We start from the raw sequence: 115,343 nt of genomic DNA, 5'->3' as shown, positions 1-115,343 counted from the left end.
CGGTGATGCTGGTCGGACAAGGCCACAAATGTGGCATCACGGGTCAACCTGCCTCTTGCATGCTTGTCCCAGTAATTGACCAGATCTTTAATTTTCATCGAGCCTGACTCCCGCATTCTGTTGACTACCCACAACGCACAACTAAAGTGCTCCCTGTCATCAAAGTTTAGACGAAGGTCAGGACTGCTAACCAATGAAATTGGTAACGAATTGTACCTATTTCTGCTGCCTGCTGTTCTTCTCAACACCCTTAACGGACTGCCAGATTTTGTCGAGCGCCTCGAGAGTTTCTGCATCGAACGACCGCCCTTCACGTTCCAGAACTTCTTCAATGGCGCGAAAGCGGGCTTCAAACTTGTGGTTGGTTCTCCGAATCGCCTGCTCCGGATTGACCTTCATGAAACGGGCCAGGTTCACGCACACAAACAGCAAGTCACCCAGTTCATCCTCAACGGCGTCCTGATCACCCTGCCCGGTTTCGGCGGCTTGCCAGGCTTCCTTTAACTCATCGATCTCTTCATGGAGTTTATCGAACACCTGGCCGACGTCTGGCCAGTCAAACCCATGGCGCGCCGCCCGCTTCTGTAACTTCTCAGCACGTACCATCGCGGGGAGGGCCCGGGCAATCCCGTCAAGCCGGCTTGGCGATGTCGGCAGCTGGGTATCCTCAGCCTGTTTCTGAGCCCGTTCTTCCGCTTTAATTCGCTCCCAGCTCTCTTTTATCCAGGCTTCGGTTGGCCGGCTATCCGGGTCAATCCGGCTTTCCAGTGTGCCATCCGGGAACACATGAGGATGACGACGCACGAGCTTGCGTACCAGATTATCGACAACCGCATCAAAGCTGAAACGGCCTTCTTCAGCGCCTATCTGTGAGTAAAAAATCACCTGAAACAGAAGATCTCCTAACTCATCTTCCAGATTGACATAATCCTCCCGCTCAATGGCGTCTGCCACTTCGTGGGCTTCTTCCAGAGTATGGGGCACAATACTTTTGAATGTCTGCTGCGCATCCCAGGGACAACCGGTCTCCGGATCTCTCAACCGGGCCATCAGAACTTTCAGGTCATCAATGGAGTACCTCATGAGCGCTTGCGCCTGACGTCGATCACATTTGACAGGTTACGAATCTGGGCCAGCAACCGAGCCAACTGTTCCAGACTATGGATTTCCACTGTCACCACCATGGTAGCGGTATTGTCATCGCGGTTCGTGACAGTATGAAGGGCGACAACATCGCTCTTTGAGGACGATAAAACCTGGGTAATGTCCCTCAGCAGGCCGGATCTGTCATATGCCTCAATCTCGATATCCACTGGATAGACTGATGCCTGCTGGCCACCCCAGCTCACTTCAATAATCCGGTTAGGCTCAAATTCCTGCAGGTTCAGAAAGGTAAGGCAATCCTGACGGTGCACAGTCACACCCCGCCCGACTGTAATGTAACCGCCGATAGCATCCCCTGGCAGCGGCTTGCAGCACTTGGCTACCTGAGTCTTCAGTTTACCCACACCCAGAATATGAATATCTGACTCGGTGTCGTAGGGTTTGCGCCGCTGAGAACTCAGCTTTAGATCAAGCTGTTCGGATTTTGGTTCCAGCATTTGCTGGGCGACATTGGCAACGTGCGTTGGGCGAAGATCACCGGCTCCTACAGCCGCAAACATATCTTCAGCACTGTGATAATTCACTTTTTCAGCCAGTTCGCCCAGATCCACGTCGTGCAACGAGAGACGTCTGAATTCATCTTCAATAATAGCGCGGCCATCTGTTATGTTGCGCTCGCGATTCTGCTCTTTGAACCAGTGAGTTACCTTCGCCCGCGCGCGTGAAGTCTGAATATAGCCAAGGCTCGGGTTCAGCCAGTCCCGGCTTGGCGCGGCATTGTTCTTTGAGGTAAGAACGAATACCTGCTCACCTGTTTTCAGGGGATATGTAAGAGGCACAATCCGGCCGTTCACTCTGGCACCACGGCAGGCATGGCCAATCTCGGTGTGAACACGGTACGCAAAATCAACCGGTGTGGCGCCCTGAGGAAGATCAACAACATGGCCTTCAGGCGTGAAAACGTATATCCGGTCCGAGACCACATCAGACTTCAGGTGATCCGACAGGTCAGACAGGTCTCCAAGCTCCTCCTGCCATTCCAGCACCTGCCGGAGCCAGTTGATCTTGGCATCATAACCCGCGGATTTATTTCCCTTATCAGTCCCCTTATATAACCAGTGCGCGCAAACGCCCAGTTCAGCATCCTCATGCATTGCATGGGTGCGAATCTGAACTTCCAGCACCTTGCCATCCGGCCCGATCACTGCTGTATGCAGAGACTGATAGCCATTTTCCTTGGGGCTTGCAACGTAATCATCAAATTCATTAGGTATGTGACGCCAGAGCGTGTGCACAATCCCGAGTGCGGCGTAACAATCACGCACTTCGGGGACAAGAATCCGAACTGCCCTTATGTCGTACACCTGGGAGAAATCAATGCCCTTTATGCGCATTTTTCTCCAGATGCTGTAAATATGCTTGGCACGACCTGAAAGAGAGGCATCGATACCCGAAGCCTTCAGCTCTGCCTGCAACGTATCAATGACACGGCGGATGTATCCGTCCCGGTCAAGACGTTTCTCATCCAGGAGCTTGGCGATTTTTTTGTAGGCCGTCTCATGCAGATAACGAAATGAGAGGTCCTCCAGTTCCCACTTTACATGTCCAATACCCAGACGGTGGGCCAGAGGCGCGTATATATCGAAAACTTCCCGGGCCACCCTCATGCGCTTTTCTTCCGGCGCATTCTTTACGCCACGAATGGCACAAGTGCGCTCCGCGAGCTTGATCAGTGCAACCCGGACATCATCAATCATGGTGACCAGCATTTTGCGGACATTATCCAGCTGGCCCTCGCTCTGCCCGAGCACATTCCCTTTAAGCGGGTGGTGTATGGCTGAAATGGCCGCCATCTGCTGCACGCCATTAATCAGGCCTGCAATCTCCTCGCCAAATTCCTTACGGATAACCTCAAGGGTAACCCGCTCCTCCCGCACCGGCCGGTAAAGGATGGCCGCAACGAGGCTGGCCTGGTCCAGGCGCAGCTCCGCAAGTACCTGAGCCATTTCAATGCCAGTACGAAAGCTACTGGAACCGGAGGCCCACAAGCGGTCTTCCCGGAAAGCCTGCAAATCGATTTCAGCGGCTTTTGCACAGGCCCTGCGAAACTCATCAAGATTGTCCAGGTGTGTCTGCGAGGCAATCTGCTGAACCCAGCCCTCGATATCGATCTGGCCATCGCCAGTCATTGCATAGTCTTCGCGAACTTTTACCATATCTGTTTTGTTATTCCTGGTGGTTCACACAACCATTCCCTGCTGCGCCCAACGACTTTCAGTGTGAGCCTCGCTCAAACAGTGCAATAGACTCAACGTGGGTCGTATGAGGGAACATATCCATCACCCCTGCACGCACAAGGCGGTACCCGTTTTGTGCCATAACCCCCGCATCCCTGGCCAGAGTGGCAGGATTACAGGACACATACACAATACGTTTCGCATTGAATGCGGTCAGATATTTGCAGATTTCCTCCGCACCCGAGCGAGGGGGATCAATAAGGATTTTATCAAAACCCTCTTTTGCCCAGCTCTGGCCGGTAAAATCACCATGCAGGTCTGCGCCATGAAAGGACACATTAGTGAGCCCGTTCAGCTCTGCATTTTCCCGCCCCCGGGCTACCATGGCATCATCGCCTTCCACACCAACAACCTGAGCGCCCCTGCGCGCCAGAGGCAGGGTAAAGTTACCCAGCCCGCAGAACAGATCCAGGACTCGCTCGCCCGGCTGCACATCAAGCCATTCAACCGCCCGGCTCACCATGGTTTTGTTGATGCCCGCATTGACCTGGGTAAAGTCCATGGGGTGGAACTTCATGGTCAGATCGAAAGCATCCAGCCTGTAATCAAGACGTTCTTCCCCCCTGCCCGCTGACTCAGGCCAGATCCGATGAACAGTATCCGGCCCTTTCGGCTGCAGATAGATATGCAAATCCTGAGCCTGACCAAATTCGACCAGTTTGTCCCGGTCGCTACTGCTCAGTTCGTCCATATTGCGAAAAACCATCGCTGCTGCATCATCTCCACAGGCGACTTCAACCTGGGGAATCCGGGCATAGGCATCCATGCTGTGCAGCAGGGTACGCAGCGGGCGTATACGCTCGCCAATACGTGGATCCAGCACAACACAGCGGTCGATATCGGTGAGAAAACTGTTACGCTTTTCACGAAAACCTACCAACACAGACTCCCGTGCCTTCACGTAGCGGACGCCCATACGGGCTTTTCTGCGGTAGCCAAGCGTACTTTCCGGCCGCATAGGTTCAATCCACTCTTCGGGCTCTATGCCACCAAAGTGGGCAAACTGCTCACGCAGTGTGTCTTCCTTGAACCCGATCTGTGCATCGCTACTCATGTGCTGAAGGCTGCAACCACCGCACAAGTCTGCAAACTCGCAAGGTGGTGTCTGCCGGTCAGGTGCAGCAACAAGCACCTCAAGTGTCCGCAGTTCATCAAATTTGCTGCGGGTAGATACGACTTTGGCCATCACCGTTTCGCCCGGCAAAGCGCCATCCACAAACAGAATTTTGCCATCCTGGCGGGCGATACCGCGGCCATCATGGCTAAGTTTTTCCACTTCACAGCGCACGGGTTCCGTAGGAAGCACCTTCCTGCGTCGTCTGCTCATAGTCTGTTCTCTTGGTATCGTCAGGTTCAGGCGCTGGGGAATACGCCGGTCGATAAATAACGGTCGCCCCGGTCGCAAATAATGGCCACGATAATCGCGTTTTCAACCTGTTTTGACAGTTGAAGCGCCGCGGCAATGGCTCCACCGGATGAGACGCCACAAAAGATGCCTTCCTGTTCTGCCAGCGCGCGCATGGTGTCCTCAGCTTCCTGCTGGCCGATATCAAGCACCTGATCCACCCGGGTCGCATCGAAGATGCTGGGCAGATACTCTTCAGGCCAGCGACGGATACCAGGTATCGATGCACCTTCTTTGGGCTGCAGACCTATAATCTGGATATCGGGGTTACGCTCCTTGAGATACCTGGAAACCCCCATAATGGTGCCCGTGGTACCCATGGAACTGACAAAATGGGTTACCCGGCCTTCAGTCTGCTCCCAGATTTCAGGCCCGGTAGTTCTGTAGTGGGACAGAGGATTATCCTGGTTGCTGAACTGATCAAGCACCTTGCCCTTGCCTTCAGCCTGCATCTTCAGCGCCATATCCCGCGCCACCTCCATGCCTTCTTCGCTACTGACCGTAATGATTTCGGCACCATAGGCCCTCATGGATGCCCGGCGCTCCTCGCTCATGTTAGCAGGCATGATAAGTACCATGCGGTAACCCTTGATCGCTGCAGCCATCGCCAGAGCAATACCTGTATTGCCACTGGTTGCCTCTATCAGAGTATCGCCTGGCTGAATATCACCACGGCGCTCGGCTTCCTGAATCATCCCCATAGCAGGACGATCTTTTACCGAACCTGCGGGATTATTACCCTCAAGCTTTGCCATAATTACGTTGCTGGTATCGCCCGGAAGACGTTGCAATCGAACCAGAGGCGTATGCCCTACATAATCTTCAATCGTGGGAAAATGCATATGAAAACCCTGTGATACACTTTTGGGTTGGCATGATACGCGTTATGACGCCAATCGCCCAATACGGCTTGCGGCTATATCCATGACTGAAGGCTATATAAATGGCGTAAGAATATGCTTCAACGGCAAAATGTTCAGAGTATTTGTGGCTAACGGGGAGATACTAAAGGAAAGAAAGTGGGGCGCCGGCCTATGCACGACGCCCATAACAGGTCAAAACGGGAATTCACGCTTACCGGTTTGAATCGTCACCCATTTTACTTCCGTCATTTCCTCCATTGAAGCACGCCCGCCTTCACGCCCAAAACCACTGTCTCCGGTCCCACCAAAGGTAATGTGCGGCTCGTCGGAGATCGTCGTATCGTTGATGTGAATCATACCCGCATCCGATAGCTCAGAGAACATCATAGCTTTCTGCAAATCATTGGTGACAATGGCAGAGGACAGGCCATAATGGGTATCGTTGGCGAGTTCCACAGCATGGTCGAAATCGCGGGCGCAGTATATCGACGTCACTGGGCCAAATGACTCCTCGCCGTAGATACGCATCTGCGGTGTTACATCAGTCAGTACTGTAGGCTGGAAGTAGCTACCTTCATATGTCCCGCCGCATAATAGCTTGGCTCCCATGTCGACCGCTTCACTGATCTGCCCCGCAATAAAAGCGCATTGTTCCGGCCGAATCAACGGGCCAACCACGGTATCAGCATTGCGCGGATCACCGACCAAGACTGCCTTGGCCTTTTCTACGAAGGCCTCACAAAAACTCTCATACATACCCTCTTCGACGATAATCCTCGAATTAGACATGCATACCTGGCCTTGGTGGTAGAAGATACCGAAGGCAGCTGCATCGACTGCGTATGCAAGGTCAGCATCGTCCAGCACCACTAGCGGGCTCTTACCACCCAACTCGAGGGTAACTTTCTTCATGTACTTGCCGCACTCGGCGGCCAAAAGCTTACCGACTCGTTCGGAACCTGTAAATGTAATCATGCGTACCCTCGGATCCGCAACCAGCCGCTTGCCTACGTTGTCAGCCGAACCGGGAACAACATTGAACACGCCCTTGGGCAGTCCGGCTGCTTCAAATATCTCAGCCAGTATCAAACCGGTCAGAGGTGCGTACTCAGAGGGCTTGAGAATAAAGGTGTTGCCCGAAGCCAACGCAAAAGCAACCTTCTTCATAGACAACAACAACGGCGAATTGAAGGGCGCAATGCCCGCGATGACTCCCAACGGCTGACGCACGGTCATACCCATCTGGCCCGGAGCGCAGGCAGGGAAAGTTTCTCCCTGAGCTTGACGTGTCCAGGCCGCGGCCGAGCGCAAGCAGTCAACCGCATAACCGACCTCCCAAGGGGCCTTGAGCAAGGTTGAACCAGTTTCTTCAATGATAATATCGCGGATTTCATCTGCACGTTCAGCAATGATATCCGCAGCTTTGAGTAGTATCGCTTCACGCTCGCCGACCAGCACTTTACGCCAAGCCAGGCGTGCTGAATGAGCAGCGGCGATAGCCTCATCCACATCCTGCGCACTGGCTTGAGCGACAACAGCACAGACTTCACCTGTCGCTGGGTTGAAGTTATTGTCGACTTCACCCTCACTACCTTCACGCCATTCACCATTGATATAGAACGGGCGGATGGCAGCGTGGGCTCGAGGAACGGCTGCGACATTGGGCATAGCGGTATTTCTCCTAATTCAGTGGACTGACATTCACCTGCCGATCGCAAGCACGAAACGTGCCAGCAATATGTGACTCGCTTTTTCAACAACCCGGCCACTTATTGCCCATATGTGAAGCATAACCCCCATTTTATGCGCAGTAACTGGGCGCAGGGAGCACTCAGGAGCCCGCTAGCTTCACACAAGATCCTATTTGCCAACCCTTAAGAGCGCTCGACCCTGGCGCACAGCCAAACTTCTGGCATGTACTTTGCTTGTCGAGACCCCCGATCCGGCATGCGCCTTGGCGTGCCAACCAGTTTTCGCAAGCAGGAGAGATCATGACGATGCAGAGTGGACCCGTGTATGACTTTATAGTCTGTGGAAGCGGAGCATCTGGCGGCGTTGTGGCCAGCCAACTAGCAGAGAACCCGGATGTTCAGGTGCTGCTAATTGAAGCGGGCGGCGACGAACGCGTAACCCAAGTCAACGATTCCCGAGTCTGGATGCAGAACATCGGTAGCGAACGTGACTGGCAGTTTAGTTCCGAACCTTGCGCGGCCCTGAATGGTCGCACGCCGCCCTTGCCGATGGGCAAAGTTCTGGGTGGTGGTAGCAGCGTAAATGGCTTGATCTGGGCGCGCGGGCACCGCAATGATTTTGAGAGCTGGGCCAAAGCCGCAGATGATCCGGACTGGAGCTATGAGTCGGTTCTGAATGTTTATAAGCGCATCGAAAACTGGGACGGCCCAAGCGACCATGCCAGGCGTGGTATTGATGGACCTTTCTACCTGACGCATCCGAAAAATCCCAATCCAGTGGCGCTGGCATTACGTGATGCTGCCGCCGAGCTGGGCATCAGCGCAGCGGAGGATCTAAACGGCGAAGCCATGGAAGGATCAGGAGCCTGTGGGATTCCGAATGTACCAGTTAAGGGTGATAGCGAACGGGTATCCGTGGCCACCGCCTACATTCGACCGAGGATGGCACAGCCAAACCTGACCGTGATACTCAATACTTGCGTCGAGCAGGTTATCCTGCAAGGGAACAAAGCAACGGGGGTCCGCATACGCCAAAATGGACAGGCGACAGAGGTTACCGCCCGGCATGAAATCATTTTATCACTGGGGGCCATCAATACACCTAAAGTCTTGATGCTATCAGGCATTGGTGATGCCGAACTTCTCTCAACCCTGAACATTGACCTAGTGCAGCATCTACCTGGTGTCGGGCGCAATTTTCAGGACCATATTCTGGTTGCCGGGTGCTGCTGGGAGTACCCTAAACCTCAGGCGCCACGTAACAATTCTGCGGAGTTCACCTTCTTCGCCAAAAGTGATCCGACGCTGCTGACCCCGGATCTGCAGCCGGTTTTAGAAGAGTGCGCTTTCGGTAGCGAAATCACCAGACCACAATTCCAGTTGCCAGTTGACCCCAGCCTCGCCTGGACGCTGGCGCCAGGACTGGTGCGCCCGCATAGCCGCGGCCAAGTGTTTTTGACCGGCAACCGGTTCAAGGACCCTGTCAGGGTAGAGGCCAATTTCCTTAGTGACGAGCGCGATGTAAAAGCACTACTCAAAGGCATTGCATTGTGTCGAGAGATTGGCAACTCGGCACCATTACGCCCCTTCGTAAAACGTGAACTAATGCCTGGACAGCTAACGGATGCCGACATGCTCAACTTCCTGCGCAATTCAGCGGGCACCTACTTCCATCAAACTTGTACGGCAAAGATGGGCACAGATAAGCTATCTGTGGTCGACGGCCGTTTACGTGTTTACGGAATAGAAGGCCTGCGGATTGCCGATGGCTCCATCATGCCTGAAATCACCACCGGTAACACCATGGCCCCCTGCGTCATGATCGGCCAGCGAGCAGCAGACATACTCAAGCGCGACAACGGCCTCAACTGACCTTACCACCTTGCCCGATCGGCGACCGCAGGTCGGGCTCCCCCTTTTTTCTCTGACTCTCTGTCTTACCCACTCAATGCGTTTGCCCGCAACCAGGATATTTACTGTCCACCCCTCATCAACTTTGTTCAGAGCTTAACAGCCCCTCTTCGGTGCGCCCCGAGATACATCTGCATTCATTTGGCACAAATATAGACAGTGTACTGACTATTTCCGCCAGAGCATCAGAGGGAATCCACCACTATCTTTTTGAAAAATATAAATAAATGAAAAATGGCAGCATTCTTGCTGTAACACCCGCAAATCTTTTCGAGGCATTCCTTTCCCGTGATAGCTCTAGAGGCCGGTCAATGAAAGAAGTCAGGCTAGAGAATGTAACCAAGTCCTATGATGGAATAAATTTAGCAATTCCAGGTATCAGCCTGGTGTGTCCTCGCGGGGAGATGCTGGCGTTACTAGGCCCATCCGGGTGCGGCAAATCCACTACGCTGAAGATGATCGCTGGTATCGAAGCTATCAGCGATGGAGCCATCTTTTTTGATGACATGGATGTATCCGACATGGATACCGCGAGCCGGAATGTAGCCATGGTGTTCGAAGACTATGCGCTATATCCACATCTCTCCGTGTTCGACAATATTGCTTTCCCGCTGTCCGTTCGCGGCATGCCCAGAACTGATATCGGCGAACGTGTCGAACGGGTACTGAAACTGCTGGGCCTGCGTGACATTAGCAGTGAAAAGGTTCAGCAACTCAGTGGTGGTGCGCAGCAGCGAGTATCTATTGGCCGAGCCCTGGTGCGCGAACCAGACCTGATCATGTTCGATGAGCCATTGAGTCATCTCGACAGCGACCAGAAGGTGCAACTGCGCACCGAAATCAAACGCCTGCAGCAGACCTCCAAGCTAACTTCAGTATTAGTCACCCATGACCAGAACGAAGCGATTTCCATGGCCGACCGAATCGCGGTAATGGACAAGGGCGTACTACAACAGGTCGACACACCCAGCGCCATCTACAACTGCCCAGCGAATATCTTTGTTGCCAGCTTCATCGGCGAACCGCCGATGAATCTGCTTGATGCGTTCTGCAGCAATGTAAGTGCTGAGCCACGGACTCATTTCGGTACCCATTGTGATGTTGCAACAGGCGAGCAGGTATGGCCGCAACTGGCCCGGCGTGCAGAAGGCGCTGCGATTGTTGTGGGTATTCGTCCCGAACACGTAACGGTCAATCCTCTACAGGCGACACTGGTGCTGTCCGGCCAGGTACATGCTCACGAGCCTGGCGGAGACTCTGATGTGCTAACCGTCGACACACCTATTGGTCGCATCGTCGTAGAGGCGCCTGCACCGATTTTGCTAGTCGAAGGGGATACGGTGCAACTGGGCCTGGAGCCCGAGTATTTTCATTATTTTTGCAAAGAAACGGGCGGCAATCTGCTGCTGGAGACATTATGAAAGCAAGCAGCGTCCAAAAGACATCGGTTCAACCAGGTAAAGGGCTCCGACTGGAAGGTGTAAGCAAGTGTTTTGACGAAGTTCAGGCCCTGTCAGATGTGTCATTTAGTGCCGAACCGGGTGAGATCATCGCGATATGTGGACCTTCCGGCGCAGGAAAGTCGACACTGGGGCGACTGATCAGTGGTCTGGACATACCGGATAGCGGCAGTGTTCAGTTGGGCGGAGCCCTACTTTCGGAACTGCCTCCGCAACAGCGGCGGGTTGCGCACATGTTCGAGTCGTTAGCTTTATATCCGACACTGGATGTATTCAGCAATGTGGCATCACCGCTACGCGCACCGTCTCATCGCGGGATGTTCAATCGTGCGCAGATCTCGGACCAGGTTGAATCCATTTTGCACATGATGGATATCGCCCACCTGTCCAAACGTCGTCCTTCGGAGTTATCTGGTGGTCAGAAACAGCGCGTCGCACTATGCCGGACGCTGGTACAGAGCCCCACCCTGTTCATTCTCGATGAGCCTATAGGGCACTTGGACGCCAAGTTGCGTCACCGGCTACGAGGTGAAATCAGCCGCAGGCAGCGTAGGCTGAACCAGGTCACTTTGTGGTTAACTCCAGACACGCTGGAAGGCATGGCAGTTGCGGACCGCGTGATCATGTTGATCGACGGTAAAATTCAACAGGTAGGCACCTCGCGCGAAGTGTATGCCGCCCCAGCCAATACAACTATTGCACGCCTGCTTGGCGATCCGGCAATGAATCTGATTGACGTCTGGCTCAAAAAAGAAAGTGATGGCCTGAAAGTGCTATGCAACGGAGAGCGAATGCAGGTCAGCGAACCTTTCCTGTCGCGACTCAAAGCTACAGGCCAACTGCACGTTACGCTTGGGTTTCCACCTTTACATACCGGTCTGAATGAAACCTCTGCAGCAGCCAAACTACGCGGAGAAATTTACACCATTGAGCCCTTTGGCAAGTACACCTTGGTGACGGCTGAAGTCAACGGCGTGTATGTGAAGGCCAAGATGCCATCCGGATTTCAAAGCAGCGTGGGCAGTCATGTGCAGATTGGGATACCGGTCGACCATGTGCTGCTATTCGACCAAAAGAGCGGTGAGCTGTTGAATGGCACATTCCCACAATCGCATAACAACGAAGTATTCGAGCCCAATACCATTCATAGTGAGGCATCAATGTAATGACTACACACAAAACCAGAAGTAAATCGACGTTGGCAGGGCTGGTCGCAACCGCGGCTGCCCTTTGCTATGGCACCCCCCTTCAAGCACAGGAGTGGACCTATACAGAGGCCGCAAAGCCATACGTGGGCACTACTATCCGAGTGCTTGATGAGATCACGCCTCTACAGGAAACGATGCGCAAGCTGGTACCGGAATTCACGGAAATGACCGGCATCGAGGTTGAGTATGAACTGCTCAGCCACGGCGACGTTATCAACCGTGGTCAGGCAGACCTGTTCTCCGGTCGCGGTTACTACGACGCAGTTATGCTGCATGGTCTCCAGATGGGCCCCCTGTTGTCCGCGGAGGTACTGCAACCAATTGACGATATGCTCCACAACACCGCGCTTAGCAACCCGAACCTGGGCCTGGACGATCTAATTGAACCGGCCAACGATTCGCTCGTCAATTACGCGGGTTCGCAGTATGGCTTTCTGACTTGGAACTATAACCAGATTTATTGGGCTCGCGCAGACCTAATCAACAATGCCGATGAGCAGGCCGCCTTCGAAGCCCGCTACGGCTACCCCCTGGCACCTGCCGAAACCATGCAGCAGATGCGCGACATTGCAGAGTTCTTTACTCGTAAATCAGGTGAAACTTTGGCAGGAGAAACGCTGGAGAACGACTTCTACGGTATCGTACTTGAAGGCATTCCAGGTGGCACGACTTTCACAACCGTGTGGGAAGTGTTCATGAACAACTGGGGTGGTGGTGTATTTGATGCCGCAGGCAAGCCGAATCTCGACTCCCCTGAAAACATTGCAGCTCTGCAGTTCTGGGCTGATCTTTGGAAGTTTGCGCCCCCAGGCCAAGCGGAATACTCTCTGATCGATGTGCCAACGGTAATGGGTAACGGTATCGCAGCTCAGTCCATTGCTTTCAGCGATTTTGTATTGGGTGTGGACCGTCCCGGTGGCGGCAGCTACGCCGGCAAGTTTGTTTATCGCGGCATCCCCGTCAATTCCAACTCACCAGAGTCTCGCAGCGCAGGCGGCGAACCATCGTTAATGGCACTCAGCAAACACAGCAAGAATCAGGAAGCCACATATCTATTCATGCAGTGGATGGTCGATAAGGATACGCAGGCCAAGTTAATGGAGATGGGAGGTGGTGGTGTGCCAATTCGTCGCTCATCATTTGACCTGGAGGCGATGCAGGAAGCCGGGCGGCAATCACTATACAAGGCAATGATCCAATCATTGAAGTATGTACAGGCCAAACCCAAGACTCCCGGGTTTTACGAAATCGATAACGCCATGTCACCACTGGTCCAGCAGGTCGGTATTGGCAGCATGACGGCCGAAGAGGCACTCAAGGAAGGACAGCGCAAAGTCTTGTCCATCTGCAACGACTGTCTACTGACCGACTAACGAGACCATCATGAAACCATTGGAAAACCGATGGTACCCATACGCACTACTGGCACCGGCTTTTTTGGTGCTGGTAGTGGTTAGCCTGGTACCGTTCCTGTTCGCCATGTTCCTGAGCTTCCACCAGATCAACTTCGGGCGTATCGGTGATTTTGCCGGCTGGGCGAACTATAGCAAGTTGATGCAGGATGAGCGTACCTGGAACAGCCTTTGGGTTGCTGCCAAGTTCATTCTGATCGCCTTCCCCCTACAGTTTATTCTGGGACTAGGCGGAGCGTTACTGCTTAACAAGCGAGTCTGGGGGCGCAGCGTCATACTCCCTTTACTATTCATCCCTACGATGATGGCTCCGATCGTTGTCGGCCTTCTGTGGAAAGTGATGTTCGCCGGCTCCTGGGGTTTGCTGTCTTACAATATCGTTGAGCGCTTTGGTTTTCTGCAAGGTAGCTCGGTATTTTCTTCACCAGACTATGCTCTGATCGCATTGGCACTGGTAGACGTCTGGCAATGGACGCCCTTCATGATGCTGGCCTTCTTCGCTGGCCTGCAGGCGCTGCCTGTCAGCCCTTATCGGGCCGCAGCTGTAGATGGCGCAACACCTTTGCAGATGTTCATCCGCCTGACACTGCCATTAATGGCACCTCTGATGGTGGTGATCGGCATGCTGCGCTTCATCGATGCCTTCAAGGTTTTCGATACCATCTACACCCTGACAGCGGGCGGGCCTGGCACCTCTACCGAAGTGCCAAGTCTGCTTGCCTATCGCATGAGCTTCGAGCAATGGCGTATTGGCGAGTCTGCGGCCTTTGCCGTGCTGGTGTGGATTGGATTTTTTATACTTTGTTCACTGTTCTACCACGTTGCCAAGAAAAAACTGAACGCCTTCTAGGAGCTGTCCAAATGAATCAACCTGCTATGTCCTCACCGGCAGCTACTCAGGGGCCGATCAAGCGCATTTCCAGACAGGAACGCGTCTCGGTGGTCTGGACTCTGGTACTGGTCGCGATCGCTTTCATCGTGCTATTTCCGGTACTCTGGGTTGGTAGTTTCATGTTTCGTCCGGATTCCGCAATGTTTGCTCGCCCGACTGAGTGGCTGTTCGAACCAACGTTGGTGCATTTTCGATATGTCATTGAAAATGGCTTCATCGGCTACCTCGGGACTTCCTTCGCGCTGGCATCCATCAGTACCTTCCTGGTCGTACTACTGGGCACGCCGGCGGCCTATGCATTTGCCCGCTTCAAACTGCGTTTTCGCGATGACCTGTTTCTGTTCGTACTGGCAACGCGCATGGCGCCCCCGATCTGCATGGTGATTCCGTTCTACATGATCTTTTCCAGCATTGGTCTGATCGATACCTATTTCGGGCTGACGTTGGCGTACCTTACTTTCAATCTATCATTCTACATTTGGGTCATGAGCAGTTTCTGTAGAGACTTGCCAGTGGCACTGGAGGAAGTGGCTATTCTCGAAGGGCATAGCCGCTTTGCAGTATTCCTTCGCGTGGTATTACCGTTGTTGCGCTCAGCCATCGTGGCAACGGGCATGCTGTGCTTCATCTTCGCCTGGAATGAATTCATGTTCGCCTTCATGCTCGGTGGTCAGCAGGTCAAAACCCTGCCTGTGGCGGTGCCCGAACTAATCACTACCCAGGGCGTGCGCTGGGGCCCCATGGCTATTGTTGGCACACTGTCGTTGGTGCCGGTCATGATTGCAGTATTCCTGCTGCAGAAACACATCGTGCGCGGCCTGACCATGGGCGCCGTTAAGGGATAACTCCTTTCCCCAAGTTAATGGGCGTATATACCGGGGCCCTGTAAGATACAGTGCAGGGTTCGCCCGGTAGACCTTAACGTTCTCACCTCTCAATTTCGCCTGATTTCTCAGCAATCGACGCTGAGATCAAAGTCATCTGCTGCCAAATGATCTATCATCACAAGGATGTAATCCGCAACAACATGCGGTGTTAGGATATTTTTTTAGGAATCTGATATGCGGCGCTGGGGCATTCGCAAAAAAGTGCTGGTGGTAACGCTGGTACCAACTCTGCTCACCACCCTGATCCTGGGGCTGTTTTTTACCTATAGCTGGGTTGCCAATATTGAAAGTCTGCTGCGGGACCGCGGGGAATCTTTGTCTCGCCAGCTTGCTACCGGCTCGGAATATGGTCTTTTCACCGCAAACCGTAGCCTGTTGAGCAGTCTTTCCAACGCCTTGCTCGAAGAACAGGATGTGCGCTCAATTACCTTCTTCGATGCTGACCGCCGCCGCTTGCTGCACACAGGCCCCAGAAGCTCCGACAATCTTGATAGCAAAGAACTGGCCGGCGAACAGGCAAGCACCATAGCCCGTACAACCAGCACCCGCTTTGTCACGCCGGTTTTCCTTCAAGACCTGATGATCCAGTCCATGCTCGACCCGGACGCCCGACAGTCTGCGTCTCAGCAACGAGAACCTTTGGGGTGGGTGGCTGTGGAGATGTCTCACACGCGCACAGAAAAAGAGACATACAAGGCGTTGCTGATTTCTCTTTTACTGGTCCTTGGCGGAGTCGTTTTCAGCCTCCTGATAGCGCTTCGTCTGAGCCGCGCCTTTACCGGCCCTGTATTCGAACTGAACGAAGCCGTGGCAAGACTCAAGGAAGGGAAGCTCTACACCCGGGTTCACACCGGCGCCGGCCCTGAATTCGAGCAGCTGGAGTCTGGTCTGAACGCGATGGCGGAAGAGCTGAGCAAGGCTCAGGCAGAAATGCAGCAGAACATTGACCAGGCAACAGAAGACCTGCGCGAAACCCTGGAGACCATTGAAATCCAGAATATCGAGCTGGATTTTGCGCGTAAGGAGGCACTGGAGGCCAGTCGCATAAAATCCGAGTTTCTGGCCAACATGTCTCATGAAATCCGGACCCCGCTCAACGGCATTATCGGTTTCACAGAGTTGTTGCTGAAAAGCCCCTTGCCCCGCCAGCAAAGAGATCACCTGAGCACAATACGCAAGTCATCAGAAATCCTTCTGACCATTATTAACGACATCCTCGATTTCTCGAAGATTGAGGCCGGAAAACTGATCCTTGATCGCGTGCCTTTCCAGCTCAGAGACATTGTCGAAGAAGTGATGGTAATGCTGGCTCCAGCGGCTCACAGCAAAAACCTGGATCTCGTCCCCATAGTATATGACGATGTGCCTGACAACGTTATGGGTGACCCTCTGCGGGTCAAACAGGTAATTACCAATCTGGTAAACAACGCTATCAAATTTACCCAGACCGGAGAGGTAGTGCTGCGCGCAAGCCTTGAGGATGAGGACCCGGAGAGCAATCGGGTAACATTGCGTTTGAGCATTACAGATTCCGGTGTGGGCCTGTCCCGGGCGCAACAACAGTCACTGTTCAACGCATTCAGCCAGGCAGACGCCTCAACAGCCAGACAATATGGCGGCACTGGGCTCGGGCTCGCCATTTCCAAGCGCCTGGTTGAAGAAATGGGTGGAAACATTGGCCTGCAGAGCGAGCTTGGGAAGGGCTCTACCTTCTGGTTTACCCTGACAACGGAACTGTCTTCCGGAGGCGAAGCGATTGCACCCAGGGACTCTCTGCGAGGTGAGCGGGTTATCTACCTGGAACACCAGAAAACCTGCGGCCTTGCCGTTGAACATCTCCTGCGAAACTGGGGCCTGACAGTGGATCGCGTTGAGTCTCCTGGCGCCATGCAGGAAAAGGTTGCAGAAGCCCAGAAGAATCAGTCGGGATATGCGGCAGCCATTATCGGAATCACCCGGCATCTTCTCAACTCTAACCAGTACCGTGGACTGGTGCGGACCCTGGAAATTGAACGCGACTGTCGCACTCTGCTGCTGACCCCTACCCTTGAAACCCACGACACATCGCTATCGGGACTGGCCAGCGGCCACCTGACCAAACCCGTATGTCGAGAGGCGCTTTACGACGAACTGCTTCTTCTGGTGCATGGCATCAGTACATTTGGACAGGGCATTTCGCGCCAGGAACACGCCACCCTCCTGCCAGCTCCCGCCAATATACCCAAAGTGCTGGCTGTCGATGACAACGACGCTAACCTGAAGCTTGTCATGACCCTGCTACAGGATCACAAGATAGATGTAGAAGGCGCATCATCCGGCTTCGAGGCCTTGAGCAAAGCCCGGAAAAAATCTTTTGATCTGGTCTTCATGGACCTTCAGATGCCGGGCATGGATGGTGTGGAAACAACCTCCCGGCTTCGTGAGTTAGACAACAGCAACCATAGAACAACGATCATTGCCCTTACGGCACATGCACTGGCCGACGAACAGGAGCGACTGACAAGACAGGGGTTCGATGGTTATCTCCCCAAGCCTATCAGCAGCGGGCAGCTGGCAGAAAGCATACGGGAATTTACAGGTTATCAATGCCAAACCAGCAATCAGGCTCAACTGTTTCCTGTCCAGGAGGTGCGGGACACAAGACGGACCCTGAGACCCTCCATGCGGAAAATGCAGCAGGACTGTGTAAGCGTGCCTGAAAGCATCCAGCTTGCAGCAGGCAAGATAGATCTGGCAGAAGAGCTATTCAGCATGCTGCTGGAGCAACTGCATGCTGACCTCGACAGAGTTGAACGCTTCTGGGGGGAACAGAACCTGGAAGGTTTGCTGGAGTGCGTGCACAAACTACACGGCGCAACCCGTTACTGCGGAGTCCCGGAGCTACGCTCTGCTGCAAACCGTCTGGAATCGGCTCTCAAACGCTCAGCGCCTGATCTGGAGCTACAAAAAAACCAGTTAATTTCTGCCATAGAGCGATTGCAGATCTGGAGCGAGCAGACCGACTGGCAGCAGATGTTCCGGGAGCACCAACAAGAAGCCAAAACCAGTTGAAGATACCCATAAACCCTGGCCAGGATTGATCACGCCTGGCCACGAGCCCGTTCAAGGATTGTTTTCATGTCCCTGACCGCTTCTTTAAGACCGCAGAATACTGCTCTGGCAATAATAGCGTGTCCAATATTCAGCTCATTGATTCCGGGGATGGCTGCAACCCGCTCAGTGTTGTGATAGTGCAGACCGTGGCCAGCGTTCACAATCAGCCCTTTCTGGCGCGCATAAGCCACCGCATCGGCAAGAACCCCGAATGCCGCATCTTCCGCTTCTGCACCAACAGCATCAGCATACTCTCCTGTATGGAGCTCGATAACCGGGGCACCACAGCGCACCGCAGCATCAATCTGAGTTCGATCCGGGTCAATAAACAGGGAAACTTCCGCACCAAGCCTGGCCAACCGTTCACAGGCGCTGGCAACACGCTCTTCCTGACCCACTACATCCAGACCACCTTCGGTCGTCAGCTCTTCCCGTTTTTCAGGAACCAGGCAAACGCACTCAGGCAGGACTCGCGCAGCGAAATCGAGCATGGAGTCAGTGACCGCCATTTCAAGATTCATTTTCGTCTGAAGCACTTCTTTCAGTAGCAATACATCACGATCCTGGATATGACGCCGATCTTCCCTGGGGTGAACCGTTATACCGTCAGCGCCGGCTTCCTCTGCCATAAGAGCGGCCTGAACAGGATCGGGATAACGCGTCCCTCTGGCCTCACGTAATGTGGCAATGTGGTCAATATTGACACCAAACAATACTCTAGGATTCATGTCATTTTCCCTTGGGATGGCTGAAAAGACTGCGGCTGTTCAATGGGCGCCCCTGCAACAGGTAATCTGTCAGTACGCGCATAACCCGCTTTGAGACCCGTCGGCTTGCAGCCGTCTCGTAATCCCCCCCGGCAAGCGCAAGCAAGGCCTCGCCCGGCAGATTCTGCAGCCGCACACCCTCAGAGACTCCAGCGACAATACCCTGCTCGGGATCGTAGCAGTAGGTGTGGGTTGCACGGATGGCCTGTCCTGTATCTGTGGCAAGATCCCAGGCAAAGTCGTAACCCAGGGCGGCAGAAAAAACCTGCTCGAACCTCCGCAACACCGGCTCCACGTCAGACGTATCAGCAAGCAATGCAAGAGTCTCGATATACGCCGCAAACAACGTTGGATAGGGGTCTGACTGGGGCAATATCCGTTGTATAAGCTCATTCAGATACAACCCGCTATATAGAGACACGGTGCTGCGCAATGCAGGGCCATCCCGGACATCTACCTGAGTCAGAGTTTTAAGGTCGCCGCGCCCGACCCAGCTCAACAACAGAGGCTGAAAAGGCTGAAGCTGGGCTTTCAGTGGACTCTTGCTGCTACTGGCACCTTTGGCAATCACGCTCATACGACCGTGATTGAGGGTAAAAAGATCGACTATCAGGCTGGTTTCCCGCCAGGGTCGCCTATGTATCACATAAGCGGGTTCTTGCTGCTGCGCTTCTCTTATCATAGTGCCTCAGGGGGCGGGAGCAGCCTCAGAGGTCGTTCATACCCAGGCTTTTCAGCGCTCGGTCACTGTCCGCCCAACCGCGCTTCACCTTTACCCACAGTCTCAGCATGACTTTCGTATCAAACATACGCTCCATATCAGCTCTGGCGTCCTGACCTATGCTACGCAGCCTCTCACCTTTGTCGCCGATCATGATTTTCTTCTGACCCTCACGTTCCACAAGGATCAATGCAGATATATGCAGGGTTTTGCCGTCGCGTTTAAATTCTTCAATTTCTACCGCAACGGAGTATGGCAACTCCGCCCCGAGCTGGCGGGTAATTTTCTCTCGCACCATTTCTGACGCCAGAAAGCGCTCGCTTCGGTCTGTTATCTGATCGTCGGGATAGAAGTGGACGCTTTCAGGCAGGAAACGGCCAACCGCTTCCTCCAGAGGCTTCAGGTTGGTTTCCTGCAAAGCAGATATGGGAATAATTTCGGCAAATTCGCGCTTTCTGGAAAGCATATCCAGATGCGGCAGCAGGTTTTCCCTTTTTTCAATCCGGTCTACTTTGTTTATAGCCAGAATAACCGGACACGTGAGTTTACTCAGCTTTTCCAGCACCATTTCATCAGCGGTAGTCCAGGCAGTCTGATCAACCACAAACACCACTACATCCACGTCAATCAAAGCAGAAGTGGCGGCCTTGTTCATATACCGGTTTATTGCTCTGGGCTCTTCCTGGTGCATGCCAGGCGTGTCCACATAAACGGCCTGCACCGGGCCCAGGGTTTTGATGCCCAGAACCTGGTGGCGCGTGGTTTGTGGCTTGCGGGATGTAATGCTGAGCTTCTGGCCCAGAATATGATTCAGTAACGTCGACTTGCCAACATTGGGACGACCAACAATGGCTACAAAGCCACAACGGCTATCGGGATTCTCAGGACGGGTAATGTCGTTCATCAGGGTGTCTCCACGCCGAGTTGTTTCAGCGCACTGCGTGCCGCTTCCTGTTCTGCCACGCGACGACTGCTGCCGATGCCATTGGTTGTCCGGCCCAGGGAAGACAAGACACAGGACACGTGAAACGTCTGATTATGAGCTTCACCGTCCACAGAAATAACTTCGTATCTGGGCAAGGGAAACTGTCGGGACTGAAGATACTCCTGCAAACGGGTCTTGGGATCTTTCTGGGTATCCTGAAGGTCCAGCTGTTTCAGCCTGCCCTCAAACCAGCGCAGTATCTGTTCTCGGCAGGTGTCAAAATCGCTGTCGAGATAGATGGCACCGATAATCGATTCCACCGCATCTGCAAGAATGGATTCACGGCGGAAACCACCGCTTTTCAGCTCCCCAGAACCCAGGCGCAAATAGCTGCCTAACTGGAATTCGCGACCAATCTCGGCCAGAGTAACGCCCTTGACCATTCGGGCCCGCAAACGGCTCAACTGGCCTTCCCGGGCCTTCTCGAAGTTCAGGAACAGATACTCAGCAATAACCATATTGACAATGGAGTCGCCGAGAAATTCCAGTCGCTCGTTATTCTGGTTGCCATAACTCCGATGGGTAAGCGCCAGCAAAAGCCGCTCGGGCGACTTGAACTGATAGCCGAGACAGCGCTGTAACTGATCAAGGTCCGGCTGTGAACTCACTTGCCCTTCATCTCGTATCTGTGCTGGAAGTGAACAACGGTATCCACATTGCGGAAGATGTTGTTACGCACTTCATAATCCACATTGATTACGACCAGCTCACCGTCTTTTTCGACCGTAATATCCTTGGCATCAAAACCCCGGATATTATTTACGCTCAGTCGCTTGTTCATCAGCGTACGGATCTGGGCCGGACCCATACGGGACAACCCCTCAGTACCATCCAGACCTTCCAGAGCCTCCTGAATGGTCAGGTCGTCCATGTACGCAGGCCCAATTTTGATAACCAGCGTCAACAAACTACCAAAAAACAACACCATGACCAGAATAACCAGCGCCGAAGCACCACCCTGACGGCTCATGGCAGATAGATTATTTTTTTTCATTACAACTGAACTCCAGAATAGTCAGAATTATTCAATGCTGCCCACACGTTTGAAGGATGGCAGACTGGTAAAGGATTTCCAGTGCATCCAGATCGCAAAGGCCTTACCCACAACCAGATCATCCGGAACCGTACCCCAGTACCGGCTATCGTTACTGTTGTCACGGTTGTCGCCCATGACAAAGTAGTGCCCTTCCGGCACCTGCCATTCACCTTCACCTGCGGTGCCAGGACGCCCCATGGTCAGGAAAATGTCATGTTCCACCGTTCCAAGATCTTCCCTGCGCACTTCTACCGGAGGCAACCGCACAACAAACTCGCTGTCAATCTGCTGTCCATTGATAAACAGCTGTTTGTCACGATAGCGCACCGTATCCCCGGGAAGGCCAATCACGCGCTTGATGTAGTTGGTTTCGCCGTCCTTGGGATAACGAAATACCATTACATCGCCTCTTTCAGGATCCCCGATTTCCAGGACCTTGGTTCCGGCAACCGGCAAACGCAGGCCATAGGCATACTTGTTGACCAGAATAAAATCGCCTACTTCGAGAGTTGGCAACATGGAACCTGAAGGAATCTGGAAAGGTTCTACCAGGAACGACCTGAGTACCAGAACAATCGCCAGCACCGGGAAAAATGAACGGCTCAGATCGACCAGATAGGGCTCTTTCGGCTCCTCCTCATCATGAGTCGCGTCCTCAGTGGACGCCGCCTCGCGACGCTTACGCCAGAACAGTATATCTGCCAGCCAGACAAACCCTGACACGAACGTCAGAACGACCAGAACCAGTGGAAAATCAATATCCATCCAGATGCCTTTTAATTATCGACTTTCAATACGGCAAGAAACGCTTCCTGAGGCACCTCGACATTACCCAGCTGCTTCATGCGCTTCTTGCCTTCCTTCTGCTTCTGGAGCAGCTTTTTCTTACGACTGACATCTCCGCCGTAACATTTTGCAGTTACGTTTTTGCGCAGCGCCTTGACACTGACTCTCGACACAATCTGGCTTCCAATGGCGGCCTGGATTGCAATGTCAAACATCTGCCGGGGAATCAGTTCTTTCATTTTCTCTACAAGCTGACGACCTTTGTACATCGCCTGCTCTTTATGCACAATCAGCGCCAGTGCGTCTACGCGTTCACCATTGATAAGCACATCAAGGCGCACAAGGTTCGCTTGCTGAAAACGAACAAAGTGGTAATCCAGTGAGGCAAACCCGCGACTGGCCGACTTGATACGATCAAAGAAGTCCAGAACCACCTCTGCCATCGGCAGTTCATAGGTCAACTGAACCTGATTGGTCGTAAAATGCATATTTTTCTGAATTCCGCGCTTCTCTTCACACAAAGCAATCACATTTCCCAGGTGTTCCTGGGGAACCAGTATGTTTGCTTCGACAATCGGCTCGCGCATTTCCTCAATGGAGCCAATATCCGGCAACTTTGAAGGGCTGTCCACCGACAAAGTCTCGCCCTGGCGATTCAGAACTTCATATATAACCGTCGGAGCCGTGGTAATCAGATTGATATCGTATTCACGTTCCAACCGCTCCTGAATGATTTCCATGTGCAGCATGCCCAGGAAACCACAACGGAACCCGAAGCCCAGGGCGTCAGAACTTTCCGGCTCGTAAAACAGTGACGCATCGTTCAGCGTCAGCTTTTCCAGCGCGTCCCGGAAATCGTTGTAGTCATCAGCGCTGACAGGAAACAGACCGGCATAAACCTGTGGCTGAACCTTCTTGAACCCCGGCAGCATCGGCGTTTCCGCAGCAAATTTGTGATGCACAATAGTGTCACCGACCGGGGCGCCGTGTATGTCCTTGATACCGGCAACTACAAAACCAACATCACCGGCTTCCAGGATGTCTGTATCGTATGGCTTGGGGTTAAAAATCCCCACTTTGTCCGCACTCCAGGCTTTACCCGTGGATTTGATTACGATCTTGTCGCCTTTTTTCATAATGCCCTGAGTAACCCGGACAAGAGAGACAACACCCAGATAATTATCGAACCACGAATCAATAATCAGTGCCTGCAGCGGCGCAGAACGGTCACCCTGAGGTGGAGGGATCTTCTGAATGAGGTCTTCCAGAACATCTTCAACACCTAAACCGCTCTTGGCGGAGCATCGCACGGCATCCGTAGCATCAATACCAATAATATCTTCGATTTCCGCAGCAACCCGCTCAGGTTCAGCCTGAGGCAAATCCATTTTGTTCAGAACCGGGACCACTTCCAGGCCTTGCTCAATCGCGGTATAGCAGTTGGCTACAGACTGGGCTTCCACACCCTGACCAGCATCCACAACCAGCAGCGCACCTTCACAGGCATAGAGTGAGCGCGACACTTCATAGGAGAAATCCACGTGGCCTGGCGTATCAATAAAGTTCAGCTTATATACCTGACCATCCCGCGCAGTATAGTGAAGCGTAACGCTCTGGGCCTTGATGGTGATGCCCCGCTCCCGTTCCAGATCCATCGAATCCAGAACCTGTTCAGCCATTTCCCTATTGGTCAGGCCTCCGCAAACCTGGATAAAACGGTCCGCAAGCGTGGATTTTCCATGGTCAATGTGGGCGATAATCGAGAAATTACGGATTCGGCTCAGTTCAGTCACAGACAATGAATACTCATAATAATACGAAGGATTGAGTCCGGAGGTGCCACTAAAAACTGCCGGGATCCGGGACCGGCGTGATTTTACCGGTAACCGGCCGCCATTGCCATGATCAGGAAATAAGCGAGCGTTCGTACTGCCGGATAAGAAAACCAATCAGCGCGTCTTCGTCCAGCGCGTAGCTGAACAGGTTGCCCTGGCACTGGGTGCACCCTGCGGTCTTCAGGAAACTCAGCTGCTGCGGCGTCTCCACCCCCTCAGCCACAACTGTCAGGTGGAGTTTCTGAGCCAGCGCAATCACCGCAGATGCCACATCCGTCGCACTGACATTGTATGGGATATCACGAATAAACCGGTGGTCGATTTTAATAACATCAAGCGGAAGCTGCTGCAAAGCAACAAGGGAGCAGGATCCGGCTCCGAAATCGTCGAGGATCAGGCAGACACCAAGATCATTGAGCGATACTAGAAGCTCACGCAACATGCGGGGATCTTCATTCAACAGCTCAACCGGCATTTCCAGTTCCAGCTTCTCTGGTGAAACACCTGTCTCGGTAATTACCTGCCGGACCATATCGAGAAAGTGGGAGTCAGTGATTTGTCTTACCGACAGATTGACCGCCATTTTCAGGGTTTCGAAGCCAGCTCTTTCCAGAGCCTGAACCTGAATACAGGCCTGCCGCAATGCCATTTCACCGAGACGCACAATGAGCCCGGTCTCTTCGGCCAGGCCAATAAATTGTTGCGCAGATACCAGCCCTTTTTCAGGGTGATGCCAACGGAGGAAAGCCTCAACCCCGATTACCCGTTCAGTAATCAGGTCCACCTTTGGCTGGTAGTGCAGCACAAAACGTTCGCCATCAAGGGCGGTGGCGAGCTCTTCCTGCTGCAGGAGGCGGCGTGCAGCTTTGATATTCATGGCAGGAGTGAAGAACTGGTAGGTATTACGCCCCATTTCCTTGGCTCGATACATAGCCAGATCCGCATATTTCATCAAAGCACCGGGATCTTCGCTATCGTCAGGAATCATGGTGATACCGATACTGACCGTAATACCCACTTCATGGTCACCCAGACGAATACGCTGGCACAATCTGCGCAAAATGGTTTCCGCAACCCTGGAAGCAGCATCGGTACCACTGACTTGCGACAGCAACACAACAAACTCATCGCCACCAAGCCTTGCTACAGAATCTTCTTCCCGCACACAGGATTCAAGCCATTGCGCCACCTGACACAGGAGTTCGTCACCGGCATCATGACCAAGCGTATCGTTAATACGCTTGAACCCGTCAAGATCCAGGAACATCAAAGCTGCCGGCTCTCCGCTTCTGCGACTCCGCCGCACCACATTATCGAGACGGTCACGGAATAACTGACGGTTTGCCAGTCCAGTGAGAGGGTCGTAGAACGCAAGGCGGTGCAACTCGGACTGAGCCGCTTTCAATTGAGTCAGATCACGCAGGCTCAGCACTACACCGTTAACGCCAGGCACTGTAAGCATGGACGTATAGGTGCCTTCCATATCACGCCAGTTGTCGGATGCATCGCAGATCCGCGCCGGAATAACAGGCATCTGTTTGCCTGGCGCTTCGATTGCCGCATCAAAGCCCTGTCGCAACATGGGCCAATCATCTTCATGCACAAGGCTCTCTAGCGTAAGCCCCTGAACTTCATCCGGATCAAATCCCAGGATGTCATAGCTGGACGGACTGGCATAAAGCGGCGTACCGCCTTCATCCATAACCACCGTAACGTTAGCGGCACCCTCAGTGATAGCACGGTATCGCCCGGCCCCAATCTGTGCCATAAGGCGGGAATGAATCAGCACCAGCGCTACAGCGAAAAGCAAAAGACTTATGACAATACCACTTCCAAGCACGATCGATGGACGGGGATCCGACGACAAATAATCGAAGGCCGGAGTGGACCGCGTCTGTAACAACCAGTCGCGGCCACCATGGCTAACCGTCTGGCTCATTTCGAAACTGAACTCATTATCCAGCGAGCCGAGATTCGAGCCATACATCAGGTTCTCGCGGGCTACCAAGCCATTATCGTAGATGCGGACATCAAGAAACGGTGAAATCAGGCCTACGATGCCATCAAGGAGGTTGTTCATACGAAACGCACTGAACACGAAGCCTGCCAGCATCATTCGACGCTCGGCCCGGATATCCGGCACGACCCCTCCCTGATAAACAGGGTAATACATAAGAAAGCTGGCCTGCCCCTCTTCCAGTGCTTCCTGAACCAGAACCACTTTAGCCGTTACCGTTGGTAGTGCATCATCACGCGAGCGCTCCATCGCCTTGCGGTGAACAGGATCACTGAATGCATCATAACCCATTGCTTTCCGGTTACTTTCCGTTCCCGGTTCCAGATACACCATGGGGTAATAGAAAGGACCGCTTCCCAGCGGCTTTACCTGGTAGTTATGAACACCTTCAGCCCGCACAGAAGCAATGTGATCGGCCATATCACGAACACCGATACGTTCAACGTATCCGATGCCCTGGATGCCAGGGTAATAACGGTTAATGTCGACTTTGTGAACGTATTCCCGCCACTGATCACGGGAAACCTTACCCGCGACTGCAAATAGACCGGCACTGCCTGCCAGAACCTGCTCATAATTGAGCAGCCGCTCCTCGATGGCAGTTTTCAGTTGCAGCGACTGGGTACGGAACCGGGCTTCGGTGCGGTCTTCTACCATCCGGATGGAAAACTGCCACAACAGGATTGTTACGGCGATAGCCACGACCAGAAGCAACCATGCAATCCAGGAATTACGAAGCTTCAGAAGTTGCAGGAGGGGGAGGTCCTTTCTGATCATAATCTGGCGTGGTCCGGTCCGTGGCAGCTCTTGTTCTTTCGGAGCGGAGCAGTATAGCAAAAGCCCCCGGGTCTGTCGTTCTTAACATCACACCCAAGGGCCTTTTGCAACAATACTCTGCCTTTTCAGATAGCTACAATCAGGGTTTCATTACCAGATAGATAGCCCTGCCCTGACGCACTACACGAACAGAGACTGCCCGCCCTTCCGGCAGTGTTCTCACAACACTCCGGAAGTCCTCAACCGACGACACAGCTTTCCTGTTGATTTCGGTGATCACATCCCGTTCACGGATGCCCGCGTTATAGGCCGGGCCTCTGCTGACACCGGTCACCACAACGCCACCGGATACACCTATAGAGTCAGCCAGATCCGCCGGCAGAGGCTCAACTGACAAGCCCAACGGCGCTGTTGATGAGCCCCCACCAGATGCAGGCGCTTGCTGAGCTACACTTTCATCCGGAAGCTGGCCGATTTCCACATCCAGCGTAATTTCCTTTCCACCCCGAAGAACTGTAAGACGGGCGGTCTCGCCTACTGGCGTGCGACCTACCATGGGTGGCAGGTCTGACGAGAGCTGAATGTCATCGCCATCGTATTCAAGAACGATATCACCAGACTGCAGACCACCAGCCTCAGCCGGCGAACCGGCCATTACTTCGGCAATCAGTGCACCTCTCGGACGTTTTAACCCGAACGACTCCGCCAGATCACGGTTCACTTCCTGGATCAGCACACCCAGCCAGCCACGGGAAACAACACCCTTGTCGCGGATCTGGCGAAATACACTCATGGCATCATCAATAGGGATCGCAAACGAAACCCCCATAAAACCACCGGAACGAGTGTAAATCTGCGAATTGATACCAATAACTTCACCGTCAAGATTGAACAGCGGGCCACCGGAGTTCCCCGGGTTAATTGCAACATCCGTCTGAATAAACGGCACATAGTTTTCTGAGGGCAGTGAACGGCCCAGCGCACTGACAATGCCTGCCGTAACCGTGTAGTCAAAACCAAAAGGTGAGCCTATCGCGAACACCCACTCACCAACTTTTAGATTTTTGGAACTGCCGGTCTTCACAACAGGCAAATCATCCCCGTTCTCGATTTTCAAAACGGCCATGTCCGATCGGGGGTCTGTACCAACCAGAGTTGCCGGCAGTTCACGGCGATCATTGAGCCGTACGATAATCTCATCAGCGCCTTCAACCACATGATTATTGGTCAACACATAACCGTCAGCTGACACAATAAAGCCCGACCCCATGGAGCGTCGCGGCTGAGCGTTGCCTGGCGATCCGCCAAAGGGAGACTGGTAGCCACGGAAGAAATCCTGAAAAAACTCAGGCAACTGGTCGAGCTGCCGCTCATCAAAAGGCAGACCTTGAAAACGTGTATTCCCGGTACTGGGGTTGCTGGTGGTACTGATGTTCACCACCGCATCTGCGTTTTCCTCAACCAGGTCGGTAAAATCAGGCAACCCCCGGGCGAACCCAGACTGACTCCAGGTCGTTATCAGAATAGCGACCAGCATCAGCAGCAAATAAGCCGGCACCCTCTGAGTGAGTGATGCCGGGGAAAACCGGGTAATCGCTGTTGTCGTTCTCAGCATGTCAGAATCCCCTGAATATCATGTTAACGAGTCTGGAGGAGAAACCACTCCGGCCGGAATACGGTTAACCCGAAGCAGCATCGGCTCATAGTTGCCGGTATTCCGGCACTGTATTTGTCGACTTGCCAGAAAGCCTGAGGCAAGACCTGCAACAGCTCCCGACATAGCCGCAAAATCACTGCCGCCGGACAGGTAGTGCCCGAGCACACTGGCAACCACCATAAGCAGCAAAGGAAGTGCATATACCAGTAACGAAGCGCCAAGAAGTGCACCTTCATCAATACCAAGCGTCACTTCTTCGCCAACCCTGGCATTCACTGAATTAACAACCAGAACCTGATTGGCCCTGCCACCGGAGGCCGAAGCCAGCACCTTCTGCCCGCAGCCATTACGTGCGGCGCAGCTCTGGCAGGCACTGGTACGAATTGTCTGAACCCAGGCGTGCTCACCAGTAACAGCAACGACTTTTCCGGTTTCGGTAATCACAGATCACCGGCTCCCAGAGCAAAAGCTTTACCTACCTGCACTGAATCGGCGACCTGGCGAGCTGTCACTGGAGGTATTTCACCCACAACAGTTACCCGGAATACGCGGTTTTCGCTATGCAGGTTACGCATGTAAATAGTTGTCGCGCCAACACGAGAGGCACCCGTAGGCATATTGACCCGCCCTGCGGACTCGACAAATACAGAGAAGGCCGCCAGCCCGTCAGAAAAAGCAACCGCCTGCCCCCGGCCTGAAACCGGTGCAGCAGCTGGCTCAAAACCTTCCGGGCGCCAGGTGAGACTCCACCCCTGCATGCGCGGTGTTTTCCGATATTTATCCTGCGAATCTGAGTACTGGCCTGACTCGTTCAGAGTACGTGATATTTCACGCCCCTCGGTGCGAACCTCAAACTCGCTGTCAGCAATGTCGTCCGTAATCTCAAGGCTGGTGAACTGAAAATGCTCCAACACCTCGCCGCCGGATGAACGCACGTGGCTTTTTACCAGAAGACCGGTAGATTTTTCCAGCCACAAACGGTGACTGTATCGATTCTGGTCTTTGGCTGTGAGCGCAACTGCAACCACATCATATCCGGCAATACGGTCTTCTCCCTTGAGTTCGGCACTGTACCAGCGACTCAGGGGAGTAAGCTGACTGGTAAACGCTTCTGCAAAGGGACCTGAAGGAATAATCTGGTCAAGCTTTACCCTGCCCTGTTCCGGAAGCACACAGACCACGTTCATACCCCTGCGGACAATCTCCCCACTGCCTCCGTCCTGCAACACCAGGCGCTCTTCCACAATGCCATTGTGATATCTGTGGGCAATCTGCATGGAATGCACACTGGAACCCCGGGCATATACAAATACGCCACGATAGGAGGTCATATTAAGGGCGGGCCCCAGCCGTTCAAGCCAATAGACAGCTGATTTATCGCCAGCAACCGCAGATGCGGACATGACCATCAACAGCAACAATGCGAGGAGCCAGCGCAATGACAGATCTACCGGACTCAGGCCGAAATACCGGACTTTGCTCATGAACACCCTCATTACTTGATATCAGTAACCGTCATTAGCGCTGACGAGGCGGGCATAGCCCACCGAGCCCTGCCCTGCGCCTACACTGTTATGCTGAGCATGCTCCAGCAGGTATCGGCTCATGTACTCCCACTGCTCATCATCAAGCCCCTGCAAGGCAACTTCCTGAACCGGCGCATTTTCATCAGTAGTTACGGAACTTCCTGATTCAGCTCCGGGCCGTTTCGTTACAGAGGCTGAGGCCAGAGACTCGGGAGACGCTCCCCCGCCATCCCAGCCAGCACCAGCACCAAACCCTATGACCAATGCCACGGCAACCATGGCTACCGCAGGCCATTGCCAGCGCCGCGGCGCCTCACGACCCGGTGATGAAACCAGAGTTTTTGACCTACCACGACCATCCAGTTCGGCACGAACAGCCGCACTTACATCAACACCCTCAGCCGGTGCCTGGCCACGGTGCATCAAGTCGTGAATACCCTGCCACCGCTGCCACTGAGCACGGATGTCATCCTGATCCTCATGGGACAGCAGGCGCCGGACCGAAAGCTCATCGGCTTCGTCATCCATCATGGCAGACAATGTTTCTCTGAGACGATCATCCATAGGGTGCACCCTCAATTAGGTAACAGAATGATTGAGCAGAGGCCCAAGATACCTGTCAACGGCATCCCGGGCCCGAAAAATACGCGAACGCACTGTCCCGATGGGACATTCCAGAATCCGCGCAATGTCTTCATAACTAAGCCCATCATATTCCCTTAGCAGAAATGCCGACCGCAGCTCCTCTGGCAGGCTGGCGATAGCGTTACTCAACTCGGCCTGCAACTGGTCACGCTGAAGCAGACGCTCGGGCGAGGCAATATCGCGCAACCGCCGCCCACCATCAAAATTCTCGGCATCTGCCGAGTCGGCACTACCCTGAGGCCTGCGATTACGGGACTCGAGGTGATTTTTAGCTGTATTCACCGCAATACGATAAAGCCAGGTATAAAAAGCACTATCACCACGAAAGCGGTCTATGGCGCGATAGGCTTTGATAAACGTTTCCTGGGTAAGATCCATGACTTCCTGGCTATCGTAGACATACCGACCGATGATAGAAGCGACTCTTGACTGATATTTAACCACCAGAAGATCAAACGCGGCGCGATCCCCGTTCCGGACTTTGCGAACAAGTTGCAGATCTGTCTGGCTATCTGGTTGCTCAGCCTGTTTCTGGTCGTTATCGGGTGCCATGGACGATATGCCGGTACGCTCGAATTTCATGGCCAGCTTACCGGCCGATACGAGTTTCTGGTGGTTCATACTCACTGTCCGGCCCCCTTTATGGAAATGACGACTCAGCCTTTAAGGCAGGTCATCCATCAGCCGAAATAGACAGCAAGCGTAAAGTTTAGTTCAATACACCTCTACATTATGGCCCGCGATAACGACCCGATGCCACAATCCTATGAATACGATGTTCTTATTATCGGTAGCGGCGCTGCCGGCCTGACCGTTGCACTGAACCTTCCGCAACACCTGAAGGTGTGCGTTGTCAGTAAAGCAGCCATCAGCAGCGGTGCCACTCTCTGGGCTCAAGGCGGTATCGCCACAGTTCTGGATGACCAGGATTCCACCGAAAACCATGTGCAGGACACCCTCACGGCTGGGGGAGGCCTGTGCCATGAAGACGCCGTGCGCTTCACTGTGGAACACAGCAAAGAGAGCATAGAGTGGCTCATCAACACTGGTGTTGACTTTACCAGGGACACAGACGCTCAGCTTCACCTTACCCGAGAAGGCGGCCACAGCCATCGGCGCATCATCCATGCCGCTGATGCAACCGGGCATGCAGTGTCCACAACACTGACCGCACAGGCGCAAGCCCGCCCCAACATTGAGCTCATGTCAGGGCGAGTGGCGGTGGATCTGATAACCAACCGCAAGCTTGCACTACCAGGCAACCGGTGCGTTGGCGCCTATATACTGAATCTCGAAGATAACCATGTGGAGCTGTTCCAGGCACGCTTCACAGTCATTGCCACCGGCGGGGCCTCCAAAGCATACCGCTATACTACGAATCCGGACGGCGCCTCCGGTGACGGAATTGCCATGGCCTGGCGTGCTGGCTGCCGCGTTGCCAACATGGAGTTCAATCAGTTCCACCCTACGTGTCTGTACCACCCTCACGCCAAATCGTTCCTGATTTCCGAAGCAGTCCGGGGAGAAGGAGGATTGCTGAAACTGCCGGACGGCTCCCGGTTCATGGACAGCTTTGACAAGCGCGGAGAACTGGCTCCCCGGGATATAGTGGCCCGCGCCATAGACCACGAGATGAAACGACTGGGCGCAGATCATCTGTATCTGGATATAAGCCATAAACCGGCAGATTTCATCCGGCATCACTTCCCGACCATTTACGAGAAATGCCTTGAATTTGGCATCGACATTACCCGGGACCCCATTCCAGTAGTGCCGGCAGCCCATTATACCTGCGGCGGCATTGTCAGTGATCAACGGGCACGAACAGACATCAACCAGCTTTATGTTGTAGGTGAAGCTGCGTTTACAGGCCTTCACGGTGCCAACCGCATGGCCAGCAACTCATTACTTGAATGCCTGGTGTATGGCCGGGCAGCTGCCGCCGACATTACACGCAGGGAAGCAGACATCCCGAGGCCGCCTGAAGCTCCTGCATGGGACGAAAGCCAGGTACGAGACTCGGACGAAGACGTTGTGATCTCCCACAACTGGGACGAACTGCGTCACTTCATGTGGGACTACGTGGGCATAGTTCGCACCACGAAACGCCTGCAGAGAGCCAAACACCGGGTGGATCTGCTGTCCCGGGAAATCGGCGACTTTTACAGTAACTACAGGGTAACCAACGATCTTCTGGAACTCCGGAATCTGGTCACCGTCTCCGACCTTATCATCTGTGCTGCGATGCAACGCAAGGAAAGCCGGGGCCTTCACTACACTCTGGATTATCCGGGACTGCTTCCCGAAGCCCGTGATACTGTACTGGTACCCACAACTTACAGAACCCCTTCTCCCTAAAGAGACGGGCTAAAAGCGTAAACAAGAGAGCAACTATGCCAGATACCCAACCCCTACCGGATAACTCGGATTTCAACCGCCTCTGGTGGCATAGCCGCCGCGGCATGCTGGAACTCGACGTCCTGCTGATTCCATTTCTGGAAGAAGCCTACCGGGATTTGGACAAGGAAGACCAGGAACGCTACAAAAAGCTGCTGACCTGTGAAGATACCGATATGTTCGAGTGGTTCATGCAGCGCGGTCAGCCTGATGATCCAGATCTCCGACGCATCGTGGACATTATTCTTACCCGTGTCCAGCCAGATTGATCTGGAACTGTCACGCTGTGCCAGGGTCGGCTGCCTGGCCGCTGCACCCTGGGTAGTTGCCAGCCTGTTCCTGCTGGTTGCCGGCGCTTCCGGCCACAACTGGATGTATGCACTGGCCCCCTTAACCTTAACAGGGGCGATATTCCAGTACAGGCTGAATGGATTACTGAAAGGCCCGTCGGCCATTCTGGGCCTGTACCAGAAACAGGGCGCACTCTATGCGCGCCTTGGCAATGGGCAAACTGTGGCCGTAAGCGCCAGCACGTCAAGCCGTATATGCGCTAACGCCGCACTCTTGAAACTGCGCCCCCTTACATCCAGATATTCAACATACCCGGTTGTGTTACTCTCCGGGAAACGGATTACCGGTAACGTATCCGAAGATCAGTTTCGTCGACTGAGATTGTGGCTCCGACTGGGCCGCACTCAGCATTCATTTGAATAGCCCTCTGCCCGGAGTTGTCTCATGACTGGTACAGAAACACCTGTTTCAGCCACGCCTGTTTATTCATCAGCCGAGTTTCCACCACCGGCTTCGGGTTACGTTCTGCTCACCAACCGTATTCTTATCCGAGTCTCTGGCCCGGGTACCGACAAATTCCTCCAGGGGCAGCTTAGTCAGAGCCTTGACGACGTCAAAGCAGGCTCATCACCGCGCGCTGCAGGTGCAACCCCCAAAGGCCGGGCGTACTGCCTCACACGCCTGGTACGTGATGGCGATGACGTTCTGATGGACCTGCCCGCCGAACTGGCAGATGCGGTCATAACCCATCTGCGCAAATACATCATGCTGTTCCGCGGCACCTCCATGGCACCGTTGATGGAGGGGCGCATCACAGGACTTCTGGGCAATGAAGCGGCATCAGGCCTTGCCGGGGGCAGGCTGGACGAACTGAAGTCCCCAGGAGACACAATGGTACTGGACTCAGGCTTCCTAATCCGCACAGAAAGCACAGTAGCCGGACTGCCCCGCTATGAATTGTGGCAAACCAGTGCAAAGGATCTTGAGCTAGAAGCTATTCCGGAGAAAACCCTCGCAGACTGGCAGGCCTCCGAAATTGCCGCAGGGGTTGCCATGCTGAGCATGGCAACCAGCGAATCCTATGTACCCCAGATGCTCAACTGGCAACACCTTGGCGGCATACACTTCAAAAAAGGCTGCTACACTGGTCAGGAGGTGATAGCCCGAATGCACTTTCTCGGGCAGCTCAAAAAGAGCCTGTTCCGTTTTCACAGTGACTGCATTGGTTCCGTGCCGGCACCGGGAACACCTATAATCAAGGGAGAGCAATCAGTGGGAGAAGTCGTCAACGCCGTCGGTTTCAACAACGGCTCCTGCGAACTGCTTGCGGTCGTCCGTCATGACGCTGTCGATGGCAAGTTAACAGCAAGCGGCCAGCCAGATTCCCCTTTACAACTGGAACCATTGCCTTACAGAGTTACTGAGCGAGAAAATAGCGCAAATAATGATACATAAGTTGACACCCAACTCTGACAGAATTTGCTATAAATAGAATTCATAATCATGACCCTCGGGGTGTCAGACCCGCGCAGTAATGCAGCGCCCCCGAACTGCCAAGCGGATCCGTACCGAACTATGTCGAACATTGCTGAAACCATCAAAGCAGATCTCACTGCCGCGATCGAAAACGACAAACTGATACTCCCCACCCTGCCAGAAGCAGCGCTTCAGGTACGCGAGATTGCTGAGTCGGAAGACTCAACCATTGGCGATCTGGTCAAGGTTATCAGCAACGATACAGCGCTTTCAGCTCGCATTATCCGCGTTTGCAACAGCCCTCTTTTTCGGGGAAACCGTGCCATAGAAAACCTGAACATGGCAGTAAGTCGTCTTGGCATGACCTACACCAGCAGCCTGGCCATGGGCCTGGCAATGCAGCAGATGTTTCAGGCAACCTCTGACATGATCGACAAGCGCCTGCGTGCAACATGGCAAACCAGCACCGAAGTAGCCGGCATATGCCATGTTCTTGCCCAGCATTACACGAAACTGAAGCCCGACCAGGCGACGCTCGCCGGTCTGGTGCACCTGATAGGCGTGCTGCCCATACTGCGTTACGTAGAAGACGAGGATGTGCAGATCAGCAGTGACATGCTCGACAAAGTCATTGAACATCTGCACCCGCGAATCGGTGCAGCCATTCTGAAAAGGTGGGATTTCCCGAAACACCTGCAGAATGTCCCTCTGGAATACGCTGACTTCCTGAGAAAACAGCCTTCAGCCGACTATGCTGATCTGGTTATGGTGGCCAACCTTCAGTTGGTTGCCGGCTCTCAGCATCCCTGGACTGAAATGGACTGGTCTGCAATCTCGGCTTTTGATCGCCTTGGTCTCGACCCCAATATTGATATGAGCGAAGAAGAAGACCTGAACGCAGAGATGGAAGCTGCAATGGCCCTGCTGCAATAAGTTCAGGATTTCTTATAGCTGGCAATCAAATCTGCCTTGGAGGGCAGTTCCCAATTGACAGGCTCCTGCCCTTGATCCCGGAGCCAGTCATTGGCCCGGGAGAAGTGTTTACAACCAAAGAATCCCCGGTATGCACTGAGCGGAGACGGATGCGGCCCTTCCAGCACCAGATGCCGACGGCGATCAATGTGCTGCCCCTTCTTCCTCGCATAGCTGCCCCATAGCAAAAACACAACACCCTCACGTTCGCGATTGACAGTCTCAATCACACGATCTGTAAACGTCTCCCAGCCTTTTCCCTGATGCGCACCCGCCTGCCCCTGAACAACCGTGAGCACACTGTTCAAAAGCAAGACGCCCCGGTCAGCCCAGGGCTGCAGGCATCCATGATCCGACGGAGCAATACCCAGATCACTCTGGATTTCCTTGAATATATTAACGAGGGAAGGGGGAGTCGGAACCTCAGGCCTTACTGAAAAACACAGGCCGTGGGCCTGCCCGGGGCCGTGGTATGGATCCTGCCCCAGAATGACAACACGCACCTGATCCAAAGGTGTGCTGTTGAGGGCATTGAAACAATGAACACTGGCCGGGAAGAGTACCTTACCGGCACTTTCTTCCGCAGCCAGAAATTCCGCCAGCACCTGCATATAGGGCTGACGGAACTCGTCCGCAAGGTATTCTTTCCAGCCCCGGCCGGGCTTGAGATGACTTTCCAGAACCTCAACCGGATGCATGGTTTACCCCTCGCGTTCAGCGTTTCAGCCTTTCGGGCTGTCGTGTTTCGAACTCTCGATTTTGTGTTCAGGCCGCATGGCGGGGAACAGAATAACGTCACGAATGGACGGGGAATCGGTCAGCAGCATAGCCAGCCGATCGATACCAATACCCTCACCCGCTGTGGGCGGAAGGCCATACTCCAGAGCCATCACATAGTCTTCATCGTAGAACATGGCTTCATCATCACCAGCATCCTTTTCTGCGACCTGAGCCTGAAAACGTTCGGCCTGGTCTTCCGCGTCGTTGAGCTCGGAAAAGCCGTTCGCAATTTCACGCCCACCCACGAAGAACTCAAAGCGTTCGGTAACAAAGGGATTGCTGTCTTTGCAACGGGCAAGCGGTGACACTTCTTTCGGATATTCAGTGATAAACGTTGGCTGCATCAACCGATGCTCTGCCGTCGCTTCAAAGATCTCAATCTGGATTTTACCCAGTCCCCAGCCATCTTTGACCTGAATACCCAGATCCTTAGCCACCTGTCGCGCTGACGCCTCGTCTGCCAACTGGTCCGCAGTCACATCCGGAGAGAAACGCAGGATAGCGTCCACAACAGTCAGGCGCTCGAAGGGCTTGCCGAAGTCGTACTCAATTGACTCTTCCGTACCATCAGCGAGAGTCCGGGTATTTACAACAGTGGTAGTACCCAGAACCTGCTCAGCAATAGTCCGCAACATGTCTTCGGTAAGATCCATCAGGTCGTTGTAATCAGCGTACGCCTGATAGAATTCCACCATAGTAAATTCCGGGTTGTGGCGGGTAGACAGGCCCTCATTCCGGAAATTACGGTTAATTTCGAACACTCGTTCAAAGCCGCCTACTACGAGACGTTTCAGGAACAGCTCCGGCGCGATGCGCAGGTACATATCAATACCCAGAGCGTTATGGTGGGTCATAAACGGCCGTGCGGTGGCGCCACCAGGAATAACCTGCAGCATGGGGGTTTCCACCTCCATGAAATCTCTATCGGCAAAAAACTGGCGCATGGCAGTAATGATTTTCGAGCGCGCAAGAAATACCCGACGGCTATCTTCATTAACCATCAGATCCACATAGCGGTGACGATAACGGGATTCTGTATCTGTCAGCCCTTTGTGTTTTTCCGGCAGTGGGCGCAGAGACTTTGTGAGCAACACATACTCGTCCATGGCCACATACAGATCACCCTTACCACTTTTGCACAAGGTGCCCCGCACCCCGACAATATCCCCAAGATCCCAATGCTTTGTATCTTTCTGCACATCTTTGGTTGCATAGATCTGCATACGGCCAGTCATGTCCTGGACCACTTTGAACGCTTTCCGGTCAAGCATCATGCGTCCGGCGATCGCAACCTTGAGCCCCATAGACTCCAACTCTTCCTTGCTCTTGTCACCGTATTTTGCCTGCAGTTCAGCGGCGGTGGTGTCGCGTCGGAAATCATTGGGGAAAGGATTGCCACTTTCACGCAACTCTGCCAGTTTGGCACGGCGCTCAGCTATCAGCTTGTTGTCCTCTTGCGGTGCATTCTTAGTGTGTTCAGTCATGTTGGCTCGCTAGAAATCAGGGGAGTTCGGTTCAGGTTGGCTTGATTAAGGCGCTGATTACAGCGCCATCTTCAGGCTGGCTTCAATGAACTTATCAATATCACCATCCAACACGGACTGAGTGTTGCTGGTTTCAACTTTTGTGCGCAAATCCTTGATCCGGCTGTCATCCAGCACATAGGAGCGAATCTGGCTACCCCAGCCAATATCGGATTTTGCGTCTTCGGCTTTCTGTTTCTCGGCGTTGCGTTCCTGCATCTCACGCTCATAAAGCTTGGCTTTGAGCTGCTTCATGGCCTGATCTTTGTTCTGATGCTGGCTTCGCCCGGCCTGACAGGCCACAACAACCCCCGTCGGATTATGGGTCAGACGTACCGCAGATTCCGTTCGGTTAACGTGCTGGCCACCGGCGCCGGATGCACGGTAAACATCCACACGCAAATCCGCAGGATTGATTTCAATCTCGAAACTGTCGTCCACCTCCGGCGACACAAATACCGAGGAAAATGATGTGTGCCGACGGTTGCCAGAATCGAACGGCGACTTACGCACCAGCCGGTGCACACCCGTCTCGGTGCGCAACCACCCGAAGGCATATTCGCCCTGGATATGAATAGTGGCACTTTTGATACCGGCTACATCACCGTCCTGAAGTTCAACAATTTCAGCCTTGAAACCGCGGCGTTCAGCCCAGCGTAAATACATGCGCAAAAGCATCTCCGCCCAGTCCTGAGCCTCAGTACCACCCGACCCGGCCTGGATATCAAGATAGGCATTATTGGCATCCATATCACCGGAAAACATCCGTCGGAATTCGAGCTTCTCAAGTTCGGAATCAAGAGTAGCAAGGTCTGATTCAATATCAGCAACGGTAGCTTCGTCATCCTCCTCAACCGCCATTTCCAGCAGACTTTCTGCGTCAGCCAGGCCAGTTGTGAGGTTATCAATCGTGCGGACAATAAGGTCCAGATCTGAGCGTTCTTTACCCAGGGCCTGAGCGCGCTCAGGGTCATCCCACACGGTGGGCAACTCCAGTTCCCGCTCTACTTCGACCAGCCGTTCACTACGTTGATCGTAGTCAAAGATACCCCCTGAGCGCTTCAGTACGCTCACGAAGCTCTTTAATCTTCGTCACAATGGGATTAATTTCCATGAAAACCTTACTCATGTTGGAAAATGGTGAGTAAAACCGTGGCGGGATTCTACCGGAATTCTGACGACAAATCAGCCGTTGTCCGCTGGTTTGGTGCTGCCTTATCGGTCAGGAGGTGGGGGCTCTTTCTTCTGGAAAAAGCAACTCGCTGCGCTCAGACATCTTTTTCCGGCAGAAAGAGCCCCCACCCCCTGACCTGCTCTCAGAAACCAGCCTGAAAAGCAAATCAGGAAAGAGGCTCCAGATAATCTACCAAAAGCTGAAGATTAGTCCGCCCCCGAAACGTATTGGCGTCAGGCTTGTAAACGACCCGAGCTCCCGTGCGCGTGTAGTCAGGAACCTCTGGCCCTGTATTGAACGCAATGGCATCGATAATTCCGCCACCATCAACCGGCTGCAAAACCAGCTTCAGGTGATTTTCACCAACAATACGCTGGCTGACTACCCGAAACTCACCGTCAAACACAGGTTCCGGGAAATGCTGTCCCCAGGGACCTGCCCGCTTCAACAAAGCTGCCGTTTCAAGGGACAACTCATCGGGACTCAAGGGACCATCCGTGGTAATCGCGGCTTCAAGATCAGCTGCTGTCAGAGCATCCCTCACCGCCCGGTCAAAGGCCTGTGAAAAGACATCAAAATCACTCCGGGCAAGGGTCATACCGGCCGCCATCGCGTGACCACCGTACTTCTTCATAACCCCGGGATGCCGGGAATCCACAACCGCCAGCACATCACGAATATGAAGCCCGGGAATCGAGCGGGCGGAACCTTTTACATCCACGCCGTTTTCATCCGGCGCAAAGGCAATCGTCGGCCTGTGTGTCTGTTCCCGGATACGGGCCGCCAGAATACCGATCACCCCCTGATGCCAATCCTCATCAAACAGTGCCAGCCCCCATGGCAAACCTTCCAGATCCAGCGACATAGAAGCAAGCAGATCCTGAGCCTGAGCCTTCATATCCTTCTCTATTGTGCGCCTTTCCCGGTTGAACGTATCCAACTCTCGGGCAAGCCGCCCGGCCTCATCGGGACTATCTGCAAGAAGACAGGCTATGCCTACACTCATATCATCCAGACGACCCGCGGCATTAAGGCGAGGACCAACCACAAAGCCGAGATCCGTCGAACTGATATTTGCGTATTCCCGGCCAGCAACTTCCAACAATGCAAGAATTCCGGGACGGGCTTCACCCTGGCGTATGCGCCGGAGTCCCTGCTCAACAAAGATACGGTTGTTGTGATCCAGCGGAACAACATCGGCAACGGTTCCCAGGGCCACCAGATCCAGGAGCTTGCCCAGATTGGGCTCCGGTTGCGGCAGGCGGCCAGCATCCCGAAGTTTTTTGCGTAGTGCGATTAACACGTAAAACATTACACCCACGCCAGCGGCATTTTTGCTCAGGAATTCACAGCCAGGCTGGTTCGGGTTCACTATTGCATCGGCGTCCGGCAGCACCTCCCCGGCCAAATGGTGATCTGTCACAACCACCTTGATACCCAGTTCCCGCGCTGCCTTTACACCTTCGATAGCGGAGATTCCGTTATCCACTGTCACCATAAGGTCTGGTAATTCACCTTCATCTCGCAGGCGCTCGATAATTCCAGGGGTTAACCCGTAACCATCTGCAAAACGACTTGGCACCCGAAAATCGATGCTCTGCAACCCAAGCATTGAAAGCCCAAGTATGGCTACGGCTGTGCTGGTCGCACCATCAGCGTCGAAATCCCCGAGCACAAGCACTCTCTGATTCCGGGCAATCGCCTCTGCCAGCAGCTCTACCGCAAGATCGATTCCCCGTAACTGGAAAGGTGAGGCCAGATGCTTGAGCGTGTATTTCAGTTGTTCATCAGAGGTAACGCCGCGAGCGGCGTACAAGCGTCGAAGCAAAGGCGGGAGGTCTTGCCCCCAGGCCGGATCAGTGCCCGGCTGGGGGCGACGCAGGATCTTTTTAGGAGTCATACCGGATCAGGCATTCTTCCAGTGTTCAGCTATGAATGCCTGCACACCCACCCGATCATTATCAAGCACGGTATAACGCTCTTCGCGCTCAAAAAGATCCGCCATATGTGCCGGTAGCGCCGGTTTTACAGTCAGGCCTGAGTCGACGATAGCATCAGGGAACTTTGCCGGATGGGCGGTACCAAGGGTAATCATCGGCACTTGCATATCCCTGCGACATGCTCTGGCAGCGTGCACGCCAATGGCCGTATGCGGGTCCAGCAAATATTCATTTTGCTCATATACTTCACGAATGGTATCGCACGTAGTCTTGTCATCGACCGCCGCACTGTCAAACAGTTTGCGGGCATGCTTCCAGCGATAGTCTTCAATGCTTACCGGGCCTTTAGCCGCATTTTCGAGCAGCTGTCTAACTGCCTGGCCATCACGACCATGAAGGTCAAACAGCAAGCGCTCAAAGTTACTGGATACCATAATATCCATACTCGGCGAAAGCGTGTGTTCAAGCTGATGCTGCTCGTATCTGTTGCCACTCATGAAACGGTGGAGGATATCGTTTTTATTGGTAGCAATAACCAGCTGTGACACTGGCAGGCCCATCTTTTTCGCCAGATAACCGGCAAAAATGTCCCCGAAGTTACCGGTAGGCACAGAAAACGCCATGCTGCGGTCAGGACCACCAAGAGCCAGCGATGCATGAAAGTAATAGACGATCTGGGCCATAATTCTGGCCCAGTTGATCGAGTTAACCGCTGCCAGCCTTGCCTTGCCGCCCAGAAAAGACTGGTCGCCAAAGCTTTCTTTGACCATGCGCTGACAATCATCGAAATTGCCGCGAATGGCAATATTATGAATATTTTCGCCCTGAACCGTAGTCATCTGTCGGCGCTGCACTTCCGATACACGCTGGTAAGGGTGCAGTATGAAGATGTCTACATGCTCACAACGGCGGCAGCCTTCGATAGCCGCAGAACCAGTGTCTCCGGAAGTAGCCCCCATAATGACCGCGTGTTCTTTGCGTTTCCCGAGCACGTAATCCAGAAGGCGCCCCAACAACTGAAGCGCAAAATCCTTGAACGCCAGAGTTGGGCCACGAAACAGTTCCAGTACCCACTCGTTGGTATCAAGCTGAACCAGGGGAGCAACAGCCTTGTGCGCGAAAGAACCGTAGGTTTCATCGAGCATCTCCCGGAAATCAGCCTCGGGAATGGCCTCTTCCACAAACGGGTACATAATGTTGAACGCAAGCTCTGCATACGAGAGCCCGCGCCAGCTGCGGATCTCTTCCAGATTAAAGTGCGGAAGTGACTCCGGCACATAGAGGCCACCATCGGGCGCCAGCCCGGTGAGCAGAACGTCTTCAAAACCCAGTGCGGGAGCTTCTCCCCGCGTACTGATGTATCTCACGTGCGCACCTGTCCGTTATAGTTTTCTCAGTTAAAGTTTTCTGCGCGGATGCGAACAACCGAGCCATCGGTATCGGAGAGTGACTCCAGTTCCTCAATAGCGCGGTTGATCTGTCGTTCCTGCACTGTGTGAGTCAGAATAATGACGGGAATCCGGCCATCCTTTACATCAGATTCTTTCTGCATGATCGACTCAATGTTAATGCCGTGCTCGCTCAGAATCGAGGCGATCTTTGCCAGCACACCCGGACGGTCCAGTGCAGTGATGCGTAAAAAATAGGCCGACTGGATATCTTCCATGGGAAGCACATTCAGGCTGTCCAGCGCATCCGGCACAAAGCCTAGATAAGGCACCCGCAACGAACTCCCGCTCGCAACAATCCGGGCTACATCGACAATATCGGCAATGACAGCCGAAGCCGTTGCTTCGTCACCGGCGCCTGGCCCGTAGTACATGGTCTGACCAACCGCATCACCATCCACAAGAACAGCATTCAGAACGCCATCAACCTGGGCAATAAGATGGTTTTGGGGAACCAGCGTGGGATGAACGCGAAGCTCAATACCCTCTTCCCGGCGACGAGCGATACCGAGGTGCTTGATGCGATACCCAAGCTTCTCCGCATGAGCAATATCATAAGGCGTAATCTTTGAAATCCCTTCGGTAAACGCTTTTTCAAACTGTAAAGGAACACCAAAGCCGGCCGACGCAAGAATGGTCAGTTTATGAGCAGCATCAATACCCTCTACGTCAAAGGTAGGGTCTGCTTCTGCATAACCGAGATCCTGAGCTTCTTTAAGAACCTCAGCAAATGGCCGGCCTGCACGCATCTCTGTAAGAATATAATTGCCTGTGCCATTGATAATGCCGGCAATCCAGTCAATGCGATTAGCCGCCAGGCCTTCCCGAATAGCCTTCATAACAGGAATACCACCGGCAACACCCGCTTCATAGGCAACGACAACGCCGGCCTTTTCAGCAGCAGCAAAAATTTCGTTACCGTGAACAGCAATCAACGCTTTGTTTGCGGTAACCACATGCTTGCCATTGCGAATAGCTGCAAGTACCAGCTCCCTTGCCGTTTCATAACCGCCAATAAGCTCTACTACCACATCAATCTCAGGATCGTTCACCACATCGAATATCTCGGTGCTGAAGGCGACGCTGCCAAGATCAATATCGTTACGGCTTCGGCGACTGGCAACCCGGGCAATCCGGATATTACAGCCCGCTCGGCCTGCAATGAGCGCAGCATTGCGAGTCAATACACTGAATGTACCGCCGCCAACGGTTCCCAGTCCGCAGATTCCGACACTAACGTCTTTCAAGCTCTCACCTCTGATCCCGAAGGGTGCTGATAAATTGTAGATTGCAGCATTGCGATGTTGCGACACTGAAAGGCCGCACAGTATACCGGTTCAGAGCTCACTGAATAAGCCCTGAACCGAAAGCTTGTCATATAAGAAGTCCTGCCCGGGCGCATCCAGGCAGCAAACCTGTCAGAGCAGCCCAAGCCCTTGAGCCAGGTTTTTCGCCGGCACATAGCCGCGCACGATATTGCCATCCTCCAGCACAATCGCAGGCGTACCGGTGACGCCAACACGATGGCCGAGTTCGAACTGTTCCCCGACCGGATTTTCGCAGGTAGCGGCTTCAACTGTCTTTCCAGACTTGGCTGCATCCATTGCCGCGTGCTGATCCTCGGCGCACCAGACGGATGTGTACTTGATAAACGACGGAGTACCCGGACCTGAGCGGGGATAAGCGTAGTAATTCACAGTAATGCCATAATCGTTCAACTCTGCCACTTCATCATGAAGTTTCCGGCAATATGGGCAATCAATGTCTGTGAACACACTAATCACGGTTTTCTCGTCACTGGCCTTATAACTGATGATGCCTTTATCACCATAACTCTCCAGAGCCTGATGGCGCTCCCCGGCCCTGGCCTCTTCTGACACATTGGCAATGCCTGTGCTGGTAATTTTCAGTAAATCACCCGTAAACAGATACTGGCCATCAGACGTTGTATAAATTGTATCTCCGTTACTGCTCTGAACCTCATAAAGCCCAGGCGCTTCGGACTCCCGCACGGACGATATTTTCAGTCCCGGCACAGCAGTTGAGAGGCGATCCCGGATAGCATCTTCAACATCACCAGCTACGCCGAAGGGCGAGCCCAGAACACCAGCAGCCATCATGGCGACCATAAAAAAACGTTTTACATTCATTCTGGCAAACACACCTTTTCAGCAGGAGACTTTTTTATGGCTTGCGGAGGTATTCACACAAGACATGGACGAGAAACAAGATCAAACCGTGCGACACCCATCAGCCACAAAAGTTCAAAGCGTTACCTTACCTAAAAATCACAGACTCAACCACGTGGATGATGGGCCTGATGCAACGACTGCAGGCGCTGGCGCGCAACATGGGTATATATCTGGGTTGTCGAAAGATCGGAATGCCCAAGCAGCATCTGAACAACACGCAGGTCTGCACCATGGTTAAGCAAGTGAGTCGCAAACGCATGACGGAGCGTATGAGGAGACAGGTGTTTAAGAATACCCGTGCGGGTGGCGTAATGCCGCACCCGATGCCAGAACGTCTGTCGGGTCATGGCTGCCGGCCGGTTGCCAGGAAATAATGCATCACAGGCCTTCCCCTTGAGGAGCTCCGGGCGCCCCTCCTTCATATACCGGAGAAGCCAGTCCACAGCTTCTTCACCCAGGGGTACCAGACGCTCTTTATCACCTTTACCGGTAATGCGTATAACACCCTGCCGTAAATTAACCTGATCAACACGCAACCCCGTCAGCTCCGATACCCGCAAACCACAGCCATAGAGGATCTCCAGCATAGCCTTGTCCCGCAGTTCAATCGGCAAGCCAGGATCCGGCTCAGACAGAAGCGCATCAACTTCCTCCTCAGTCAGGGAATCCGGGAGCCGGCGCGGTAACCGGGGACTATCTATACGCAGAGTGGGATCTTCAGCGATCAACCCTTCCCGAAGCATGAACCGGTAGCACCGGCGAACACCCGAAAGCCGACGAGCCGCTGTAGATGTCTTTATGCCTTCCGCAAGACCGCTGGCCGTCCAGGCCAGCAGATCGGTCCTGCGAGCCTCTGTCAGCAATGGCTGCCCCGGCTGATTCTCCAGCCAGACTGCAAGGCGCTGTAAGTCGCTGCGATACGCCTGACGGGTTTTCTCACCCAGACCATCCTCCAGCCAGACAGCATCAACAAACCGGGCAATTACCGCTTCATCCTCTGGTCTCACACCCTCGCCCTCTGACACTCTATCCGTAACATTGCATTCTCACTCGACAGAAACAAAAAAGGCAGCCCTTAGGCTGCCTTTCACTGCGAGGTTGTTCAGCACACAGCCGATCAGCCCAGCTTTTCCTTGATACGCGCAGCCTTACCAGAAAGATCACGCAAGTAGTAAAGCTTGGCTTGACGCACGTCGCCGCGACGCTTCACTGAAATGCTGTCGATCAGCTTGGAGAAGGTCTGGAAAGTACGCTCAACACCCACGCCGTATGAAATTTTCCGTACGGTGAAAGAGGAGTTCATGCCACGGTTACGCTTTCCGATAACAACGCCTTCAAACGCCTGCAGACGCTCACGGTTGCCTTCAGTTACACGAACCTGAATAACCACGGTATCACCCGGCGCAAACGCGGGAATTTCCTTGGTCATCTGTTCTGCTTCGAGTTGATTGATGATGTTGTTCTTGCCGCTCATCGTAATGCTCCTGATACCCAATCTTTTAATGCCCTGATGATTCAGAGGCACACGGTTCGTTTAAAATTTCTCCCAGAAGCTTACGCTCTTCATCCGTAAGCACCCGCTTTTCCAGCAGGTCGGGGCGTCGCTCCCGGGTTCGCCTCAGCGACTGCTTTAGCCGCCAACGCCGGATCTGATCATGGTGACCGCCCAACAAAATATCCGGCACAGCCTGGCCTTCGTAAACTTCGGGCCGGGTATAGTGCGGACAATCCAGCAACCCGTCAGCAAACGAATCCTGTTCTGCTGACTGCGCATGACCCAGCGCTCCGGGGATGAGGCGTGTAACCGAGTCAATGACAGCCATAGCCGCCAGTTCGCCACCGGAGAGTACAAAGTCTCCCAGTGATATTTCCCGGTCGACCTCTGCTGCTATAAGGCGCTCATCAACACCTTCATAACGCCCTGCCACCAGAATCAAACGTTCTTCTGCAGCAAGCGACTCAACAACAGCCTGATTCAGCGTTTCACCCTGAGGCGAAAGATATACCACGCAAGCTTTTCCGGGTGCAGCTTCCTTCGCTGCGTGAATGGCATCCCTGAGAGGCTGAATCTTCATCAGCATTCCGGGGCCACCACCGTAGGGCCGGTCATCGACGGTACGATGACGATCGTGAGTAAACTCGCGGGGATTCCAGCAGCGAACGGTCAAAAGACCATCACGTACTGCCCTGCTCGTTATCCCGTAATCCGTTACCGCCTGAAACATCTCAGGGAACAGACTGACTGCGCCAATCCACACCCGTCAGAACTCCGGATCCCAGTCTACAATCAGCTTCTGCTCTGACAGATTAACCTCCCGGACAACCTGGTCAGGGAGATAAGGAATCAGGCGTTCACGCTGATCAATGGAGCCTGCTGTTGCATGCACCACCAGAACATCATTGGAGCCGGTCTCTATCAGGTGATCTACTCGACCAAAGCACTCACCTTCAACCGTGAACACATCAAGACCCTGCAACTGACGCCAGTAATACTCCCCTTCAGGGAGTTCGGGCAACTCAGCAGTCGGAACCCTGATTTCAGCCCCACAATAAGTGCGGGCCACCTCACGATCACTAATACCTTTAAGCCTGACAACGATCGCCTGCCCCTGGCGACGACCTTCCTCAAGCTTTGCAGGAATACGCTTACCGTCAAGATCAAGAATCCAGTCGGTATAGTTAAGTATTCCTTCTCTGGGGTCGGTGAACGAAAAAACCTTAAGCCACCCTTTAACCCCAAATACCGAGGTAATCCGACCGATCACAGTTTCCTGCGAATTCTGCGTCATACAACAACCCCGGTGGTCAGCAAACTTACACAGCAGCCTTGAGCAATTGCGCAACGCGGTCGCTGGTTTGTGCACCCTGACCAATCCAGAAATTCACACGATCGCGATCAACACGAAGGCGCTCTTCCTGACCGCGGGCAATCGGATTGAAAAAACCAACACGCTCAATGAAGGCGCCGTCACGTGCTCTGCGACTGTCAGTTACTGTCAGATGATAGAACGGGCGCTTCTTGGAACCGCCACGAGCCAAACGGATTGTTACCATTTAACCAATATCCTGTTCTGTTATACGAACTTTGTACGTTTCACGCTTGCCATAATAATGGCTGACGCGGAGACCCATACTCGAAAGGGGCGCTATTCTATGCTAAAAATGCGCCAATGAAAACAGGCAAACACACTGTTTCCAGGTTTTCCACATAAGGCTTTTTACATACGGCCAAAAGGAGGCATTCCTCCGCCACCGCCCGGCGGCATCATACCACCCAGGCCGCGCATCATATTCGCCATTCCACCCTTTTTGCTGAACTTCTTCATCATTTTCTGCATTTGCTTGTGCTGCTTGAGCAGACGATTCACATCCTGTATCTGGGTTCCTGAACCAGCGGCAATACGGCGCTTACGGGAATTATTGATAACATCCGGGTGACGACGCTCTTTAGCAGTCATCGAACAGATGATCGCTTCCAACTGCCCCATGGATTTATCGTTAACCTGCTGTTGCGCTACCTGGGCCATTTGCCCCATTCCAGGCAACTTATCCATCAGGCCGCCAATTCCCCCCATGTTTTTCATTTGCTGAAGCTGGTCACGGAAGTCCTCAAGATCAAAGCTTTTGCCTTTTTTGATCTTTCTGGTGAGTTTCTGTGCCTTCTTTTGATCCAGCTTGCGCTCTGCCTCCTCGATCAGAGACAGCACGTCGCCCATGCCAAGAATACGGGATGCGACCCGGTCCGGGTGAAACGGCTCAAGAGCATCAGTCTTTTCGCCGACCCCGAGAAACTTGATAGGCTTACCCGTTATATGGCGCACTGAGAGCGCCGCACCACCACGGGCATCACCGTCTGTCTTTGTCAGTACCACACCGGTCAGCGGCAAGGCATCGTTAAATGCCTTGGCGGTGTTTGCAGCATCCTGCCCGGTCATGGCATCAACAACAAAGAGGGTCTCAACCGGGTTAACCGCTTTGTGCAGCCGCCCGATCTCACCCATCATCTGCTCATCAACGTGCAAGCGGCCCGCAGTATCAAGAATCACAACATCGATGTGTTTCTTGCGAGCGGCAGCAACCGCACCTTCAGCAATGGCAACCGGATCCTGATCAGCGGTACTCGGGAAAAACTCAACGCCGACTTCAGACGCCAGAGTTTCCAACTGCTTGATAGCAGCAGGCCTGTATACATCAGCACTGACCACCAGAACCGTTTTTTTCTGCCGTTCTTTCAGAAAGCGGGACAGCTTTGCAACCGTAGTCGTTTTACCCGCCCCCTGAAGACCCGCCATCATAATTACAGCGGGTGGCTGAACGGCAAGGTTGAGGGTTTCATTCCCCTCCCCCATCACTCGCTCCAGCTCTTGCTGAACAATCTTTACAAACACCTGGCCGGGGGTAAGGCTGCGCTGGACTTCCTGACCTATAGCACGCTGACGGACACCTTCTACAAAGTCCTTCACTACCGGCAACGCAACGTCTGCCTCCAGCAGTGCCATACGCACTTCACGGAGGGTATCCTTTATATTGTCATCGGTTAGCCGCGCCTGACCGGAAATCTTGCGCAGGCTACCGGAAAGTCGGTCTTGGAGGTTTTCAAACATGTGGCTCTTCCGTACCCCGGATAAATTGAGTGCATAAACCGCAGAGCCAGCTCTGGCTCCTTGATTCCTGTTGCATAATCGCGACATTATAACCAGACTATCGTCGTGAAACGACCAACCCGGTCAAATCGGCAGCAATGCCTGCCGATTCCCAGTCAGCTAAGTGGTTAATAAGGAAGTCATGGGAACGCTGATTCTCGCGGTCACCTCTCTTTTTCTGTATAGCGTAGGCACCGCTCTACAAGCACTTCACTTTCGTGGACGTGTGCACAGCAACATTGCGATCACCACCCTTATCGGAATGCTGGCGCTTACTGCGCACGGACTTTTGATCGCCCAAACCATTCAACACGATGGCGGCATAGACTTCAGCCTGTTTAAAAGCACAGCCCTGATTTCCTGGCTGATCGTTTTCCTTCTATTGGGCCTGAACCTGAAAAAGCCGGTTCAAAGCCTTTTTCTGGGCGCCTATCCACTGGCGGCATTCACAATAATCATGGCATTAACCGCCCACACACCATCACGCCTTGTTTCCGGCGAAAGCTACGGCTTACTTTCTCACATCGCGCTCTCGGTTACAGCCTACAGCCTGTTTTCTCTTGCGGCCATACAGGCAACTCTGCTTTATCTGCAAAACCGCCAACTAAAGCGAAACTACAACAGCCCCCTGGTGCGCAATCTGCCACCACTACAGACGATGGAATCCCTGCTTTTTGAAATGGTGTGGGCTGGCGTCGTAATGCTCATTCTTGCCATTGTGACGGGCGCCATTTTCATAGAGAACCTGTTTGCTCAGAATCTGGCCCATAAGACTCTGTTTTCTCTGCTATCTCTCCTGGTTTTTGTCGGCCTGCTCGTCGGCCGCTACACAAAAGGCTGGCGCGGCATTACCGCCAGCCGCTGGACACTGGCCGGCTGCGCACTCCTTATGGTGGCCTTTTACGGCAGCAAGTTCGCTCTGGAACTGGTTTTCCGGAAGGGCGGCTGATCTGCCGCCCATAACCACTTGACACCAGATACAATCACAACCTATTTTCGCTCATTGCCAGCAACATAAGGACGCCTCTGGTTTGGACAGTACATCGCTTACTGCGCTGTCGATTATTCTCGTCGGGCTAATCATGCTTTCGGCTTTTTTTTCCAGCTCCGAAACCGGGATGATGTCACTCAACCGGTATCGCCTCAAACACATGGCGAAAACCGGGCATAAGGGCGCAAAACGAGCACAAGGGTTGCTACAGCGCACCGACCAGCTGATCGGCATCATTCTCATCGGCAACAATTTCGTCAATATACTTGCCTCGTCTATCGCTACGGTTATCGCTATCCGCATATGGGGCGACGCCGGCATTGCAGTTGCCACACTCCTGCTGACCATCGTCATCCTGATTTTTGCAGAAGTCACACCCAAAACTCTGGCCGCCCTGTTCCCGGAAAAAATTGCATTCCCTGCAAGCTACATACTGGGCCCTTTACTGAAAGTGCTTTACCCCATCGTATGGGCAGTAAATCTGTTTACCGGCGCCATTCTCAGGATTCTGAGAATCTCGCCTGACGATGCCGCTACGGAACACCTCAGCCGAGAAGAGCTCAGAACTCTGGTAAATGAAGCCGGTGCCCTCATCCCGACAAAGCACAAAGATATGCTTGTCAGCATCCTGGACCTGGAGAAGGTGACAGTGAATGACATCATGGTGCCGCGCAACGAAGTGGCCGGCATTGATCTGGACGATGATACTGACACCATTTTACGCCAACTGAGAAACAGCCAGCACACGCGCCTGCCGGTATTCAAGGGTGACATCAATAACATTCAGGGGATCCTCCACCTGCGCAGCGCAACCAAGCTGCTGCAACAGGAAGAAATCAACAAAAGTATGATTCTTCAGCTTTGCCAGGAACCTTACTTTGTTCCCGAAAGCACCCCGCTGAACACTCAGCTCATCAACTTCCAGAAAGGGAAGCGCCGCTTTGGCATTGTGGTAGATGAATATGGCGATGTACTTGGACTCGCCACACTGGAAGACATTCTCGAGGAGATTGTCGGCGAATTTACAACGGACTACGCGGACACCAGCCCGGACATCATTCCGCAGGAAGACAACACCTTCATTATTGACGGTACAGCTTCTGTACGCACCATCAACAAGACCCTGGGCTGGAAATTGCCTACAGACGGACCGAAAACCCTAAACGGCCTGATCACCGAAACCCTTGAAAACATTCCGGATACCAACGTCTGCCTGAAGGTAGATGGCCACAGGGTCGAGGTCCTCCAGATCAAGGACAACGTTGTGAAAGCAGCGATAGTCCACCCCAAAAAGCGTAAAAAACGAGCGCTAACTATCACCTGAGGCCGCCCGTTATATTTTTTGATAGACGTTCCGGTTATAGAGGAACGCTCTCTTGAAAGATCAAAATTTAACCAGCTCCTTGACGCATATCAATCTACCACCAACACTTGGGTAGAGTGCGAAACAATAATAATCGCAAGGAGTTTACCCATGAGCCTGACGCATACTTTTGGCCTTCTGACCCACCCCGACCAACAATGGGAAGCCATCCGGAAAGAATCCGAATCGGTTACCCGCCTCTACACAGGACACGTATTACTTCTCGCCCTGATTCCCGCTCTGGCCGGTTTCATTGGGACCAGCCAGGTAGGCTGGCAAATAGGTGATGGCCAGGTCACACGCCTCTCCGTAAGCAGCGCACTAAGTCTGTCAGTATTGTTTTATGCCGCGATGCTGGCCGGCATATTCATTCTCGGCAAGTTCATCGATTTCTTTGCAGCAACTTATGACGCAGTAGAACGTACGCCACGAGGCGTTACAATGGCCGCCTATACCGCCACCCCTATCTTCCTGATCGGAGTGATTGCCGTTTATCCCAATATATGGGTGAACATGCTGGCAGGGCTGGTCGCCATTGCTTATGCGGTATACCTGCTTTATGAAGGCCTGCCCATCCTGATGAAAATTCCAGAAGATCGTGGATTCATGTTTGCCTCAGCAGTCCTTACTGTCGGCCTGGTGATGTTTGTCGCCCTTCTTGCCATGAGCGTAGTGATCTGGAGCATGGGCGTCGGCCCGGTTTATGTCTCATAAAGACCAGTCGCCGGTATTTAATGTTAGTGAATGGGCAAAGGGTGCTCTCAGGGAGCACCCTTTATTTTTGAATTGACATCTAACCTGATTTTTAATCATGTTAACGGGATCAAAAATGCGGTAAATTTAATATATAATCGTAAACAGACATTTTAGCTCGGTCATGTACCCGGTTGAGCCGTTAACAGGAGTCGGCCATGAACAAGCAGTCCGGCATACATTACCTCCGGGAACACAGGGAAGCGGGAAGCAACAAACCTGTTCCTGCGGAGGTCACCCGCATCCGCGATACAGTTGTCGCCGGACTTGGGGATCTGCTGCAGGGCGCATTTGATGCCGTTGATGATTCGTTGTTTGAGCTGGCAAATAATGCCCGCAGCAACAACGAGCAGAACCGCTATTTTGAAGCCATGCGAGAAATTCGCATCAAGCGAAAAGGCGTAGAGCGCCACTTTCAGAATACAATTGCTCAGTTTTTTGCAAACCCGCCTCACACAGGCCACCTGCAGGACGACATGCTGGCGCAACAGGCGAACGCAGACAATCTCGCACTTGTTGGCGATGATGATCTGGAAGAGCAAGTAGCTCTGAACGCCATGATCACCAAAGCGAAAGCCCATTTCCAGGGGCCGCTCATACAGCTCCAGACCCGATTCAGCCAGGTTTACGACGGAGCTTCCGATGAAACTCCCGTCAACCCCATGGCGCCCGAACATCTCTGCAGCGCTTTTACAGATGCAATCCAGGCTCTGGAAATACAGATTCGTGAACGATTAATTCTGCTCAAGCAGTTTGATCGCTACGTCGTGTCCAATCTGGGCATGCTTCTGGATGAAGCAAACCGGATCCTTGTCCAGGCTGGCGTTATACCCAACTTCCGTTACCACGGAAAGACCGGCCACCAGCACAGCGCCCCTGAATCCCAGCCCTCAACCAGCGGGAAGGACAGCTCAGCCACGCAAGATGAAAACTGGCTGGATAGTGGTACCGGAAATAACGCTGTATTTGACCAGATTCACCAGCTACTGGCACGCCAGAGAGCCAATGCAGGCATACCATCCCGCCAACATGATCCGGACATTCGGATTATCGGAGGTAATGAACTGGTAAATCTGTTGGCCTCCCTGCCATTTGCCACACAGGCCGGCGCCGAACACAATCTCAGTGAAGGCGAGCCACTTACCATCGACCTTAGGGACGCCGTTCAACAGATTCTGGCGCAGACCAACACTTCCGATGGAAAGAAGCCTGCCCTCAAGGAAATGGATGAGGACCTGATCAACCTCGTATCCATGCTCTTTGAATTCATTCTCGATGACTACAACCTGTCTGCGCCTGTTCAGGTTCTGATAAGCCGGCTGCAGATACCAATCCTGAAAGTTGTCATAAAAGACAAGAGCTTTTTCAGCAAGACCACACATCCTGCAAGGAAGTTGCTCAATGCTCTTGCCCGGGCGGGAATTGGCTGGAGTAACAGCGATGAAAAAGCCAGGGACAAGCTGTACGAAAAGATTCACGGCATAGTGCAGAGAATCCTCTGCGAGTTCGACGGTGATATCACCCTGTTCGAAACACTTAACGACGAGTTCGAAGAGTTTCTAGCCAGGGAAAACCGCAAAGCGTCTCTTGTAGAGCAACGTACTCGCGAATCCGAGCGCGGCCGCATCAAATCCCAGAAAGCCCAGGAACTGGTTGATCGGGTAATAAAGGAGCGAGTTGCCCGACACCGGCTCCCGGAGCCTACCTATAACCTGCTGATCAATGGCTGGAGCCGGGTCATGTTCCTGGCCTATCTTCGGGACGATGTGGAGCATCGCTGGCAGGAAACCGTGAAGGTTGTCGATGACCTTATCTGGTGCCTCCATCCCCACCAGGACGATTCCGAACGGGATCAGTGGGTCAGGGTTGTTCCCGGGCTGCTCAAATCACTGCGTGCGGGCCTGGAAGAAGTTTCGTATAACGCTTCAAAGCTCGATGAGACCATGAGCCAGCTCAAGCACGAACTGGCAGAGGCTTTCCGCACAAGCTCCAGCATGGAGATCGCTGAAGAGCCACCCCAGGAAGAATACGAGCAGAATAACTTCAAGAGCCAGCCGCAACCCCAACCCGAGGATGCCGCTATCGCTGAGTTTATGGCTCAGATTGATAACATAGAGATAGGTAACTGGGTTGAGTTCCGTCTTGTAAATGGCGCAAGCTTCCGATGCAAACTTTCAGCAATCATTGAAGAAGCAGACTGCTTCGTCTTTGTTAACCGCATGGGCCTGAAAGTTATTGAGAAGACTCGTACTGAGCTTGCCCATGAAATGCGGCGCGGAAGAATGACTCTGCTTGAGCAAGGAGCATTCATTGATCGGGCTCTTGATGCTGTCGTAGGCTCCCTGCGCAGCAAAACAGCCTGACAGAGCCTGAACCCGCAGGTTTTCTGCGGGTTCGGCACTTAACTTGACACAAAGATCATCTGGCAATAATGGAGCAACCTGAGGCCAATGCTGTAGCGTGACAGCAGCAATCAGGCTTCAGCTTGTTTCGCCGCTTCCTTGACCAGCTTCGCCAATTCTCCACTCTCAGACATTTCCATAATGATGTCGCAACCACCGACCAGCTCTCCGTTAATATAGAGCTGAGGGTATGTTGGCCAGCTTGAATATACTTTGAGGCCTTCGCGTAACTCCTGGTTATCGAGAATATTCACAAATGCAAAGCGCTCACCACACGCCATCAGCGCCTGGGATGTCTTGGCAGAAAAACCGCATTGCGGGGCCTGGGGCGAGCCCTTCATATAAAGGATAATCGGGTTTTCCGAGAGCTGGGTTTTAATGGTTTCATTAATGTCCATGAGCATTCACCTATGATTGAAAGCGGAACAGTATGTTGCGCTTTTTCGCGCCATTACACCGAATTTATCAGGGCTCTATTGTACACGTCGGGCCAGTCCCTCAACAAACACAACAGTTTGATGCAGGACATGACCCACCGGAAGCGTTGTCATCACTGGCGTGAAGGGCTAGACTTGATGCCCTTTTTTCACCACTATTCTTCACTCATTCCCGGCTTCATCAAGGTAAGGGCCATCCCATGGCAGCAAGGCATTTTCTGACACTGAATGACATGACCACAACCGAACTGGAAAGTCTGGTGGATCATGGCACCAGACTCCGGAACGAATGGCGTCAGGGCAAGGTCAGGGACTCACTCAGGAATCGCGTACTGGCGATGATTTTCGAGAAGTCCTCAACCCGTACCCGGGTCTCTTTCGAAGCCGGCATGACGCAACTGGGCGGCTCCGCCATGTTTCTCTCTCCCCGGGATACACAGTTAGGCCGCGGGGAGCCGATTGAGGACTCTGCAATTGTCATCTCCAGTATGGTAGATGCTGTGATGATCCGTACCTTTGCCCATGAAACGGTCGAGAAGTTCGCAAAGGCTTCGCGGGCACCGGTTATCAATGCCCTGACGGATGACTTCCATCCCTGCCAGTTACTTGCCGACATGCAGACCTATCGCGAGCATCGCGGGAGCATACGGGGTGCCACAGTGGCCTGGATTGGTGATGGAAACAACATGTGCCATTCCTACATTAATGCCGCTGCTCAGTTCGACTTCCACCTGAACATAGCCACACCCGAAGGTTACGAACCCGCCCCGGAACTGGTGAAAGCCCATGGTTCCCGTATAACTCTCATGCGGGAGCCGGCTGAAGCCGCTCGCAATGCAAACCTGCTGGTAACCGACGTATGGGCCTCAATGGGCCAGGAAGACGAGCAGAAAGCACGCGAAAAGGCCTTCAGCAACTACCAGATCAACCCCTCGCTGATGGAGATAGCGGCAAAGGATGCCTTGCTCATGCACTGCCTGCCAGCACACCGTGGCGAAGAAATTTCTGCCGACATGATGGAACACCCGGCGTCAGTAATCTGGGACGAAGCAGAAAACCGGCTTCACGCCCAGAAGGCGCTGCTGGAATTCCTGATCCTGAATCGCCTGGACTGAGACGCTATGAGCTCCCACGGAACTACCACTCACAACTGGTTGCTTGAAGTAAATAACCTGACATGCGGCTATGGCGGAGACGCTGTTGTGAAAGGTATCAGCTTCGCGCTCAGCCACGGAGATATAGGCTGTCTGCTCGGGCCCAGCGGTTGCGGGAAAAGTACAATTCTGAGGGCTCTGGCCGGTTTCCTTCCTCTGACCGGTGGTGAGATATGCCTGGATTCCCGGCAGATAAGCCTCCCTGGCCGCACTCTCCCACCGGAGAAGCGCCGCATCGGTATGGTTTTTCAGGACTACGCCCTGTTTCCTCACCTGAGCATTGCCGATAACGTAGGGTTTGGATTGCAGGGGCTGGATAGAGCCCAGAAGCGCAACAAAGTCATGGAACTGCTTAACGTCGTTCACTTGCAGGATCTGGCGGACAATTATCCACACGAGCTTTCGGGCGGCCAGCAACAACGGGTTGCACTGGCACGAGCTCTAGCTCCCGAACCCACACTGATTCTGCTCGATGAGCCCTTCTCGAATCTGGATACAGATCTGCGCCGCAGGCTCAGCCTGGATGTCCGGGAGATACTGAAAACACTCGGCATAAGCGCCATCCTTGTGACACACGATCAACAGGAAGCCTTTGCCATGTGCGACCAGGTAGCGGTACTCCAGAATGGGGAGATCCAGCAATGGGATGTGCCTTACAATCTCTACCATGAACCCGCAAACCGCTTTGTGGCAAGCTTCATAGGCCAGGGTGGATTTATACCGGGTAAAGCGGTGGGGCCGGATACCATCGAATCCGAGCTAGGCACCATTCATGGCAACCGGGCCTACAAATGGGCCTCCGGCACTCTGGTAGATGTGCTTATCCGCCCTGATGACATTGTCTATGATGCAGAGTCAGACCTGAGACCCAAAGTGGTGGAAAAGACCTTTGCCGGTACCTCTACGCTCTACAGGTTCCGCTGTTCTGAAGACACGGAATTTGAGGCACTGTTCCGCAGCCACCAGGATTTTAATCTGGGCGAGACGGTTCCTGTCCGGGTAGAAGCCGATCATCTCATTGCTTTTGAACGCAACAACTGAGCTACAGATTCAGTTATTGCACACCCTTTCGATTGCATCCAGCCAACCCGCATACAGGGACTCCCGCAGCGCCGGACTCATTTCCGCCTGGAACTGCTGCTCGCACTCCCAGAGTTCCGAGATCTGCTCCAGGCTGTCATAAACTCCGGTTTGCAGCCCGGCAAGGTAGGCCACCCCCAAAGCGGTCGTTTCGGTTATCCTGGGGCGGTCAACCGTAACGTTCAGGATGTCCGACAGAAACTGCATCAGCCAATCATTGACTACCATGCCGCCATCCACACGTAATGATGCCAGGGCTGCACCGTCATTCTGAATGGCTCGCACCAGATCCTTGGTCTGGTAGCACACTGACTGTAGCCCGGCGGTGACAATCTCGCCAATGCCGGTATCCCGGGTCAGCCCCAGGATGGCCCCACGGGCATGGGGGTCCCAATGTGGCGCGCCCAACCCGGTGAACGCTGGCACCAGATACACCTGATTATCCACACCGACCGTTTCAGCATGGGAGGCGGATTCGTTGGCATGGCTAATCAGTTTCAATCCATCGCGCAGCCACTGCATGGCAGCGCCCGCTACAAAAATACTGCCCTCAACCGCATAGCATGGCTTACCATCAAGTCGATAAGCCACGGTCGTCAGCAGGCGGTTTTCCGAACGCAGGGCTTCAGCGCCAGTATTAACCACCAGAAAACAGCCAGTGCCATAGGTACTCTTCGCCATGCCCGGCTTGAAGCAGGCCTGGCCAATCAGCGCCGCCTGCTGATCGCCCGCCATGCCTGCAACCATAACCGGTGCACCAAGCCATCTGGCATCAGTCAAGCCAAAATCCGCTGCACTATCGAGAACATCTGGCAATACAGCCTTCGGCACACGAAACAGCGATAGCAGTTCATCATCCCACGCCTGTTCATGGATATTGAACAATGCAGTCCTGGACGCGTTTGTAGCATCTGTAAAATGCGAACTTCCGCCAGTCAGGTTCCAGAGAAGCCAGGTATCTATAGTTCCAAACGCCAGCTCACCGGCCTCGGCACGGGAACGTGCGCCCTCCACATTATCCAATATCCAGGCAATCTTGGTGGCGGAGAAGTAGGGGTCGATCAACAGACCGGTGCGCTCGACGACCGCCTGCTCATGGCCATCGGTTTTAAGCTTGGTGCACAGTGATGCCGTACGTCTGTCCTGCCAGACGATCGCGTTATGGATCGGCTTGCCCGTCGCCCGCTCCCAGATCACCGTTGTTTCCCGCTGATTGGTAATCCCGACCCCGGCCAGTTCAGAGGCATCAATACCGGCTTTTTTCAGCGCACCACGACACACCGCAAGCGTAGTTTCCCAGATCTCAGCTGCATCGTGCTCTACCCGGCCGTCACTTGGAAAGTACTGGCGAAACTCCTGCTGATCAGTAGCAATGCTGGTACCCGTCTGGTCAAAAATGATGGATCGGGAGCTGGTAGTACCCTGGTCAATCGCAAGCAGGTATCGGGTCATTATGGATCCTGTATGTCTGGCTGTTTACAGGAGTCTACCAGCAGCTGGTTCAAGGACAGAAGAAAATGGGTGCATACCCGAAAGGAAAACTGACAAAAAGTGCGGAGTACAGGAACGCAAAAAAAAGGGCCGGAAAAACCGGCCCTCAAATGACGAATGAAACAAGGAAATTTCGTAAGAACCACAACGTTAGAAGTCATCCCTTACGCTTTAATTATCGGTACCGGCTGCAGTTGTTTCAGTAGCTCTTGTGTTGTCGCTTTGTTACATCTGGTGAAAACCAGAGAGCTGCATCACATATCTGGCTCCAACGGCTTGTTACGCGGCCAGACCAGACTGAAACGCGCACCGCCAAGGCCGTCACTCCGACTCACAAATGCCTGCCCGTTATGCCAATACAGAATACGACGGACGATGGAGAGGCCAAGCCCATACCCACCAGAAGTACGGGTTCGACTGTCGTCAAGTCTCGCAAACGCGGTAAACACCTTCTCCCACTCTTCTTCCGGAATACCCGGACCATCGTCTTCCACATCTACCCGGCAATGATCCTCGTCAATATGACAACGCACAAGCACCCGACCAGCCGCATAGCGCCCGGCATTACCCACAAGGTTCTGGATAGCCCGGTGAATGTAGCGCGGTTCCACGTCAGCGGTAGCCAGGTGCTCTGTTGATTCATCAATTTCACTTTCGATACTCAGAGCAGGTCGGGTTCTCTGCTGCTCCGCCACAACCTGCCTCACAATTTCAGTTACAGACGCTTCCTCAAGCTTGAAAACCGGCCCACCCTGCTCAAGGCGGGCGTAGGTCAGAATCTCATCAATCAGCTCATCCAGCTCCTGAATATCGCCGTCAATACCATCAAGTTGCTTCTGAAGCGCTTCCTGCCCCTGACAATCCTCAATCATCTGCACCCCGAAGCGAATGCGGGCAACCGGTGTTCTCAATTCGTGGGACACTGCATGAATCATTTCCCTCTGAACATCAACAAGGCGCTGAATGTGCTCTGCCATACCGTTAAACGCCGCTGCCAGGCGAGAGACAACCGTACCCTCACCCGCATCTACGCGAGCACTCATTTCTCCGCGAGCAATCCGCACAGCAACAGACTCTACTTTGCGCAAGTTGCTATCCAGGGCTCGAAGTACAAAAATCAACCACAGCGCAAGAGCACTTCCTGACACCAGCAACAACAGCAAAGTGACCGGCCACGCCCAAGGATTGAAGGCCCCGTCTGGCATGCTAACCTCAATCAGCTCACCGTCTGCCAACTGCATAAGCACCAGACCTTCACCGTTGTCACGATAAAAGGCGAAACCCTGGTTGTATACCCTTTCCAGCACCTCATCGCCTGGCAGAGCCTCCGGACCCTGAACTCTCAAAACACCAATCTTCAGGGCGTCTGTCAATCGCTCCAGAACCTCGTCGCGACCCTCCGGACTGGCGGCGTCCAGGTGCATACGCAGAACTTGAGCAGAAGCGAGAGCTATATCCCGATAGGGTTCAGATGCCCTGAACTGTATGACTTCACCATTAAGCCCTGTCACCAGAAACCGATAGCCCAGACCGTCTTCAATAGCAACCACCTGACCATACCCCAGGCGCTCCCGGATGACGGGAGTAAGCGACAACTCCCCAGCGCCTCCAACCTGGAAATCATTCAGAGAGTCCAGCCAGGGATATTGGTGCCCAGGAGCGGGAGAGGAAGCCAGCCAGCGCATGAGCGGCTCGGAGAAACGCTCATGCCAGAATTGTGAGCGTACAGAATTGATCCCCAGAAAAAGGGCAATACAGAGCAGTATTACCAGTGCTGTGAGGCCAGCAAGGCGAGCATATAGATTGAGGAAAAACTTCAGGGGCATGTCAACAAACCCTGGCAGGGAAGCGCCGGCCAGAAAATCCGTACCAGCGCCATAGACTGAATCGTCAGGCCTCTTTCACAAACAGATAACCTTTACTCCGGACGGTTTTTATCCTGCGGGGGTGGATGGGGTCATCGCCGATTTTCGGGCGAATCCGGGAAACCCGGACATCAATCGACCGGTCCTGGCCATCGTATTCGATGCCCCGCAATGCCGTGAAAATTTCCTCGCGGCTGAGAACCCGGCCGGCATTACTTGCCAGCAACCAGAGCAGGTCGAACTCAGCGCTGGTGAGATCGATGCTTTCATCGTTAAGCCAGGCTTCTCGCATTGAGCGGTCCACAACCAGGTCGTTGAACTGCATGCGTGTAGGCTCTTCGGCACTCGTTTCATCCGAACTATTCTGGGCATTTTCTGTTACACGGCGAAGCATGGCTCGGATACGGGCCAGAAGTACGCGAGGCTTTACGGGCTTTCCGATGTAATCATCTGCGCCCATTTCAAGACCAAGCACCTGATCCAGATCATCAGTACGTGCAGTGAGCATGATGATGGGGCCAGAATAGAACGGTCGCACACGGCGGCAGATAGACAGGCCGTCTTCACCCGGCAACATCAAATCCAGCACAATAAGGTCTGGCTGCTCGGTGCGAATACGCTCAACTGCTGAGCTTCCATGAGTTTCGATTGAGACCGCCAGACCGTTGCTCTCAAGGTATTCCCGGGTCAGCTCGGCCAGCCGCTCATCATCTTCGACAATAAGAATTCGCCAACTTTCGTTTGTCTGTTCCACGCGATCCATCTCTGATTTTATTTTCCGGGTTCAGTGTCTTGCCTGCAACCTGACAATACAGGCTACCTGATGTAACAGCAATTATACATGCTATTCAGAAATATACATGGAACTGACTTGTGGTTACAGCCGGTGACAAACACTGACCTGTATTTACCTCAGGTTAAGATTGGCAAACCCGTTCAAAACAGTGGCCGGCCCAGAGCAATTTCTTCATCGGTTGCTTCACGGCGCTCAATGATTTCCAGATCAAAATACAGGGTAAAACCGGCCAGCGGATGATTGGCATCAACCCGGACAAGATTACCGTCGATTCCCATAACCTGAACAATCTGGGCGTTGTCACCGGTATTTGTCTGGAATTTCATACCAACCTGCAAATTTTCCACACCCTCAAACATCGACCGGGGGATTTTCCGAACCAGGTCTTCCCTGTGCTCTCCATAGGCCATGGAGGGCGGAACAGTTACTTCCAGACAGTCCCCTGCATTACGGTCTTTCACAGCTTCCTGAATACCTTTGATAATATCCGGGCTGCCATACAGAAAGTGCAGAGGTTCACTGCCTTCTGAAGTATCAACCAGCTCGCCGATTTTGTTCTTCAGCACATAATGAACAGTAAAAACGTCAGGTTTTTTTAAAGAAGCTTCCATCAGAGTTTTGAGTTTCCTGTATCCGGTGGATTTTCTGTCAGTTTCAGGCCATGGATCACAAGACGCTGATCCAGTTTTTCACGCAGCCCTGAAGGCTGGTGCAGCCCCATACGTTGCAAAAATTCGGTATAACAACCCTGCTCATCTCTGGCCCTGAAAGCCTGCAGGAGGGTCGACAGCTTACCACGGCCAGTGGCCGTTTCAGATTTGAGTTTCCTGAGCGCCTTGCCCAGCACCAGCTCCTGGTCGGTAAAATCCCGGCCAAAAGGAAATGCCGGAAACCATTCATCACCTCCAGTATCTGAAAACAGCTTTGCGATAGCCTCTGGCGTATTGTTTTTCCATGCAGCCGGCAACCGGAAGGCCGCATCGACCTTACCGGCTTTCTGTGCCCGGCTGAGCAGTTCCTGCTGAAAGCGGGAATCTGCGATACGGATCAGTCGCAGATACACTTGTTCATCCGGCTGACCCCGCAGGTCAGCAATACCATATTCGGTGACCACAATATCCCGGAGGTGACGGGGGATCGTACAATGTCCGTAATTGAATACAATATTCGACACCCTTGTCCCCTGAGTTTTTCGGGTACTACGCAAAGCGATAATTGAGCGTGCACCCGGCAACTCATGTGCCATGGACACGAAGTTGTACTGGCCACCCACACCGCTGATCACCCGACCATCCTCAAGCCCGTCCGAAACAGCTGCTCCACTGAGCGTGTACATCATTGCGGTATTGATAAACCGGCTATGGATTCGCTGCGCGGCCTTAAGGTGCTGATTACCGAAGCGATGGTCATAGAGATGATTGATGTAGTTAACGCTGGTCATGCAGATCCGGTCGCGATCCGCATCCGTGAGTTCACGCAGTGACTGATAGAACTTCTGAGGGCCCAGATAAAAACCGCCGTGCATGGCCACACCACCACTCAGTCTCTCCCCCAGAGCCTGAGCCGCAATCGCGCCCCTGGCTTCCGCGTTATCCAGGTCGGCATCCAGCACCTGCTCTCCCACATACAGCCGGCCGTCTCTAAACTCAACCTCACTTCGAAGAATACCGTAGCGGGTAAGCCAGGACACATCGCGAGCCCCCATCGGCGACCCGATAAGCCCTTCCCGGCGCAGTACATCCAGTGTGTCCAAAGACACTCTGTCATCGATATCACCATTATTGAGGAGCGTTTGCAGTCCGGCATGATCATATACTTCCCGCCGGAGAATACCCTCTTGCATGAGATACAGAAATCCGTCAACCATCATCTCACTGCAGCCGTAGAGGCCTTTCTCAAACGGCCCGGTGCCACCTTCCTTTTCTACCAGAGGGAAATGTTCCGCAACCTTGAGATAATCGAAAACGGCTTTCCAGGCATGATTATTTTTATGGCGCAGAAGGGCGCTATGTACCAGCGCCGCGCCAAGCGAGCCTATTCCCAACTGCAAGGTACCACCGTCCTTCAGCAAGGTACTGGCATAGAAGCCAATCAGATGATCCGCCGGGCTTATCGCCATCTGAGGCGCAGAAAACAACGGGTATTCCGAAGACTCATCTTCAAACATCATGTCGAACTGGTCTTCTGCTATGGCCGCATCGCGACCAAACCAGGGTAACTGGCGATTGATTTCACCCACAACGGCTACCGGAGAGCCTGCCGCCTCGCTTTCTCTTAACATCAGCAGCAGATCAAGAGTCAGATCGGGGTTACAGCTCAGGCTTACCATACCCGGGGCATCATGCACCTCTCCCGGTGACACCATCTGGGCAATCACATTAATCCCCTGGCTCATAAGATCACGAGCAGCGTGCGTATAGTTGGTAGATATGTAATGGCGCTGCTGAGGCTTGTTTTTCAGGGCACTACCTGCCTTGAAAAAAAATTCCGAAACCTGAACATTCGGGGGCAACTGATTGTTGCTGGAGTCCCTGGCATACTGCAAATCCGGGATATCTCCATAGAGACGTTCCGCAAACGGCCCCATAAACCGCTTTTCCAGAGAAGAACTACCTGAAGGGGCCAGCAGTGAGAGCGCTGTGAATATCTGCAGATCTATTTCCGGGTCATTCTTTGCTCTCTGATAGAGTGCATTTACGAAGCGGATCGGCTTCCCGATTCCCAAAGGCAGTCCCAACCTGATCGTCTTGCCAACCCGGCGAATCACTTCATCCACACAAGCCTCTATCTCATTAAAGCGCTGCCCTCTGTTTGTCGCCATACCCAGGATCCTCATTGATCAATCAGCTGTTATCCACAGGGGGGATCATCACATGACATATGTGGACAGACAATGCACGAAATCATGAATCAGGTTTTTTGACAGCCAGAATCAGAAGAAGCCGTACATACAGCCCGAGAAAAAGCGTGGTTTCAAGAGAGAGGTACAGAATTGAAAAGTCAGGAAAGTAGCAAACTGGAGCTTGCGGGATACGATAAAGAGGTCAGAAATTCCACTTCAGATTCAGGCAGGCGCCTTCATTCAACAATGCAATCCCATGATCGGCCCGGGCAGACTGAGACGCATAGTGCTTGCCCGTATTATCAGAACGCACCAGCGACAAACTCAGTAAACGGGATCCGATTTCGGCAACAGCATCAGCGTCATCGTCAAAATCACCTGACATGCGCTGCTCCAGCTGGTAGACATCTTCGATAGTCATGATTTCGTTCAATTCATTGACGCCGCGTTCAGCCGCATCGGCGCGAACCACAAAAGCGGCGGCGTTGAGAACAAGCAATGCGACAAAAATACGAATAATCATGATACTTACGAGGACCTTTTAACCGGATAAGAATTTTACTTCTACCATAGGCTAAAGTCTAATCCCAAGACGGCAAAAAGATGTGAAACTGCACACATTCGGGTCATTTTTTTGTCACTGCTTTACTCGCTTTTTGTCAAAAAATGATCCCCTGTATTGCAGAATGTAACAGCTCCTCCGTTCAGGCACGGCCAATTCCTTATGGCTCAATGCCTTACGTCAATTTTCAGCAATACCGGATATCAGGGGCAGGGATAGGTGAACTCCTGGTGAATCGCCTCAATCGCTTCCAGCGTATCCGGGCTGAGATTCACACTAACCGAACCCAGGTTTTCCTGAAGCTGCTCCATTGTGGTCGCGCCAATAATGTTACTGGTAACAAAGCCCCGGCTATTTACGTAAGCCAAAGCCATCTGGACCGGAGAGAGATTATTCTGCCTGGCAAGTTCGACATATGCGCGAGTTGCATCCGCACCACGCCCATTGGTGTATCGACTGAAGCGTTCATAAAGTGTCAGACGGGCCTTTTCGGGCCATTTCCCACCCATGTATTTGCCCGAGAGCATACCGAATGCCAAAGGTGAATACGCCAGCAAGCCAGTCTGTTCCCGGTGAGCAATTTCAGCGGTACCAACTTCAAAAGACCGGTTCAGTAAATTGTATGGGTTCTGAATACTGACAATCCGCGGCAAGCCTTTCTCGCCAGCCAGGCGCAGATATTCCATCACGCCCCACGGAGTTTCATTAGAGACGCCTATATGCCGGACCTTCCCTGCATTCACCAGTTCACTGAGAGCCGTCAGCGTTTCCTCGATTGGCGTATATGTCTCTTGCGGGTCGTGCTCATAACCAAGCTTCCCGAAAAAGTTGGTGTTTCGGTCCGGCCAGTGCACCTGGTACAGATCTATGTAATCGGTCTGCAGGCGTTTCAGGCTGGCATCGCAGGCTTCAATAATATGATCGCGTGTCAGACGCGGGCCATTACGCAGATAACTCAATCCGTTACCCGGCCCTGCGACTTTCGAGGCAATCACCAGATCATCGCGACGATTGCGCTTCGCAAGCCAGTTGCCCAGGTACGTCTCGGTGAGACCCTGGGTTTCTGGCCGTGGGGGCACCGGATACATTTCCGCAGCATCAATGAAATTAACGCCCTCGGAAGTAGCGTAATCCAGCTGCTCAAAGGCCTCCTGTTCGGTGTTCTGCTCGCCCCATGTCATGGTGCCGAGACATATCAGGCTGACATCGATATCGGTATTGCCAAGCTTTCGGGTTTGCATAGCACCTCCGCTTAAATTGGTTTAACAGGTAAAGAGAATGTCACAGGAGTGTCGCGTAACGGTCACGCTAGCTTTCCATAGTGGAGTCATGTCAAAGGAACCACAGGAAACGTCGTGACCAGGACCAGTCAGGCCAACCGGCGCATACAGAAGATTACCATCGTTTCCGAAACATTTCCCCCGGAAGTCAATGGGGTGGCCAACACCCTGAGACACCTTTGCGAGGGGATGGTCAGAAACGGGCATAGGGTTAGCGTTGTACGTCCGCGGCAGCGCCATGAAAGCAAAAACACTGCGCCTGATGCAAACGGAGCTTTATTCGCCCATGAATATGTGGTGACAGGCATGCCTCTGCCTGGATATGCAGACTTGCGTTTCGGTCTGGTCAGCAGCAGCGAGCTCCAGCGACTGTGGCAAACGGACCGTCCGGATGCGGTCTACGTAGCAACCCAGGGACCTTTGGGCATTGCAGCTGTATCTGCGGCGAAAAAGATGGGGCTCCCTGTCAGCTCCGGCTTCCACACCAACTTTCACCAATACAGCCAGTACTACGGTGCCGGGTTTCTGGCAAAGCCTCTTTGTGCCTATGGCCGATGGTTCCATAACCGGACAGCAATCACCCTGGTGCCTACAAAGAAAATGCAACAGGTAGCCTCAGATATGGGTATTACGCCAACCGGTATCTGGAGTCGCGGTGTTGATTGCACGCGCTTCGCACCATGCAAGCGGGATGAGACCCTGCGTGCGAGCTGGGGGCTCAGAGAAAATGGTCATGCAGTGCTTTATGTAGGTCGGCTGGCTGCAGAAAAAAACCTGCGAATGGCCGTGTCCTGCTATGAGCGCATACGCAAGCTACATCCACGAACCCGGTTTGTGCTGGTAGGTGATGGCCCCATGCGCAGACAGCTGGCTGAAAAACACCCGGACTACATCTTCTGCGGTACCCGGCGAGGAGACGATCTCGCCCGCCACTATGCCTCCGGCGATATTTTTCTGTTCCCCAGCAAAACGGACACGTTCGGAAACGTTGTTCTTGAAGCGATGGCCAGCGGCCTTGCTGTCGTTGCCTACGATGATGCTGCCGCCAGCGAGCATATTCGACACTCAGAAAACGGGATGAAGGCACCACTTGCCATAGATGAAAGGTTTGTCGACGGAGCCCTCCGACTGACAAACCAGCCCAGCCTGCTGAACCGCATCCGGGCCCAGGCACGACTGGATGCGCTTGAACTGGGCTGGGATTCTCAGATCAAGCAATTTGAACAACTGGTGTTAAGAAGCCAAAGCCCAAAGGTCCAATACTATGCGCCCAGTAAGCACAGCCGCTCGCTTTTTTAAGTTGGCGGATCAACGCGAATACGCCTGGTGTCAGTCTATTAACCGGATGGTCCGGTTTCGGCTGGCCCTTCGTTATTTCCAGCTCATGAGCCGAATGGGCGACGGCTGGTTCTGGTATGCACTCATCCTTGCCATTCCCTTCATTATGCCCGGAACAGGGCTCGGTGTAGCATTGCTGATGACGCTGACAGGGCTTGCCTGCACCCTGACATACAAACTCCTCAAGCGCCGGCTGATCCGTGAGCGGCCTTTTATATCCTTCCCCTCCATCAACTGCGGTACGCCGCCACTGGATCGTTACAGCTTTCCCTCCGGGCACACTATGCATGCTGCCTGTTTTCAGGCCATGTTATTCATGACCGCTCCCGCACTGGCTCTGGCCACCCTCCCGTTTACCCTGAGCGTTGCTGCATCCCGGGTTGTACTGGGCCTGCACTACCCCACTGACGTGGCAGCAGGCGCCCTGATCGGAGGACTCATGGGGTATTTATCAACTCTGTATTTTATCAGCGACTTTCTGATTCTGTTCCCGGGCTGAGCTCAATCAAACAGCCGAAGCTGAGTCACAGGTGCATCATCATTGCGAAAACGCACACCCAGGCCTAACAAGCGAACCGGCCTCTCGCGATTGGTTACCAGTTCACCCAGAAGAGGCAGGTAATCCTCAAGAGCCGGATCTCTGACATTTTCCCTTACACGCTCCAGCGAGTGGGTGGAAAAGTCACTGTACCGAATCTTGATAAACAGCTTGTGGATGGGCTTGTCCCGCCCTTTGCGGGAAAGCCGGAGGTTCAGGTCGGCAACCAGCGATGCAAGTACTGTTTCGCAGGCAGCCATATCCGGCAGATCCTCGGAGAAGGTTCGTTCTACACTGACCGATTTGGCAATCCGCGAAACCACCACTGGCCGCTCATCCCGACCATGGGCCATTTCGTGCAGCCGGAACCCCTGCTTGCCAAACTGCTCGATCAGCACATCTACGCCCAGCGTCTGTAAGTCGCCACAGGTCTGCACACCAAGAGCATGTAGCCTGGACGCTGTCACCTGCCCCACCCCGAACAGCTTCTCAACGTTTAATTCCCGGACAAAGCCATCAATCTCATCTGGCTTTACCACAAACAACCCATCAGGTTTTTGCCAATCGCTGGCAATTTTGGCCAGAAATTTGTTGGGCGCCACGCCAGCGGAGATAGTAATACCGACTTCGTTCTTCACTCTTTCCCGAAGGTAACGAGCCATCAGGGTGGCGCTCCCCCTGTGATCGTCAATGTCTGATACATCCAGAAACGCTTCATCCAGAGATAAAGGCTCAACCAGATCTGTCAGTTCCCGCAGGATACCCATAACCTGTTTCGACGCATTCCGGTATCGAGCCATATCAGGCGGAACCATCACCAGATCCGGGCATAACCGCCGGGCTTCAGCGCCAGGCATGGCTGAACGTACACCGAAAGCCCGAGCCTTGTAATTGCACGTAGCGACGACTCCCCGTCCACCGGCACCGCCTACTGCCAGAGGAACATTACTCAGCGTCGGGTCATCACGCATCTCGACCGCCGCATAAAAACAGTCACAATCCACGTGGATGATCTTGCGTTGAGGCATAATCACTGCACTCGCGTCGGGTTTCTGTACATTTATACAGCCTTGTATCTTAAAGTAAGATGCTGAGAATGTCAGGAACCCCAATGATAACCACCCGACACCGTCACGAGGCTCCATGACAAACCCCATTCCAGACTCTGAGCGCACCGAAATAGAAGCAGCGGCGTTTCGTCGCCTGGTCAAACATTTACAGGACAACCCCGAGGTTCAGAACATTGACCTGATGAATCTGGCCGGTTTCTGTCGCAACTGCCTTTCCAAGTGGTACCGTGCAGCGGCTGAAGAACGGGGGCTGGAAATTTCTGATCCCGCAGCAAGAGAAGAGATCTACGGAATGCCTTATGAAGAGTGGAAATCACTTCACCAGACCGGCCCCAGGCAGGACCATAAGTAATGAACGTAAACAAAGCACTGCGTATCCACCTGGCATCACTGGATGGCGGCCATGCGGATTTTGATGACACCCTGGCACTGATCAGGCACCACTTTGACTTTCAGCCCACGGGTTTTCACAACGGGCCATTGTTCAACTCTGCTGATGAAAACAGGGGTTCCTGCCAGGTATTCGGCATTGCCCAGTACTGCAATCTGAATGAGGCAGACACCCTGAAGCTGTTTGCGCAGCATTATAAGCAGGTTCTGGACAACCCCACCGAAGAAAGCCACGGCAATATCCGCCAGTTCATCAGCACCGGCTGGTCGGGCATCCGCTTTGAAAGTGCGCCGCTGCGCCTGCGCCAAACTCCATCCGAGCCAGATACCAGAGAAGAGACCCACTCATGAGTGACACCTCCGCCTCCGGGGTAAAACACGGATTCCAGCTGAAAAGCGCCAGCGTTTCCATGACTGCGCTGGAGCTGTACTATTTCGATAACGATGAATTCGAAGAAACGCTGAAAGACAAAATCAGCCAGGCTCCCGGCTTCTTCCGGGATATCCCGCTCATTATCAGCCTGGAGAAATACGAAGGTCTCGACAGTGAACTGGATTTTTTCAAAATCATCGGCACATGCCGACGCAACAATATTCATGTAATCGGTGTTCGCGGAGGCAATGACGACCAGCGCCGACTGGCCAGAGGAGCCTCGTTAGCTCTGATGCCCGGAACCGGCCAGAGAGACCGGGCCCATGAAACCGGCTCCGCGCCAGAGAAAGCAGAAGCTACAGAATCGCCCGCTGCGCCGGCGCCACAGGCGGCACCGGAAGCAACCCCGACCCGTATCATCAGCCAGCCGGTTCGCTCAGGCCAGCAAATTCATGCCCCGGACGGCGATCTGGTTATTCTGGCACCGGTTCAGGCAGGCGCCGAAGTACTCGCAGCTGGTAACATACACATATACGGACCACTGCGGGGCCGTGCCCTGGCGGGCATTCATGGCGCCGAGTCCGCAAGAATCTTCTGCCAATCACTTGAGGCAGAGCTTGTGTCCATCGCCGGACACTATAAAATCTCCGAAGATCTTCAGGACAACGGCTGGAAAAGCGCTGTGCAAATCCAGCTCAGGGACGACCTGCTGGTGGTGACACCGCTGGAAAAAGCCTGATACTGGAACCCGACAAAATAATGTGACCGGTTTATCCGGCAGACACGACGAATCCACCGAGAAACAGGAAATAGACCTTGGCTAGAATCATTGTCGTAACCTCAGGAAAGGGCGGCGTTGGTAAAACAACCACCAGCGCCTCCATCAGCACCGGCATTGCCAAACGCGGGCACAAAACCGTCGTGATCGATTTCGACGTAGGCCTGCGCAACCTGGACCTGATCATGAACTGCGAGCGCCGGGTAGTGTATGACTTTGTCAACGTCATACAGGGCGAGGCAACACTGAACCAGGCTCTGATCCGAGACAAGCGGGTTGATACTCTCTATATCCTCCCTACTTCCCAGACCCGTGAGAAAGAAGCTCTCACAAAAGAGGGCGTTGAAAAAGTTATCAACGAACTCTCCGAAACGTTCGACTACATCATCTGCGATTCACCCGCCGGGATCGAGCACGGTGCCATGATGGCCCTGTACTACGCGGATGAAGCCGTTGTAGTAACCAACCCAGAGGTTTCCTCTGTGCGGGACTCGGACCGTATCCTCGGTATTCTGCAAAGCAAATCCCGCCGCGCCGAAACGGGCCAGGAGGGGGTCAAGGAGCATCTGCTGCTGACCCGTTACAACCCTGACCGGGTTGACCGGGGTGAAATGCTTTCTGTAGCGGATGTCGAAGAGATTCTCGCTATTCCTTTACTGGGTGTTATCCCGGAAAGCCAGATTGTTCTCAACTCTTCAAACCAGGGGCTGCCGGTCATTCTCGAAACGGAAAGCGATGCTGGCCAGGCATACGACGACGCAGTTGCACGCCTTCTGGGTGAGGAGCGGGAACAACGCTTCATGACCTCCCAGAAAAAGGGCTTCTTCTCACGGATGTTCAAAGGAGGCTGAGCCATGAGTTTCCTCGATTATTTCAGAGGCAAGAAAACCGGTACTGCAAACGTAGCTAAAGAGCGGCTGCAGATTATCGTGGCTCACGAACGCGGTCAGCGCGATCAGCCAGATTACCTGCCGCAGTTACAACAAGAGCTGCTGGCAGTGATTCGGAAATACGTCCAGATCAGTGATGATATGGTCCAGGTAGAAGTGGATCGCAACGACAGTTGCTCTGTTCTGGAACTGAACGTAACCCTGCCCGAACGCTGACCAGGCATTGACCAGACAGGCTACAGACAGAAAACGCCTGCCCGTATCCAACGGGCGGGCGGATTCGTAGACAAAGACCCGCCAGGTAACTAAGAGGTGACGGGCAAGGCATGACACGCTAAGCTTTGGATCAGGGACTTCACAAGGCAGAGTAAACTCGATGACCGTTCTCGCTTACGAGATAATGACGCCCAACATCAAAGCCGTACCGCAATCCTGGACTATGGACCGCCTGGCCCGGTTTCTTACTGAAAATGAAATTACCGGCAGCCCGGTCACCGACGACTCGGACGAAATTGTCGGCATAGTCACACTCAAAGACATCACAGAATTCCGCTGGAATGCCAACAGGACTGACGCCGACAAAGAGCTCACGGCAGAAGACCAGCAGGAGGCTCGGCGCCTGCGCATGATACTTTTTGAAGAAATGGGCAAAGTGCCGGTTGAGGTCAGGGATATCATGACACCCATCGTTTTATCTGTTGACGAATCCACGCCTGTGCGCGACATTGCCAATATCATGATGAGTGAGCACTTGCACCGGATCTTTGTAACCCAAGGTTCAAAGATCACTGGCATCGTGACCACATACGATATGTTGAAAATCGTCTCGGATGAGGAGCTTACGAAACGCTGCGCCCGCATCGACTGATCCACCACAGAGGTAGCGACACCTATGCCCAGAACCCCGGAAAAAGCACCGCAAGCTCGACGAAAAATGTACGTCCTCGACACCAACGTCCTGATCCACGATCCAAATGCCCTCCTCAATTTTGAAGAACACGATGTCATTATCCCCATGACGGTCCTGGAAGAGCTCGACGGCCTGAAATCCGGCAAACAGAGTGTAGCGGCTGATTGTCGCCAGGCTATCCGCACCATCGACAAATTGCTTGGTGACGCCAGCCCGAAAGACATAGAAAAAGGTGTACCCATCGTACGGGCCAAGATGGCAAAACCTCTGGGCACCCTGTCCATACTGATGAGCACAGAGCATGCAGGTGACCATTCGCTGCCTCAGCACCTGAACGACAACAAGATCATCAACACACTTGCAGCGCTTCAGGAGCGACACAAGTCCCGGGATATCATACTGGTCAGCAAAGATATCAACATGCGGCTTAAAGCCCGTGGTTTTGGCGTGGAAGCCCAGGATTATCACAACGATCAGCTTCTGGACGACATTGATCTGTTGCCGAAGGGTTACATCGAGTTCCCTAATTCCTTCTGGGACACCATCTCTAAAGTGGAAACTGTACAGCGGGATGGCATAACCGAACATATTCTCAAGCGCGAAGGTGAACTGGCCAAACTCAATGTCAATGAATATGTTCTTGATGAACAAGGGTTTATAGGCAGGGCTGTCAAGATTACGGATACCCAGGTGGTTATCCGGGACTTGCACCAGCACGACCTGATGAACGAAGAAGTCTGGGGGCTGGTGCCCCGGGATATCTATCAGGCCATGGCCCTGAACCTGCTGCTGGATCCGGATATTCACCTGGTTAATCTCACCGGCTCGGCGGGATCAGGAAAAACCATTCTGGCGCTGGCTGCCTGCATTGAAATGACCGTTGCCAGCAAGCTCTACAAGCGGATTATTGCAACCCGTTCAACCCAGGGGCTGGATGAGGATATCGGTTTCCTTCCCGGCACAGAAGCCGAGAAAATGGAGCCCTGGCTGGGTGCCATCGTGGACAACCTGGAAGCACTGCACGAAGACGATGAGAATATGACCGCCAGCGTGGACTACATTCTCAGCAAGGTACCCCTGCACTTCAAATCCATGAACTACATTCGTGGCCGCAGCTTCCAGCACAGTCTGATTATTATTGATGAATCCCAGAACCTGACACCGCACCAGATCAAGACCATTATTACCCGTGCGGGTAACGGCTCCAAGGTGATCTGCCTGGGTAACCTGGCGCAGATTGATACTCCGTACCTGAGCGCACTCAGCTCCGGCCTGACCTATATGACGGAACGCTTCAAAACCTTCGGTCATGGCGGGCATATTCATCTGCAAGGCGTACCGCGCTCAATACTGGCGGAATTTGCAGAAGCCAACCTTTAAACCGGGAGTTTCCGGATAAGGCTCAGTCTTTGAACTGAGCCTTATCCAGGCCATGCTTCTTCATTTTGTCGTAGAGGGTCTTACGGGCAACACCCAGTTGCACCATGGTGTCCTTGATACTTCCATGGCAGGCATTGAGTGCACTGGTCAATATGGAATGCTCAAAGCTGTCCATCATCTCTGCAAGCGTACGCCGCCCACTCACATCCGCCTTGGCCACAGGCTCACTTTCATCCAGAGCAGACGGACCAAGCAGTACATATCGCTCTGCCAGGTTACGCAATTCCCGGACATTGCCCGGCCAACTGTGGTGCATTAAGCGGGCTGCCTGGCTCGCATCCAGCGGAATACTCTCCCGGTCATAACGTGCGGCGGCAATCAGAACAAAGTGGTGAAACAGCATAGGGATGTCTTCTTTGCGCTCGCGCAAGGGCGGAATATCCACCTTGACCACGTTCAGCCGGTAATAGAGATCCGCCCGGAAATTGCCTTCATCACTGAGGGCTTTGAGATCAGCTTTGGTGGCCGCAATAATACGCACATCCAGTTCCTGAACCTGGTTACTGCCCAGGCGCTCCACCCTTTGCTCTTCCAGCACGCGAAGCAACTTGATCTGAAGTGGCATGGGCATGCTTTCAACTTCATCCAGGAACAGCGTCCCTTGATTGGCGTGTTCAATCTTCCCGATGCGGCGTTTATCCGCACCGGTGAAGGCCCCGACCTCGTGCCCGAAAAGCTCACTTTCAATCAGGTTTTCCGGAACCGCTCCGCAGTTAATAGCAACAAAGTTATGGGCAGCCCTTGGGCTGTTCTCGTGAATGTAACGAGCCAGAGCATCTTTACCAGAGCCGGTTTCACCAGACAGCAGAATATTCGCCCCGATATCCAGAATGGGTGTAATGGTATCCATCACTTTCTGCATGCTGGGCGTGCCGCCCAGAATCCTCGGACCGGGCCTTGTCAAATGGCGTAACTGGGCTTTGAGACGACGATTTTCCAAAGCCAGATGCCGTTTCTCCAATGCGTGCCGGAGCAACTCAATCAGCTCATCATGCTTGAACGGTTTCTCGATAAAATCGTATGCGCCCTGCTGCATGGCAGAAACCGCAGTGCTGATATCGCCCTGACCGGTCAGAATAATAACGGGAATCGTCTTGTCCATAGCCTGGACAGCACTCAGCATCTCCAGCCCGTCCATGCCCGGCATGTTGTAGTCACAAAGCACAACGCCACAGTATTCCGGCGTAATAACCTCAATGCCCGACTCTGCATCTTCAAAACAGCGCACAGACAGATCTTCCAGGGTCAGCGCCTGGGCAATGGCCTGGCGAATGTGGGGGTCATCATCCACAAAAATTACCGAGGGTTCCGTCATTCCACGGCCTCACGTTTTTTCAGGGTAAATTCAAATTCCGCACCCGATGCATCAGTGCGATTGCAACCGGTAAGCCTGCCTCCCAAAGCGTCAGCAATCTGCCTCGATATGGACAGACCAAGCCCAAGCCCCTGCTTGACGGACTTGGTGGTGAAGAAAGGTTCAAAAATCTGCTCGGTATTCGCTGGCAGTCCAGGCCCGTTATCCCGCACGAAACAGCTCCAGATCCCGTCTCTTCCCTCAACCTCTATAGTGATTTCCGGCTGCTCCAGACCTTCAACAGCCTGCACCGCATTCGCAAGCAGATTGACCATCACCTGTTCAATCCGGATCAGATCACCGTGACAAAAAACCGGCTGCGCGGGGCGTTTCCAGCGGATATCAATGCCCGCACTATTTTTCTGTGCCGCAATGATTTTCAGGGATGCGTCCACCGCCAGACGGAAATCCACAATCGTCGGTGGGCCTTCAGACTTGCGGGAGAATACCTTGAACTGACGGGTGAGCTCCGCCATTTTGTCGCACAGAATGACAATTTCACTGAGGTTCGCATCCACCATATCGGCAGCGCCTTTTTCCAGGAATCGCCGGCTGTTTCTGGCATAGGTCTGAATGGCAGTAATAGGCTGACTCATCTCATGATTAAGCCCGGCTGACATCTGCCCCAGCACCGCCAGCTTCGCCGCCTGGATCAGCTCCTGCTGAGTTTCCCGCAATTCATCCTGGGTGCGCTCACGCTCCCGTATTTCACCCAGCAACTTATGATTGGAGCGTTCCAGATCCGCCGTTCGCTCGGCCACCCTGCGCTCAAGCTGCTCTCCTCTCAAGGCCAGCTCCGCTTCACGGCGATAGCGTTCACGTAAATAGAGCCACGCCAGCAGAACGCCAAAATAGATCGCGATACCGCCGGTCACAAACCCCAGGCGCGTCCAGACTACCGAACGGGTACTCACCATAACCTGCAGCGTCCAGTCCAGCCTTGGCAGAGGGGTGCGAACGCTCAGATACTCAAGGCCTCCGCCATCCTCCCGGATACGCAAGGTGCCGGATAAACCAGACAATCCCCAGGGCTTACCAAGGTACTGCAGAGAAACAGGCTCCAGATCACGCTCAGGGTAACGCTGGCGTGAAGCTTCGCCCGGCGCCTTTTCCGCACTGCCGGTAAAATCGCGATACAGCCATTCCGGCTTGCTGGCCAGAAAGCTCACACCGGCTTCATCCAGCACTACCATCTCCGCCTCACGTGTGGAATCCGGCCGGTGCCACTGGGACTCAAGCTCATGAACCAGTACTTTCACAGTGACAATGCCCAGAATCCTGGAATCCTGGCCCCGAACCGGATGGGAAAAGTAGAGACCTCGCACTCCGGACATAAGCCCCAGCGCAAAATAGACTGCGGAATCACCACCTTCCATTGCTTCGTAAAAATATGGCCTGAACGCAAAGTTCCGGCCCACAAAGCTATCGGCCTGCTGATAGTTATTAGCTGCAATCGTCAGGCCCGACGTATCCATCAAATAGACATCCGAGCTTCCTGCAATAGCCGCCATACGCTGCATCTGCTCATTCGCCCGGTGAATCACCTCCGGGTTATCCGGAGAGCTCAAAGCCTCTGCCAGTATCGGGTGCTCAGCCATCAGTCCGGGAATGGGTAAATACCGGTTCAGCTCGTTCCCGACAAGCTGGCGGTAGCGGAAAGACTCTTCGATACTGTCCTGTTCGACCTGCCGGTAGCCAACCCAGCCACCCAGTATCCAGGACACCAGAAGAGTAATAACGAATACAACAAAAGCGCCTATCCGGTAGGACATAGCCCGGTTCCTGCAACACCGATCAAGGACGCCAGAGTATCGCCCGCCCCCTTGAAGAACAAGGGCACGGGCAATAAGGGCATGGTCTCAGGCCGCAGCCATTCGAACCTTGCGCTGACGTTGCATCAGGAACGCGACTGCTGCGAGCCCCAGGCCGGCAAGGTCGGATATCAGCCCGCCCTCAATCATCAACAGTGCCGCACCAATCAGCAACAAGCGGGCTACCCATGAGGCCGATACGTTGCCAAACCAGCCCAACACACCGCCAGACAGCAGGTACACACCAAAGAGTGCGGTAACCAGTGCACGGGCAATATCAAACCAGCCTGCTTCCATCAACAGCGCGCCGTTGTAGAAAAACATGAAGGGTACGATGAATGCTGCAATACCAATCCGGAAAGACGCTACTGAAGTTTCCATGGCGTTTGCACCGGAGATTCCTGCCGCCGCATAGGACGCCAGCGCAACCGGTGGCGTAATGGCAGAAACAACCGCGAAATAGAACACAAAGAAGTGGGCCGTCAGCGGCTCAATGCCCAACTGCACAAGGCCTGGAGCCACTACAGACGCGGCAACAGCATAAGCAGCCGTTGTGGGCATCCCCATACCCAGGAGGATGGAGATAAACATGGCGAAGATCAGCGCCAGTAGCTGGCTGGCCTCTGCCACGTCAAGCAACAGTACCGAGAAGCGGGCACCAACACCGGTCAGGGAAATAACCCCCACGATAACGCCTGCCGCCGCACACACCACGATAATCTGAATAGCCATATAAGATGCTGTTTCCAGCGCATGCAGAATCTGCCTGATACCCATCTTGTTGGGAGAGAACCAGCTGACAACCGCCGCAGAAACCATGGCCAGAGTACCGGCACGTATCACCGAATAGCCAATAAACAGAGCCACCACCAGAATGATGATCGGCAGGAACAGATAGCACTGTTTGACCATAGTGCGGAGTTTGGGCAGCTCATCTTCCCGCATACCACGCATGCCGGTTTTTGCGGCTTCAAAATCAACCATGAAGTAAACCGACGCGAAATACAGAATCGCAGGGATAATGGCAGCAATGGCAATTTCGGTGTAAGGAATACCGGTAATTTCGGCCATGATGAAGGCGCCCGCCCCCATGATCGGAGGCATGATCTGGCCACCGGTCGATGCCGCTGCTTCCACAGCGCCAGCAGATTTTTTGCTGTATCCCACTTTCTTCATCAGCGGGATAGTCAGTGAACCGGTAGATACCACGTTACCGGCACTGGTGCCGTTGATCATACCCATAAGACCGGAGGCAAAAATGGACACCTTGGCAGGGCCACCGCGAGAGCGCCCGGCGGCGGCAAACGCAAAGTTCACAAAGTAATCACCCACTTTTGATGATTGCAAAAATGCGGCGAAGATAATGAAAAGAATGATGTAAGTAGACGACACCGCGGTGGTGGGCCCAAGAATACCGGCATCGGTGTAAACCTGGCTGAAAAAGCGCTGTACCGACAGACCCGGATAGCCAAGGAAGCCTGGCAGATAAGGGCCGGCAAACACATACACAAGAAACACCAGCCCGATAATCACCAGCGCCAGACCGGCCACCCTTCGGGTAAGCTCCATAATCAACGCTGTGCCAGCTACCGCCGCAAAGGAGATACCCACAGGTGCAAAAGAGGTACCTGTAGACATACGCATTGCAGAGTTATAAGCCACGAGGAAATAAGCTGCGACAGCGATGGAACACAGAATCAGAACCAGATCCGGCACGCTGAAGCGCGAGCGTTCACGCTGGTGGAACCAGCTCAAGACAATTCCCACACCGGTTGCAGCCAAAAGAGGCCAGCCAAAGTGCCAGGTTTCCAGATCAGCAGGGATACGCATGGCACCGTTCTGAACCATCTGCCAGAATGAGAATGTCTGGTACAGCGCATAAAGTGCAGGCAATAGCGCTACCGCACCAACCCATGTTGTCCAGCGGTGACGTGCAGAGCCTTCTTCTGCAGAAACAAAACGGGCGCCGGCAAACAGAATAAAACCCAGAGCAAGGGCACCTGCAATGTGCACAATCCTGAACGACCAGGTTTCCAGCGGCGAAATGTTCAGAGAATAAAGATGGAATGATGAGTATACAATCGCCAGCAAAGTAACAAACTTCAGCATGCCGCCTTCAAACAGCCTTCGGTTTGCCTCTACAGGCTCTTTATCCACGTCGTGGGCAAGCACATGGTCTTCGCCCACCTCCACATCGGAAAAATCTTGGGGGTGTCGTTCAAGTGTCATTGGGGATCCTGCCTACAGGCAAATCGGTGCCGGCAGAATTTGCCGGCTATTGTTCAGGGGCCTTGCAGGCCCCTTTTGGTCAAGCGTTCAAATCAACGGAATTACTTGATCATGCTTTCTTCGATGGTATACCCGTTTTCATTGAACCAGCGAGCAGCACCCGGATGCCAGGGCAGCACATTGTTCTTGCTGTAATTCTCAGGAATCGAGTTGCGGGCAGCTTTGTGAATGGAAACCATTCTTTCGTTCTGCTCCATGGTCAGCTTTGTGATTTCGTATACAAAGCTTTCCGGCACATCGCAGTTCACCATGGCAAAGTTCCACATGGAAACCACGCGCGAAGGTTCATCCAGCGACTGGTAGGTGCTGGCAGGAATAATAAACTCAGATACCGGGAAGTTATCTGTAATCTTCTTCGCTTCTTCGTCCGTCATACTGATGATGTTTACATCAGTCTGAACTTCCAGCTGGCTTACCGCCGGAATCGGAATACCAGCAGCAAAGGCCACAACATCAATCAAGCCATCCTGAAGCTGACCACCAAGGTCCGACCAGCTGCCATTACGACGCTCGAACTTTACTCCCAGGGTTTCCATCATGCGTGGAAAATAGGTATCAGAGGTTGAACCCGCCGGGCCAAAACCGATAGTGGCGCCGTCGGGAATATCCGAAATAGAGGTGATACCGGAACTGCTGAGCGCAGTAACCGAGAAAGGCGTTTCATACATCGGGAACATGGCACAAACGTTATCCATCTTCATGCCTGGTGCGAGCGGGCTATTGCCATCCAATGACTCACGGGCAGGCCCCATGGTAGTCAGACCGAATTTGAGATCTCCGGTATGAACCAGTGCCATGTTCTGCATTGGACCACCAGTGATTTCAGCGCCACCGGAAACACCCAGATTTTCTGCAACAAAATTGGCCCAACCGGAGCCATAGGCAAAGTAAGTACCGCCCTGACTGGCCGTTCCCACGGTAAAGTTATCCGGCCATCCAGCCCGATCCTGAGAAAAAGCGGGGCTAGCAACAAGAGTAGTGGCAAATGCCACTGCCATAATGGCTTGGTTCTTCATAGAGAATGCTCCCTGGTTCATTTTGTTTATTGGGTGCTCAATGGAGCCCGAGAGGGCCGCAGTACAAAAGATTAGCAAAGAGCAGGCCAGATTAAAAACTGTCTATAAATCAAGGAGTTTTAGAAAAGCGAGAAAACAAAAGGGCAATAAATGGGTGCATTTCCACCCATTATGAGAATGCTATGGGTTAAATTCCGCCAACCTGAAAGCGCGCAATTCATTGTAACGATCAGCGAACCCCAGACAATATTCCAAGGCCTGACGGCTTCCAGTCAAATTCAATTCGCTCGTCAAAGTTAAAGCATCCCTGCCTGCTCGTATCTATATCTCATTTCTAGTTTCTGAGTTTGATGCCTTAACGGGGGGCAGTCTCACACATACTCAATCACCTCACCAAAAGCATAGCCTGGTTAAGTTAACAAATTCACAAAGAACAGCGTGAAGCCCGGGAAATACGTAATGATCATCAAGGCAAACATCTCACATATGACGAACGGCACCACGGCTTTGGCCGCTTGAGTAAAGCGTATGCCTGCAATCTGAGAGGCCAGGTAAAGGGCGAGCCCTATCGGTGGCGTGATGTGTGCCATGGACAAGTTGGTGGTCATAATGGCACCGAAATGAATGGTGTCCACACCCACTGCCTGTACGGCCGGTAACAGAAGGGGGACCAACAGGAAGATAGCCGATACAGGGTCAAGAAAAGCCCCGGCAAAGAACAGAATGAAGTTGACGAGCAACAACATGATCACGGCACTGCCGCCACTGGCCGCCAGAAGCCAATCCCGCACCTGCATGGCAGTCCCGTCGATCATGAGAATGAACGACAGAATCGACGCCATGGCCAGAATCAGCATCACCACCCCGGTAGTGATACCCGATTGCAACATAAGGTAAGGATAATCCTTGAGCCGAATCTGGCGATAGACGAAGCGATCGATAATGAACACATAGACTACGGCCACCGCCGCCGCTTCTGTGGCAGTAAATATGCCTCCATATATACCTCCCAGGATAATTACTGGTGCCATCAACCCCCAAAAAGCATCCTTCAGCGCCCGCCGGAATTCCTTCCCGGTCCTTTCAATCTCGGCAATAGGAAATTTTCGCTTTTTGGCGACGAAGAAAATATAAGCGCACAACACCACGGCAAGAATGAGCCCAGGTCCTATCCCCGCTGCGAATAACGCCGGGATAGAAGAATTGGAAATCACACCATAAAGAATCAGATTAATACTCGGCGGAATTACAACGCCAAAGGTGCAACCTGCCGCTACCGTGGCACATGAAAAGCCCAATGGATAGCCAGCTTTCTGCATGGCACCGATCATAAAACCAAGTGCAGCGATTGCCGCAACATTCGAGCCCGACAAGGCACCAAGGAAAGCTCCCGCAACAATTACGGTAATCGCCAACCCACCAGGAACACGGCCCAACATGAATTGCGCCAGATACACTAACCGGGTAGCGAGACCCGTTTGCGCGATCATGTTTCCGGCAACAATAAAGAGCGGAATAGCCAGTAGAGTGAAGGAATCGATGGCACCGGAAAAGATCTGCGGCAAGGTAGTGAAAGGTGCAATATGGTTGTATGCGAAAACCACCACCCCGGCAAGCCCCAGCGATATCGAGATCGGAAAATTAGCCAGCAGAAAAACAAAGAAAAGCAGCAAGGCCAATATGCCAGCGCTTGAAAGTACATCCATCAATAAATCTCCGCAGAATAAACAAAAGGTCTATTTGTACTGCTGTTCCAACTCACTTTCAGAAAGGAGCATGTCCGAGGAGGGGACGTTCTTGTACCGTGGTAAGCCGGCGATATCCCGAACGACCGCGATCAAACACCGAACCCCACACATTGATAAACTGGCAAAAATACCTGCATTGATAGTCCATACGGGGATGCCCGTCGCTGAGCTGGTTTGACCAACCCGGACCGATTGAATCAGAAAGATCCAGCAGTAATAGGCCAGAAAAGCAAAAAACGCTGCAGTGACCAGCAAGACCAGTAAATCAGCAATGCGGCGGCAACCAGAAGGCAAGAAGTCAGCAAGGAGCGGAACACTGCCATGCTGGTTGTACTTGAACGCAGCAGAGGCACCAAATAACGCAGCCCACAGGAACATGAAAGTTGCCACTTCATCGGCACCGGCAATGGGAATTTTGAGGACGTAGCGAGCAATCACTGCAGTAAAAGTGAGAATGACGATACCGAGCATACACACGACAACAACGATCTCTTCCAGATGATCAATCGTGAAAATCGAGTATTTCTTCAATCTTTCCACGTTAAGACCTCGCATGGCAGGCAAGAAATAAACGGGGTAGCCTGAATCGACCACCCCGTTGCGCGGCATTACTTGGTATTAGATGCAACGCCGGATTCGAAGAGCTCCACGAATTCTTCGCCGAGCGACTGCTTGTACTCACCGTAAACTGGCTTCAGAACATCCTGGAATACCGTCAGTTGCTCGTCACTGAGTGTGGTAACGGTCATGCCCGCGTCTTTCAATTCATCGATCAGATCTATATCTTCCTGCGCGACGACTTCACGCTGATACGACATGGCTTCCTGTGCAGCTTTCGTAAACATTTCCTGGTCACCTTCTGAAAGGCTGTTCCAGAAAGGCAGACTGCCGACAAATGAAAGTGCATCGTAGGAGTAGTTCCAGATAGTCACGTGATCCTGAGCGTCATAAAAACGCGATGACCATATGAGTGACAAAGGGTTTTCCTGGCCATCGACCGCACCGGTCTGAAGCCCGGTGAACACCTCAGCGAAATTCATCGTGGTTGGCGAAGCACCCAAGGTTTCGAAGATCGCCAAGTAGAGCTCAATGCCTGGAACACGAACGCTCAGACCCTCAAAATCAGCAGGCTCTGTAATCGGTCTTTTCGAGTTGGTCACTTGCCGGAAGCCGTTCACACCCCACGCCAGACCCACGAGGTCGTGCCGTTCCAGATCATTTAACAGTTCATCACCTGCCGGGCCGTCCATAACAGCATTAGCCGTCTCATGATCTGGGAAAAGCCAGGGTAGCCCCAGTACCTGATAGCGCGAATCGAGGCCAGTCATCCAGGTTGTCGACTTGATCAGAAATTGGATAGCACCGGATTGCGTCATCTCCAGCTCAACCCGGTCACTCCCCCCAGCCAGCGCAGCATTGGGATGCAGGCGAACGACGTAGTCCCCTTCGGAATATTCATCCACCAGGTCGCGGAAGCGTTCGGCCCCCTGATGCCAGCTGGAGCCTGCGGCTGCGTTATAAGAGACATTGATCGGCTGCGCCGCATAAAGCAGCGCCGATGCGAGCATCATGGGAATCGAAGCGGTGGCAATAAGAATCTTCCTGCGAATAGTCATCTTTTCTCTCTCCGGTTGTCGTTTTCATTTAATTCATCAACTTCTGAATTGAATTTTGCATAATGTATACCAAAATCCTTATCCTATTGATTAATAACTACAATTTTAATATTTTTCTATCTGGAAGGTTATTGGGCTAGAAATTTCGCACCGGAACAGCACGCTTCGTCTTGCTAAGGGCGAAATACGCACCGTAAAGTTGCCCGGGGATGAACCAAGGTAGAAGAACTCGTTTTTCTGGAACGAATAGCCTCGGGGCAAGCAAGGATTTGCAGCGCAGGTGTAGTCTTCAAAAGGAAGGGGGACAATTTCAGCCCGGAATCGGGCTGAAATTGTCGAAACTGAAAATAATGGTATTCAACTTTCGCTACCGCCCATGGCCTATACGGCCACTTCCCTCGCCATCAGGGTACTGGCAATCTCAAGCAGTCGCTGGTCCTGCCAGCGATCTGCCACCAATTGAACACCTACCGGCATTCCAGTCTTCCCTTTGCTTAGAGGCAGATTGAGACATGGCACGCCAAGCAGTGTCCAGGAACGACAGAAGATCGAGTCGCCGGTATTTTCAATACCTTCAGGGGCCTCGCCTGTAGCACTGGCAGCAAGGATTACATCAACCTGAGTCTCGAATACCGCAGTCAGGGCCTGCCGCAGGTTCGCTGCCACTAGCATCGCTTCGCGGTATCGTGGATAGTCGATCGCCTTGCCCTCCTCGATCAGCTCAACCAATTTAAGGCTCATGCGGTCCGATAATCGAGAGTATTCACTGGCAAGGGTTTGGGCCGCTTCATAGGCCATCACCACTTTTTGGTGTTCGACCAGTGTTTCGTAGCGTGCATCCAGGGGCAGAGGCACCACTTCGGCACCCACTTTCTCCAGCCGTGCCTGGGCTGCGGCCAGCGCCTGTACGACATCATCCTCAAGCGGGAGAGTGCCGGGCAGGCTACGGACGCCGACACGCACACCAGCGAGGTCGTTCAGTGCCGTGATACGTGGCGCGCGCGTCAGAACCGAAAAAGTCGTGCAGATGTCCTCAATATTGCGTGCAAACCAGCCCAGGGTATCCAGGGATGGCGCAAACGATTTCACGCCTGCGGCACTAAGAGTATCGAAAGTCGGTTTGAAACCGAACACTCCGCAATAGCTCGCCGGGCGGATCATGCTGCCGGCGGTCTGGGTGCCGAAGGCCAGCGGCACCATGCCTGCGGCTACTGCAGCTGCCGATCCACTTGATGAGCCACCGGGAGTCCGTGACAGATCATGCGGGTTACGAGTCTTACCTGGCGTAAAGAACGCAAGTTCGGTTGAGACTGTTTTACCCATAACCAAAGCGCCCTGCTTCTGAAGCAGTGTCACCAACGAAGCATCGACAAGCGAAGAGGGAGTCTGCAGGTAGCCACCAGTGCCCCAGCCCGTCGGAAAATCAACAGTTTCGATAATATCCTTGATGCCAACAGGCACACCGAATAATGGCTTGCCTGCCAGATCAGCATCCAGTTCCGGGGGCGTGACAGACAAGGCCTCCCAGGCTTTCACCTCGGGCTCGCGCTGTTCGATCCGCGCCGCGCAGGTGTGCCACCAGTCAAGGGGTTCAGCGCGCCCCTCTGCAAGGGCGACCTGATAGCCATTGATTGTCATGTCAGGGTTATTGTTCACGTTACTTCTCCCTTCGGGTCCAGCGAACATATGGGCCGCTCAGACGATTAATTTTAAACCAACCAGCAGCATCAAAAGTGCAAAAAGGCGCTTAAGCAGCTGTGGCGATAAGTAATGGGCAAGTCTGACTCCCAGTCTGGCGCAGGGAACACTGAACACGGCGATGCCGACGAATGCTGGCCAATAGAGATAACCTGTGCTGTACGCCGGTAATGTCGATTGCTCTTGCCCCGTAAAAATAAAGGTCGCAGCGCCCATCGCTGCGATGGGCAGACCACAAGCCGCTGAGGTACCAACTGCCCTCGCCATACTGGCTCCATTCCTGGCAAGCCAGGGTACGTTGAGCACCCCCCCGCCTATACCGAACAGTGCTGAGATCGAGCCAATCATTCCTCCCGCAGCAAACATTGCGGGTAATCCGACTGGTTGCCGCCCCTCTTTAGGGGGCCTGGCAAACAGCATCCGAAAAGCCAGCAGAAGCATGAACACCCCGAAGTAGCGCTCAAGAAGTTCGGCCGGCAACTGGTCAGCGATGAGCCCGCCCAGCACAGCGCCAAGCATCAGTCCGGGGAGCATTTGCCTGAGCAGATCGAAAGCCACGGCGCCCTTTTTCCAGTGGGCCAGCGCTGAAGACGCGCCGGTTACCGTAATGATCCCCAGCGAGGTACCGATAGCAAGATGGACCACCACAACGGGATCAACACCCTGCTGATTGAGAGCGACGATCAGCGCTGGCACAATCACCACTCCCCCACCGATACCAAACAAGCCGGCAATCACGCCGGCCACGGCGCCCACAAGAGAGAAAAATATCAGCGCTGACAACATACAAACCTCGCTCCAAAAAAATGTCGGGAAGGGCGGCAAGCGCCCAACCCTGAAATACGCTGACATAGCGCTTGTTGAATGACCTTGCCAGAAAAGGAAGTTCGTCGGTCATGCGCTGAACTGCAGTACCTACCACCTCACCTGAACACATCCAGGCTCTATACAACACACAGCCCTGGCGGCTTCGACATGGGAATGAGCCAGCAACAGAAAATCATTGACGAATTCTTATGAGGCTCAGTGGGAATTATGTATTATGAATTCATAATTATAAAGCACACTTAATACCAAAGATAGAATTTCAATATTTTTCAATTGGTTAAACCGGTATGGCTTGACTCTGAATAGGGGCGCTGCCAGCCACCCGCCTATCTATGGTGCAGAATCAACACCCACGCGCACTACGCTGGATCGATGGAAGAGGAAGGTCAGGTTCTGGGATACCACGCGTTGTGATACCCCAAGGATTTGGAGGGTTTCATACTGCCAGAAAAATTCGGGATCGGGTTTATACGAGTTAGTCGGCAATCATTTCCTTCAGATCTTCGGACTCGAGTTTATGGTGACCCAAGTGATTCCGGAGAATGTTACCAAGGCGTTCTCCGTCGCGATCCTCAAGAGCCTCTATCATATTTTCATGGTCATTCACTGCTTTGTTCCAGTATTCGTCGGTCATCTGAGCTGAATAGCGGATTTGCTTAATACGCTGACTGAGGTTGTTGTACATTTCCATGAGCACATCGTTTTTCGACGCCAGCATGATGCATTCATGAATTTGCTGGTTGGCGCGAAAATACTCCTTGAGCTCACTACGCTGAAAATGCTCGACCATTTTGAGGTGAAGCTCACGTATGCGGGCAACCTCAGCATCACTGATGTACCGGCAGGCAGTTTCCCCGGCCAATCCTTCCAGAGCAGCCATGACGTCGTAAGTGTGCTCGACGTCCTTCGTGGTCAAAAGGGTTACGCGGGCGCCACGGTTTGGCGGAATTTCAATCAAGCCTTCGGACTTCAGAACTTTCAAGGCTTCGCGAAGGGGTGTTCTGGATATACCGAACTTTTCACAGAGCTTTTTCTCGGAAATTTTCTCGCCCGGGGCCAACGTACCGAGTTCGATTAACTCTCTGATTCTGTCCGCAGCTTCTTGATAAAGAACTCTATGCTGTATCTTTCCCATATGACCTTTTCTTAAGAGGAGCAGTAAGCTTCCGGAATTTTGTGTAGCTGCTGCGTCTGAATGGAATCATCCCTGTAGATAGCACACTGCATTAAGAATTCAAAATAGAGTGTCGCGCGCTGCTTTGCAAGGCTCAAAAGCCGTAATTGCGCTCTTGCGGTGGAATGGCTGGATAGACATGACCGCCCGATGTAAGGAATAACACCTTGAAATACAAGATCAAAACTCTGGCTATCAGCTAACCCGGAATCACCAACGCCCCTGCAGAGTACAACAATCCGGCGACCATCGGCGCGGTCTCTGTGCTCACAAAGATATATGCCCTGCCAGGTCCCGAGTGCCAAATGGCCGTGGCTCACAGGCAGCGTAAGTGAGGAGCCGATGAGAAGGCTCTTGATATGAGCCGGCATGTCGTCCGGCCCTTCCAGAACGTGCTCATAATTGGGGTGCCCTCAATGAAAGCAGCAATGCAGCACCGGCAGGGAGCAATAGCCCCAGAGCCATAGGCAGGGGCGAATCACTTCCACCCAGTGCAACACTGGAAGATACCGTGAAAGCAATACCAAACTGGATTGCACCCAATACAGCAGAACCTATACCTGCGCTATGTCGTGCAGCCCCCATCGACAGGGCCATGGCGTTGGCAGAGAGCAAGCCCACCATGCCGATGGCCAGCCAAAGTGGTGGAATGAATACCCACAACTCGCGGGTATCTGAAAGCAGAGTCAGGATAAGTGCAAATGCCACATAACATGGCAAACCTGTTTTTAATATCTGCCGCGGAGAGAAATGGTCCAGCAACCGGGTATTCACTTTCCCAAACACAAGCAAAGCCGTCGCGATTCCGGCAAACACACCCGCGTATGCCAGGGAACCCAAATTGAACACGCCCTGAAATACACCCGAAGACCCTGTAATAAAAGCAAACATCCCTCCTTGCACAAGGCCCGCAATCAAGGTTGGCACTATGAAATCCCGCTGTCTCAACAATTTAACTGCAGTCCGGCCACCCGTCCGAAAGGGTGCTGCAATACGGTTTTGAGGTGCCAGTGTTTCGGGCACGATAAACAAAGACAGTATCAGCGCTAACAAGCCGACAAGAATCATGACAACAAAATTCGAGCGCCACCCGTAGGCCTCAAGCAACAGGCTGCCCAGAATTGGCGAAACTATGGGGCCAATGGTCAGCAGCATCACCAGAATCGTCATCACCTTGGCCGCTTCACGCCCTTCGTATAAATCATTGACTACGGCTCTACCAACCACCATCCCACCACAGGCACCAAGCGCCTGCAAAAATCGCAACGCATTAAACACCTCAATGTGCTTAACCAGCGGCAGAGCAATAGAAGTCACAACAAATAACGCAGTTGCGCCCAATAGAGGCCCCTTCCGCCCGTGGCTATCGATCAATGGCCCTACAATCAGTTGCCCCACACACAGGCCGAGAAAAAACACAGACAGCGACAACTCTGCAGCGGAAGAGGTCGCGTTCATCGCCTCAGCAATATCACCAAGAGCAGAAAGGTACATATCAGTGGCGAGCGGTGGAAAAAGCGAGAGCAAACCGAGCACTGCGGTTATGCCAGCAGCATGTCTGGAGGTAAGTGTTGGTTTCAGCATATTTAGTTACCAGAAAAGCGTGAAATCAGCCCCACTCTGAAATTCGGGCCAGGTTTTTAGACTGCAGTCTACCCAGATAATAGACCGCAGTCTATAAACTTACTACACTAGTACTTGAGAAATCCTATTCAGGCGACGAGAATGAGCGAAGAAAAACACTCAGGGGGACGGCCACGAGACGCAGACGCGGCAGCCTCTATCAAGGCAGCGACACTCAAACTGGTGCGTGAGCGTGGTTATAACAAGGTCAGTATTGCTGCCATTGCCAGTGCCGCCGGCGTGGCGCGCCAAACGTTATACAATCGCTGGAACACCAAGGCGGACTTGGTCCTTGAAGCCGTATTCGAGGAAACAGGGCATTATGCTGACGCCCCCCTCCATAATCCGAACAAAAGCTGCAAATTGCAGCTTGAGGCCTTCCTGATCCAGGTATTCACACATCTAGACGAAAGCGGCAGTCCTATTCGCTCATTAATCGCTGCCGCACAGGAGGACCCGGCATTTCGTGAAGCTCTGAGGGAGCGCTTCGTAAAGCCGAGGGAAGTCCTGGTAATCGATTTGTTACAACGGGCGCAAGATCAAGGCGAGCTTTCCCGCACCCGTGATGTCAAAATGCTATCCAACTTCATTCACGGGGCATTCTGGTATGCCCTACTCAATGGTGAGCCTGTGGATGCACGCCTTGCCCGGGCCATTGCGAATGAAATTTTTGTCGCTTGATTGGCTCAGGGACAGTTTTTCAGGAGAAACCCGATGAAATCGCGACCAGTCACTTTTATACCTCGCGTTTATACCACTACCCTTCTAGGCTTGGCTTTAGTCCTCACAGGTTGCATGGGCAGTTCAGCAAAATCGAGTGCTGTACCTGACCCAACGGCCAGTTGGCCAAGCCTCTTTATGCCGGGCGCACTGGCGAAAGACGTATCTATAGTCGATTGCACCCTCTCCGATGGAACGGAAACATCCTGCTACGAGATCACCGTTGCGGGCACGCCTGCCGATCATGAAGTAGGGCCATTCTGCCCCAGAACCACAACGGCCACGGAAGAGGAGGTCGGTATCTGGCTGGATGGCGAAAATCTATACGATGTCACGGGTGAGTTTATCCTCGACCTGCCATCCATCTACAACGATGACGAGTGGATGCTTCATGATGGCCATGGCCATGTGCATGTCACTGACACCAGGGAAGCGTTCGAAGCGGCTGCGCGGCCCGATGTGGCGGAAGAATACGAGAACTACTGCGTTGAAGGGCGCATGGAATGGCTCGAAGACGGCGAACCTGTCACAACGACCGTACAGATCCCTGTCTCCCCGGTGCGACAGGATGATGCGACTCCCGCCAGAGCGCCGCTCGGCGTATCTTTCAATGGCGTCCGCATTGATGCGGCTGCGCCCGTGGATGCAATTTTGGGCGCGCACACCATCGCCGCATTTGATGACTGTGGTGGCCACGTTAATCCGTTCGAGGGTTACCACATGCACGCTGCGACCGGTTGTGGCGAGGTTGGTGAGGCACCCGATGGCGAAACGGCCCCCTTCGCAGTTGCCATGGACGGGTATTTAATTCACGGCGTTCTTGATAGTGAAGACATCGGCAAAGTTGGCGACCTGGATGCCTGTAACGGCCATACCACCGGTGAATATGGCTACCATTACCATGCCCGGTCTCCCGAGCTGAACGGAGTTTTAACCTGCTACATGGGCGCAACCGTCAAAGGCGGTCCCGGTGGACCACCCGGTAGAGGAGGTCCCGGCGGCCCTCCTCCCGGAGGCGAAGGTCCGCCACCGCATGATCACAATTAATAACGGCGGCCTGTTCTTTGGTTGGGTTGAAGCTACGCAGCTTGCGCTTACCAGCGCCCTTGCAGCGTAGCCACTATCCGACGGCCATCGGCTTTGTCCCGGTGTTCGCACAGATAAAGGCCCTGCCAGGCCCCGAGTGCCAAATGGCCGTGGCTCACAGGCAGCGTGAGTGAGGGGCCTATCAGAAGACTCTTGATATGAGCCGGCATGTCATCCGGCCCCTCCAGAACGTGCTCATAGTGTGGCGCTCTCTCGGGCACCATTACATTAAAGTGGCGCTCAAAATCACCGCGCACATCCGGATCTGCGTTTTCGTTAACCGCCAGCGAAGCGGAGGTGTGCTGGATAAACAGGTGCAGCAAACCCACTTCGCAGTTGGTCAAATCCGGCGCCTGGGCCAGGATTTCATTGGTCACAAGGTGAAATCCCCGCGGTAGCGGCGCGAGATCAATAAACTTCTGATCCCAGATCATGGCAGCTCCTTATTTATCTATTTCTGAAGTTCATCCCAAGGGTGCATTGGCACAACCGCTTCGCTCACCTCTGCTTCAAAGGAGCTACGGAAATAATCCATGGCTTTCTCTGCTTCGCTCAGCTCATCAAAGCGGGCGATGTGGTAGATCGCCTCACCTTCATTCACCAGAGGCAGGTTGTTCACACAAATCACGATGCCGGAGCAGGGAGAGACAATCGCCGTTTCAGATTCACCAAACGGATCAGCAACCATAGCCAGCTTCTGTCCTTTGCGAACCTTCTGACCAAGTTTGGCAACGGGGCGCATGATCCCATCAATATCGGCCCTGACCCATTGGGAGCTGGCAGCAATCTCCGAGCGTTTTTTCGACGACGCACGCCCTTTCCGTGGAGGAACCATTTCCAGCTCCCGCATCACGCGAATCACGCCTTTCACTCCGCTGCCGATAACCACATCGTCAAACCGCAGCGCTTCACCACCTTCATAGGTGATAACAGGAATATCCAGAGAATCTGCATACGCACGCAAACTGCCTTCTCGCAGACCCGCATTGATAATGACGGGCGCAGCAAATGCTTCCGCCATACGTGCCGTTTCCGGATTTTTAAGCTCTGCCCGGATTTGAGGCAGGTTAAAACGGTGAATGGCGCCCGTGTGCAAATCGATAATGTGGGTTACATGCTCCATAATCTGCGTACGCAGCAAATAGGCAATCCGCCCACCGAGAGAGCCAGTTTCGCTCCCGGGAAAGCAGCGGTTAAGGTCACGCCTGTCCGGCAGATAACGAGTGCGGTGCACAAATCCGAAAATATTAACAATAGGCACCGCAATCAGTGTGCCGCGCAAATGACGAAGCGCAGAATTGGTAAGCACACGGCGTACAATCTCCACCCCGGCAATTTCATCACCATGTATAGCGCCACACACCATCAACACAGGGCCTTCCCGTCGCCCATGCACAATTTCCACCGGTACATTCAAAGGGGTATGGGTGTATAACTTTGCTACTGGAATTTCTATGGTTTGCCGGGTTCCAGGCTTAACCTGAACTCCGGCCATTTCAAAGGGCGCGCGCGCCATTGATTAACCTCTGCCTTTGGTTTTGGTGCGCTGGGGCGCCTGATTTTTTTCTATCCAGTTCACAATCATGCCCGCCACGTTTTTGCCGGTAGCGTTTTCAATACCTTCCAGTCCAGGCGATGAATTCACTTCCATCACAAGAGGCCCGCGGCTTGACCTTAACAGGTCAACACCAGCCACATTCAGCCCCATGGCCTTGGCTGCAGTAATGGCTGTTTTCCGCTCTTCCGGCGTAATACGAACCAGAGATGCACTACCACCACGGTGCAGGTTGGAGCGGAACTCACCTTCCGCGCCCTGCCGCTTCATGGCAGCGATCACTTTGTCGCCAATCACAAAACAACGAATATCCGCGCCACCAGCTTCCTTGATGAACTCCTGCACAAGAATGTCAGCCTTGAGACCCATAAAAGCCTCAATCACACTTTCTGCCGCTGTCCGGGTTTCCGCCAGTACCACACCAATACCCTGGGTACCCTGGAGAAGTTTGATAACCACTGGCGCACCGCCCACCATTTTAAGCAGCTCCGGCACGTTATCCGGCTTGTTGGCAAAGCCGGTTACGGGCATACCAACACCTTTACGGGCGAGCAGTTGCAATGAGCGCAACTTGTCCCGGGAGCGGGTTATGGCAACGGACTCATTCACCGGGAAGGTTCCCATCATTTCAAACTGGCGCAGAACCGCCGTACCATAAAAAGTAACCGAAGCCCCGATACGGGGAATAACCACGTCAAAGTTTTCCAGCACTTCTTCGTGATAGTGAATCCGGGGATTGGCAGATGTGATATTCATGGAACAGTGCAGGCAGTCGATAACCCTCACCTCATGGCCACGATTAATACCCTCTTCCACCAATCGACGGGTCGAGTAGAGATGACGGTTACGGGACAGAACTGCAATTTTCATTTTTCAGACCTTGAAGCCGGTTCCCCGGCGAGATAGGAAGCTTCCGGATAGATCATCGAACGGCCCGCCATCGCAGTACGCCCGAGCAGCATGCGAAAACGCATGGAATCCCGGTTTGTCAGTGTCATTTCAACAGGCCAGCTCTCGCCGCCTACTACCAGCGTAGTCTCAATCACCAGACGCAACTCCTTGTGGCCGCCGGAATCCGACACATCACGTTCATCCAGAACACGGGCGTCGCACTCCACCACCTGATGCATGTCATTCTGCACCGGATGAACCCAGAACCGGACCCGACGCTCACCGTCCTGTGTGTATGGCTCCGTCCGGAACGTGTGCAGGCAGGAGGTTCGGGCACCCGTATCAACTTTAGCTTTTATACGGTTTATACCCAGATCCGGTAACGCCACCCACTCCCGCCAGCCCAGGCTGATTTTATTTTCAGCGGGCGTAGCAGTAACGGTTTTCAGGGGCTCAGCTGTCTTTTTCGGCATCCAACACTTCCTTTTCAGTGGCTTTATCCAGACCCAACAGTTGCACACGGAAGGGTTCGGAATGACTGCCGGCGTATATACTGGAATGCGGGAAGGGTATTTCTATACCCTCGTTATCCAGAGCATTCTTGACGGCAACAAGCATTCCACTCTTGCCCTCAAGCACTTTGTCTTTTGGCACCCAGAAAGAAAACTGCAAGTCCACCGAGGATGGGCCAAACGCGGATACGAGTACGAACGCTTTTGGCTCTTCCAGGCAAACAGGATTCTTTTCTGCCAGTTCCATCAACAGATTCTCTACTTTCTCCACATCTTCAGCATAGGCAATCCCCACGCTAAGGTCGATCCGGCGGATAGGAAACCGGGAACGGTTGGTGACCGGTGTCTTGATCAGGGTTTCATTGGGAATGCGCACGTAGAGATTATCCCTGGTGCGAAGTTTTACGCTGAGCATATCAATCCCCACCACTTCACCCATGATCGCTTCGACCTCGATGAAATCACCGATTTCAAAAGGTTTTTCAACCAGCAGGAACAAACCGCTGATCATATTCGACGCGGAAGTCTGCGAAGCAAAACCAATGGCCACGGTAAGAATGCCCGCCGCGCCCAGCACTACATCCAGAGAAAACCCTGCTTCCCGAAGCGCCGCCACACCAAACAGCAGGAAGATGACATAAAACACCAGCCGCCGGACCATAACGGTATGGTGCCGGGAACTGCGCTTTGCCATTACCCTCGACACGCTGCGTGCTGCCAGCGACCCGAGAACAATGCCCAGCACCAGCAAAAAACCGGAGCTGACCCACTGCCCCCAGGCTATGTCGGAAAACACATTCATTGCACCTGTTTTCAGCTCATCATCCACAATCATTACTCCGCACAATGTGCATTAGCCAAATACCCGGTCAAAGGCCCGCACAAGGCGCCCTCTGGCAGCCTTTTCCCGTGCCGGCGCCACTTGCTGACAGGGGCCGGCAGCAGTGAGTAAACTTTCATCCATATGCAGACTTGCTGAATTCATATCAGTCGCCACTTCCACAACTACGCCCGGCGTCCACAACTGCCCACGCTCATTCTGATGCAGTGACAGTAAGGGTGTAGGCAAACTAAAGCGTTCAAGCAACAAAGGCTCAGCCTGGCGATTGATAATCGTGACGGGAGTCACTGCACGCCACGGCCGTTTCGGCACCGCCTCAAGTAATAAACGGCCAAAACTCGATGACGAGTAACACAGCTCGCCTTCCATAGTATTTCGTCCCACCCAGGTCAGAGACGGAACAGCCAGAGGAATTTCAGTAAGAAGAGTCTGGTTCTTCCCGGCACAGACTTTCATCCAGACGACCGTTCCCACATAGATCGTGCAACGCGCGCCTCCGGGAATGGTCAGCGGGTGATAAGGGCGAATCACCGTAGGAAGGTTAGCGACCGCCGGGATGAAGGTTATCGTTGAAGAGTCCCCTTCCCGGATAAACCGTTGCAGGGACACGTTTTCATGTGGCAGCTGGTGCCCTATGGATTCCGTCCAGCCCACCGGATCGGTCTCAGGCGCACGGGTTTCAGAGCGCACCTGCCATTCCTTGTCCAATAAAGTAACCCACAGCCGCACATGCCCAAGCCTGTGATGCTGGGTCTGGCCGGAGACAAGCTCGTATGGCTGAGCCCAGTTACCGTCACGCCGGGTTTCGGTTTCACTATCCATGAACGCTGCAAATCCCCTACAGTTACGGCGACTAAAGTTGAGTCAACTATAATCCAATCAGTCACCCCGGGCGAATAGCCAACTATGTGATTTTATTGCCTCAGCGCGATGTAATTACCCTTACATCCAACGCCGGAAACCGACACGGAAAACCCAATGACGCACCTGGTATGGTTCAGAAACGACCTGCGCACCGCCGACAACGCTGCCCTTGCCGCAGCCTGCAAAGAGTCCGGCCTGGCAGCCGCTGGCTCAGACGTTCGTGCCTGCTTCATCCTCACTCCGCAACAATGGAAAGAGCATGACTGGTCGCCGGCACGAGTCCGGTTTGTTATCGCCCATGCAAACGCACTCGCAGGGGAACTGGCAAAGCTCGGCATACCGCTTTCATTTCTGGAGGCTGAACGCTTCAGCGACAGCATTACAATGCTCGAAGCCCATTGCAGGGCACACAGTATTCGCCATCTCCACTTCAATGAAGAGTATGGCATCAACGAACGCAAACGCGACAAGGCTGTAAAGCACCGTTTTGATAAGCTGAATATTGTGACGCGTAAGTACCGTGACCAGACCGTTGCCCCTGTCGGCGAAATACTGACTGGCCAGCACGAGCCTTACTCCGTATTCACGCCCTTTTCCCGCCGCTGGCGCAGCTGGTTTGATGAAAACCAGCCAGGGCTCTATCCCCCTCCCAAAGCCCGGGGCGATGCCATTCAGCCAAACCGCATAACGAAGGTACCAGAAGGCTTCCAGAATGCTCCGCCAGCTCTGGTGAAAACCGGCGAGGACGCCGCTCACGGTCAGCTGGAACAATTTCTCAGTGAGCACGGAGGCGCTTACAGGGAACAAAGAGACTTCCCGGCTCTTGACGGCACCAGCCGGCTCTCTCCTTACCTCGCCAACGGCGTGCTTTCCGGACGCCAGTGCATGATTGCAGCCCGGCAAGCCCAAGGCATGGGTGGCAATCAGGAAGGCCTGGTGACCTGGATAAATGAAATTGCCTGGAGGGATTTTTACATAAACACCCTGTATCACTACCCACGGGTGAGCATGCACCGCGCTTACAAGCCGGAAACCGAACGACTGCAATGGAACGACCCGGGCCAGCATTTCGAAGCCTGGAAATCTGGCCAAACAGGCATCCCACTGGTCGACGCAGCCATGCGCCAGCTCAACGAAACAGGCTGGATGCACAACCGGCTGCGCATGGTGACAGCCATGTTCCTGACCAAAAACCTGTTTATCGACTGGCGGCTGGGAGAAGCTTATTTCATGTCAAAACTGGTGGATGGCTTTCTGGCCTCCAACAACGGCGGCTGGCAATGGAGTGCGTCCACTGGCACAGACGCCGCACCCTATTTCCGGGTATTTAACCCGGTTACCCAGAGTGAGCGTTTTGACCCTAAAGGTGAGTTTATCCGCGAGTGGGTGCCTGAGCTGGCGAAGCTGGATAACAAGCGTATTCACGATCCATCAAAAGGAGGCGTTATTCCCGGCGGATACCCGAGGCCAATTGTTGATTTGAAGGAAAGCAGGAAGGAAGCAATCGCGAGGTTTCAGGCGCTAAAAGACTAGACTGATGAAAAATGTAGAAGCCCGGCCCGCAACAGCTTCGGCCTGCCCCGTACTATTTCGAGCCACAAACAGGACAGTCAGGATCTTTCAAAAGCTTCATTTCGCGCCACTGCATTTCCCAGGCATCCAGAATCAACAATCGGCCCACAAGCGGGCGACCAACCCCGGAGATCACCTTAATCGCTTCCATAGCCTGAGCTGAACCAATCATACCAACCAGCGGCGCAATCACTCCGGCTTCGGAACAGGTCAGATCTTCATTGCCCTGCTCCGGATAGAGGCAGTGGTAACAAGGGGATTCCGGTAGCCGGCTGTCATAAACACTGAGCTGACCTTCACCCCGGATAGCTGCACCAGAGATCAGCGGAACACCGGCAGCCACACAGGCGCGATTCAGGGCAAACCGGGTGCTGAAGTTGTCCGAGCAGTCCAGAACCAGCGTAGCTTCGGCTACTTCATGGGCAAAATCATCCGGTGCCAGGCGCCGGTTTACCACATTTACGGACGCCGCCGGATTGATACTGCGCACCCGGGCAGCCAGAGCTTCTGCTTTGGACTCGCCGATCTGAGTGGTTTCGAACGCGATCTGGCGCTGCAGGTTAGCCAGTTCGATTACATCATCATCGACCAGGGTTAAGTGGCCAACACCCGCAGCACCCAGATAAAGCGCAACCGGGCACCCCAGGCCACCAGCACCGATCACCAGTACACGGGCAGATAACAATGCCTCCTGGCCGGCAATATCAAAACGGGGCATCAGAATCTGGCGACTGAAGCGCAGGAGTTCGTCATCACTGAGCATCGGGAGCTCCTTTTCCGGGCCATTGCCCTAGTGTCATGCGGTCGTTACCGCCGTAGTCTTTACAGCTTTTCACATGAACAAACCCACGGGCAACCAGCAGTCCCTGAACAGCCCCGGCCTGATCAAAACCGTGTTCCAGCAGCAGCCAGCCTTCAGGGTTCAGCCATGCAGGGGCTTCATTCACAATCAGGCGGATATCATCGAGTCCGTCAGCTCCGGATACCAGCGCCGAGGCAGGCTCAAAACGGACGTCGCCTTCACCGAGGTGATGGTCGTCTGAGGCCACATAGGGGGGATTGGAGACAATCAGATCAAAGCTGTCAGCCGGCAAACCTGCAAACCAACTGCTCTGGAAAATTTTCACCGGCAACTTTAACCGGCTGGCATTTTCCCGGGCCAGCGCGACGGCGTCTTCCATCAGGTCGCAGGCACTGATCTTCCAGCCCGGCCGCTCGCTGGACAGTGCCAGAGCAATAGCACCAGTGCCGGTTCCCAGATCGAGAACCCGGGCGGTATCTGGAAGGGATAGCTCCAGCGCCACTTCTATCAGGCATTCGGTATCAGGTCTTGGAATCAGGGTGCTGTTTCGTACTTTAAGCGAAAGTGACCAGAATTCCTGATGACCAAGCAGGTAGGCTACAGGCATTCCCTGCGCGCGCTGCGCCACGAGATTCTTGAATTTCGCAGCCTGCGCTGAGCTCACTTCCCGTTCCGGAAACGCCCGAAAGCTGGTCCGGCTCAGACCGCTCACATGGGCAAGAAGCAGCTCTGCATCCAGCCTTGGAGAATCACTGACGATCTGGCGAATAGCATCATCCAGCAAGGCTTCGCAGGTCAGTAAAGACTTACTCGTCATCGGACAGCGAGGCCAGAAGCTCCGCCTGGTGCTCTTGCTGCAGAGGCACGACCACGGAATCCAGGTCGCCGGCAATCACCTCATCAAGCTTATACAGCGTGAGATTAATCCGGTGATCGGTTACGCGGCCCTGGGGGAAATTATATGTGCGAATCCGTTCAGAACGATCGCCACTGCCCACCAGGCTTTTGCGGGTTTCAGCCATGGATTTCTGCTGCCGCTCAGTTTCCGCATTTTGCAAGCGTGAGGCCAGAAAACTCATCGCTTTGGCCCGGTTTTTATGCTGTGAGCGCTCTTCCTGGCACTCCACCACAATACCGGTTGGCAAGTGTGTAATGCGGATAGCGGAATCGGTTTTGTTAACGTGCTGACCGCCCGCACCAGATGAGCGGAAGGTGTCCACGCGCAGATCTGCCTTGTTGATCTCAATAGCCTCGGCTTCATCCGCCTCCGGCATAATTGCAACTGTACAGGCAGATGTGTGAATACGCCCCTGGGATTCTGTTTCGGGAACCCTTTGTACCCGATGTGCACCGGATTCGAATTTCAGCGCACCATAAACACCTTCACCAGCAACCCGGGCAATAATTTCCTTGTACCCGCCGTGCTCGCCTTCATTCTCGCTCAGTACTTCTACCTGCCAGCGCCGGCGCTCGGCATAGCGGCTGTACATCCGGAACAGATCCCCGGCAAAAATGGCAGCCTCATCGCCACCGGTTCCAGCCCGAACTTCCAGGAACACGTTTTTGCTATCATTCGGATCTTTGGGCAGCATTAACCGCTGTAATTCTTCATCCAGCTCTTCGGTTTTCTGCTCAGCAATTTCGAGTTCTTCTGCGGCCATTTCGCGCATATCCGCATCGCCGTCTTTGGCCAGCTCCTTTGCCTCGCTGACATCCTCCAGCGATTGTTTCCACGACTTGAAGCACTGCACCACAGGCTCAATCTCGGAATACTCCCGGGACAGCTCCCGAAATTTATCCTGTTGAGCGATGGTTGCCGGATCGCTGAGCAAAGCACTCACCTCCTCGTAGCGTTCAATTAGTTGCTCGAGGCGGGACTGTATTGATGGTTTCATATTTTTTCCGGGGTGGTCGTCGCGTCTGCGTCCAACACATCAAGCTGATGCAATTCTCTCAGCCATTCAGTCACCTCGGTGCGCCCTTCGGTGGTGGCCTTGCGAACCTGTATAGAGGGCTCGTGCAGGAGTTTGTTTGTGAGGCCCCGCGCAAGGCTGCGCAAGGTTGTCTCGGGGTCTCCGCCATTGCGCAGGGCGCGCAGGGCTTTTTCGGTTTCTATGTCCCGTAATACTTCTGCTCGTTGCCGGAACTGTTTCAGCGTGGAAACGGCATCCAGGGCGCGCAGCTGGCTTAAAAACTCCTGCACACCCGCGGCTATGAGATTTTCCGCTTCACGGGCAGCCCCCTCACGGGTGCGGATGTTCTCTTCGATTACCTGACGCAAGTCATCAACGGTATAAAGGTACACGTCCGCCAGGGAAGCCACTTCTGCTTCAATATCCCGGGGCACAGCAATATCCACCATAAAAAACGGCCGATGCTTGCGCTTTTTCAGGGAACGCTCAACCGCACCTTTGCCAAGAATTGGCAGCGGGCTGGCGGTAGAAGAAATAATAATATCAACATCGGCCAGGTATTCCGGAATCTCAGAAAGCAGAATGCCCTGCCCTCCTCTGGATTCTGCCAACGCCTGAGCTCTTTCCAGCGTGCGGTTTGCAACAATGAAGTTCTTCACGCCTGCATCCGCAAGATGACGAGCAACCAGTTCGATGGTTTTGCCTGCGCCGATCAGCAACGCCTTGTTGTGCGACATGTCAGCAAAAATACGGTTAGCCATGCTGACAGCTGCATAGGCAACGGAAACCGGGTTCTCACCAATGGCGGTTTGGGTACGGACACGTTTGGCAACGGAGAAGGTCTGTTCAAACATACGGGACAGGAACGACCCGCTGCCGCCGTGTTCCCGTGCCAGAGCATAGGCATCTTTTAACTGCCCGAGAATCTGTGGTTCGCCCAGAACCATTGAATCCAGGCCGGCTGCAACGCGCATCACATGGCGCACAGCATCGGCATCGCGATGTATATAAAGTACCTCTTCGAGTTCGGCGGCATCCAGATCGTGAAAACCCGCCAGCCAGCGAAGCACCAAAGGCGCGCAGTCATCGTCTCCGGCGAGATACAGCTCTGTGCGGTTGCACGTCGAAAGAATGGCGGCTTCACTGGCGCCAGACGCCGCCCGCAACTCTGCGAACGCCTCTGACATACGCTCAGGCGTAAACGCAACCCGTTCCCGTAACTCGACAGGAGCGGTGCGATGATTGATTCCCAGCGTTAGCAGTGCCATCTCTCGGTTATACAATCCTATACAGATACGCGGTGTGAACGAACGCTATTATGCGGGTATTTTAGCGACCCAAGGCCTCACCTGCCACCCCAAACCACCGGTGCTTCGGGAAGTGCGGACAGGTTGGGCAAGAACAGGAGCTTATGCCATTATAGGGAACCGGCCGCTGCCGGAACCCGACTCAGCTCAAAAAAAGAGGGAATCCGGGTTATTCAAGATGCGTAGTCGACAAATCATGGGAAGTTGCATGCACAAATCCGCACCGTTTTTGGTTATCTGCCTGTTCGGCCTCTCACTGGCAGGTTGCGCCAGTATAACCGGTTCGGGGGACACATCGACCGTCGACGACACAAACAAACAGGAAAACACCGGGCAAACGGACAACAAAACCGCCATCGAATACGCTGATTTCGAGCCGGAAACCCTTTTCCTGCTCCTTTCGGCAGAAATAGCAGCCCAGCGTGGGCGGTATGACGTAACTCTGGTTAATTACCTCAGAGCTGCGCAGCAATCACGGGATAAAAATGTCATCGAGCGGGCCATGCGCATTGCCCAATCGCTAAATGGCGACAACGCCCAGCAAAAACTGGCGGAGTTATGGCTTGATGTCGATCCGGGTAACCTCCAGGCTCTTCGGGTTTCAGCCATTCAGGCTGTCAGACGGAACGAGCTTGAAGCAGCGCTGGGGTACATGGAGCAGATCATGGACCAGGGCGGAGACGCAGATTTCGACAGCCTGGCAGCCATGGCCGGAAACCTGCCGCCAGAACAGCAACAGGAATTACTGGCATTATATGATGAAATGGCAACCCGCCACCCGGACACCCCGGAACTGGAATACAGCATCGCCCTGCTGCTGAAGATCACAGGCAACCCCCAGGCCGGCCTTGACCGGCTCGCTCCGCTGTTAACCCAGAACCCCAATTTCCAGCCAGCCATCATTCTCAAGGGCGACCTGCTATACCAGCTCGACAGAGAGGGTGAAGCCCTGGAGCACCTTCTGATAAATACCCGGCGCTTCCCGGAAAACCGGCAGATGGGCACACTTTACGGGCGAATGCTGATCAGCGAAGGTGAACTGCAGACCGCTCAGGACGAATTCAAACGCCTGGTAACGCGCTATCCGGACAATCCGGGGCTACGCCTTTCTCACGCACTAGTTGCCCTGGAAAACGGACAGCCCGAACTCGCAAAAGAAGAGTTAACAAAACTCACAGAACAGGGCCACCACACCAGCGAAGCCAGCTACTACCTCGGTAGAATTGAAGATGAAGCCGGCAACACAGAGCAGGCCATCGGCCACTATCAGAGCGTTAAAGAGGGTAATTATTACTTCCCCTCTCTCGCCCGGGCCAGCACCTTGCTGGCTGCAGAAGGCAGACTCGAAGAGGCATTAGAAGGCATCCGCTCCCTGCGCAGAGAAAACCCCCAACAGGCAGAAAGTTTATGGCTGCTTGAGATCAACCTGCTACTCGATCAAGGCCTGGAGCAGGAAGCCCTGGACGTTGGCTCCAGCGCTCTTGAAGACTACCCGGAGAACTTACAGATCCGTTATGCACGGGCGATGCTTTTCGATTCTCTGGATCAACCCGGAAATGCCGAAAAAGATCTTAAACAGATTGTCGAAAACGACCCTGAGAACGCAGTAGCACTGAACGCACTGGGATATATACTCACAATCCGCACTGACCGGCTGAGAGAAGCCCGAGGCTATATCGAGCAGGCTTTGAGACTGGACCCGGAGAATCCCGCCATCCTCGACAGTATGGGGTGGGTCCTGTACCAGGAGGGCCAGATAAGCCCCGCCCTGGATTACCTGTCCCGCGCATGGGCAACCTACCCTGACCCGGAAGTGGCTGCCCACTATGGCGAAGCCTTGTGGATGAGCGGTGCCGAAGAGCAGGCCAGGATCATATGGAAGAAAGGGCTTGAACAGGACGCTGATCACAGTGTGTTGCGGGAAACCATTGAACGGCTGACCGGTAATGGTGGCCAGTGATGCACTCAAGCATTCGCGTATGGGTAACCATGCTGCTGATCGCTGGCCTGAGCGCCTGTACCACCATCCAGCTTGAACCTCTGCCGGAGGGCATGACAGATCAGCCACCAGTCGACTGGCAGGACCGGTCAGCAAAGCTGAGCAGTTTTGATCACTGGCAGCTTTCCGGAAAGCTGGCTGTACGCCAGCCTTCTGACAGCGGCACCGCAATCATTAATCACTGGATACAGGAAGGCGAAGCCTTCAACCTCGCCTTGTCCTCATCCTTTCTGGGGATGGGCAGCACAAACCTTAAAGGCGTGCCGGGGTTCATAGAACTGACACTATCGAACGGCGAGACTTACCGGTCTGGCGACCCAGATGCACTGATGGAAGCGGCAACCGGCTGGCAGCTCCCGCTGGAAAGCCTGACCTGGTGGATACGCGGCCTGCCCGCTCCGGATGGAGATTTCAGACTATTGTTTGATGACCGTGGAGAACTGACCATGATTCGTCAGGCCGGATGGGAAATCCGCTATGACCGCTGGCACGAACTGCAAGGCGATACTCCGGCCCTTCCCGCCCGGATTACAGCGCTGAAAGAAGACAAACGTGTACGTGTTGTTGTAAGCAGCTGGAAGGATCTTAAGCCGTGACAACAGTCATCACCTTGCCCTCGCCCGCCAAACTGAACCTGTTCCTGCACATCGTTGGCCGGCGCCCGGATGGTTACCACGAACTGCAGACCCTGTTTCAGTTCCTGGACTACGGCGACGACATAACACTACGCCTGACCCCTCAACAGCCCGGTATCCGTCTAGAGACGCCCCTGAACGGGGTGGCCAACGAAGACAATCTGATCATCAGGGCGGCACAAGCCCTTATAGAAAAAGCTTCAGGCGAGCTCCCTGGTGTAACCATATCCATCACCAAGCGTCTTCCGATGGGTGGAGGACTGGGTGGCGGAAGCTCTAACGCAGCTACTACGTTACTTGGTCTGAACCATCTCTGGAATCTCGGGCTCGATCTCGACGAACTGGCACATACAGGGCTGGCTCTCGGCGCAGACGTACCCGTCTTTGTGCGTGGCCATGCCGCTTTTGGCGAAGGTATAGGGGAGAAGCTGACCCCGGCCTTCCCTCCAGAAAACTGGTTTGTGGTGCTGAAACCTGCCTGTAACATCAACACAGGGAAGATATTTTCAGCTCAAGGGTTGACAAGGAACAGCCCGAGAATCAAAATAGCGCCCGCTTTTGAGGGAGACTCCTCGCGGTACCGAAACGACTGTGAAGATGTAGTCAGAAGACTATATCCTGAAGTCGACCAGAGCCTGGAATGGCTCACAAAATTCGGACCTGCAAGATTAACCGGAACCGGGGCTTGCATATTTGGACGTTTCCCTACAGAATCCGCAGCCCGGATTATCTGGGAAAGCAAACCCTCCGGCATCACCGGGTTCGTAGCTAAAGGGGTGAACGTATCACCTCTTCACCAAAAGCTGACAGAGCTGGAATGATGCCAAAAGAGCACGATACTGGGGTGTCGCCAAGTGGTAAGGCAACGGGTTTTGATCCCGTCATGCGCAGGTTCGAATCCTGCCACCCCAGCCAACTTTCTCCCGCTTCTTCTGACTCAACCGCCGAAAATGAGAAGGGTCCCATCGTGTCCAAACTGATGATTTTCTCAGGCAATGCCAATCCAGAGCTTGCCCACGCTATCGCTAAAAAACTCCACATCCCCATGGGAGAGGCCACTGTAGGCCGGTTCAGTGATGGCGAAACCACCGTCGAAATCAACGAAAATGTCCGTGGCCACGATGTATTTATCATCCAGCCTACGTGCTACCCCACCAATGACAACCTGATGGAACTGATCGTGATGGCCGACGCTCTGCGCCGCGCTTCCGCTTCACGCATCACAGCAGTCATTCCTTATTATGGCTACGCTCGCCAGGATCGCCGGGTGCGCTCAAGCCGTGTTGCCATCAGCGCAAAAGTCGTTGCCGACATGATTTCCAGTATCGGCGTTGACCGCGTACTTACCGTAGACCTTCACGCAGATCAGATTCAGGGCTTTTTCGACGTACCGGTAGACAACATCTACGCTACGCCCGTTCTGCTTGAAGATATTGAAAGACAGCGGTTCGAAAACTTTGTAGTTGTATCTCCGGATGTAGGCGGCGTTGTACGTGCCCGTGCTGTTGCCAAGCGACTGGATGACGCCGACCTGGCCATCATCGACAAGCGCCGCCCGAAAGCCAATGTTTCTCAGGTAATGCACATCATTGGTGACGTAGAGAACAAGACCTGCATTCTGGTCGACGATATCGTTGATACCGCAGGTACCTTGTGTAAAGCAGCGAACGCTCTCAAAGAGCGTGGCGCATCCCGGGTGGTTGCTTACATCACTCACCCTGTCCTTTCGGGCCCTGCTATAGAAAACATACAAGATTCAGATCTGGACGAACTCGTTGTATGCGACACAATCCCACTGAGTGACAAAGCCAAAAACTGTGATAGAATCCGCCCCCTCAGTATGGCCGGACTGCTTGCAGAATCTATTCGTCGCGTCAGTAACGAAGAGTCCATCAGCGCCCTGTTTGAGAACATCTGAGTAGGCGAACAGCCATAATACTCGGAAAAACAGGTTGTTATAGCGGTCATAAATAGAGTTACCGAGTCGGGAGCCTAAACAGGCTCCCGACTCTTTTAGTCAGCCGGAAAAATCCGGCTTTTCGAAAACATCACCTGTCCCAACGCCTGGTCGCGGGCAGTTCAGGTGACGATTGAGGTACAAACCATGTCTCAGGACTTTGTTATTGAAGCATTTCCTCGTGACGACAAGGGGAGAGGTGCGAGCCGCCGCCTGCGTCGCGAAGAACGTAAAATCCCGGCCATTATCTATGGCGCCGGCAAAGAAGCTACTCCGATTTCCATCTGGCACAATGAGCTGAAAAAAGCTCTGGAAAACGAAGCCTTCTTCTCTCACATTCTGACCATTGAACTGAATGGAAAGAAAGAGAGCGTGATCCTGAAAGATCTTCAGCGGCACCCGTACAAACTGCTGCTGACTCACGCTGATTTCCAGCGCGTTGAAAAAGATCAGGAAATCTTCGTTCACGTTCCGCTGCACCTGTTGAACGAAGACACAGCTCCGGCAATCAAGACTCTTGGCGGCGTTGCATTCCGTCTGATGACAGAGGTTGAGGTAGCGTGTCTGCCGCAGAATCTGCCCGAGTACATTGAAATCGACATGGCCGAAGTCGAAATGGATCAGATCGTTCACATGAGCGACCTGAAACTTCCGAAAGGCGTTCGTATTCCTGCCCTGCAACACGGCAACGAACACGACCAGGCTGTTGTGTCTATCAGCAAGCCGAAAGGCATCAAAGCTGACGACGCTGAAGACGAAGCCGAAGACGAAGAAGGCGAAAGCAAGGAGTAATTACTCCGGAGGCGCTGGCAGATGGCACAGGATATTGTCATGGTGGTTGGGCTGGGAAATCCCGGTCCTGACTACGAGAATACCCGCCATAATGCTGGCGCCCTCTTCGTTGAAGCACTGGCTCGCGATGCGGGCCAGTCGCTCCGCCCCGAAAAAAAGTACCATGGGCACTATGCCCGCATTCAGTGGCAAGGCCTTGATCTTCACCTGCTGAATCCCGGCACCTTCATGAACCGCAGCGGCTTATCTGTAAAAGCCCTCGCAGATTTTTTCAAAATTCCTCCCGGCCAGATATTGATCGCTCATGATGAGCTCGACCTGCCCCCCGGCACAGCCAAGTTCAAAAAAGGTGGAGGCCACGGCGGACATAACGGTCTGAGAGACACCATCGCCCATCTTGGCACCAACGAATTCCAGCGGCTCCGCATTGGCATCGGCCATCCCGGTGACAGCCGAAAAGTAACCGGCTATGTACTGGGTCGTCTTGGCAAGCGGGAAACAGAAGACCTGAACGCCGTATTCGACGAAATCATGCGGGTTCTGCCCGAAGCCGCTTCAGGCAAACTTGCGGCAGCTATGAACCACTTACACAGCTTCAAGCCTGCCAGCGCCTGAACCTGAACGAACTATAGCTACGGGCGATTGTGCCACTCCCTGGATCCCACACTCGCACCCGCTGCCCTACACCGGTATAATCCGGCCAAATTTTCCCGTACCAGCAGAGGCACTCCATGGGTTTTAACTGCGGCATCGTCGGCCTACCTAACGTCGGCAAATCCACCCTGTTCAACGCACTGACAAAAGCAGGCATTGGCGCGGAAAACTTCCCGTTCTGCACCATTGAGCCAAACGCAGGCGTGGTCGCCATGCCCGACCCCCGGCTTACCAAACTCGCAGAAATCGTAAAGCCGGAAAGAGTAGTTCCCACCACAATGGAATTCGTAGACATTGCAGGCCTTGTAGCCGGTGCATCCAAAGGTGAAGGCCTGGGCAATCAGTTTCTGGCCAATATCCGGCAGACCGAAGCCATCGCTCATGTTGTTCGCTGCTTTGACGACAGCAACGTGATTCACGTTGCCAACAAGATCGATCCTGCCGCGGACATTGAAGTCATTAACACCGAGCTCGCCCTGGCTGACATGGATACTGTAGAGAAAGCCATCAAGCGAGTTCAGCGCATCGCCAAAAGTGGCGACAAAGAAGCCAAAGCCCAACTGGAAATTTTCGAACGCCTTTTGCCCGTGCTGAACGAAGGCAAACCCGTTCGCAGCATGGGGCTGGATAAAGATGAGCTGCTGCTGATCCGTGAACTGTGCCTGCTCACCATCAAGCCAACAATGTACATTGCCAACGTCGCGGAGGATGGCTTCGAAAATAACCCCTACCTCGACACTGTTCGCGAAATTGCAGCGGAAGAAAATGCCATAGTGGTACCTATCTGCAACAAAATTGAAGCAGAAATCTCGGAGCTGGAAGACGACGAGAAAAGCATGTTTCTGGAAGAAATGGGCATGGAAGAAGCCGGACTGGACCGGGTTATACGGGCTGGCTACAGCCTATTGGGCCTGCAGACCTACTTTACGGCCGGCGTTAAAGAAGTAAGGGCCTGGACGGTCAAAATTGGCGCTACAGCGCCACAGGCAGCGGCTGTGATCCACACAGACTTTGAACGCGGGTTCATCCGCGCCGAGGTTATCGCCTACGAAGACTTTGTACAATACCGTGGCGAAGCGGGAGCCAAAGATGCCGGCAAGTGGCGCCTGGAAGGCAAAGAGTACATCGTGAAAGACGGCGACGTTATTCACTTCCGGTTTAACGTTTAGCAGGTACCAGCCCCTCCCCTTTCACCGAGTGGAGGGGCCTGTTACGATCCTGATCTGACGATCGTGGTACCTGGAAAGCAAAACCAGCGAAGACATCGCCCCGACCAAAGCAAAAGCCATATCGGACTGTGTATCCCAGATATAACCCTGAGTCCCCAGGAAGGCTTTAGCGCCCGCACCTGAGATCACCGCAATCCACCATTCGATCAGCTCATAAAACGCACTGAATGACAAAGCTACACAGATCACAAACAGATTCAGCCAGCCTCGCCCGTTCACTACACACTTTCTGATCAGTACTTCTCTTGCGATAAGTGCAGGCACAAAGCCCTGAAAGAAGTGACCGAGCTTGTCGTAGTTATTCCGCTCCGCCCCAAACAACCCATCAAAAAACGGCACCTCGGCATAGGTGTAATGACCACCGATCATCAAAATCACACAGTGCATCAGAATCAGCAGGTACAGAACCGGTGTCAGCGCAAAGCTGCGATAGGTAGCCGCAAGAACAGCAGCTCCAATCAGCGCCGGAAGCACCTCCAAAAACCAGGTTATCTGATCTTTCGGATTGATCCCTGACCACACAAGAACGATCAGAAAAACACTGCCCCATAAGTATTTTATCGGTTTTCTCCTGAACTTCTTACGGACGCGATCAACGGCCGTAAGTTGGAAGTTTCATGTGCCGGTTAACATCCTTGTATAACAAATAACGGAACGGGCCCGGCCCTCCGGCGTAACAGGCCTGCGGGCAGAATGCGCGTAACCACATGTAATCGCCAGCTTCCACCTCGACCCAGTCCTTATTTAACAGATACACAGCCTTGCCTTCCAGTACATACAAACCATGCTCCATCACATGGGTTTCAGCAAAGGGGATTACACCACCGGGCATAAAATTAACGATATTCACCTGCATATCGTGGCGCATATCCTGACTATCAACAAACCGGGTAGTACTCCAGCAGCCATTGGTATCAGGCATTACAACCGGATCGATCAGGGTTTCGTTGGTTACAAAGGCCTCGGGCACATCAATACCCTCTACTTTCTCATAGGCTTTGCGAATCCAGTGAAAGCGTACTATCTCGCCTGAGCTATTGCGCAATGTCCACTCACTGCCCGGAGGAATAAACGCGTAGCCGCCCGGTTGCATACTGTGCTCCTCTCCACTCAGAGTCAGTGTCAGTTCACCCTCAACAATGAACAGCACCGCTTCAGCGCCCGGATCCGTTTCCGGCCTGTCACTGCCACCACCCGGCTGCACTTCCATGATGTACTGTGAGAAGGTCTCGGCAAAGCCAGTCAGCGGGCGCGACAGCACCCACAAACGAGTACCGGTCCAGAAGGGCAGATAACTGGTAACAATGTCGCGCATGACGCCTTTGGGGATCACTGCGTAGGCCTCGGTGAACACAGCACGGTCTGTCAGCAGCTGAGTTTGCGGTGGGTGACCGCCGGTAGGCGCATAGTAGGTCTTCGGTTCGCTCGGGCACTGGGCCATAACGGCTCCTTAACAGAGGAAAACTTATACAAGATGACGTTCGATCCAATGGCGGGCGATATCGATACGACGAGTTACCCAGACATGATCATGAGCTTCTATATAATCAAGAAAACGCTGCAACGCCCGGAAACGTCCCGGACGGCCAATCAAACGACAATGCAGGCCCACCGAGAGCATTTTGGGCAGTTCTCTGCCTTCGTCATATAGCACATCGAAAGCATCCTTCAGGTAGCTGAAGAAGTGGTCGCTGGTATTGAAACCTTGTGGCGAGGCAAAACGTATGTCGTTGGTATCCAGGGTATAAGGCGCCACAAGATGATTGTGATACTCCCCTTGGCTATCAGCTGCCTGGGTCCAGAATGGCAGATCGTCGCCATAATAATCGCTGTCATAGGCAAAGCTTCCTTCATCCAACACCAGACGCCGGGTATTTGGGCTATCACGGCCGGTGTACCAGCCCAGCGGCTTTTCTCCGTAAAGTCGCTGGAAAATCTCTATAGCACGTTTCATATGCTCCCGTTCCATCGCCTCGGGCATATCCTGGTAATGAAGCCAGCTCCAGCCGTGACAGGCAATTTCGTGCCCCAACTCTTTAAACGCCATGGCCACGCCAAAAACCGTAAGCGGCAGATCGCGTTTTTCGAATTCTTTAAGGATCCGCCACACCCCGACCCTGGAGCCGTATTCGTATATGGACTCCATACTCATGTGCCGGTCCGGAAACGCTTCAGCACCGACAATCTAAGAGAGGAATCGCTCTGAGTGACTATCCCCATGGAGGGTACAGCTATCCCCGCCTTCTTCATAATTGAGCACAAACTGAACAGCGATGCGGGCCCGGCCCGGCCATTTTGCGTGTGGCACGTCCCTGCCGTAACCGACACCATCAACGACGTGGCGCCCCCCTTTCTTTGCCTCGCCTGACCAGCGCATTGCTGCCGGCCTCCGGAAGGTGGCTCGGGACACTGAATGTGTTCGGTTCTACAGGGAGCCAGGCTGAATCAAGATAGCTTCATAGTTTTTTGTGCGCACATAGTAAATAAACCCTCCCAATGCGGCGCCAATAATCCAGGCATAGCCAGACAAATCGGCCAGTACAGGCACCCACACTGTAGCCACTGAAAATACTCCTGCGATCAAAAATGCAATGACTGCGTTGTCATGCCAGCCGTTCCGGTAGTGGTACTGGCCAGCTTCCATGCTGTAGAGGTCCACACTGCTAAGTTCTTGTTTACGCACTACGTAGTAATCAACAACCAAAATACCGAACAGCGGAGCCAGGGTCGCGCCCAGCGTATTTACAAAACCAGCAATACCTATCTGGCTGATCACCGCAGTCCACAGCCCCCCAATCACCAGCGCAAACCCCGATGTAATCAGACCAGCCTTGCGAAAACTGATGGTCGATGGAGACAAATTGGCAATACCGTTAACCGCAGGAATGAAGTTGGCGACCAAGTTGATACCAACAGTTGCGGCAAAGAAGGTAATAGCTGCGATTATGCCCAGGAATACACTGTCGGAACGCTCCACAATTTCAGTGGGGTTGATGATGGCCTCACCATAGACCACCGCTGCGCCTGCAGTGGTGAGCAAAGCCAGGGCAGAGAAAAGGATCATGTTCATAGGCAAACCCCAGAGGTTGCCGACGACCATAGCCTGCTTGTCTTTTGCAAAGCGTGAAAAATCACTGAAGTTAATCATCACCGCTGCAAAATAGGCCACCATGGTGCCAAAGATGGCAACAAAACCAGACATCTCGGTTTTCCACGTAGCGTTGGGGTTAGCAAAAATAGTTTGTGCCGCCGAAAGCAGCTTTCCGTCTGACTTATTCCAAAGCACGATCAACAAGGCAATCATCACGGCATACACAAACGGACCCGCCAGGTTCAAAAAGCCTTCAACCCAGTTCATACCGCGCCAGAAGATAAAGATGTGAAAACCCCATACGAACAGGAAGGCCACCCAGTCGACGCTGCTCAAACCCAGGAACATGGCTTCATACTGAGCGCCTGTTACGGACTTGATCAACAATGCCAGAGCAGTTGAGGCAAAGTAGACTTGCGCCCCATACCAGAACACTGCGACAACTGCGCGCAAAATCGCAGGCAACTTGGCGCCTGCCGTACCCATACTGGCGCGGGCAAATACGGGATAGGAAATGCCATAACGTTCGCCTGCCGCGCCGGACAGGTTGACCATGCACATGACGAACAGGCCTGCCGCGATCAAAGCAATGAATGCAGTCCACCCGCTTACACCAAATGAAATAAACAGAGATGCCACCAGGGTGTAGCCAAACAAAGACTGAATATCGTTGGCCCACACGTTGAATATTGCGAACGAGCCCCAGGTTTTTTCCTTCCTGGTTATGGGCCGCAGAGCGCTGTCTTCGTCGCTGATTACCGTGTCACTGTTAGTTTGCATGCCAGGCTCCTATGACGATCTGTTATCAACCCTTCATGTTAATCTCAGCATGCCAATCCGCTGTTTATCGATCTTACGACTGCATTGAGGTGCAAAGCAGCGAATAAACCCATTAAACGAAAATTGGTCCACTGAACAGATATAAGCAAGGGCAAATTACAGGCCATGATGACCTGCGCATGCAATTTCAAGAGAAAACGCTGACAACAATCGCGACTACCCTGTAGCCCGCTCAGGACAGAGCTTGCCAGAGCATTGAACGCTTCTGAAAACTTCAGGTTAAGGAAAAAAACAGAATGAAAGAGTCGTCACTGAACAGCAGAACGCACCAAAATGGACTTAAACCTCGTGAATGCAGTTGAATCCGCCCCGGCTTTGGGCGCAAAGCTCTCGTTTAAATACCATGGACGCTCATCGTCAACCTGGAATTATTAGTACTGGCCCAGAATCAATCCGATCCGATGAACTGAATTATCGCAGCCTTATTGTCATGGTCTTTAAGCCAGCTTTTTATTTCAACGGCTTTGTCAGAGTCACTTTGGCCTACAACCCGTCTTAGCCGCTCAATCTTCATCGCTTCCATTTTCTCTCCACGCACATTTCTCTGCCATTGGTCGGTAAACACTTTTGGTAGGCGATGTGCAAGTTCAAGCGATTTCAGAAGCTTCCATTCACTTCCGTCCAGCCACGACTCATCACAGAAACCGCACAGATCAATTCTGTTTTTATGCTGGCTTGCAATAGAATACTTTGTCATCAACTTGCTGCATTTAGGGCACGAAAGTGCAGTTGCCGTGTCATTATCTACCGACACTTCGCTTTGTATTCCGTCCGTTTGCTCAACCGGGACATTTCTTTCAGCCCAGTCCCGATAGTAAAGCAGCGACAACAAGGAACCTTCACACTCTGGACAGCCCATAACAGGAAGGCCATCCTCCAATTTCGTAGGTTTCAGATCAACGACCCTGCATTTGGGACACTTCATATATTCCCTCCTAATGAAACTCAAACAGTGTAGATCCGCTTAAACCCAGCGTGACGAAGATTTCAAATCTCCCTGATTCCAGCTGCGGCCTATAAGCATGATCTTAATAAATTGAATCAACAATTTTATTTCTAACAAGCTCTACTGAATCCCTGTTGTAGCCGGCCACTGCAACCATGAGCTTGCTTTCGGTAGGTGACATCTCTATGCACTTAACGACGACACGGTTTGACTTTATATTTCCGTATATTCCGTACTCATTCTCAATCTGATTCTCCAGACCTATAACTTGCAGGGCATATGAGCTTTGTATTTCGCAAGCCTCTTTGGATTTGTTCAAATCTTTAAACCAGGACCAAAGCTCTGGGGGCTTTTCCGCCGCGTAAGCAGACCCTGATAGAAAAAATAAAAAAATTACACCTGCCTTGGTCATCATTCAGATTTCCTTAATGCTTATAACGCTTGCAGCATGCGCGCCCACGGCATGGAGCCGAAGGCGCATTGTAGTGGGCGTCGCCGTGCCTGCATTGGTTAGGCCATTTAGCAGCAACCCAATTCCCCGCTAGTGAATACCGTATGAAGAAAGGTTTGAGGTCGCCTCCGATTTGAACATAAAGACCAGGTCAGACAAGTTGCTGACGACTTCATGAAGATCTTGGGCGTACTCCGTCATATCATACTCACCGTGTCGCTCGGTCACGATCTTGAGGATGCCTGATTTAGACTCAAGCTTGGCAAAGTAATTAATACAGGCAGCCGAATAGGCGAAGCTCTCGACCTTGTCGTCGTTTTCCTTGGGGTAGACCTTGTAGAACACGCGGAGGATATCGCTTTGACTGAGGGCACTGAATTCCTCCTCTGTAAAATCATCTGGGTTTTGCTTCCGAATAAGGAGCAGATTCTCAGATGGGAAGTCATCGAAAGTGAGTATCAGATAACCAGCATCGGATACTGTAATTCGGGGTGCGTCATTATCAGCGGGTAAAAGAGTCTGATGTGAGTCCCCTTTAAGAGTGACGAGAAAAAAATCTCGAAAACGATCAATGAAACCACGGGCATCAACAAAGTAGCCAGAACGAACAAGATTATCTCTTACCCTACGGCACGTTCGGCTGAGTACATAATGGATCAGGAGGAAAATGGAGACCAAAAATCCCAGCAGAATATTCATGGCTTTGCCTCGGTCAAATTCTGCGCCCAGTTCCGCGGCCACGGAAATGAGGCCCTGAGGCAAGACAATAACGATGATTAAAACAATCACCGTACGGACAAATAAAAGAATCCCTTTGGACAACAACACCCGCCTCCGATGCAGAAATACCGGGCTCCACAATAGAGCACTCTCACCGATCCAGTAGAGGAAAAATCTAGCCTAACGCCAAAATTAAGCGGCGCCCAACTAGGGCGTCCGGTGTACGGCCGTCAGGCCGGGAACGAACTTAATTGA

General features: G+C 53.4%; 105 protein-coding genes, 1 tRNA gene and 2 pseudogenes (1 of these 108 running past the window's edge). 38 read left to right on the top strand and 70 right to left on the bottom strand.

All coding sequences use genetic code 11. The features are described 5' to 3' along the window. The 6 genes from DS878_RS04550 to DS878_RS04525 all read right to left on the bottom strand — a co-directional run. On the bottom strand, window positions 1-98 hold the beginning of the coding sequence (locus DS878_RS04550; RefSeq protein ID WP_113814796.1) for a pilin assembly protein. It extends 247 nt beyond the left edge of the window; the window shows 98 of its 345 coding nt (coding positions 1-98); it begins with the start codon at window positions 96-98; its stop codon lies beyond the left edge, outside the window. A 118-nt stretch (window positions 99-216) separates the two neighbouring features. After that, entirely contained in the window at window positions 217-1,083 is an 867-nt protein-coding gene (gene mazG, locus DS878_RS04545; protein ID WP_113814795.1) for a nucleoside triphosphate pyrophosphohydrolase, read from the bottom strand. After that, the gene (gene relA, locus DS878_RS04540) at window positions 1,080-3,320 is read right to left on the bottom strand and encodes a GTP diphosphokinase (RefSeq protein ID WP_113814794.1); all 2,241 of its coding nucleotides are present in this window, start codon (window positions 3,318-3,320) and stop codon (window positions 1,080-1,082) included. Before relA ends, mazG begins: the two co-directional genes overlap by 4 nt. A 58-nt stretch (window positions 3,321-3,378) precedes the next feature. Further along, window positions 3,379-4,728, bottom strand: a complete 1,350-nt coding sequence (rlmD, locus tag DS878_RS04535; protein ID WP_113814793.1) for a 23S rRNA (uracil(1939)-C(5))-methyltransferase RlmD — start codon at window positions 4,726-4,728, stop codon at window positions 3,379-3,381. Between the two features lie 26 nt (window positions 4,729-4,754). After that, the gene (gene cysM, locus DS878_RS04530; protein WP_113814792.1) at window positions 4,755-5,648 is read right to left on the bottom strand and encodes a cysteine synthase CysM; all 894 of its coding nucleotides are present in this window, start codon (window positions 5,646-5,648) and stop codon (window positions 4,755-4,757) included. Between the two features lie 213 nt (window positions 5,649-5,861). Next, complete coding sequence (locus tag DS878_RS04525; protein WP_187298736.1) at window positions 5,862-7,337, bottom strand: aldehyde dehydrogenase family protein; 1,476 nt, start codon at window positions 7,335-7,337, stop codon at window positions 5,862-5,864. Window positions 7,338-7,660: 323 nt separating this feature from the next. Between DS878_RS04525 and DS878_RS04520 the strand changes: the two genes are divergently transcribed. From DS878_RS04520 to DS878_RS04490, 7 genes are all read left to right on the top strand, one after another. Next, on the top strand, window positions 7,661-9,232 hold the full coding sequence (locus DS878_RS04520) for a GMC family oxidoreductase (protein WP_113814791.1): 1,572 nt from the start codon (window positions 7,661-7,663) through the stop codon (window positions 9,230-9,232). Window positions 9,233-9,498: 266 nt separating this feature from the next. Then, window positions 9,499-10,692 (top strand): ABC transporter ATP-binding protein, encoded by a 1,194-nt coding sequence (locus DS878_RS04515; RefSeq protein WP_113814790.1) that lies wholly within the window; start codon window positions 9,499-9,501, stop codon window positions 10,690-10,692. After that, window positions 10,689-11,897 carry an ABC transporter ATP-binding protein gene (locus DS878_RS04510; RefSeq protein ID WP_113814789.1) on the top strand — a complete coding sequence of 403 codons (1,209 nt, stop codon included), beginning with the start codon at window positions 10,689-10,691 and terminating at the stop codon, window positions 11,895-11,897. The genes DS878_RS04515 and DS878_RS04510 overlap by 4 nt, the downstream gene beginning before the upstream one ends. Beyond that, entirely contained in the window at window positions 11,897-13,312 is a 1,416-nt protein-coding gene (locus DS878_RS04505; protein WP_113814788.1) for an extracellular solute-binding protein, read from the top strand. Before DS878_RS04510 ends, DS878_RS04505 begins: the two co-directional genes overlap by 1 nt. Before the next feature lie 10 nt (window positions 13,313-13,322). Further along, complete coding sequence (locus DS878_RS04500; RefSeq protein WP_113814787.1) at window positions 13,323-14,201, top strand: carbohydrate ABC transporter permease; 879 nt, start codon at window positions 13,323-13,325, stop codon at window positions 14,199-14,201. 11 nt (window positions 14,202-14,212) lie between these two features. Beyond that, window positions 14,213-15,088: a carbohydrate ABC transporter permease gene (locus DS878_RS04495; RefSeq protein WP_222837437.1), complete on the top strand. Its 876-nt coding sequence runs from the start codon at window positions 14,213-14,215 to the stop codon at window positions 15,086-15,088. A 216-nt stretch (window positions 15,089-15,304) separates the two neighbouring features. Next, window positions 15,305-18,181, top strand: a complete 2,877-nt coding sequence (locus DS878_RS04490) for an ATP-binding protein (protein ID WP_113814786.1) — start codon at window positions 15,305-15,307, stop codon at window positions 18,179-18,181. Window positions 18,182-18,210: 29 nt separating this feature from the next. Here the strand turns inward: DS878_RS04490 and pdxJ are convergent, their stop codons facing one another. The 13 genes from pdxJ to rpoE form a co-directional block, all read right to left on the bottom strand. Then, window positions 18,211-18,951, bottom strand: coding sequence for a pyridoxine 5'-phosphate synthase (gene pdxJ, locus DS878_RS04485; RefSeq protein WP_113814785.1), 741 nt, complete (start codon window positions 18,949-18,951; stop codon window positions 18,211-18,213). Window position 18,952: 1 nt separating this feature from the next. Beyond that, entirely contained in the window at window positions 18,953-19,669 is a 717-nt protein-coding gene (gene recO / locus DS878_RS04480; RefSeq protein WP_113814870.1) for a DNA repair protein RecO, read from the bottom strand. A 28-nt stretch (window positions 19,670-19,697) separates the two neighbouring features. Then, window positions 19,698-20,615 (bottom strand): GTPase Era, encoded by a 918-nt coding sequence (era, locus tag DS878_RS04475; protein ID WP_113814784.1) that lies wholly within the window; start codon window positions 20,613-20,615, stop codon window positions 19,698-19,700. Further along, complete coding sequence (rnc, locus tag DS878_RS04470) at window positions 20,615-21,304, bottom strand: ribonuclease III (RefSeq protein ID WP_113814783.1); 690 nt, start codon at window positions 21,302-21,304, stop codon at window positions 20,615-20,617. The genes era and rnc overlap by 1 nt, the downstream gene beginning before the upstream one ends. Next, the gene (locus tag DS878_RS04465; protein WP_113814782.1) at window positions 21,301-21,690 is read right to left on the bottom strand and encodes a DUF4845 domain-containing protein; all 390 of its coding nucleotides are present in this window, start codon (window positions 21,688-21,690) and stop codon (window positions 21,301-21,303) included. Before DS878_RS04465 ends, rnc begins: the two co-directional genes overlap by 4 nt. Window positions 21,691-21,717: 27 nt before the next feature. After that, complete coding sequence (lepB, locus tag DS878_RS04460; protein ID WP_113814781.1) at window positions 21,718-22,497, bottom strand: signal peptidase I; 780 nt, start codon at window positions 22,495-22,497, stop codon at window positions 21,718-21,720. Between the two features lie 11 nt (window positions 22,498-22,508). Beyond that, window positions 22,509-24,311, bottom strand: coding sequence for a translation elongation factor 4 (gene lepA, locus DS878_RS04455; protein WP_113814869.1), 1,803 nt, complete (start codon window positions 24,309-24,311; stop codon window positions 22,509-22,511). Between the two features lie 112 nt (window positions 24,312-24,423). Continuing rightward, on the bottom strand, window positions 24,424-27,147 hold the full coding sequence (locus DS878_RS04450; RefSeq protein ID WP_261977587.1) for an EAL domain-containing protein: 2,724 nt from the start codon (window positions 27,145-27,147) through the stop codon (window positions 24,424-24,426). A 139-nt stretch (window positions 27,148-27,286) separates the two neighbouring features. After that, entirely contained in the window at window positions 27,287-28,684 is a 1,398-nt protein-coding gene (locus DS878_RS04445) for a DegQ family serine endoprotease (protein WP_261977597.1), read from the bottom strand. Window positions 28,685-28,780: 96 nt separating this feature from the next. Then, on the bottom strand, window positions 28,781-29,248 hold the full coding sequence (locus tag DS878_RS04440; RefSeq protein ID WP_113814780.1) for a SoxR reducing system RseC family protein: 468 nt from the start codon (window positions 29,246-29,248) through the stop codon (window positions 28,781-28,783). Beyond that, window positions 29,245-30,288, bottom strand: coding sequence for a MucB/RseB C-terminal domain-containing protein (locus DS878_RS04435; protein WP_410003454.1), 1,044 nt, complete (start codon window positions 30,286-30,288; stop codon window positions 29,245-29,247). The genes DS878_RS04440 and DS878_RS04435 overlap by 4 nt, the downstream gene beginning before the upstream one ends. Window positions 30,289-30,309: 21 nt before the next feature. Then, window positions 30,310-30,894: a sigma-E factor negative regulatory protein gene (locus DS878_RS04430; protein ID WP_113814779.1), complete on the bottom strand. Its 585-nt coding sequence runs from the start codon at window positions 30,892-30,894 to the stop codon at window positions 30,310-30,312. A gap of 15 nt (window positions 30,895-30,909) precedes the next feature. Continuing rightward, window positions 30,910-31,527: an RNA polymerase sigma factor RpoE gene (gene rpoE, locus DS878_RS04425; protein WP_261977596.1), complete on the bottom strand. Its 618-nt coding sequence runs from the start codon at window positions 31,525-31,527 to the stop codon at window positions 30,910-30,912. Window positions 31,528-31,728: 201 nt separating this feature from the next. On the opposite strand from rpoE, the gene nadB reads away from it, so the two are divergent. The 5 genes from nadB (at window position 31,729) to DS878_RS04400 (ending at window position 36,072) form a co-directional block, all read left to right on the top strand. After that, window positions 31,729-33,333 (top strand): L-aspartate oxidase, encoded by a 1,605-nt coding sequence (nadB, locus tag DS878_RS04420; RefSeq protein ID WP_187298738.1) that lies wholly within the window; start codon window positions 31,729-31,731, stop codon window positions 33,331-33,333. 35 nt (window positions 33,334-33,368) lie between these two features. Then, a complete protein-coding gene (locus DS878_RS04415; protein WP_113814776.1) occupies window positions 33,369-33,641 on the top strand; it encodes a succinate dehydrogenase assembly factor 2 in 273 nt (90 codons plus the stop codon). After that, complete coding sequence (locus DS878_RS04410) at window positions 33,625-34,086, top strand: hypothetical protein (RefSeq protein WP_113814775.1); 462 nt, start codon at window positions 33,625-33,627, stop codon at window positions 34,084-34,086. Before DS878_RS04415 ends, DS878_RS04410 begins: the two co-directional genes overlap by 17 nt. Window positions 34,087-34,107: 21 nt before the next feature. Continuing rightward, a complete protein-coding gene (locus tag DS878_RS04405; RefSeq protein WP_113814774.1) occupies window positions 34,108-35,118 on the top strand; it encodes a YgfZ/GcvT domain-containing protein in 1,011 nt (336 codons plus the stop codon). Between the two features lie 120 nt (window positions 35,119-35,238). After that, a complete protein-coding gene (locus DS878_RS04400; RefSeq protein WP_113814773.1) occupies window positions 35,239-36,072 on the top strand; it encodes an HDOD domain-containing protein in 834 nt (277 codons plus the stop codon). A gap of 2 nt (window positions 36,073-36,074) precedes the next feature. Here the strand turns inward: DS878_RS04400 and ung are convergent, their stop codons facing one another. The 13 genes from ung to ffh all read right to left on the bottom strand — a co-directional run bounded on the left by ung (window position 36,075) and on the right by ffh (window position 49,772). Then, a complete protein-coding gene (ung, locus tag DS878_RS04395) occupies window positions 36,075-36,809 on the bottom strand; it encodes a uracil-DNA glycosylase (RefSeq protein WP_113814772.1) in 735 nt (244 codons plus the stop codon). Window positions 36,810-36,833: 24 nt separating this feature from the next. Further along, window positions 36,834-38,375 carry a lysine--tRNA ligase gene (gene lysS, locus DS878_RS04390; RefSeq protein ID WP_113814771.1) on the bottom strand — a complete coding sequence of 514 codons (1,542 nt, stop codon included), beginning with the start codon at window positions 38,373-38,375 and terminating at the stop codon, window positions 36,834-36,836. A gap of 57 nt (window positions 38,376-38,432) precedes the next feature. Further along, a protein-coding gene (gene prfB / locus DS878_RS04385) for a peptide chain release factor 2 (protein WP_113814770.1) occupies window positions 38,433-39,528 on the bottom strand; the annotation gives its coding sequence in 2 pieces (ribosomal slippage) (window positions 38,433-39,455 and window positions 39,457-39,528; 1,095 coding nt in all). A 226-nt stretch (window positions 39,529-39,754) separates the two neighbouring features. Further along, entirely contained in the window at window positions 39,755-41,488 is a 1,734-nt protein-coding gene (recJ, locus tag DS878_RS04380) for a single-stranded-DNA-specific exonuclease RecJ (RefSeq protein ID WP_113814769.1), read from the bottom strand. Window positions 41,489-41,494: 6 nt separating this feature from the next. Then, on the bottom strand, window positions 41,495-42,895 hold the full coding sequence (gene thrC / locus DS878_RS04375; RefSeq protein ID WP_113814768.1) for a threonine synthase: 1,401 nt from the start codon (window positions 42,893-42,895) through the stop codon (window positions 41,495-41,497). A gap of 26 nt (window positions 42,896-42,921) precedes the next feature. Next, on the bottom strand, window positions 42,922-44,223 hold the full coding sequence (locus DS878_RS04370) for a homoserine dehydrogenase (RefSeq protein WP_113814767.1): 1,302 nt from the start codon (window positions 44,221-44,223) through the stop codon (window positions 42,922-42,924). A 171-nt stretch (window positions 44,224-44,394) separates the two neighbouring features. Continuing rightward, window positions 44,395-45,105, bottom strand: coding sequence for a DsbC family protein (locus DS878_RS04365; protein ID WP_261977595.1), 711 nt, complete (start codon window positions 45,103-45,105; stop codon window positions 44,395-44,397). Window positions 45,106-45,272: 167 nt separating this feature from the next. Then, entirely contained in the window at window positions 45,273-46,175 is a 903-nt protein-coding gene (gene xerD, locus DS878_RS04360) for a site-specific tyrosine recombinase XerD (RefSeq protein WP_113814865.1), read from the bottom strand. 110 nt (window positions 46,176-46,285) lie between these two features. After that, a complete protein-coding gene (gene rplS / locus DS878_RS04355) occupies window positions 46,286-46,642 on the bottom strand; it encodes a 50S ribosomal protein L19 (RefSeq protein WP_113814765.1) in 357 nt (118 codons plus the stop codon). Between the two features lie 25 nt (window positions 46,643-46,667). Beyond that, the gene (trmD, locus tag DS878_RS04350) at window positions 46,668-47,426 is read right to left on the bottom strand and encodes a tRNA (guanosine(37)-N1)-methyltransferase TrmD (RefSeq protein ID WP_113814764.1); all 759 of its coding nucleotides are present in this window, start codon (window positions 47,424-47,426) and stop codon (window positions 46,668-46,670) included. A gap of 3 nt (window positions 47,427-47,429) precedes the next feature. After that, window positions 47,430-47,957 (bottom strand): ribosome maturation factor RimM, encoded by a 528-nt coding sequence (gene rimM, locus DS878_RS04345; protein ID WP_113814763.1) that lies wholly within the window; start codon window positions 47,955-47,957, stop codon window positions 47,430-47,432. Window positions 47,958-47,982: 25 nt separating this feature from the next. Further along, a complete protein-coding gene (rpsP, locus tag DS878_RS04340; RefSeq protein ID WP_096783352.1) occupies window positions 47,983-48,222 on the bottom strand; it encodes a 30S ribosomal protein S16 in 240 nt (79 codons plus the stop codon). Window positions 48,223-48,386: 164 nt separating this feature from the next. Then, on the bottom strand, window positions 48,387-49,772 hold the full coding sequence (gene ffh / locus DS878_RS04335; RefSeq protein ID WP_113814762.1) for a signal recognition particle protein: 1,386 nt from the start codon (window positions 49,770-49,772) through the stop codon (window positions 48,387-48,389). 181 nt (window positions 49,773-49,953) lie between these two features. Here ffh and DS878_RS04330 point away from each other — a divergent pair, with 181 nt between their 5' ends. The 4 genes from DS878_RS04330 (at window position 49,954) to DS878_RS04315 (ending at window position 55,281) form a co-directional block, all read left to right on the top strand. After that, window positions 49,954-50,760 carry an inner membrane protein YpjD gene (locus DS878_RS04330; protein ID WP_113814761.1) on the top strand — a complete coding sequence of 269 codons (807 nt, stop codon included), beginning with the start codon at window positions 49,954-49,956 and terminating at the stop codon, window positions 50,758-50,760. Window positions 50,761-50,842: 82 nt separating this feature from the next. After that, window positions 50,843-52,126, top strand: a complete 1,284-nt coding sequence (locus DS878_RS04325; protein WP_113814760.1) for an HlyC/CorC family transporter — start codon at window positions 50,843-50,845, stop codon at window positions 52,124-52,126. Window positions 52,127-52,276: 150 nt separating this feature from the next. Then, the gene (locus DS878_RS04320) at window positions 52,277-52,879 is read left to right on the top strand and encodes a Yip1 family protein (RefSeq protein WP_113814759.1); all 603 of its coding nucleotides are present in this window, start codon (window positions 52,277-52,279) and stop codon (window positions 52,877-52,879) included. Between the two features lie 197 nt (window positions 52,880-53,076). Beyond that, window positions 53,077-55,281, top strand: coding sequence for a DUF1631 domain-containing protein (locus tag DS878_RS04315; protein WP_113814758.1), 2,205 nt, complete (start codon window positions 53,077-53,079; stop codon window positions 55,279-55,281). Between the two features lie 110 nt (window positions 55,282-55,391). Here DS878_RS04315 and grxD read toward each other — a convergent pair whose 3' ends face one another. Then, on the bottom strand, window positions 55,392-55,718 hold the full coding sequence (gene grxD / locus DS878_RS04310; RefSeq protein WP_113814757.1) for a Grx4 family monothiol glutaredoxin: 327 nt from the start codon (window positions 55,716-55,718) through the stop codon (window positions 55,392-55,394). 239 nt (window positions 55,719-55,957) lie between these two features. Here grxD and argF point away from each other — a divergent pair, with 239 nt between their 5' ends. Beyond that, window positions 55,958-56,872 carry an ornithine carbamoyltransferase gene (gene argF, locus DS878_RS04305; protein WP_113814756.1) on the top strand — a complete coding sequence of 305 codons (915 nt, stop codon included), beginning with the start codon at window positions 55,958-55,960 and terminating at the stop codon, window positions 56,870-56,872. 6 nt (window positions 56,873-56,878) lie between these two features. Further along, a complete protein-coding gene (locus DS878_RS04300; protein WP_113814755.1) occupies window positions 56,879-57,952 on the top strand; it encodes an ABC transporter ATP-binding protein in 1,074 nt (357 codons plus the stop codon). Window positions 57,953-57,961: 9 nt separating this feature from the next. Here the strand turns inward: DS878_RS04300 and glpK are convergent, their stop codons facing one another. From glpK to DS878_RS04265, 7 genes are all read right to left on the bottom strand, one after another. Further along, window positions 57,962-59,443 (bottom strand): glycerol kinase GlpK, encoded by a 1,482-nt coding sequence (gene glpK, locus DS878_RS04295; RefSeq protein ID WP_113814754.1) that lies wholly within the window; start codon window positions 59,441-59,443, stop codon window positions 57,962-57,964. A gap of 293 nt (window positions 59,444-59,736) precedes the next feature. Beyond that, complete coding sequence (locus DS878_RS04290; RefSeq protein ID WP_113814753.1) at window positions 59,737-61,308, bottom strand: ATP-binding protein; 1,572 nt, start codon at window positions 61,306-61,308, stop codon at window positions 59,737-59,739. A 64-nt stretch (window positions 61,309-61,372) separates the two neighbouring features. Then, on the bottom strand, window positions 61,373-62,110 hold the full coding sequence (locus DS878_RS04285) for a response regulator (protein ID WP_113814752.1): 738 nt from the start codon (window positions 62,108-62,110) through the stop codon (window positions 61,373-61,375). Between the two features lie 173 nt (window positions 62,111-62,283). Beyond that, window positions 62,284-62,754: a peptidylprolyl isomerase gene (locus tag DS878_RS04280; RefSeq protein WP_113814751.1), complete on the bottom strand. Its 471-nt coding sequence runs from the start codon at window positions 62,752-62,754 to the stop codon at window positions 62,284-62,286. Further along, a complete protein-coding gene (locus DS878_RS04275; RefSeq protein ID WP_113814750.1) occupies window positions 62,754-64,964 on the bottom strand; it encodes an acetyl-CoA hydrolase/transferase C-terminal domain-containing protein in 2,211 nt (736 codons plus the stop codon). Before DS878_RS04275 ends, DS878_RS04280 begins: the two co-directional genes overlap by 1 nt. Before the next feature lie 223 nt (window positions 64,965-65,187). After that, entirely contained in the window at window positions 65,188-65,508 is a 321-nt protein-coding gene (locus tag DS878_RS04270) for a hypothetical protein (RefSeq protein WP_113814749.1), read from the bottom strand. A 242-nt stretch (window positions 65,509-65,750) separates the two neighbouring features. Beyond that, window positions 65,751-66,788, bottom strand: a complete 1,038-nt coding sequence (locus DS878_RS04265; protein WP_113814748.1) for an NADP(H)-dependent aldo-keto reductase — start codon at window positions 66,786-66,788, stop codon at window positions 65,751-65,753. A gap of 114 nt (window positions 66,789-66,902) precedes the next feature. Between DS878_RS04265 and DS878_RS04260 the strand changes: the two genes are divergently transcribed. Further along, a complete protein-coding gene (locus DS878_RS04260; RefSeq protein WP_113814747.1) occupies window positions 66,903-68,126 on the top strand; it encodes a glycosyltransferase family 4 protein in 1,224 nt (407 codons plus the stop codon). Continuing rightward, entirely contained in the window at window positions 68,092-68,664 is a 573-nt protein-coding gene (locus DS878_RS04255) for a phosphatase PAP2 family protein (protein WP_113814746.1), read from the top strand. The genes DS878_RS04260 and DS878_RS04255 overlap by 35 nt, the downstream gene beginning before the upstream one ends. A 2-nt stretch (window positions 68,665-68,666) precedes the next feature. Here the strand turns inward: DS878_RS04255 and dinB are convergent, their stop codons facing one another. Then, a complete protein-coding gene (gene dinB, locus DS878_RS04250) occupies window positions 68,667-69,731 on the bottom strand; it encodes a DNA polymerase IV (protein WP_113814864.1) in 1,065 nt (354 codons plus the stop codon). Between the two features lie 115 nt (window positions 69,732-69,846). Between dinB and DS878_RS04245 the strand changes: the two genes are divergently transcribed. From DS878_RS04245 to DS878_RS04215, 7 genes are all read left to right on the top strand, one after another. Continuing rightward, entirely contained in the window at window positions 69,847-70,125 is a 279-nt protein-coding gene (locus DS878_RS04245; protein ID WP_113814745.1) for a DUF1244 domain-containing protein, read from the top strand. Continuing rightward, a complete protein-coding gene (locus DS878_RS04240) occupies window positions 70,125-70,514 on the top strand; it encodes a HopJ type III effector protein (RefSeq protein ID WP_113814744.1) in 390 nt (129 codons plus the stop codon). The genes DS878_RS04245 and DS878_RS04240 overlap by 1 nt, the downstream gene beginning before the upstream one ends. Then, entirely contained in the window at window positions 70,511-71,275 is a 765-nt protein-coding gene (gene minC, locus DS878_RS04235; RefSeq protein ID WP_113814743.1) for a septum site-determining protein MinC, read from the top strand. Before DS878_RS04240 ends, minC begins: the two co-directional genes overlap by 4 nt. Window positions 71,276-71,352: 77 nt before the next feature. Beyond that, window positions 71,353-72,165 carry a septum site-determining protein MinD gene (gene minD / locus DS878_RS04230; RefSeq protein WP_113814742.1) on the top strand — a complete coding sequence of 271 codons (813 nt, stop codon included), beginning with the start codon at window positions 71,353-71,355 and terminating at the stop codon, window positions 72,163-72,165. Window positions 72,166-72,168: 3 nt separating this feature from the next. Continuing rightward, window positions 72,169-72,420: a cell division topological specificity factor MinE gene (gene minE, locus DS878_RS04225; protein WP_113814741.1), complete on the top strand. Its 252-nt coding sequence runs from the start codon at window positions 72,169-72,171 to the stop codon at window positions 72,418-72,420. 160 nt (window positions 72,421-72,580) lie between these two features. Beyond that, a complete protein-coding gene (locus DS878_RS04220) occupies window positions 72,581-73,072 on the top strand; it encodes an HPP family protein (RefSeq protein WP_113814740.1) in 492 nt (163 codons plus the stop codon). A 66-nt stretch (window positions 73,073-73,138) separates the two neighbouring features. After that, window positions 73,139-74,494: a PhoH family protein gene (locus tag DS878_RS04215; RefSeq protein ID WP_113814739.1), complete on the top strand. Its 1,356-nt coding sequence runs from the start codon at window positions 73,139-73,141 to the stop codon at window positions 74,492-74,494. 22 nt (window positions 74,495-74,516) lie between these two features. Here DS878_RS04215 and DS878_RS04210 read toward each other — a convergent pair whose 3' ends face one another. From DS878_RS04210 to DS878_RS04155, 12 genes and pseudogenes are all read right to left on the bottom strand, one after another. Next, a complete protein-coding gene (locus tag DS878_RS04210; RefSeq protein ID WP_113814738.1) occupies window positions 74,517-75,869 on the bottom strand; it encodes a sigma-54-dependent transcriptional regulator in 1,353 nt (450 codons plus the stop codon). Further along, on the bottom strand, window positions 75,866-77,680 hold the full coding sequence (locus DS878_RS04205; protein WP_113814737.1) for an ATP-binding protein: 1,815 nt from the start codon (window positions 77,678-77,680) through the stop codon (window positions 75,866-75,868). Before DS878_RS04205 ends, DS878_RS04210 begins: the two co-directional genes overlap by 4 nt. 87 nt (window positions 77,681-77,767) lie before the next feature. Beyond that, on the bottom strand, window positions 77,768-79,948 hold the full coding sequence (locus DS878_RS04200) for a TRAP transporter permease (RefSeq protein ID WP_113814736.1): 2,181 nt from the start codon (window positions 79,946-79,948) through the stop codon (window positions 77,768-77,770). A 101-nt stretch (window positions 79,949-80,049) separates the two neighbouring features. Then, window positions 80,050-81,024, bottom strand: coding sequence for a TAXI family TRAP transporter solute-binding subunit (locus DS878_RS04195; RefSeq protein WP_113814735.1), 975 nt, complete (start codon window positions 81,022-81,024; stop codon window positions 80,050-80,052). Window positions 81,025-81,434: 410 nt separating this feature from the next. Further along, entirely contained in the window at window positions 81,435-82,703 is a 1,269-nt protein-coding gene (locus DS878_RS04190) for a TRAP transporter large permease (protein ID WP_187298733.1), read from the bottom strand. Between the two features lie 57 nt (window positions 82,704-82,760). Further along, the gene (locus tag DS878_RS04185) at window positions 82,761-83,312 is read right to left on the bottom strand and encodes a TRAP transporter small permease (protein ID WP_187298732.1); all 552 of its coding nucleotides are present in this window, start codon (window positions 83,310-83,312) and stop codon (window positions 82,761-82,763) included. 68 nt (window positions 83,313-83,380) lie between these two features. After that, entirely contained in the window at window positions 83,381-84,388 is a 1,008-nt protein-coding gene (locus DS878_RS04180) for a DctP family TRAP transporter solute-binding subunit (RefSeq protein ID WP_113814732.1), read from the bottom strand. Between the two features lie 381 nt (window positions 84,389-84,769). Continuing rightward, window positions 84,770-86,044 (bottom strand): amidase, encoded by a 1,275-nt coding sequence (locus DS878_RS04175; protein ID WP_113814731.1) that lies wholly within the window; start codon window positions 86,042-86,044, stop codon window positions 84,770-84,772. Between the two features lie 39 nt (window positions 86,045-86,083). Then, window positions 86,084-86,872, bottom strand: coding sequence for a sulfite exporter TauE/SafE family protein (locus DS878_RS04170; RefSeq protein WP_113814730.1), 789 nt, complete (start codon window positions 86,870-86,872; stop codon window positions 86,084-86,086). Between the two features lie 517 nt (window positions 86,873-87,389). Beyond that, entirely contained in the window at window positions 87,390-88,049 is a 660-nt protein-coding gene (locus DS878_RS04165) for a GntR family transcriptional regulator (RefSeq protein WP_113814729.1), read from the bottom strand. A 257-nt stretch (window positions 88,050-88,306) separates the two neighbouring features. Next, a pseudogene (locus DS878_RS15585) lies at window positions 88,307-88,501 on the bottom strand (YjbQ family protein); the annotation flags it as partial. After that, window positions 88,485-89,672 (bottom strand): multidrug effflux MFS transporter, encoded by a 1,188-nt coding sequence (locus tag DS878_RS04155; RefSeq protein ID WP_113814727.1) that lies wholly within the window; start codon window positions 89,670-89,672, stop codon window positions 88,485-88,487. The gene DS878_RS04155 and the pseudogene DS878_RS15585, both read right to left, overlap by 17 nt. A 141-nt stretch (window positions 89,673-89,813) precedes the next feature. Between DS878_RS04155 and DS878_RS04150 the strand changes: the two genes are divergently transcribed. Then, window positions 89,814-90,392: a TetR-like C-terminal domain-containing protein gene (locus tag DS878_RS04150; RefSeq protein ID WP_113814725.1), complete on the top strand. Its 579-nt coding sequence runs from the start codon at window positions 89,814-89,816 to the stop codon at window positions 90,390-90,392. Between the two features lie 114 nt (window positions 90,393-90,506). Continuing rightward, window positions 90,507-91,478, top strand: a complete 972-nt coding sequence (locus tag DS878_RS04145; protein ID WP_113814723.1) for a YHYH protein — start codon at window positions 90,507-90,509, stop codon at window positions 91,476-91,478. A 47-nt stretch (window positions 91,479-91,525) separates the two neighbouring features. Here DS878_RS04145 and DS878_RS04140 read toward each other — a convergent pair whose 3' ends face one another. The 6 genes from DS878_RS04140 to DS878_RS04115 are packed head-to-tail and all read right to left on the bottom strand — an operon-like array spanning window position 91,526 to window position 96,138. Then, window positions 91,526-91,951 (bottom strand): secondary thiamine-phosphate synthase enzyme YjbQ, encoded by a 426-nt coding sequence (locus DS878_RS04140; RefSeq protein ID WP_113814721.1) that lies wholly within the window; start codon window positions 91,949-91,951, stop codon window positions 91,526-91,528. A gap of 17 nt (window positions 91,952-91,968) precedes the next feature. Then, window positions 91,969-93,033, bottom strand: a complete 1,065-nt coding sequence (locus tag DS878_RS04135) for a succinylglutamate desuccinylase/aspartoacylase family protein (RefSeq protein ID WP_113814719.1) — start codon at window positions 93,031-93,033, stop codon at window positions 91,969-91,971. A 3-nt stretch (window positions 93,034-93,036) separates the two neighbouring features. Next, the gene (gene rimK, locus DS878_RS04130) at window positions 93,037-93,942 is read right to left on the bottom strand and encodes a 30S ribosomal protein S6--L-glutamate ligase (RefSeq protein ID WP_113814717.1); all 906 of its coding nucleotides are present in this window, start codon (window positions 93,940-93,942) and stop codon (window positions 93,037-93,039) included. Continuing rightward, window positions 93,939-94,436: an ATP-dependent zinc protease gene (locus tag DS878_RS04125; RefSeq protein ID WP_113814716.1), complete on the bottom strand. Its 498-nt coding sequence runs from the start codon at window positions 94,434-94,436 to the stop codon at window positions 93,939-93,941. Before DS878_RS04125 ends, rimK begins: the two co-directional genes overlap by 4 nt. Then, a complete protein-coding gene (locus DS878_RS04120) occupies window positions 94,417-95,277 on the bottom strand; it encodes a mechanosensitive ion channel family protein (RefSeq protein WP_113814863.1) in 861 nt (286 codons plus the stop codon). The genes DS878_RS04125 and DS878_RS04120 overlap by 20 nt, the downstream gene beginning before the upstream one ends. A gap of 51 nt (window positions 95,278-95,328) precedes the next feature. Beyond that, complete coding sequence (locus tag DS878_RS04115; protein WP_113814714.1) at window positions 95,329-96,138, bottom strand: hypothetical protein; 810 nt, start codon at window positions 96,136-96,138, stop codon at window positions 95,329-95,331. 156 nt (window positions 96,139-96,294) lie between these two features. On the opposite strand from DS878_RS04115, the gene phrB reads away from it, so the two are divergent. Beyond that, complete coding sequence (gene phrB / locus DS878_RS04110; protein WP_113814713.1) at window positions 96,295-97,713, top strand: deoxyribodipyrimidine photo-lyase; 1,419 nt, start codon at window positions 96,295-96,297, stop codon at window positions 97,711-97,713. A 52-nt stretch (window positions 97,714-97,765) separates the two neighbouring features. Here the strand turns inward: phrB and DS878_RS04105 are convergent, their stop codons facing one another. The 4 genes from DS878_RS04105 to hemA are packed head-to-tail and all read right to left on the bottom strand — an operon-like array spanning window position 97,766 to window position 101,735. After that, entirely contained in the window at window positions 97,766-98,515 is a 750-nt protein-coding gene (locus DS878_RS04105) for a HesA/MoeB/ThiF family protein (protein WP_113814712.1), read from the bottom strand. Continuing rightward, window positions 98,505-99,371: a peptide chain release factor N(5)-glutamine methyltransferase gene (gene prmC / locus DS878_RS04100; RefSeq protein ID WP_113814709.1), complete on the bottom strand. Its 867-nt coding sequence runs from the start codon at window positions 99,369-99,371 to the stop codon at window positions 98,505-98,507. The genes DS878_RS04105 and prmC overlap by 11 nt, the downstream gene beginning before the upstream one ends. Then, on the bottom strand, window positions 99,361-100,449 hold the full coding sequence (gene prfA / locus DS878_RS04095) for a peptide chain release factor 1 (protein ID WP_113814707.1): 1,089 nt from the start codon (window positions 100,447-100,449) through the stop codon (window positions 99,361-99,363). The genes prmC and prfA overlap by 11 nt, the downstream gene beginning before the upstream one ends. Further along, complete coding sequence (gene hemA / locus DS878_RS04090; protein ID WP_113814705.1) at window positions 100,446-101,735, bottom strand: glutamyl-tRNA reductase; 1,290 nt, start codon at window positions 101,733-101,735, stop codon at window positions 100,446-100,448. The genes prfA and hemA overlap by 4 nt, the downstream gene beginning before the upstream one ends. Before the next feature lie 247 nt (window positions 101,736-101,982). Between hemA and DS878_RS04085 the strand changes: the two genes are divergently transcribed. From DS878_RS04085 to ychF, 8 genes are all read left to right on the top strand, one after another. Then, window positions 101,983-103,734, top strand: a complete 1,752-nt coding sequence (locus tag DS878_RS04085) for a tetratricopeptide repeat protein (RefSeq protein ID WP_113814703.1) — start codon at window positions 101,983-101,985, stop codon at window positions 103,732-103,734. Then, entirely contained in the window at window positions 103,734-104,369 is a 636-nt protein-coding gene (lolB, locus tag DS878_RS04080) for a lipoprotein insertase outer membrane protein LolB (RefSeq protein WP_113814701.1), read from the top strand. Before DS878_RS04085 ends, lolB begins: the two co-directional genes overlap by 1 nt. After that, window positions 104,366-105,229 (top strand): 4-(cytidine 5'-diphospho)-2-C-methyl-D-erythritol kinase, encoded by an 864-nt coding sequence (ispE, locus tag DS878_RS04075; protein WP_113814699.1) that lies wholly within the window; start codon window positions 104,366-104,368, stop codon window positions 105,227-105,229. Before lolB ends, ispE begins: the two co-directional genes overlap by 4 nt. A 19-nt stretch (window positions 105,230-105,248) precedes the next feature. Next, window positions 105,249-105,323: transfer RNA gene (locus DS878_RS04070), tRNA-Gln, on the top strand. A gap of 52 nt (window positions 105,324-105,375) precedes the next feature. After that, complete coding sequence (locus tag DS878_RS04065) at window positions 105,376-106,326, top strand: ribose-phosphate diphosphokinase (RefSeq protein ID WP_113814862.1); 951 nt, start codon at window positions 105,376-105,378, stop codon at window positions 106,324-106,326. 186 nt (window positions 106,327-106,512) lie between these two features. Continuing rightward, a complete protein-coding gene (locus tag DS878_RS04060) occupies window positions 106,513-107,157 on the top strand; it encodes a 50S ribosomal protein L25/general stress protein Ctc (protein ID WP_113814698.1) in 645 nt (214 codons plus the stop codon). Between the two features lie 21 nt (window positions 107,158-107,178). Beyond that, the gene (gene pth / locus DS878_RS04055) at window positions 107,179-107,772 is read left to right on the top strand and encodes an aminoacyl-tRNA hydrolase (protein WP_113814696.1); all 594 of its coding nucleotides are present in this window, start codon (window positions 107,179-107,181) and stop codon (window positions 107,770-107,772) included. Between the two features lie 116 nt (window positions 107,773-107,888). Then, entirely contained in the window at window positions 107,889-108,980 is a 1,092-nt protein-coding gene (ychF, locus tag DS878_RS04050) for a redox-regulated ATPase YchF (RefSeq protein WP_113814694.1), read from the top strand. A 21-nt stretch (window positions 108,981-109,001) separates the two neighbouring features. Here ychF and DS878_RS04045 read toward each other — a convergent pair whose 3' ends face one another. From DS878_RS04045 to DS878_RS04015, 7 genes and pseudogenes are all read right to left on the bottom strand, one after another. Then, the gene (locus tag DS878_RS04045; RefSeq protein WP_261977583.1) at window positions 109,002-109,562 is read right to left on the bottom strand and encodes a DUF2238 domain-containing protein; all 561 of its coding nucleotides are present in this window, start codon (window positions 109,560-109,562) and stop codon (window positions 109,002-109,004) included. Window positions 109,563-109,632: 70 nt separating this feature from the next. After that, window positions 109,633-110,481 carry a bifunctional allantoicase/(S)-ureidoglycine aminohydrolase gene (locus tag DS878_RS04040; RefSeq protein ID WP_113814690.1) on the bottom strand — a complete coding sequence of 283 codons (849 nt, stop codon included), beginning with the start codon at window positions 110,479-110,481 and terminating at the stop codon, window positions 109,633-109,635. A 24-nt stretch (window positions 110,482-110,505) separates the two neighbouring features. After that, window positions 110,506-111,417 (bottom strand): annotated as a pseudogene (gene puuE / locus DS878_RS04035) (allantoinase PuuE). A gap of 48 nt (window positions 111,418-111,465) precedes the next feature. Then, window positions 111,466-112,911, bottom strand: a complete 1,446-nt coding sequence (locus DS878_RS04030) for an NCS1 family nucleobase:cation symporter-1 (protein WP_113814688.1) — start codon at window positions 112,909-112,911, stop codon at window positions 111,466-111,468. Between the two features lie 448 nt (window positions 112,912-113,359). Further along, complete coding sequence (locus tag DS878_RS04025; RefSeq protein ID WP_113814686.1) at window positions 113,360-113,896, bottom strand: zf-TFIIB domain-containing protein; 537 nt, start codon at window positions 113,894-113,896, stop codon at window positions 113,360-113,362. A 103-nt stretch (window positions 113,897-113,999) separates the two neighbouring features. Continuing rightward, the gene (locus DS878_RS04020) at window positions 114,000-114,332 is read right to left on the bottom strand and encodes a hypothetical protein (RefSeq protein ID WP_113814684.1); all 333 of its coding nucleotides are present in this window, start codon (window positions 114,330-114,332) and stop codon (window positions 114,000-114,002) included. A gap of 126 nt (window positions 114,333-114,458) precedes the next feature. After that, window positions 114,459-115,190, bottom strand: a complete 732-nt coding sequence (locus DS878_RS04015; RefSeq protein WP_148707063.1) for a hypothetical protein — start codon at window positions 115,188-115,190, stop codon at window positions 114,459-114,461. Between the last annotated feature and the right edge of the window lie 153 nt (window positions 115,191-115,343).

The sequence above is a fragment of the Marinobacter sp. F3R11 genome (genome assembly GCF_003318275.1).
Classification (GTDB): domain Bacteria; phylum Pseudomonadota; class Gammaproteobacteria; order Pseudomonadales; family Oleiphilaceae; genus Marinobacter.
The sequence above is the reverse complement of the archived record's forward strand: the minus strand, read 5'-3'. Positions and strand labels throughout refer to the sequence as shown.

Excerpts from the sequence above, each read along its gene's own strand:
- mazG (WP_113814795.1), bottom strand. The coding sequence starts at position 1,083 with ATGAGGTACTCCATTGATGACCTGAAAGTTCTGATGGCCCGGTTGAGA.
- relA (WP_113814794.1), bottom strand. The coding sequence starts at position 3,320 with ATGGTAAAAGTTCGCGAAGACTATGCAATGACTGGCGATGGCCAGATC.
- rlmD (WP_113814793.1), bottom strand. The coding sequence starts at position 4,728 with ATGAGCAGACGACGCAGGAAGGTGCTTCCTACGGAACCCGTGCGCTGT.
- cysM (WP_113814792.1), bottom strand. The coding sequence starts at position 5,648 with ATGCATTTTCCCACGATTGAAGATTATGTAGGGCATACGCCTCTGGTT.
- DS878_RS04525 (WP_187298736.1), bottom strand. The coding sequence starts at position 7,337 with ATGCCCAATGTCGCAGCCGTTCCTCGAGCCCACGCTGCCATCCGCCCG.
- DS878_RS04520 (WP_113814791.1), top strand. The coding sequence starts at position 7,661 with ATGACGATGCAGAGTGGACCCGTGTATGACTTTATAGTCTGTGGAAGC.
- DS878_RS04515 (WP_113814790.1), top strand. The coding sequence starts at position 9,499 with ATGAAAAATGGCAGCATTCTTGCTGTAACACCCGCAAATCTTTTCGAG.
- DS878_RS04510 (WP_113814789.1), top strand. The coding sequence starts at position 10,689 with ATGAAAGCAAGCAGCGTCCAAAAGACATCGGTTCAACCAGGTAAAGGG.
- DS878_RS04505 (WP_113814788.1), top strand. The coding sequence starts at position 11,897 with ATGACTACACACAAAACCAGAAGTAAATCGACGTTGGCAGGGCTGGTC.
- DS878_RS04500 (WP_113814787.1), top strand. The coding sequence starts at position 13,323 with ATGAAACCATTGGAAAACCGATGGTACCCATACGCACTACTGGCACCG.
- DS878_RS04495 (WP_222837437.1), top strand. The coding sequence starts at position 14,213 with ATGAATCAACCTGCTATGTCCTCACCGGCAGCTACTCAGGGGCCGATC.
- DS878_RS04490 (WP_113814786.1), top strand. The coding sequence starts at position 15,305 with ATGCGGCGCTGGGGCATTCGCAAAAAAGTGCTGGTGGTAACGCTGGTA.
- pdxJ (WP_113814785.1), bottom strand. The coding sequence starts at position 18,951 with ATGAATCCTAGAGTATTGTTTGGTGTCAATATTGACCACATTGCCACA.
- era (WP_113814784.1), bottom strand. The coding sequence starts at position 20,615 with ATGAACGACATTACCCGTCCTGAGAATCCCGATAGCCGTTGTGGCTTT.
- DS878_RS04465 (WP_113814782.1), bottom strand. The coding sequence starts at position 21,690 with ATGAAAAAAAATAATCTATCTGCCATGAGCCGTCAGGGTGGTGCTTCG.
- lepB (WP_113814781.1), bottom strand. The coding sequence starts at position 22,497 with ATGGATATTGATTTTCCACTGGTTCTGGTCGTTCTGACGTTCGTGTCA.
- DS878_RS04450 (WP_261977587.1), bottom strand. The coding sequence starts at position 27,147 with ATGATCAGAAAGGACCTCCCCCTCCTGCAACTTCTGAAGCTTCGTAAT.
- DS878_RS04445 (WP_261977597.1), bottom strand. The coding sequence starts at position 28,684 with ATGCTGGTCGCTATTCTGATAACGACCTGGAGTCAGTCTGGGTTCGCC.
- DS878_RS04435 (WP_410003454.1), bottom strand. The coding sequence starts at position 30,288 with ATGAGCAAAGTCCGGTATTTCGGCCTGAGTCCGGTAGATCTGTCATTG.
- DS878_RS04430 (WP_113814779.1), bottom strand. The coding sequence starts at position 30,894 with ATGGATGATCGTCTCAGAGAAACATTGTCTGCCATGATGGATGACGAA.
- rpoE (WP_261977596.1), bottom strand. The coding sequence starts at position 31,527 with ATGGCACCCGATAACGACCAGAAACAGGCTGAGCAACCAGATAGCCAG.
- nadB (WP_187298738.1), top strand. The coding sequence starts at position 31,729 with ATGCCACAATCCTATGAATACGATGTTCTTATTATCGGTAGCGGCGCT.
- DS878_RS04415 (WP_113814776.1), top strand. The coding sequence starts at position 33,369 with ATGCCAGATACCCAACCCCTACCGGATAACTCGGATTTCAACCGCCTC.
- DS878_RS04405 (WP_113814774.1), top strand. The coding sequence starts at position 34,108 with ATGACTGGTACAGAAACACCTGTTTCAGCCACGCCTGTTTATTCATCA.
- DS878_RS04400 (WP_113814773.1), top strand. The coding sequence starts at position 35,239 with ATGTCGAACATTGCTGAAACCATCAAAGCAGATCTCACTGCCGCGATC.
- ung (WP_113814772.1), bottom strand. The coding sequence starts at position 36,809 with ATGCATCCGGTTGAGGTTCTGGAAAGTCATCTCAAGCCCGGCCGGGGC.
- lysS (WP_113814771.1), bottom strand. The coding sequence starts at position 38,375 with ATGACTGAACACACTAAGAATGCACCGCAAGAGGACAACAAGCTGATA.
- recJ (WP_113814769.1), bottom strand. The coding sequence starts at position 41,488 with ATGACTCCTAAAAAGATCCTGCGTCGCCCCCAGCCGGGCACTGATCCG.
- DS878_RS04365 (WP_261977595.1), bottom strand. The coding sequence starts at position 45,105 with ATGGTCGCCATGATGGCTGCTGGTGTTCTGGGCTCGCCCTTCGGCGTA.
- rplS (WP_113814765.1), bottom strand. The coding sequence starts at position 46,642 with ATGAGCGGCAAGAACAACATCATCAATCAACTCGAAGCAGAACAGATG.
- rimM (WP_113814763.1), bottom strand. The coding sequence starts at position 47,957 with ATGACGCAGAATTCGCAGGAAACTGTGATCGGTCGGATTACCTCGGTA.
- rpsP (WP_096783352.1), bottom strand. The coding sequence starts at position 48,222 with ATGGTAACAATCCGTTTGGCTCGTGGCGGTTCCAAGAAGCGCCCGTTC.
- ffh (WP_113814762.1), bottom strand. The coding sequence starts at position 49,772 with ATGTTTGAAAACCTCCAAGACCGACTTTCCGGTAGCCTGCGCAAGATT.
- DS878_RS04330 (WP_113814761.1), top strand. The coding sequence starts at position 49,954 with ATGGGAACGCTGATTCTCGCGGTCACCTCTCTTTTTCTGTATAGCGTA.
- DS878_RS04320 (WP_113814759.1), top strand. The coding sequence starts at position 52,277 with ATGAGCCTGACGCATACTTTTGGCCTTCTGACCCACCCCGACCAACAA.
- DS878_RS04315 (WP_113814758.1), top strand. The coding sequence starts at position 53,077 with ATGAACAAGCAGTCCGGCATACATTACCTCCGGGAACACAGGGAAGCG.
- grxD (WP_113814757.1), bottom strand. The coding sequence starts at position 55,718 with ATGGACATTAATGAAACCATTAAAACCCAGCTCTCGGAAAACCCGATT.
- argF (WP_113814756.1), top strand. The coding sequence starts at position 55,958 with ATGGCAGCAAGGCATTTTCTGACACTGAATGACATGACCACAACCGAA.
- DS878_RS04300 (WP_113814755.1), top strand. The coding sequence starts at position 56,879 with ATGAGCTCCCACGGAACTACCACTCACAACTGGTTGCTTGAAGTAAAT.
- glpK (WP_113814754.1), bottom strand. The coding sequence starts at position 59,443 with ATGACCCGATACCTGCTTGCGATTGACCAGGGTACTACCAGCTCCCGA.
- DS878_RS04290 (WP_113814753.1), bottom strand. The coding sequence starts at position 61,308 with ATGCCCCTGAAGTTTTTCCTCAATCTATATGCTCGCCTTGCTGGCCTC.
- DS878_RS04285 (WP_113814752.1), bottom strand. The coding sequence starts at position 62,110 with ATGGATCGCGTGGAACAGACAAACGAAAGTTGGCGAATTCTTATTGTC.
- DS878_RS04280 (WP_113814751.1), bottom strand. The coding sequence starts at position 62,754 with ATGGAAGCTTCTTTAAAAAAACCTGACGTTTTTACTGTTCATTATGTG.
- DS878_RS04275 (WP_113814750.1), bottom strand. The coding sequence starts at position 64,964 with ATGGCGACAAACAGAGGGCAGCGCTTTAATGAGATAGAGGCTTGTGTG.
- DS878_RS04270 (WP_113814749.1), bottom strand. The coding sequence starts at position 65,508 with ATGATTATTCGTATTTTTGTCGCATTGCTTGTTCTCAACGCCGCCGCT.
- DS878_RS04265 (WP_113814748.1), bottom strand. The coding sequence starts at position 66,788 with ATGCAAACCCGAAAGCTTGGCAATACCGATATCGATGTCAGCCTGATA.
- DS878_RS04255 (WP_113814746.1), top strand. The coding sequence starts at position 68,092 with ATGCGCCCAGTAAGCACAGCCGCTCGCTTTTTTAAGTTGGCGGATCAA.
- dinB (WP_113814864.1), bottom strand. The coding sequence starts at position 69,731 with ATGCCTCAACGCAAGATCATCCACGTGGATTGTGACTGTTTTTATGCG.
- DS878_RS04245 (WP_113814745.1), top strand. The coding sequence starts at position 69,847 with ATGACAAACCCCATTCCAGACTCTGAGCGCACCGAAATAGAAGCAGCG.
- DS878_RS04240 (WP_113814744.1), top strand. The coding sequence starts at position 70,125 with ATGAACGTAAACAAAGCACTGCGTATCCACCTGGCATCACTGGATGGC.
- minC (WP_113814743.1), top strand. The coding sequence starts at position 70,511 with ATGAGTGACACCTCCGCCTCCGGGGTAAAACACGGATTCCAGCTGAAA.
- minE (WP_113814741.1), top strand. The coding sequence starts at position 72,169 with ATGAGTTTCCTCGATTATTTCAGAGGCAAGAAAACCGGTACTGCAAAC.
- DS878_RS04220 (WP_113814740.1), top strand. The coding sequence starts at position 72,581 with ATGACCGTTCTCGCTTACGAGATAATGACGCCCAACATCAAAGCCGTA.
- DS878_RS04215 (WP_113814739.1), top strand. The coding sequence starts at position 73,139 with ATGTACGTCCTCGACACCAACGTCCTGATCCACGATCCAAATGCCCTC.
- DS878_RS04210 (WP_113814738.1), bottom strand. The coding sequence starts at position 75,869 with ATGACGGAACCCTCGGTAATTTTTGTGGATGATGACCCCCACATTCGC.
- DS878_RS04205 (WP_113814737.1), bottom strand. The coding sequence starts at position 77,680 with ATGTCCTACCGGATAGGCGCTTTTGTTGTATTCGTTATTACTCTTCTG.
- DS878_RS04200 (WP_113814736.1), bottom strand. The coding sequence starts at position 79,948 with ATGACACTTGAACGACACCCCCAAGATTTTTCCGATGTGGAGGTGGGC.
- DS878_RS04195 (WP_113814735.1), bottom strand. The coding sequence starts at position 81,024 with ATGAAGAACCAAGCCATTATGGCAGTGGCATTTGCCACTACTCTTGTT.
- DS878_RS04180 (WP_113814732.1), bottom strand. The coding sequence starts at position 84,388 with ATGACTATTCGCAGGAAGATTCTTATTGCCACCGCTTCGATTCCCATG.
- DS878_RS04170 (WP_113814730.1), bottom strand. The coding sequence starts at position 86,872 with ATGTTGTCAGCGCTGATATTTTTCTCTCTTGTGGGCGCCGTGGCCGGC.
- DS878_RS04165 (WP_113814729.1), bottom strand. The coding sequence starts at position 88,049 with ATGGGAAAGATACAGCATAGAGTTCTTTATCAAGAAGCTGCGGACAGA.
- DS878_RS04155 (WP_113814727.1), bottom strand. The coding sequence starts at position 89,672 with ATGCTGAAACCAACACTTACCTCCAGACATGCTGCTGGCATAACCGCA.
- DS878_RS04150 (WP_113814725.1), top strand. The coding sequence starts at position 89,814 with ATGAGCGAAGAAAAACACTCAGGGGGACGGCCACGAGACGCAGACGCG.
- DS878_RS04145 (WP_113814723.1), top strand. The coding sequence starts at position 90,507 with ATGGGCAGTTCAGCAAAATCGAGTGCTGTACCTGACCCAACGGCCAGT.
- DS878_RS04140 (WP_113814721.1), bottom strand. The coding sequence starts at position 91,951 with ATGATCTGGGATCAGAAGTTTATTGATCTCGCGCCGCTACCGCGGGGA.
- DS878_RS04135 (WP_113814719.1), bottom strand. The coding sequence starts at position 93,033 with ATGGCGCGCGCGCCCTTTGAAATGGCCGGAGTTCAGGTTAAGCCTGGA.
- rimK (WP_113814717.1), bottom strand. The coding sequence starts at position 93,942 with ATGAAAATTGCAGTTCTGTCCCGTAACCGTCATCTCTACTCGACCCGT.
- DS878_RS04125 (WP_113814716.1), bottom strand. The coding sequence starts at position 94,436 with ATGCCGAAAAAGACAGCTGAGCCCCTGAAAACCGTTACTGCTACGCCC.
- DS878_RS04120 (WP_113814863.1), bottom strand. The coding sequence starts at position 95,277 with ATGAATGTGTTTTCCGACATAGCCTGGGGGCAGTGGGTCAGCTCCGGT.
- DS878_RS04115 (WP_113814714.1), bottom strand. The coding sequence starts at position 96,138 with ATGGATAGTGAAACCGAAACCCGGCGTGACGGTAACTGGGCTCAGCCA.
- phrB (WP_113814713.1), top strand. The coding sequence starts at position 96,295 with ATGACGCACCTGGTATGGTTCAGAAACGACCTGCGCACCGCCGACAAC.
- DS878_RS04105 (WP_113814712.1), bottom strand. The coding sequence starts at position 98,515 with ATGCTCAGTGATGACGAACTCCTGCGCTTCAGTCGCCAGATTCTGATG.
- prmC (WP_113814709.1), bottom strand. The coding sequence starts at position 99,371 with ATGACGAGTAAGTCTTTACTGACCTGCGAAGCCTTGCTGGATGATGCT.
- prfA (WP_113814707.1), bottom strand. The coding sequence starts at position 100,449 with ATGAAACCATCAATACAGTCCCGCCTCGAGCAACTAATTGAACGCTAC.
- hemA (WP_113814705.1), bottom strand. The coding sequence starts at position 101,735 with ATGGCACTGCTAACGCTGGGAATCAATCATCGCACCGCTCCTGTCGAG.
- DS878_RS04085 (WP_113814703.1), top strand. The coding sequence starts at position 101,983 with ATGCACAAATCCGCACCGTTTTTGGTTATCTGCCTGTTCGGCCTCTCA.
- lolB (WP_113814701.1), top strand. The coding sequence starts at position 103,734 with ATGCACTCAAGCATTCGCGTATGGGTAACCATGCTGCTGATCGCTGGC.
- DS878_RS04060 (WP_113814698.1), top strand. The coding sequence starts at position 106,513 with ATGTCTCAGGACTTTGTTATTGAAGCATTTCCTCGTGACGACAAGGGG.
- pth (WP_113814696.1), top strand. The coding sequence starts at position 107,179 with ATGGCACAGGATATTGTCATGGTGGTTGGGCTGGGAAATCCCGGTCCT.
- ychF (WP_113814694.1), top strand. The coding sequence starts at position 107,889 with ATGGGTTTTAACTGCGGCATCGTCGGCCTACCTAACGTCGGCAAATCC.
- DS878_RS04040 (WP_113814690.1), bottom strand. The coding sequence starts at position 110,481 with ATGGCCCAGTGCCCGAGCGAACCGAAGACCTACTATGCGCCTACCGGC.
- DS878_RS04030 (WP_113814688.1), bottom strand. The coding sequence starts at position 112,911 with ATGCAAACTAACAGTGACACGGTAATCAGCGACGAAGACAGCGCTCTG.
- DS878_RS04025 (WP_113814686.1), bottom strand. The coding sequence starts at position 113,896 with ATGAAGTGTCCCAAATGCAGGGTCGTTGATCTGAAACCTACGAAATTG.
- DS878_RS04020 (WP_113814684.1), bottom strand. The coding sequence starts at position 114,332 with ATGATGACCAAGGCAGGTGTAATTTTTTTATTTTTTCTATCAGGGTCT.